This window comes from Streptomyces sp. NPDC101118, assembly GCF_044759445.1.
In the GTDB taxonomy this organism is placed as follows: domain Bacteria; phylum Actinomycetota; class Actinomycetes; order Streptomycetales; family Streptomycetaceae; genus Streptomyces.
Genome location: NZ_JBIVZG010000009.1, coordinates 1 through 112,958 on the forward strand (window position 1 = coordinate 1; position 112,958 = coordinate 112,958).

95 protein-coding genes, 4 tRNA genes, 1 rRNA gene and 2 pseudogenes (1 of these 102 running past the window's edge) are annotated in these 112,958 nt (G+C 73.4%); 55 read left to right on the forward strand and 47 right to left on the reverse strand.

Annotated elements, in window-relative coordinates:
• Window positions 1-136: 136 nt before the first annotated feature.
• Window positions 137-253 (forward strand): 5S ribosomal RNA (gene rrf / locus ACIQUQ_RS16730).
• Window positions 254-339: 86 nt separating this feature from the next.
• On the opposite strand, the gene ACIQUQ_RS16735 is transcribed toward rrf, so the two are convergent.
• On the reverse strand, window positions 340-2,004 hold the full coding sequence (locus tag ACIQUQ_RS16735; protein WP_403976308.1) for a PucR family transcriptional regulator: 1,665 nt from the start codon (window positions 2,002-2,004) through the stop codon (window positions 340-342).
• Between the two features lie 219 nt (window positions 2,005-2,223).
• Here ACIQUQ_RS16735 and ACIQUQ_RS16740 point away from each other — a divergent pair, with 219 nt between their 5' ends.
• Entirely contained in the window at window positions 2,224-4,614 is a 2,391-nt protein-coding gene (locus ACIQUQ_RS16740; RefSeq protein WP_403976311.1) for a xanthine dehydrogenase family protein molybdopterin-binding subunit, read from the forward strand.
• A gap of 67 nt (window positions 4,615-4,681) precedes the next feature.
• Here the strand turns inward: ACIQUQ_RS16740 and ACIQUQ_RS16745 are convergent, their stop codons facing one another.
• On the reverse strand, window positions 4,682-5,695 hold the full coding sequence (locus tag ACIQUQ_RS16745; RefSeq protein ID WP_403976313.1) for an SMP-30/gluconolactonase/LRE family protein: 1,014 nt from the start codon (window positions 5,693-5,695) through the stop codon (window positions 4,682-4,684).
• A gap of 137 nt (window positions 5,696-5,832) precedes the next feature.
• Between ACIQUQ_RS16745 and ACIQUQ_RS16750 the strand changes: the two genes are divergently transcribed.
• Both ACIQUQ_RS16750 and ACIQUQ_RS16755 read left to right on the forward strand, forming a co-directional pair.
• A complete protein-coding gene (locus ACIQUQ_RS16750) occupies window positions 5,833-6,276 on the forward strand; it encodes a MarR family winged helix-turn-helix transcriptional regulator (RefSeq protein WP_403976315.1) in 444 nt (147 codons plus the stop codon).
• A gap of 168 nt (window positions 6,277-6,444) precedes the next feature.
• Window positions 6,445-7,584, forward strand: coding sequence for an alpha/beta hydrolase (locus ACIQUQ_RS16755; RefSeq protein ID WP_403976317.1), 1,140 nt, complete (start codon window positions 6,445-6,447; stop codon window positions 7,582-7,584).
• A gap of 24 nt (window positions 7,585-7,608) precedes the next feature.
• Here the strand turns inward: ACIQUQ_RS16755 and ACIQUQ_RS16760 are convergent, their stop codons facing one another.
• The 3 genes from ACIQUQ_RS16760 to ACIQUQ_RS16770 form a co-directional block, all read right to left on the reverse strand.
• Window positions 7,609-8,562, reverse strand: coding sequence for an EamA family transporter (locus ACIQUQ_RS16760; protein ID WP_403976319.1), 954 nt, complete (start codon window positions 8,560-8,562; stop codon window positions 7,609-7,611).
• Between the two features lie 121 nt (window positions 8,563-8,683).
• Entirely contained in the window at window positions 8,684-9,490 is an 807-nt protein-coding gene (locus tag ACIQUQ_RS16765; RefSeq protein WP_403976321.1) for an isocitrate lyase/phosphoenolpyruvate mutase family protein, read from the reverse strand.
• A gap of 108 nt (window positions 9,491-9,598) precedes the next feature.
• Complete coding sequence (locus ACIQUQ_RS16770) at window positions 9,599-11,029, reverse strand: GDSL-type esterase/lipase family protein (RefSeq protein WP_403976323.1); 1,431 nt, start codon at window positions 11,027-11,029, stop codon at window positions 9,599-9,601.
• A gap of 124 nt (window positions 11,030-11,153) precedes the next feature.
• Here ACIQUQ_RS16770 and ACIQUQ_RS16775 point away from each other — a divergent pair, with 124 nt between their 5' ends.
• Window positions 11,154-12,785: a DUF445 domain-containing protein gene (locus ACIQUQ_RS16775; RefSeq protein WP_403976325.1), complete on the forward strand. Its 1,632-nt coding sequence runs from the start codon at window positions 11,154-11,156 to the stop codon at window positions 12,783-12,785.
• 189 nt (window positions 12,786-12,974) lie between these two features.
• On the opposite strand, the gene ACIQUQ_RS16780 is transcribed toward ACIQUQ_RS16775, so the two are convergent.
• Both ACIQUQ_RS16780 and ACIQUQ_RS16785 read right to left on the reverse strand, forming a co-directional pair.
• Window positions 12,975-13,319, reverse strand: a complete 345-nt coding sequence (locus ACIQUQ_RS16780) for a hypothetical protein (protein WP_399956663.1) — start codon at window positions 13,317-13,319, stop codon at window positions 12,975-12,977.
• A 63-nt stretch (window positions 13,320-13,382) separates the two neighbouring features.
• The gene (locus ACIQUQ_RS16785; RefSeq protein WP_403976327.1) at window positions 13,383-13,559 is read right to left on the reverse strand and encodes a hypothetical protein; all 177 of its coding nucleotides are present in this window, start codon (window positions 13,557-13,559) and stop codon (window positions 13,383-13,385) included.
• A 374-nt stretch (window positions 13,560-13,933) separates the two neighbouring features.
• Here ACIQUQ_RS16785 and ACIQUQ_RS16790 point away from each other — a divergent pair, with 374 nt between their 5' ends.
• Together ACIQUQ_RS16790 and ACIQUQ_RS16795 are read left to right on the forward strand one after the other, a co-directional pair.
• Entirely contained in the window at window positions 13,934-14,482 is a 549-nt protein-coding gene (locus ACIQUQ_RS16790) for a GNAT family N-acetyltransferase (protein ID WP_403976329.1), read from the forward strand.
• 635 nt (window positions 14,483-15,117) lie between these two features.
• Window positions 15,118-16,128, forward strand: a complete 1,011-nt coding sequence (locus tag ACIQUQ_RS16795) for a hypothetical protein (RefSeq protein WP_403976331.1) — start codon at window positions 15,118-15,120, stop codon at window positions 16,126-16,128.
• 45 nt (window positions 16,129-16,173) lie between these two features.
• Here ACIQUQ_RS16795 and ACIQUQ_RS16800 read toward each other — a convergent pair whose 3' ends face one another.
• Together ACIQUQ_RS16800 and ACIQUQ_RS16805 are read right to left on the reverse strand one after the other, a co-directional pair.
• Window positions 16,174-16,644 carry a very short patch repair endonuclease gene (locus ACIQUQ_RS16800; protein ID WP_403976333.1) on the reverse strand — a complete coding sequence of 157 codons (471 nt, stop codon included), beginning with the start codon at window positions 16,642-16,644 and terminating at the stop codon, window positions 16,174-16,176.
• A 106-nt stretch (window positions 16,645-16,750) separates the two neighbouring features.
• Entirely contained in the window at window positions 16,751-17,749 is a 999-nt protein-coding gene (locus ACIQUQ_RS16805) for a tetratricopeptide repeat protein (RefSeq protein ID WP_403976335.1), read from the reverse strand.
• A gap of 246 nt (window positions 17,750-17,995) precedes the next feature.
• Here ACIQUQ_RS16805 and ACIQUQ_RS16810 point away from each other — a divergent pair, with 246 nt between their 5' ends.
• The 4 genes from ACIQUQ_RS16810 to ACIQUQ_RS16825 all read left to right on the forward strand — a co-directional run bounded on the left by ACIQUQ_RS16810 (window position 17,996) and on the right by ACIQUQ_RS16825 (window position 21,263).
• Window positions 17,996-18,745: a class E sortase gene (locus ACIQUQ_RS16810; protein WP_403976633.1), complete on the forward strand. Its 750-nt coding sequence runs from the start codon at window positions 17,996-17,998 to the stop codon at window positions 18,743-18,745.
• 116 nt (window positions 18,746-18,861) lie between these two features.
• Window positions 18,862-19,185 carry a DUF6412 domain-containing protein gene (locus tag ACIQUQ_RS16815; RefSeq protein WP_403976337.1) on the forward strand — a complete coding sequence of 108 codons (324 nt, stop codon included), beginning with the start codon at window positions 18,862-18,864 and terminating at the stop codon, window positions 19,183-19,185.
• A gap of 171 nt (window positions 19,186-19,356) precedes the next feature.
• Window positions 19,357-20,283, forward strand: coding sequence for a YidC/Oxa1 family membrane protein insertase (locus tag ACIQUQ_RS16820; RefSeq protein WP_403976339.1), 927 nt, complete (start codon window positions 19,357-19,359; stop codon window positions 20,281-20,283).
• 122 nt (window positions 20,284-20,405) lie between these two features.
• Window positions 20,406-21,263 carry a fumarylacetoacetate hydrolase family protein gene (locus tag ACIQUQ_RS16825; RefSeq protein WP_403976341.1) on the forward strand — a complete coding sequence of 286 codons (858 nt, stop codon included), beginning with the start codon at window positions 20,406-20,408 and terminating at the stop codon, window positions 21,261-21,263.
• Window positions 21,264-21,335: 72 nt separating this feature from the next.
• Here the strand turns inward: ACIQUQ_RS16825 and ACIQUQ_RS16830 are convergent, their stop codons facing one another.
• Complete coding sequence (locus ACIQUQ_RS16830) at window positions 21,336-22,421, reverse strand: Gfo/Idh/MocA family oxidoreductase (RefSeq protein WP_403976343.1); 1,086 nt, start codon at window positions 22,419-22,421, stop codon at window positions 21,336-21,338.
• A gap of 235 nt (window positions 22,422-22,656) precedes the next feature.
• On the opposite strand from ACIQUQ_RS16830, the gene ACIQUQ_RS16835 reads away from it, so the two are divergent.
• From ACIQUQ_RS16835 to ACIQUQ_RS16895, 13 genes and pseudogenes are all read left to right on the forward strand, one after another.
• Complete coding sequence (locus tag ACIQUQ_RS16835; RefSeq protein ID WP_403976345.1) at window positions 22,657-23,712, forward strand: ROK family protein; 1,056 nt, start codon at window positions 22,657-22,659, stop codon at window positions 23,710-23,712.
• 886 nt (window positions 23,713-24,598) lie between these two features.
• On the forward strand, window positions 24,599-25,501 hold the full coding sequence (locus ACIQUQ_RS16840) for a hypothetical protein (protein ID WP_403976347.1): 903 nt from the start codon (window positions 24,599-24,601) through the stop codon (window positions 25,499-25,501).
• 74 nt (window positions 25,502-25,575) lie between these two features.
• Entirely contained in the window at window positions 25,576-26,334 is a 759-nt protein-coding gene (locus tag ACIQUQ_RS16845; RefSeq protein WP_403976349.1) for a GntR family transcriptional regulator, read from the forward strand.
• A gap of 138 nt (window positions 26,335-26,472) precedes the next feature.
• Window positions 26,473-27,594: a TIGR03364 family FAD-dependent oxidoreductase gene (locus ACIQUQ_RS16850; RefSeq protein WP_403976351.1), complete on the forward strand. Its 1,122-nt coding sequence runs from the start codon at window positions 26,473-26,475 to the stop codon at window positions 27,592-27,594.
• Window positions 27,595-27,599: 5 nt separating this feature from the next.
• Window positions 27,600-28,316 (forward strand): phosphonatase-like hydrolase, encoded by a 717-nt coding sequence (locus ACIQUQ_RS16855; protein WP_403976353.1) that lies wholly within the window; start codon window positions 27,600-27,602, stop codon window positions 28,314-28,316.
• Complete coding sequence (locus ACIQUQ_RS16860; protein ID WP_403976355.1) at window positions 28,313-29,389, forward strand: ABC transporter ATP-binding protein; 1,077 nt, start codon at window positions 28,313-28,315, stop codon at window positions 29,387-29,389. Before ACIQUQ_RS16855 ends, ACIQUQ_RS16860 begins: the two co-directional genes overlap by 4 nt.
• A complete protein-coding gene (locus ACIQUQ_RS16865) occupies window positions 29,382-30,338 on the forward strand; it encodes a 2-aminoethylphosphonate ABC transporter permease subunit (protein WP_403976357.1) in 957 nt (318 codons plus the stop codon). The genes ACIQUQ_RS16860 and ACIQUQ_RS16865 overlap by 8 nt, the downstream gene beginning before the upstream one ends.
• The gene (locus tag ACIQUQ_RS16870) at window positions 30,325-31,122 is read left to right on the forward strand and encodes an ABC transporter permease (protein WP_403976359.1); all 798 of its coding nucleotides are present in this window, start codon (window positions 30,325-30,327) and stop codon (window positions 31,120-31,122) included. Before ACIQUQ_RS16865 ends, ACIQUQ_RS16870 begins: the two co-directional genes overlap by 14 nt.
• A gap of 99 nt (window positions 31,123-31,221) precedes the next feature.
• The gene (locus ACIQUQ_RS16875; protein WP_403976361.1) at window positions 31,222-32,289 is read left to right on the forward strand and encodes a 2-aminoethylphosphonate ABC transporter substrate-binding protein; all 1,068 of its coding nucleotides are present in this window, start codon (window positions 31,222-31,224) and stop codon (window positions 32,287-32,289) included.
• Window positions 32,290-32,360: 71 nt separating this feature from the next.
• Window positions 32,361-33,881, forward strand: a complete 1,521-nt coding sequence (locus ACIQUQ_RS16880; RefSeq protein ID WP_403976363.1) for an alkaline phosphatase family protein — start codon at window positions 32,361-32,363, stop codon at window positions 33,879-33,881.
• Window positions 33,882-34,003: 122 nt separating this feature from the next.
• Window positions 34,004-34,783, forward strand: a complete 780-nt coding sequence (locus ACIQUQ_RS16885) for an HAD-IIA family hydrolase (protein WP_403976365.1) — start codon at window positions 34,004-34,006, stop codon at window positions 34,781-34,783.
• A 174-nt stretch (window positions 34,784-34,957) separates the two neighbouring features.
• On the forward strand, window positions 34,958-35,548 hold the full coding sequence (locus tag ACIQUQ_RS16890; RefSeq protein ID WP_403976367.1) for a hypothetical protein: 591 nt from the start codon (window positions 34,958-34,960) through the stop codon (window positions 35,546-35,548).
• A pseudogene (locus ACIQUQ_RS16895) lies at window positions 35,548-36,186 on the forward strand (class F sortase); the annotation flags it as partial. The gene ACIQUQ_RS16890 and the pseudogene ACIQUQ_RS16895, both read left to right, overlap by 1 nt.
• A 278-nt stretch (window positions 36,187-36,464) precedes the next feature.
• Here ACIQUQ_RS16895 and ACIQUQ_RS16900 read toward each other — a convergent pair.
• Window positions 36,465-36,538, reverse strand: a tRNA-Lys gene (locus ACIQUQ_RS16900).
• 184 nt (window positions 36,539-36,722) lie between these two features.
• Here ACIQUQ_RS16900 and ACIQUQ_RS16905 point away from each other — a divergent pair.
• The 5 genes and pseudogenes from ACIQUQ_RS16905 (at window position 36,723) to ACIQUQ_RS16925 (ending at window position 45,618) form a co-directional block, all read left to right on the forward strand.
• A complete protein-coding gene (locus ACIQUQ_RS16905) occupies window positions 36,723-38,075 on the forward strand; it encodes a peptidoglycan-binding protein (protein WP_403976635.1) in 1,353 nt (450 codons plus the stop codon).
• 3,626 nt (window positions 38,076-41,701) lie between these two features.
• Window positions 41,702-42,856: pseudogene (locus tag ACIQUQ_RS16910) on the forward strand (SPFH domain-containing protein); the annotation flags it as partial.
• 242 nt (window positions 42,857-43,098) lie between these two features.
• On the forward strand, window positions 43,099-43,719 hold the full coding sequence (locus ACIQUQ_RS16915; protein WP_403976369.1) for a lytic polysaccharide monooxygenase: 621 nt from the start codon (window positions 43,099-43,101) through the stop codon (window positions 43,717-43,719).
• A 41-nt stretch (window positions 43,720-43,760) separates the two neighbouring features.
• The gene (locus tag ACIQUQ_RS16920) at window positions 43,761-45,464 is read left to right on the forward strand and encodes an AMP-binding protein (RefSeq protein WP_403976371.1); all 1,704 of its coding nucleotides are present in this window, start codon (window positions 43,761-43,763) and stop codon (window positions 45,462-45,464) included.
• Window positions 45,465-45,544: 80 nt separating this feature from the next.
• A tRNA-Lys gene (locus ACIQUQ_RS16925) sits at window positions 45,545-45,618 on the forward strand.
• A 120-nt stretch (window positions 45,619-45,738) separates the two neighbouring features.
• On the opposite strand, the gene ACIQUQ_RS16930 is transcribed toward ACIQUQ_RS16925, so the two are convergent.
• Complete coding sequence (locus tag ACIQUQ_RS16930) at window positions 45,739-46,497, reverse strand: IclR family transcriptional regulator (protein WP_403976373.1); 759 nt, start codon at window positions 46,495-46,497, stop codon at window positions 45,739-45,741.
• A gap of 262 nt (window positions 46,498-46,759) precedes the next feature.
• On the opposite strand from ACIQUQ_RS16930, the gene ACIQUQ_RS16935 reads away from it, so the two are divergent.
• The gene (locus ACIQUQ_RS16935) at window positions 46,760-47,830 is read left to right on the forward strand and encodes an LLM class flavin-dependent oxidoreductase (protein ID WP_403976375.1); all 1,071 of its coding nucleotides are present in this window, start codon (window positions 46,760-46,762) and stop codon (window positions 47,828-47,830) included.
• A 263-nt stretch (window positions 47,831-48,093) separates the two neighbouring features.
• The gene (locus tag ACIQUQ_RS16940) at window positions 48,094-49,785 is read left to right on the forward strand and encodes a glycosyl hydrolase family 18 protein (RefSeq protein ID WP_403976377.1); all 1,692 of its coding nucleotides are present in this window, start codon (window positions 48,094-48,096) and stop codon (window positions 49,783-49,785) included.
• Between the two features lie 40 nt (window positions 49,786-49,825).
• Here the strand turns inward: ACIQUQ_RS16940 and ACIQUQ_RS16945 are convergent, their stop codons facing one another.
• Complete coding sequence (locus ACIQUQ_RS16945; RefSeq protein WP_403976379.1) at window positions 49,826-51,676, reverse strand: putative bifunctional diguanylate cyclase/phosphodiesterase; 1,851 nt, start codon at window positions 51,674-51,676, stop codon at window positions 49,826-49,828.
• A gap of 417 nt (window positions 51,677-52,093) precedes the next feature.
• Between ACIQUQ_RS16945 and ACIQUQ_RS16950 the strand changes: the two genes are divergently transcribed.
• Window positions 52,094-53,305, forward strand: coding sequence for a M6 family metalloprotease domain-containing protein (locus tag ACIQUQ_RS16950; RefSeq protein WP_403976381.1), 1,212 nt, complete (start codon window positions 52,094-52,096; stop codon window positions 53,303-53,305).
• Between the two features lie 76 nt (window positions 53,306-53,381).
• On the opposite strand, the gene ACIQUQ_RS16955 is transcribed toward ACIQUQ_RS16950, so the two are convergent.
• The 6 genes from ACIQUQ_RS16955 to ACIQUQ_RS16980 all read right to left on the reverse strand — a co-directional run bounded on the left by ACIQUQ_RS16955 (window position 53,382) and on the right by ACIQUQ_RS16980 (window position 59,057).
• Window positions 53,382-53,455, reverse strand: a tRNA-Lys gene (locus ACIQUQ_RS16955).
• Window positions 53,446-54,123: a bifunctional DNA primase/polymerase gene (locus ACIQUQ_RS16960; RefSeq protein ID WP_399956561.1), complete on the reverse strand. Its 678-nt coding sequence runs from the start codon at window positions 54,121-54,123 to the stop codon at window positions 53,446-53,448. The genes ACIQUQ_RS16955 and ACIQUQ_RS16960 overlap by 10 nt, the downstream gene beginning before the upstream one ends.
• Window positions 54,124-54,290: 167 nt before the next feature.
• Window positions 54,291-54,635, reverse strand: coding sequence for a hypothetical protein (locus ACIQUQ_RS16965; RefSeq protein WP_403976384.1), 345 nt, complete (start codon window positions 54,633-54,635; stop codon window positions 54,291-54,293).
• Between the two features lie 234 nt (window positions 54,636-54,869).
• A complete protein-coding gene (locus ACIQUQ_RS16970) occupies window positions 54,870-56,219 on the reverse strand; it encodes an AAA domain-containing protein (RefSeq protein ID WP_403976386.1) in 1,350 nt (449 codons plus the stop codon).
• A gap of 67 nt (window positions 56,220-56,286) precedes the next feature.
• Complete coding sequence (locus ACIQUQ_RS16975; protein ID WP_403976388.1) at window positions 56,287-57,855, reverse strand: hypothetical protein; 1,569 nt, start codon at window positions 57,853-57,855, stop codon at window positions 56,287-56,289.
• A complete protein-coding gene (locus tag ACIQUQ_RS16980) occupies window positions 57,855-59,057 on the reverse strand; it encodes a hypothetical protein (RefSeq protein WP_403976390.1) in 1,203 nt (400 codons plus the stop codon). Before ACIQUQ_RS16980 ends, ACIQUQ_RS16975 begins: the two co-directional genes overlap by 1 nt.
• 196 nt (window positions 59,058-59,253) lie before the next feature.
• On the opposite strand from ACIQUQ_RS16980, the gene ACIQUQ_RS16985 reads away from it, so the two are divergent.
• Window positions 59,254-59,850: a histidine phosphatase family protein gene (locus ACIQUQ_RS16985; RefSeq protein WP_403976392.1), complete on the forward strand. Its 597-nt coding sequence runs from the start codon at window positions 59,254-59,256 to the stop codon at window positions 59,848-59,850.
• A 118-nt stretch (window positions 59,851-59,968) separates the two neighbouring features.
• Here ACIQUQ_RS16985 and ACIQUQ_RS16990 read toward each other — a convergent pair whose 3' ends face one another.
• The gene (locus ACIQUQ_RS16990) at window positions 59,969-61,300 is read right to left on the reverse strand and encodes a tetratricopeptide repeat protein (protein ID WP_403976394.1); all 1,332 of its coding nucleotides are present in this window, start codon (window positions 61,298-61,300) and stop codon (window positions 59,969-59,971) included.
• Window positions 61,301-61,568: 268 nt separating this feature from the next.
• Here ACIQUQ_RS16990 and ACIQUQ_RS16995 point away from each other — a divergent pair, with 268 nt between their 5' ends.
• The 3 genes from ACIQUQ_RS16995 (at window position 61,569) to ACIQUQ_RS17005 (ending at window position 63,542) form a co-directional block, all read left to right on the forward strand.
• Window positions 61,569-61,952, forward strand: coding sequence for a hypothetical protein (locus tag ACIQUQ_RS16995; protein ID WP_403976637.1), 384 nt, complete (start codon window positions 61,569-61,571; stop codon window positions 61,950-61,952).
• A gap of 71 nt (window positions 61,953-62,023) precedes the next feature.
• On the forward strand, window positions 62,024-62,890 hold the full coding sequence (locus tag ACIQUQ_RS17000; protein ID WP_403976396.1) for a spermidine synthase: 867 nt from the start codon (window positions 62,024-62,026) through the stop codon (window positions 62,888-62,890).
• A gap of 55 nt (window positions 62,891-62,945) precedes the next feature.
• Window positions 62,946-63,542, forward strand: a complete 597-nt coding sequence (locus ACIQUQ_RS17005; protein ID WP_403976398.1) for a Uma2 family endonuclease — start codon at window positions 62,946-62,948, stop codon at window positions 63,540-63,542.
• Here ACIQUQ_RS17005 and ACIQUQ_RS17010 read toward each other — a convergent pair.
• Window positions 63,524-64,081, reverse strand: coding sequence for a hypothetical protein (locus ACIQUQ_RS17010; protein WP_403976400.1), 558 nt, complete (start codon window positions 64,079-64,081; stop codon window positions 63,524-63,526). The genes ACIQUQ_RS17005 and ACIQUQ_RS17010 overlap by 19 nt on opposite strands.
• Before the next feature lie 89 nt (window positions 64,082-64,170).
• On the opposite strand from ACIQUQ_RS17010, the gene ACIQUQ_RS17015 reads away from it, so the two are divergent.
• The 5 genes from ACIQUQ_RS17015 (at window position 64,171) to ACIQUQ_RS17035 (ending at window position 67,849) form a co-directional block, all read left to right on the forward strand.
• Complete coding sequence (locus ACIQUQ_RS17015; protein ID WP_399956525.1) at window positions 64,171-64,860, forward strand: response regulator transcription factor; 690 nt, start codon at window positions 64,171-64,173, stop codon at window positions 64,858-64,860.
• Window positions 64,857-66,284, forward strand: a complete 1,428-nt coding sequence (locus ACIQUQ_RS17020; RefSeq protein WP_403976402.1) for an ATP-binding protein — start codon at window positions 64,857-64,859, stop codon at window positions 66,282-66,284. The genes ACIQUQ_RS17015 and ACIQUQ_RS17020 overlap by 4 nt, the downstream gene beginning before the upstream one ends.
• Before the next feature lie 212 nt (window positions 66,285-66,496).
• Window positions 66,497-66,661, forward strand: a complete 165-nt coding sequence (locus ACIQUQ_RS17025) for a DUF5993 family protein (protein ID WP_399956518.1) — start codon at window positions 66,497-66,499, stop codon at window positions 66,659-66,661.
• Between the two features lie 12 nt (window positions 66,662-66,673).
• Entirely contained in the window at window positions 66,674-67,306 is a 633-nt protein-coding gene (locus ACIQUQ_RS17030) for a disulfide bond formation protein B (RefSeq protein ID WP_403976404.1), read from the forward strand.
• 237 nt (window positions 67,307-67,543) lie between these two features.
• Window positions 67,544-67,849: a hypothetical protein gene (locus ACIQUQ_RS17035; protein ID WP_403976406.1), complete on the forward strand. Its 306-nt coding sequence runs from the start codon at window positions 67,544-67,546 to the stop codon at window positions 67,847-67,849.
• Here the strand turns inward: ACIQUQ_RS17035 and ACIQUQ_RS17040 are convergent.
• Complete coding sequence (locus ACIQUQ_RS17040; RefSeq protein ID WP_403976408.1) at window positions 67,752-69,065, reverse strand: MFS transporter; 1,314 nt, start codon at window positions 69,063-69,065, stop codon at window positions 67,752-67,754. The genes ACIQUQ_RS17035 and ACIQUQ_RS17040 overlap by 98 nt on opposite strands.
• Before the next feature lie 233 nt (window positions 69,066-69,298).
• Between ACIQUQ_RS17040 and ACIQUQ_RS17045 the strand changes: the two genes are divergently transcribed.
• The gene (locus ACIQUQ_RS17045; protein WP_403976410.1) at window positions 69,299-70,279 is read left to right on the forward strand and encodes a trypsin-like serine peptidase; all 981 of its coding nucleotides are present in this window, start codon (window positions 69,299-69,301) and stop codon (window positions 70,277-70,279) included.
• Window positions 70,280-70,410: 131 nt separating this feature from the next.
• Here the strand turns inward: ACIQUQ_RS17045 and ACIQUQ_RS17050 are convergent, their stop codons facing one another.
• From ACIQUQ_RS17050 to ACIQUQ_RS17065, 4 genes are read right to left on the reverse strand one after another with little or no spacing between them, the layout of a single operon-like run.
• Window positions 70,411-71,805 (reverse strand): GH1 family beta-glucosidase, encoded by a 1,395-nt coding sequence (locus ACIQUQ_RS17050; protein ID WP_403976411.1) that lies wholly within the window; start codon window positions 71,803-71,805, stop codon window positions 70,411-70,413.
• A complete protein-coding gene (locus ACIQUQ_RS17055; protein ID WP_399956692.1) occupies window positions 71,802-72,668 on the reverse strand; it encodes a carbohydrate ABC transporter permease in 867 nt (288 codons plus the stop codon). The genes ACIQUQ_RS17050 and ACIQUQ_RS17055 overlap by 4 nt, the downstream gene beginning before the upstream one ends.
• Window positions 72,620-73,594, reverse strand: coding sequence for a carbohydrate ABC transporter permease (locus tag ACIQUQ_RS17060; protein WP_403976412.1), 975 nt, complete (start codon window positions 73,592-73,594; stop codon window positions 72,620-72,622). The genes ACIQUQ_RS17055 and ACIQUQ_RS17060 overlap by 49 nt, the downstream gene beginning before the upstream one ends.
• Window positions 73,591-74,901: an extracellular solute-binding protein gene (locus tag ACIQUQ_RS17065; protein WP_403976414.1), complete on the reverse strand. Its 1,311-nt coding sequence runs from the start codon at window positions 74,899-74,901 to the stop codon at window positions 73,591-73,593. Before ACIQUQ_RS17065 ends, ACIQUQ_RS17060 begins: the two co-directional genes overlap by 4 nt.
• A gap of 118 nt (window positions 74,902-75,019) precedes the next feature.
• Here ACIQUQ_RS17065 and ACIQUQ_RS17070 point away from each other — a divergent pair, with 118 nt between their 5' ends.
• The gene (locus ACIQUQ_RS17070) at window positions 75,020-76,099 is read left to right on the forward strand and encodes a LacI family DNA-binding transcriptional regulator (protein ID WP_403976416.1); all 1,080 of its coding nucleotides are present in this window, start codon (window positions 75,020-75,022) and stop codon (window positions 76,097-76,099) included.
• Window positions 76,100-76,198: 99 nt separating this feature from the next.
• On the opposite strand, the gene ACIQUQ_RS17075 is transcribed toward ACIQUQ_RS17070, so the two are convergent.
• The 4 genes from ACIQUQ_RS17075 to ACIQUQ_RS17090 all read right to left on the reverse strand — a co-directional run bounded on the left by ACIQUQ_RS17075 (window position 76,199) and on the right by ACIQUQ_RS17090 (window position 79,086).
• Window positions 76,199-76,271 (reverse strand) — tRNA-His (locus tag ACIQUQ_RS17075).
• A gap of 105 nt (window positions 76,272-76,376) precedes the next feature.
• Window positions 76,377-76,979 carry an oligoribonuclease gene (gene orn / locus ACIQUQ_RS17080; protein ID WP_399956497.1) on the reverse strand — a complete coding sequence of 201 codons (603 nt, stop codon included), beginning with the start codon at window positions 76,977-76,979 and terminating at the stop codon, window positions 76,377-76,379.
• Window positions 76,980-77,132: 153 nt separating this feature from the next.
• Complete coding sequence (locus ACIQUQ_RS17085; protein WP_399956494.1) at window positions 77,133-78,311, reverse strand: helix-turn-helix domain-containing protein; 1,179 nt, start codon at window positions 78,309-78,311, stop codon at window positions 77,133-77,135.
• A gap of 376 nt (window positions 78,312-78,687) precedes the next feature.
• Entirely contained in the window at window positions 78,688-79,086 is a 399-nt protein-coding gene (locus tag ACIQUQ_RS17090) for a hypothetical protein (RefSeq protein ID WP_403976418.1), read from the reverse strand.
• Window positions 79,087-79,381: 295 nt separating this feature from the next.
• Between ACIQUQ_RS17090 and ACIQUQ_RS17095 the strand changes: the two genes are divergently transcribed.
• Together ACIQUQ_RS17095 and ACIQUQ_RS17100 are read left to right on the forward strand one after the other, a co-directional pair.
• Window positions 79,382-79,909: a universal stress protein gene (locus ACIQUQ_RS17095; RefSeq protein WP_399956488.1), complete on the forward strand. Its 528-nt coding sequence runs from the start codon at window positions 79,382-79,384 to the stop codon at window positions 79,907-79,909.
• A 167-nt stretch (window positions 79,910-80,076) separates the two neighbouring features.
• Entirely contained in the window at window positions 80,077-80,646 is a 570-nt protein-coding gene (locus ACIQUQ_RS17100) for a GPR1/FUN34/YaaH family transporter (protein WP_403976639.1), read from the forward strand.
• A 97-nt stretch (window positions 80,647-80,743) separates the two neighbouring features.
• Here the strand turns inward: ACIQUQ_RS17100 and glmS are convergent, their stop codons facing one another.
• Both glmS and ACIQUQ_RS17110 read right to left on the reverse strand, forming a co-directional pair.
• A complete protein-coding gene (gene glmS / locus ACIQUQ_RS17105; RefSeq protein ID WP_403976420.1) occupies window positions 80,744-82,561 on the reverse strand; it encodes a glutamine--fructose-6-phosphate transaminase (isomerizing) in 1,818 nt (605 codons plus the stop codon).
• Between the two features lie 53 nt (window positions 82,562-82,614).
• Window positions 82,615-82,890, reverse strand: coding sequence for a hypothetical protein (locus ACIQUQ_RS17110; protein ID WP_399950237.1), 276 nt, complete (start codon window positions 82,888-82,890; stop codon window positions 82,615-82,617).
• A gap of 151 nt (window positions 82,891-83,041) precedes the next feature.
• Here ACIQUQ_RS17110 and ACIQUQ_RS17115 point away from each other — a divergent pair, with 151 nt between their 5' ends.
• Window positions 83,042-84,628: a beta-N-acetylhexosaminidase gene (locus ACIQUQ_RS17115; RefSeq protein WP_403976422.1), complete on the forward strand. Its 1,587-nt coding sequence runs from the start codon at window positions 83,042-83,044 to the stop codon at window positions 84,626-84,628.
• Between the two features lie 187 nt (window positions 84,629-84,815).
• Here ACIQUQ_RS17115 and ACIQUQ_RS17120 read toward each other — a convergent pair whose 3' ends face one another.
• The 11 genes from ACIQUQ_RS17120 to ACIQUQ_RS17170 form a co-directional block, all read right to left on the reverse strand.
• A complete protein-coding gene (locus ACIQUQ_RS17120; RefSeq protein ID WP_403976424.1) occupies window positions 84,816-86,597 on the reverse strand; it encodes an IucA/IucC family protein in 1,782 nt (593 codons plus the stop codon).
• Window positions 86,594-87,184 carry a GNAT family N-acetyltransferase gene (locus ACIQUQ_RS17125; protein ID WP_403976426.1) on the reverse strand — a complete coding sequence of 197 codons (591 nt, stop codon included), beginning with the start codon at window positions 87,182-87,184 and terminating at the stop codon, window positions 86,594-86,596. The genes ACIQUQ_RS17120 and ACIQUQ_RS17125 overlap by 4 nt, the downstream gene beginning before the upstream one ends.
• Entirely contained in the window at window positions 87,184-88,491 is a 1,308-nt protein-coding gene (locus ACIQUQ_RS17130) for a lysine N(6)-hydroxylase/L-ornithine N(5)-oxygenase family protein (RefSeq protein ID WP_403976428.1), read from the reverse strand. The genes ACIQUQ_RS17125 and ACIQUQ_RS17130 overlap by 1 nt, the downstream gene beginning before the upstream one ends.
• Window positions 88,475-89,962, reverse strand: coding sequence for a pyridoxal phosphate-dependent decarboxylase family protein (locus ACIQUQ_RS17135; protein WP_403976641.1), 1,488 nt, complete (start codon window positions 89,960-89,962; stop codon window positions 88,475-88,477). Before ACIQUQ_RS17135 ends, ACIQUQ_RS17130 begins: the two co-directional genes overlap by 17 nt.
• Window positions 89,963-90,124: 162 nt before the next feature.
• Window positions 90,125-90,991, reverse strand: coding sequence for a siderophore-interacting protein (locus ACIQUQ_RS17140; RefSeq protein WP_403976430.1), 867 nt, complete (start codon window positions 90,989-90,991; stop codon window positions 90,125-90,127).
• Between the two features lie 27 nt (window positions 90,992-91,018).
• Window positions 91,019-92,047 carry an ABC transporter substrate-binding protein gene (locus ACIQUQ_RS17145; RefSeq protein WP_403976432.1) on the reverse strand — a complete coding sequence of 343 codons (1,029 nt, stop codon included), beginning with the start codon at window positions 92,045-92,047 and terminating at the stop codon, window positions 91,019-91,021.
• A gap of 185 nt (window positions 92,048-92,232) precedes the next feature.
• On the reverse strand, window positions 92,233-94,143 hold the full coding sequence (locus tag ACIQUQ_RS17150; protein WP_403976434.1) for a hypothetical protein: 1,911 nt from the start codon (window positions 94,141-94,143) through the stop codon (window positions 92,233-92,235).
• A gap of 166 nt (window positions 94,144-94,309) precedes the next feature.
• The gene (locus tag ACIQUQ_RS17155) at window positions 94,310-95,470 is read right to left on the reverse strand and encodes an acyl-CoA dehydrogenase family protein (RefSeq protein WP_403976436.1); all 1,161 of its coding nucleotides are present in this window, start codon (window positions 95,468-95,470) and stop codon (window positions 94,310-94,312) included.
• 8 nt (window positions 95,471-95,478) lie between these two features.
• The gene (locus ACIQUQ_RS17160; RefSeq protein ID WP_403976643.1) at window positions 95,479-96,399 is read right to left on the reverse strand and encodes a hydroxymethylglutaryl-CoA lyase; all 921 of its coding nucleotides are present in this window, start codon (window positions 96,397-96,399) and stop codon (window positions 95,479-95,481) included.
• A 17-nt stretch (window positions 96,400-96,416) separates the two neighbouring features.
• Window positions 96,417-98,510: a biotin carboxylase N-terminal domain-containing protein gene (locus ACIQUQ_RS17165; RefSeq protein ID WP_403976438.1), complete on the reverse strand. Its 2,094-nt coding sequence runs from the start codon at window positions 98,508-98,510 to the stop codon at window positions 96,417-96,419.
• A 20-nt stretch (window positions 98,511-98,530) separates the two neighbouring features.
• Window positions 98,531-100,147, reverse strand: a complete 1,617-nt coding sequence (locus ACIQUQ_RS17170; RefSeq protein ID WP_403976440.1) for a carboxyl transferase domain-containing protein — start codon at window positions 100,145-100,147, stop codon at window positions 98,531-98,533.
• An 89-nt stretch (window positions 100,148-100,236) separates the two neighbouring features.
• Between ACIQUQ_RS17170 and ACIQUQ_RS17175 the strand changes: the two genes are divergently transcribed.
• The 4 genes from ACIQUQ_RS17175 to ACIQUQ_RS17190 all read left to right on the forward strand — a co-directional run bounded on the left by ACIQUQ_RS17175 (window position 100,237) and on the right by ACIQUQ_RS17190 (window position 102,462).
• Entirely contained in the window at window positions 100,237-100,815 is a 579-nt protein-coding gene (locus ACIQUQ_RS17175) for a TetR/AcrR family transcriptional regulator (protein WP_399950270.1), read from the forward strand.
• A 132-nt stretch (window positions 100,816-100,947) separates the two neighbouring features.
• The gene (locus tag ACIQUQ_RS17180) at window positions 100,948-101,733 is read left to right on the forward strand and encodes a phosphatase (protein ID WP_403976442.1); all 786 of its coding nucleotides are present in this window, start codon (window positions 100,948-100,950) and stop codon (window positions 101,731-101,733) included.
• Window positions 101,734-101,833: 100 nt separating this feature from the next.
• Complete coding sequence (locus ACIQUQ_RS17185; RefSeq protein WP_403976444.1) at window positions 101,834-102,043, forward strand: type II toxin-antitoxin system VapB family antitoxin; 210 nt, start codon at window positions 101,834-101,836, stop codon at window positions 102,041-102,043.
• Window positions 102,040-102,462 carry a PIN domain nuclease gene (locus tag ACIQUQ_RS17190; protein ID WP_403976446.1) on the forward strand — a complete coding sequence of 141 codons (423 nt, stop codon included), beginning with the start codon at window positions 102,040-102,042 and terminating at the stop codon, window positions 102,460-102,462. Before ACIQUQ_RS17185 ends, ACIQUQ_RS17190 begins: the two co-directional genes overlap by 4 nt.
• On the opposite strand, the gene ACIQUQ_RS17195 is transcribed toward ACIQUQ_RS17190, so the two are convergent.
• Both ACIQUQ_RS17195 and ACIQUQ_RS17200 read right to left on the reverse strand, forming a co-directional pair.
• On the reverse strand, window positions 102,463-103,335 hold the full coding sequence (locus ACIQUQ_RS17195; RefSeq protein WP_403976448.1) for an acyl-CoA thioesterase: 873 nt from the start codon (window positions 103,333-103,335) through the stop codon (window positions 102,463-102,465). It abuts the gene before it with no gap.
• A 6-nt stretch (window positions 103,336-103,341) separates the two neighbouring features.
• Complete coding sequence (locus tag ACIQUQ_RS17200) at window positions 103,342-104,499, reverse strand: acyl-CoA dehydrogenase family protein (RefSeq protein ID WP_399950280.1); 1,158 nt, start codon at window positions 104,497-104,499, stop codon at window positions 103,342-103,344.
• A gap of 296 nt (window positions 104,500-104,795) precedes the next feature.
• Between ACIQUQ_RS17200 and ACIQUQ_RS17205 the strand changes: the two genes are divergently transcribed.
• Window positions 104,796-105,494 carry an IclR family transcriptional regulator gene (locus ACIQUQ_RS17205; RefSeq protein WP_403976450.1) on the forward strand — a complete coding sequence of 233 codons (699 nt, stop codon included), beginning with the start codon at window positions 104,796-104,798 and terminating at the stop codon, window positions 105,492-105,494.
• A gap of 417 nt (window positions 105,495-105,911) precedes the next feature.
• Here ACIQUQ_RS17205 and ACIQUQ_RS17210 read toward each other — a convergent pair whose 3' ends face one another.
• Complete coding sequence (locus ACIQUQ_RS17210) at window positions 105,912-106,307, reverse strand: GNAT family N-acetyltransferase (protein WP_403976452.1); 396 nt, start codon at window positions 106,305-106,307, stop codon at window positions 105,912-105,914.
• 139 nt (window positions 106,308-106,446) lie between these two features.
• Between ACIQUQ_RS17210 and ACIQUQ_RS17215 the strand changes: the two genes are divergently transcribed.
• Entirely contained in the window at window positions 106,447-106,950 is a 504-nt protein-coding gene (locus ACIQUQ_RS17215) for a hypothetical protein (protein ID WP_399950289.1), read from the forward strand.
• A gap of 336 nt (window positions 106,951-107,286) precedes the next feature.
• Here the strand turns inward: ACIQUQ_RS17215 and ACIQUQ_RS17220 are convergent, their stop codons facing one another.
• Window positions 107,287-109,044, reverse strand: a complete 1,758-nt coding sequence (locus ACIQUQ_RS17220) for a helix-turn-helix domain-containing protein (RefSeq protein WP_403976454.1) — start codon at window positions 109,042-109,044, stop codon at window positions 107,287-107,289.
• 131 nt (window positions 109,045-109,175) lie between these two features.
• Between ACIQUQ_RS17220 and speB the strand changes: the two genes are divergently transcribed.
• From speB to ACIQUQ_RS17235, 3 genes are all read left to right on the forward strand, one after another.
• Window positions 109,176-110,144: an agmatinase gene (speB, locus tag ACIQUQ_RS17225; RefSeq protein WP_403667712.1), complete on the forward strand. Its 969-nt coding sequence runs from the start codon at window positions 109,176-109,178 to the stop codon at window positions 110,142-110,144.
• Between the two features lie 28 nt (window positions 110,145-110,172).
• The gene (locus ACIQUQ_RS17230) at window positions 110,173-111,858 is read left to right on the forward strand and encodes a thiamine pyrophosphate-binding protein (protein ID WP_403976456.1); all 1,686 of its coding nucleotides are present in this window, start codon (window positions 110,173-110,175) and stop codon (window positions 111,856-111,858) included.
• A gap of 290 nt (window positions 111,859-112,148) precedes the next feature.
• Window positions 112,149-112,958, forward strand: the start of a protein-coding gene (locus ACIQUQ_RS17235; protein ID WP_403976645.1) for an ABC transporter ATP-binding protein. The gene runs 3,087 nt beyond the window's last position; the window shows 810 of its 3,897 coding nt (coding positions 1-810); its start codon is at window positions 112,149-112,151; its stop codon lies beyond the right edge, outside the window.

Genomic DNA, 112,958 nt, shown 5'->3' on the forward strand with positions numbered 1-112,958 from the left:
CAGATGTGGAAGCCCGGTAACGGGTGGAGCTGACTGGTACTAATAGGCCGAGGGCTTGTCCTCAGTTGCTCGCGTCCACTGTGTTAGTTCTGAAGTAACGACCGTGATTCTGCCCGGTTGGTTAACTTCATAGTGTTTCGGTGGTCATAGCGTTAGGGAAACGCCCGGTTACATTTCGAACCCGGAAGCTAAGCCTTTCAGCGCCGATGGTACTGCAGGGGGGACCCTGTGGGAGAGTAGGACGCCGCCGAACAATCATTGTGGGAAAGCCCCGCACCTTGATTCGAAAGAATCAAGGTGCGGGGCTTTTCTGCGTTTGGGGGTCGGCCGGCCCGGCGGTCAGCCGCACCCGAGGGCTGCCAGGAAGTCCAGGCGGGTTTCCAGGCGGGACAGGTCGCGGCCCGTGAGCTGTTCGATGCGGGCGATGCGGTGCCGCAACGAGTTGGTGTGCAAGTGGAGTTCGGCGGCGCACGCGGTCCAGGAGGCGTCGCAGGCGAGGAACGTCTCCAGCGTGGGCAGCAGGTCCGTGCGGTGACGGGCGTCGTGGTCGCGCAGGGGGCCCAGGAGGCGGGCGGCGAAGGCTCCTCGGGTCGCGGCCGGGATCAGCGGGAGCAGCGACAGGATGCCGGAGGTGAGGTGGTCGGGACCGCGTACGGTCACCCGGTCCGGGGTCTCGGATGCCAGGCGCAGGGCGGTGCGGGCTTCTTCGAGAGCCCCGCGGGCGTTGCCTGGTTCCGCCACGGGCGTGCCCACGCCGACGGAGAGGCGGCCGTCCGGGCCGAGCCAGCGTCCGAGCACGGCGGTGAGGCGGCGCTGGAGAGCGGCGCAGTCCAGCGCCGGCGCGGGGAGCCCGTCCGCCCGCTCGGGGACCAGGACGAAGAGGACGGCCTGGTCCCCGTCGACGGTGGCCGCGATGTCCTCGGCCGACACCGGTGCCGGTCCGTCCGGGTGGATCAGGGCCTCTTCCAGGAGCGCGCGCAACGCCGGCGCGGGAACGGGACGTTGGGCCTGCCATTCGGCACGGGCGACGACGAACTGGCAGCGCGGCCAGGTGAAGGTCCGGCTGACGATGGCCTGTGCGGTGCTGCTCAGCCGTACGGGGATCTCCTCCGGCGGCACGCTGCCGTGCAGGAGGTCGAGGAGCCGGTGGGCCAGGTCGCTGAGTGCGGCCTTCGCCTGGTCGTGGGCGCGCCGCGCGTCGGCCATCAGTTCCGTGACGCGGGCGAGGAGTTCGCCGTCCGAGGGCGGCCGCTCCGTGACGTCGGCTTCCACGGCCATGAGCCAGTCGCCCAGTTCGGCGCCGGGTGCGGATCCGGCGGATCCGGTGCCGGGCGCCCGGACCGGCAGGAGGGTGCAGGAGCGGTCTCCGACCGTGACGCGGTGGGGGGCCGGCTCGCCCGCGCGGCGTGCGGCGAGGTACCTCCCGGAGAGTGCGGCCGCCGTGGCGGTGTGCAGGGGTGGGCGCGCGCCGGCGATCTGCCGTCCGGTCACGGACAGGACGCGTACGCCGATGCCCAAGTCCTGCCGCAGGAGCTCCAGTACGGAGTCCGGGGCGCTGCGGTCGGTGAGGAGGCGGCGGTGGCGTTCGAGTACGGCGGCCAGGTCGCCGGCGGGCCTGGGGCGCAGGCGGTGCAGGACGTGCTCGGTGACCGCGGTGAACGGTGTGTCCGGGTGCACGGCGACGAGGGGGAGGCCGTGCCGCCGGCAGGCGTGTACGAGGTCGTCCGGGACGCGTCCGTGGGCCGCCTCGCCCGCTGCGAGGGCCGTGACACCGGCCCGGCCGAGCGCGCGTACGAACGCTTCGGCGTCCCCGTCCCGGTGCCACCAGGCCAGTTCGGAGAGGACCAGCTCGCCGCCGGTCAGGAAGCGGCCGGGGTCGGCCAGGTCGACGGTCGGGACGGCCCGGACGATGCGGTCCAGGGCGGTGTCAGAGGTGGCTTCCCCTCCGTCCACGAGCAGGGTCAGCCCGAGTCCCTCGGTCTCCAGCAGTTCCCGTAGCCGCATGACCGACACCTTCTCACCTCGGGTGCGGGAAACCCGGGGCGCGGATCGTCCCAGTTCAGGGGCGTGCCGCGGTACGAAGGCACGGTCCTCCACAGGCGTTGGCGAGCGCGGTTCTGAGCGTTCGGTGACTGCCTCGCCCCGGTGGTCGCGCTGTCTACTTCTGCGCATGCCGCGTACGGGGGTCGCGGCACCGAACACCCAGGAAGAGGCGGTTTGATCATGGCTGGTACCACCACCGGCATCCCGACCGACGTCACCCAGGGTTCCCGCACGCGGGGCGGCATCGGCGAGTCGACGCTGCGTCCCGACGGCACCCTGAAGGTCACCGGCGAGTTCGCGTACTCCTCGGACATGTGGCACGAGGACATGCTGTGGGGGCAGACCCTGCGGTCCACGGTCGCGCACGCCGAGATCGTGTCGATCGACACGTCCGAAGCGCTCACCGTGCCCGGCGTCCACGCGGTCATGACGTACGACGACCTGCCGGCGCCGGTGAAGCACTACGGCATGGAGTTCCGGGACACTCCGGTGCTGGCCCACGGGAAGGTGCGGCACCACGGTGAGCCGGTCGCGCTCGTGGCGGCCGACCACCCGGAGTCCGCCCGCCGTGCCGCCGCGAAGATCAGGATCGAGTACCGGGAGCTGCCGCTCGTCACCGACGAGGCGTCCGCCCTGGCCGAGGACGCGGTTCTGGTCCACGAGCACCGCGACGACCACCACGCCGGTCACGTCCCGCACCCGAACATCGTGCACCGTCAGCCGATCGTCCGCGGCAATGCGGCGGAGGCCGCCCGGCGGGCGGACGTCATCGTCACCGGCGAGTACACCTTCGGCATGCAGGACCAGGCCTTCCTCGGCCCGGAGTCCGGCCTCGCGGTGCCCTGCGAGGACGGGGGCGTCGACCTGTACGTGGCCACGCAGTGGCTGCACTCGGACCTCAGGCAGATCGCGCCGGTCCTCGGGCTGCCCGAGGAGAAGGTCCGGATGACGATGGCGGGGGTGGGCGGCGCCTTCGGGGGCCGCGAGGACATCTCGATGCAGATCCTGGCCTCCGTACTCGCCCTGCGCACGGGCAAGCCGGTGAAGATGGTCTACAACCGCTACGAGTCGTTCTTCGGCCACGTGCACCGGCACCCCGCCAAGCTCTGGTACGAGCACGGCGCCACGCGCGACGGCAAGCTCACGCACATGAAGTGCCGGATCGTGCTGGACGGCGGCGCGTACGCGTCGTCCACGGCGTCGGTCGTCGGCAACGCGGCGTCCCTGTCGGCGGGCCCGTACGTCGTCGACGACGTCGAGATCGAGGCGATCGGGCTCTACACGAACAACCCGCCGTGCGGCGCGATGCGCGGCTTCGGTGCGGTGCAGGCGTGCTTCGCGTACGAGGCGCAGATGGACAAGCTCGCGGCGGAGCTGGGGATGAACCCGGTGGCGTTCCGGCAGCTGAACGCGATGGAGCAGGGGACGGTCATGCCGACCGGGCAGGTCGTGGACTCGCCGGCGCCGGTCGCCGAGCTGCTGCGCCGGCTCAGCGAGCGCCCGTTCCCGCCGGAGCGCCAGTGGGAGGTGGCCGAGGGCGAGGCGGACGTACGGGCGCTGCCGGGCGGTCTGTCGAACACCACGCACGGCGAGGGCGTGGTCCGCGGGGTCGGGTACGCGGTCGGGCTGAAGAACGTCGGCTTCTCCGAGGGCTTCGACGACTACTCCACGGCGCGCGTGCGCCTGGAGGTCATCAACGGGGAGGCCGTCGCGATGGTGCACACCGCCGCGGCCGAGGTCGGGCAGGGCGGCATCACCATCCACGCGCAGATCGCGCGTACGGAGCTGGGCGTGCAGCAGGTGACCATCCATCCGGCCGACACGCAGGTCGGGTCGGCCGGTTCGACGTCCGCGGCCCGCCAGACGTACATGACCGGCGGCTCGATCAAGAACTCCTGCGGGCTGGTCCGCGAGAGGGTCCTGGAGGCCGGGCGGCGCAAGTTCGGTGCGCAGCACCCGGCGTGGGCCGGTGCGGGGCTGCTGCTGGAGGACGGCAAGGTGGTCACGGAGGGCGGCGAGGTGCTCTGCGCCCTGGTGGACGTCCTGGAGGACGAGGTGGTGGAGGTCGAGGCGGAGTGGCGGCACCGGCCGACCGAGCCCTTCGACCTGAGGACCGGTCAGGGTGACGGCCACGTCCAGTACTCGATCGCCGCGCACCGCGCGGTGGTGGAGGTGGACACCGAGCTCGGGCTGGTGAAGGTGGTCGAACTGGCCGTGGCCCAGGACGTGGGCAAGGCGCTGAACCCGCTGTCGGTCGTGGGACAGATCCAGGGCGGCACCGTGCAGGGCCTGGGCGTCGCGGTGATGGAGGAGATCATCGTGGACCCGAAGACGGCGAAGGTGCGGAACCCTTCGTTCACGGACTACCTGCTGCCGACGATCCTGGACACCCCGGCCATCCCGGTCGACTACCTGGAGCTGGCCGACCCCAACGCGCCGTACGGCGTACGCGGCATCGGCGAGGCCCCGACGCTGTCGTCCACCCCGGCCGTGCTCGCGGCGATCCGCGCGGCGACCGGTCTGGAGCTGAACAGGACGCCGGTCCGCCCGGAGCACCTGACGGGTCTCTGACCGCACCTGAGGGGGCCGGACGTTGCCGCGTCCGGCCCCCTCCTGCGTTGGGGGGGCGGGCGGTGGTTCAGAGGCCCGTCACCGCGGCGACGGTGAAGGGGCCCGGGGTGCCGGGGGAGCCGAGGGGGCCGCCCTTGTCGAACTGGGAGCGGACCACCAGGGTGCGGCCCCGGGTGTGGACCAGGGTGGTGGGGATTTCCAGCGAGGGGTCGGTGAGGGTGCGGACCAGGCGGGCGGCCGTGCCGTCGTGGTCCAGCTGCCAGCGGGTGAGGGTGTTGACCGTGTTGTGGGCCACCCGCAGCGTGCCGTGGCGCAGGTCGAGGCCGTCCGCGTGGGTCATGTCGGCGCCCGTCAGGGCCACCTTGCGGACCGCGCCGTCGCGCAGGCCGATGCGGTAGAGGTCGCCGCCGGTCATGTCGACGACCAGGAGGTACCGGCCGGCGGGGTCGGCCACGATGCCGTTGAGGGTGAAGGTGCCGGCGGGGTGGGGCTCCAGGGTGCCGGACAGGTCGTACTGCGGGGTGAGCTCTCCGGTGCCGCCGTGGGTGCGGGCGTACGCGAAGTCGGCCGGGGTGACCCGGTAGACCACCTCGCGGACGCTGTCGGTGAGGTACGCCGTGCCGTCGGGGGCGAGGGCGACGTCGTTGACGAAGCGGGGTGCGGTGCCGGGGACGTCGAAGCGGGCGAGCAGCCGGCGGGTGCGTACGTCGTAGACCGCGACGCCCTTGGTCGAGTCGGTGACCCAGAGCCTGCCGAGCAGGTCCGCCTTGAGGCCGTTGGCGGTGCGGCGGCCGTCCGTGCCGGAGGGGAGGAAGACCTCGGCGGTGTGCCGGCCGGGTATCGCGCGGTAGACGGTGCCGTCCGCGTACGAGCCGACGTACACCGCTCCCGTGTACGGGTCGGCGGCGATGCCCTCCGGGTACACGGCCGCGCCGGGCAGGCCGTACGCCGTGGTGACGGTGGGCGTGGCCGGGGCCGTGCGGAGGTGGTCCGCGGGCCGGGCGGAGGCGGTCGTCGGGATGAGCGCGGGCAGTGCGGTGGCGAGCAGCACGGTGGTGGCGGCCAGGGTGCGGAAGCGCATGGGAGCCTCTCGGTTCTACTTGCTCTTCTTGTTCTTCTTTTCGGATCGGTGCGAATGTAGATTAGAACTCTAATGATCGTCAATGGTCTTATCGTCATGAGGGGGTGTCGGGTGCGCACGGCCGTTACGATGCGGAGATGACCTCCATGCCCGCCGCCGAGCGCCTCGGCTTCCACGTCAAGCGGGCCGAGCAGGCCCTCCAGGCGGCCAAGCACGCCGCGCTCAAGCCGGCAGGAGTAACGGTTCCGCAGTACGCCGCCCTGCTCTCGCTCGCCGAGAACCCGGGCATCTCGGCGGCTGCCCTGGCCCGCGTCTGCGGGGTCACGCCACCCACCATGAACACCGTGCTGAAGAACCTCCAGGAGCGCGGGCTCATCGAGCGCACCCCGCACGAGTGGCACCGCAACGTGCTGGAGACCCGGCTCACCGAGGCGGGCCAGGCGGTGCTGGCGGAGGCCGACGCGGCGGCGATCCGGGTGGAGCGGGCCCTGGCGGAGGAGTTCACCGATGCGGAGCGGGCGGCGCTGACCGGGATGCTGGGGCGGTGCGCCGCGGTGCTGGACGGGGTGCGGCCGGAGTAGGCGGAGGCCTGCCGCGGTCTCCGTGGGGGCCTGCGCGTTGCCACGGGTCCGTGTGGGCCAGGGCTGGGTGATTCATCACCTTCTGAAACCCGTGCGGCGTTTTGCTCATCAGGCTGGGTGGGACATCTCGTCCCTTCTCGTCCGTTCTGTCCTGAGGAGCCAAGGTCCGTGCAGCAGTACCCCGGTGGTGGAGGCCCGTCCGATCCGTACCCCCCGCGGGCGGCCGAAGGGCGCCGCGACCGCAGGCGCCGCAGGAACAGACGCACCGCCTGGGCGGCCGGCGTCGTCGCCGCCGCGCTCGTCGCGGGCGGCGGCCTGCTCGCGCACCGGCTCGACGCCTTCTCCGACAACGGCGAGCCGATGTCCTTCAACCAGCAGAACGCCGCCGACGAGACAGCCGCCGGCAACGGTCCCGACCGTCGCCCCGCCGGCCCCGAGGTGTCGCTGCCCACCGGCCCGGAGGCGCGCTTCGTACGGGCCAACCGCCTGCCCGACGGCACCGAGATCGGCAGGACCACCCTGCGCGGCGGGAAGTCAGGCTTCACCGGCGACGTGTGGGTGTGGACGCCGAAGGAGTACAAGGACCCGCGGTACGCCAGGAGCGGCTTCCCCGTGCTGATCGCCCTGCCGGGCGGCCACGGGTACCCCACCAACTACTGGATGGGCACCGACCTCGGCCTTCAGCAGGCCGTGGCCGACGGGGTGGAGGCCGGGACCAGCCTGCCGTTCATCGTGGTCATGCCGGTGATCAACCCGGACCGGAAGTTCTACTACGACGGCTCCGACATACCGGGCCACCCCAGGATGGGCACCTGGATGGCCGAGGACGTCCCGGACTTCGTCAGGGCCAACTTCCGCACCTTCACCTCGCGTGACGGCTGGGCCTTCATGGGCTCGTCCTCGGGCGGCTACGTCGGTCTCAAGCAGGTGATGGCGCACCCCGAGCGGTTCAAGGCGGTGATCGCCAGCGGGCCCGAGACCGCGCCCGACTCGCCGCTCTGGAAGGGGCACGAGAAGGAGAGGCGGGAGAACGACCCGGAGGTGCTGGCCCAGCGGATCATCGACCGCAAGGGCCCGGACGTCTACGTCAACTTCCAGATCGGCACCCAGGAGAACGGCAAGGAGAAGCTCGACCGGTTCGTGCGGAACTGGGGCAAGGGTCCCGTGCACACCACGGTGCGGGTGATCCAGGGCGGCGCCCACAACGGGAGGGACTACGTGCGCGGCATGCGGGAGGGCTCGCTGGAGTGGATCAGCAAGGTCCTCCAGGCCCCGGTCCCCGGCCCGGCCGCTTCCGCCGAGGGGTGACCGGGGCGGGCTGGACCGGCTCGCCTATGAACTGCCCGCCCGGCCGCGGCGCTCCGTGCTGACGATCACCACCACGCCGGCCACCACGATCGCGCCGCCCACCACGATGGGCCAGGTCAGTGCCTCGCCCAGGATGAGGGCGCCGAGCAGCACGGCCACCACCGGGTTGACGTACGCGTACGTCGAGACCAGCGACAGCGGCGCGGACTGCAGCAGCCAGGCGTACGCGGAGAAGGCGACCAGCGAACCGAACACGATCAGGTACCCGAAGGCGACCCAGGACCGCGTGGACACCTCGGCGAACGAGAACCCGTGCTGCTCGCCCCGCACGAACGCCACGGTCAGCGAGGCGACTCCGCCGCCCAGCATCTCGTACGCGCTGGCCGTGAACGGGTTCTTCGGCATCGGCAGCCGCGCCGAGGAGAAGGTGCCGAGGGACCACAGCACGGTGCCGATCAGGACCAGCACCACGCCCCAGAGCTTGATCTCGCCGCTCAGCCCCGGGAGCGTCAGCACCGCCAGCCCGCCCATGCCCACGCCGACCCCCGTCAGGGTGCGCACGGGCGGCCGGTCGCCGGTCGCGGCCCGGAAGACCGCCACCCACATCGGCACCGCGGCCACCAGCAGCGCCGCGAGCCCGGACGGCACCGCGGTCTCGGCCAGGACCACCATGCCGTTGCCGCCGAGGAGCAGCAGCAGGCCGACCACCAGGGCGGAGCGCAGCTGCGGCCAGGTGACGCGGAGGGCGCCGGGGCCGAAGCGCCAGGCGATCAGGCCGGTCATCAGCAGGCCCGCGATGATGAACCGGCCGCCCGAGGAGAGGAAGGGCGGCACGGTCTCGACGACCACCCGGATGCCGAGGTACGTCGAGCCCCAGACCACGTAGACGATCAGCAGGGCGGCCCAGACGGCCCCGCCGAGGTGCCGTGCGGGGGAGGCCGTGGCGAGGGCGGCGGGGCTGTCCTTTGTTGTGCGCATGACGCGGAATCCTAGGGACCGGGCGGGCTGACGTCGAGAATTCTGCCCGCTATCGGGCAGGGATGGCCGGGTTCGCGCCCCGGGTGGGGGTGGATCACCCGTCCCGGCCACCTCAGGGGCCTCAGGCGTCGCCGCGCAGGAGGGCGTTCAGGTCGCGGTACTCGAGGCCGTCCGCGACCGCGCCGTACGTGCCCGAGGACAGCAGCTCGGCGGCCGCGCGCCGGGCCACGGCGTACGCGGCCTCGGCGACCGACGAGCCCAGGCTGACCCGCGCCACGCCGAGCGCGCCCAGCTCGGACACGCTCGGCGCGCCCGGGCCGACGAGGACGTTCAGCGGGGCCGGAATGCCCTTGGCCAGCTCCGCGACGACGGCCGGATCGGTGGTGCCGGGCACGAAGATCCCGCTGGCTCCGGCGGCGAGGTAGGCCTCGGCGCGGCGGAGGGTCTCGTCGAGGCGGGCGGGCCCGGGCTCGCCGAGGCCGAAGAGGTACGTGTCGATGCGGGCGTTGACGTACAGCTCGGGGCCGGCCGCGGCACGGGCGGCGGCGAGGCGTTCGGCCTGGTCGGCGGGGTCGCGCGGGCCGTCCTCGATGTTGATGCCGGCCGCGCCCGCCCGTACGACGGCGGCGACCGTCCCGGCGACGCCGTCGGGGTCGGCCCCGAAGCCGCCCTCGATGTCCGCGCTGACCGGTACGCCGACGGCCGCGACGACCCGCCGGACCAGATCCACCGCACGCTCCCGGCCCAGCACGTCGCCGTCGGGCGACCCGAGGCTCCAGGCGACGCCCGCGCTGGTGGTCGCCACGGCGGGCGCGCCCGCGGCCTCGACGATGCGGGCGCTGGCCACGTCCCAGGCGTTGGCGAGGCGGAGCGGGGCGGCGGGGTCGTGCAGGGCGGCGAAGGCCTGTGCGGCCGAGGTGGTGGTCATGCGTCAGAGTCCATCAGGTGCGGGACCCGGGCGCTGGCGATTTTCCGACGGGTACCCGGGGGCGGGGGGCCTGGTGCCGGCCCCTCCCCGGGACCCTCGTCGAGCCCCTCAGGACCTCAGCAGCTTCAGGTCGAAGCCCCGGCCCATCGCGCGGTAGCCCGCGTCGCCGGGGTGCAGGTGATCCCCGGAGTCGTACTCGGCGCGCAGCCGGTCCGGGGCCTCCGGGTCGCGCAGGATCCGGTCGAAGTCCACCACGGCGTCGAAGACCTCGCCAGCCCTGATCCGTGCGTTCACCGCGCGGCGAACCGATTCGCCCTCCGCCGAGTAGCTCTTGTGCCCGCCGTACGGCGTGAGCGTCGAACCCACCACCAGGATCCCGCGGGCGCGCGCCCGCTCGGTCAGCTCGCGCAGGCCGGCCACGATCTTCTCGGGTTCGGTGGGGCGGGCGGTGCGGCCGATGTCGTTGATGCCGAGCTCGATCACCACGACCCGGACCCCCGCGCGGGACAGCACGTCCCGGTCGAAGCGGTCGAGGCCGCTGGGGCCGACCCCTTCGCGCAGCAGGCGGTTGCCGCTGATGCCGGCGTTGACCACGCTCAGGCGGGGCGTGGCGCCGCCCTTGCCGGGACCGGCGGTGCCGGTGCCGGTGCCCGTCCCGGTCGTGATGTCGGTGCCGGTGTCCGCGGCGGACTGCTCGTCCGCCCCGCCCTTGCGTAGCCGGTCGGCCAGTACGTCGGTCCAGCGCCGGTTCTCGTCCACCGAGGACATCGCGCCGTCCGTGATCGAGTCGCCGAAGGCCACGATCGTCCCGGCCGTCCGGTCCGTCCGCACGTCCACCGCGACCAGGTGCCGCCAGGCGGTGGTCCGGGCGTCGTACGGGTCGCCCGACTCGTCCTGCGTACGGTCGCCGTCGGCGGCGTACGAGGTCTGGCGCGCGCCGGGGTGGTACGTGACCGGGCCGCCCGGCTCCCCGGACGCCGGTGCAAACGTGCTGACCAGCAGGTCCGTGTCCGCCGGGACGCGCAGGCCGACGGCGTCGCTGGTGACCTCGTCGCCGGGGGGGACGGTGACGGTGGCCGCGCCGCCGAAGGTGAGCGGTGCCAGGGAGCCCCGCTCGGCGGCGGGGGTGGTGGCGCCGGCCGCGAGCGCGACGGTCGCGCTGCCGATGCGCAGGGGCTGCTCGCCGTACAGGTTCGAGAGGGTGATGCGGACCTGGTCGCCGCCGATGCCGGCGTGCACCACGTTGCGGAAGGTGCGGCCGGAGTGGCCGCGCCGGTACGTGTCCGGCTCGGGGCCGACGGGTGCTGCCGACCAGGTGCCGACCCAGTGGGGGGTGAGCGCGCCGCCGCGGTCCACCGGGCCCGCGGTCCGGCCGGTGTTTCGGCCGGAACCCCGCGGGTCGTCGCCGTCGGCACCCGACACGCCGACGAGGACCGCCGTGAAGATCCCCGCCACTCCGAGGACGACCAGCGCCACCAAGGCGCCGAGCAGGCTCCGGCGCTGCCGGGAATTGAAGCGGCCTGGGCTCGGGGCGGTCATGCGGGGGGCTCTCCTCCGGTGGCGGGTGCGGGGGTGCGGTACGCCGGAATGGGCGACTCCGGGAACTCGTGGCGCGTCCCGGGAGTCGGTCAAGTAGGCGACAGTGGCACTGCGACCAGATGCTATGCGTACGAACGGTACGGGAGCGGGCCGCAGCGCCATCAGGGGGGCGGGGGAAGGCAGGAGAGCGGTGGAAGGCACAGGTACGCCGGCACTTGGGGCGCGGCGCGAGGCGGAGCGCGGGGCCGGCGGGCCGGGTGCGGCTGGTGGTCCAGGTGCGGCTGGTGGGCTGGGCGGGATCGGTGGGCCGGGTGCGGCCGACGGTCCAGGTGCGGCTGGTGGGCCGGGCGGGATCGGTGGTGCGGGTGGTGCCGGTGGCGGGAGTGGCCTCGGTGGTGGCGGTGGCGGTGGCGGTGCCGGTGGCGGGAGTGGCGGCGGTGGCCGGCGTGGCCCTGGCGGTGCCGGTGGCGGGCCGCCGCGGGGCGGGCGCGCGGTCTTCGCGTACAGCGCCGCCGACGAGGAGAAGCGGCGCGGCGTACGCCGTATGAAGGCGACCGCCACCGGACTGCTGCTGCTGGTCGCCGTCGTCTACGCGCTCGCGAAGTGGGCCCAGAACACCGGCGCGGGAGCCTGGGCCGGTTACGTGGCCGCCGCGGCCGAGGCGGGCATGGTCGGCGCGCTGGCCGACTGGTTCGCCGTCACCGCGCTCTTCCGGCGGCCGCTGGGCCTGCCCATCCCGCACACCGCGATCATTCCGACGAAGAAGGACCAGCTGGGCGTCTCGCTCGGCGAGTTCGTCGGAGAGAACTTCCTCTCCTCGGACGTCGTACGGGCCCGGCTGCACGCCCTCGGGATCGGCGGCCGGCTCGGCGCCTGGCTCGCCGAGCCGAAGCACGCGGACCGGGTGACGGCCGAACTCGCCACCGCGCTGCGCGGCGCGCTGACGGTGCTGCGCGACTCGGACGTCCAGGCCGTGGTCGGCGAGGCGATCACGCGGCGCGCCGAGAGCGCGGAGATCGCGCCGGCGGTCGGCAAGACCCTGGAGCGCGTCGTCACCGACGGCGGCCACCGGCGGGTCGTGGACCTGGTGTGCGTGAAGGCGCACGACTGGCTGGTCACGCACGCGGATTCGGTGATGGACGCGGTGCAGGGCGGTGCGCCCGGGTGGACCCCGCGGTTCGTCGACAAGAAGGTGGGCGAGCGGGTCTACAAGGAGCTGCTGCGCTTCGTCACCGAGATGCGGGACATGCCCGAGCACCCGGCGCGCGGGGCGGTGGACCGCTTCCTGGCCGACTTCGCGGCGGACCTCCAGTCGGACACCGAGACGCGGGAGCGCGTCGAGCGGCTGAAGACGGAGCTGATCGGGCGCGGCGAGGTGCAGGACGTGATCGCCTCCGCGTGGTCCGCGGTCCGCTCGATGATCATCTCGGCGGCGGAGGACGAGCGCAGCGAGCTGCGGCTGCGGGTGCGGTCCTCGCTGATGTCGCTGGGCGCGCGGCTGGCCACGGACGGACGCCTGCAGGCGAAGGTGGAGGGCTGGACGGAGGGGGCGGTGGTGTACGTGGTGACCAACTACCGCACCGAGATCACGTCCCTCATCACGGACACGGTGGCTGGCTGGGACGCCGAGCACACCTCCCGCAAGATCGAGGCCCACATCGGCCGCGACCTGCAGTTCATCCGCATCAACGGCACGGTGGTGGGCGCGCTGGCGGGCCTGCTGATCTACACGGTGTCGCGGGCGGTGGGGGCGTAGGGGCGCTGGGCCAGGGCGCGGACTTCGGGGTGCGGCCGGGCGGCGGGGCGAGCCGGTCTTCGGGGTGCGCCCGCTCTTCGGGGTGAGCCCGGGCGGCGGGCGAGCCCGTGGTGGGGCCGCCCGCGTCCGGGCGACCGCGGGGGCGGGCCTCCTGTGGTGGCCGGCCGCTCCGCCGTCCCCGTCAGCTCCCTAGAGCTCTTCCGGCTTCTCGCAGGACCAGTCCTCGTCCCCCGAGGGCAGCCGGTCCGAGACCAGCCAGGCCGCCGTGGAGACGACGCCGGCGGCGGCCAGTACGGCGGGCCACGCGCCGATCTTCTTCGCGAGCGGGTGCGAGCCGGCGAAGCCGGCCACGTACAGACCGCCCAGCGCGGCGGCGGCCGGGACGCCCGCGTACCGCTGCCACTCGCGCGCCGCCACCGCTCCGGCGGCGGCCAGTACCGCACCGCCCAGCGGCCGCTTCCGTGTCCACCGTGCGACGGCGTAGCCGCCGACCAGCCCGCCGGCGGTCACCGCTGCCGTGGGAATCCGCGCCATGGTCCATCCCCTCCCTGGGATCCGGTTCCTCGGACGCATTCGGAACATCCGAGGCTTTCGAGGCTAACGCGGACGCCGGGCGGCCCGGAGGGCGCCGGCCAGACCGAGGACGAGGACCGCGCCGCCGAGCACGGAGTCCGGCACGGCGTCCTGGACCGTCGGCGGCAGCAGGGAGATCAGGCCGAGCACGAGCAGGAACGCCACGGCGCAGCCGCCCACGCCGAGCAGGAGTCTGGTCAACAGGCCTTGGGACATGGGTGCTCCGGCTCGCCGTACGTACGAATTTCGGTCTGACACCCACTCAACGCGCAGGCGGCGGCTGCGATACGGGGGGAGAGGGCGCGGGGGCGGTGCCACGGCGGTCCGGCGGCGGTCCGGCGGCGGGGTGGCGGCGGGGTGGGGTCAGGGCGGGGCCGGGGCGGCGCCCGCTGGGTCGGGGGCGAGGTCCGCAAAGGGCCAGCTCGGGACCGGCGCACAGAAGTCGGATTTGCCCCGCACCCTCCGGATCCGCGGACCTGGCCCCCCGGGAACCGCCCCGGCGTAGATTCGCTCTCCGAGAGGGGAGAAACGCCCCAAGCCGCCCAACCGGCGCTTACCGTGCAGGGAGTACACACGTGATCTGTTACGGACCGGCCGTCCTCGACCTCTCGGACGAGCTGGTCGACGCGTACGCCGAGGTCTTCTCCGCCCCGCCGTGGAACGAGGATGAAGAAACCATTCGCCAGTTCAGCGGGCGCCTCCAGTCCGACGCGCGCCGCGCCGGCTTCCGCACCGCGCTGGCCCAGTCGGAGGCGGGTATCGACGGTTTCGCGACCGCCTGGCTCACCCCGGCGCCGTTCCCGGCCGGCCGTGCGTACGCCGGCGTCGCGGCGCAGCTCGGCAAGGACCGGGTGGCGGAGCTGCTGGTCGGGGCCCTGGAGGTGGACGAACTCGCGGTACGCCCGTACGCCCGCGGGCACGGCACCGGCCGGGCGCTGCTGGCCGAGATCACGGCGGACGCGCCGGATGGCCGGGCCTGGCTGCTGACCGCGCGCAAGGCCGCGGACACGGTGGCGACGTACCGGCGCCTGGGCTGGCACGAGGTCCCCCCGCTCCCCGGCACGGCCAACGGCGTCCTGGTCTTCCTCGCCCCGAACCACCCCGGAGCCCGGTCCCGGGCATGACCTGCCCCGAGCCACCCGGAGCCCCGCCCCAGGCATGACTCCCACCCGGCACGGGGCATACCGCGGGCATGATCACCGACAACGCACACCCCCAGCCCGCGGGCCCCGAGCCAACGCCGGACCACCCGGACACGCGCGCCACCACGCGCATCCCCCAACCCACCAGGGCACGCGGCCCGGCACCGGGCAGGGGACGCCCGACGGCACCGGCACCGGCACCGGGACCAGGCCGGGGACCGGCACCGGGAAGGGCAACGGCGCCGGGACGGGGCCGCGGTCCGGCACCCGGACGGGCAACGCGACAGACCCCGGAACCGGGCCGGGCGCGGGGGCCGGCACAGACAGCGGCACCAGCCGAGGAACCGGCACGGGGCCCGGCCCCCGCCCAGGGCCAGGCACGGGGCCCGGCACCTGCCCGGGGAGCGGCACGGGAGTCGGTACGGGGACCAGCACCCGCCCGGGGCCCGGCACCTGAGCCGACTTGCGGCCCGGCACATGCCCGGGGCCAGGGGCCCGCCCAGGGGCCGGCCCCAGGACCGCCGCCCGCAGCAGATCGAGCAGCAGCCGCAGGGCCCCGCTCAGGGCCCCGCTCCGGGCCTGCACCAGGCCGGGCGGCCGCCTCAGGAAGGGCGCCCGTGCCGGCCCCAGCACCCACACGGGACCCGAACCCCATCGCCCGTCGGCAGCTCAACCTGGCCACGACCCATCAGCTCCGGCGGGCCGGTGTGGCGGCCGGCACGATCAGCCGCCGCACCCGCCCGGGAGGGCCCTGGCAGCGGCCGCTGCCCCGGGTCTGCCTGCTCCAGACCGGACCGCCCGACCCGCGCCAGCGCGCCCTTGCCGCGGTGCTGTACGCGGCCCCGGCCGACGCCGAGCCCCTCTCGGGCGCCGGCGCAGTCCTCACCGGCGGCGCGGCACTCGCCCTGCTCGGCATCCGCGACGCCCCGGCCACCCCGGTGGACGTCCTGGTCCGCGCCCCGCGCACGCTCCGGGCAACCGGGTACGTACGCCCCATGCCCACCAGCCGCTGGCCGGTCACGATGAGCGTCGACGGCATCCCCGTCACCCGGCCGGTCCGCGCGGCGGCGGACTACGCCCTGCGCGCCACCGACCCCGACCAGGTCCGCTCCGTACTGGCCAACACCGTCCAGTCGGGCTGGGTCCACCCGCACGACCTGCACGCCGAGCTGCGCGCCGCCCGCGCCCTGAACCGCCCCGCCACCCGCGCCGCGGCCACGGAACTGCTGGTCGGCGTCCGCTCGATCGCCGAGGGGAGGGCCCGCGACGCCCTCGCCGCCTCCGACCTCCCGCCCCCGCTCTGGAACGCCCGCCTCTACACCCCGGACGGCACCTTCCTGGCCACCCCGGACGCGTACTGGCCCGACGAGGGCGTGGCTTTGGAGGTCGACTCGGCGGAGTACCACTACACCCGCGACTCCTGGCACGCCACGCTCCTGCGCTGCCTCCGCCTGGAGTCCCACGGCGTCCTAGTGGCGAGCGCGACCCCTTCGATGCTCCGCGACGCCCCTGCCCTGATCGTCGAAGCCCTCCGCACCCTCCTCACCCTCACCACCACCCGCCCCACCCCCCTCACCATCCACGCCAGGGGCCACACCCAACTCCAGCTGCCGTTGTTGTCTCCCTGACGGGACGACGCTGCCGAACCGGGCCTCGATCTCAGCCTCCGGAGATCACGACGGCTCGGTGTCGTCTTCTGGCTTACGGCGGATCCGGTTCACGGTGAGCACGATCTCGTTGGCGCTTGTCTCCGGTGCTTCGTGCTCCCAGAAGCGGAGCACGGTCCACCCGGCCTCCTCGAGCTGCCGGTCGGTGTCGCGGTCCCGAGCCACGTTCCGGGCCACCTTCTCGGACCAGTAGCCCGGGTTGGTCTTGGGCGCCACGTAGTGCTCAGGGCAGCCGTGCCAGTAGCAGCCGTCGATGAAGACTGCGACTTTCGTCGGCCTGAAGACCATGTCAGCCGTGCGGCGGAAATCCGGCAGGGGTTTGGCTGAGACTCGGTAGCGGAGCCCTTGCGCGTGCACGAGCCGGCGCACCAGCTGCTCGGGCTTGGTGTCACGGCTCCGGATGGCCTGCATGTTCCTACGCCGGGCCGCAGATGAGGCCCAGGAACCGGCAGGGGGCACCCACTCTTGCGGTGGCATCAGAAGAATCCTTTCCACGGATCGGCCCTGCTGATTGCCATCGTGACAGGAACGCTGGTCCGGCTCTGGCCCTGGTGAGGTTCCGTTCGGTGCTCGGCTCCGACGGTCAGAGGGCGCCGTGGCAGGTTGCGTACGGGCGGGTCGAGGCGCACCAGCACGGGGAGGACGGGGCGGGGGGCCAAGCGGTGGCCTTGCCTCGGGCTGCCAGGGTGGTGGCGTATTCGGCCAGGAGGGACGGGGAGGACGGGGAGGTCTTCTCGGAGGCCGCGAAGGCTTCGTACGAGGGGACGCTGCCCGTGACGATGCCCAGGTTCGGGGTGCCCGAGGAGGCGAGGTCGCGGAGGGAGGCCTCGATCTGGTTCAGGTGCGCCTCGTGGGACGGGTATTCCGCCTGGAGGGCCGGGTACGAGGTGAGGAGTTCGGTCAGCTCCGCCGCCGGCCAGTGCAGGACGGCCACCGGGAACGGGCGCGAGAGGGCGGCGCGGCGGTCGCCGAGCTCCGCCCGCAGCCGGGCGATCTCGGCGCGCAGCTCGGCCGGGTCGTTCGAGCCCAGGGCCCAGATGCGCTTGGGGTCGTGGAGCTCGTCCAGCGGGATCGGCCCGGTGTGGCGGGTGTCGGCGACCATGTCCCAGTCGTCGTGCGGGAGGCCGAGGAGGCGCCGTACCCGGTGGCGTCCGGTGAGCAGGGCGGCGGAAGCCGTCGAGAGGGGTTCGTCCTCGCTGATCAGGAGGGTGGCCGCCTCCGTGAACGCCGCCTGTGACTCCGCGAGCTCGTCGTGGGCCTCCAGGGCCTCGGCGACGACCTCCCAGGGGGCGGGGTCCTGGGGCGCGGCCGCGCGGATGCCGGCGATCAGCGCGCGGGCCTCCGCCTCGTGGCCGTACTCCCACAGGTTGGCGGCCTGGAGTGCCTTGATCAGGTGCGGGTTCGCGGGGGTGCCGGCGAGGAGGCGGTCGTACAGGGCGCTCGCCCGCTCGCGTTCGTCGGCGAGTTCGAGATGGGCCGCGGCCTGGAGGATGAGCGGCTCCTGGTCCTCGGGGTAGCGGGAGGCCGTGCGCAGCAGGCGATCGGCTTCGGCGACGTGCTCGTCAGGCGTATCGGGGCGCATGGTCAACACCGTACTGCCGCAGGTCGGTCTGACGCTGGTCAGTTGGCGCGGGAGGTTCTAGGGTGCGCCCGGCGGAAGGGGGAGCCGGTGCGGGAGCGGGTTCCGGTCGTCGTACAGGGCCGGCGTACGCGGTACGTGACGCTGCGCGCCTCCCGCGGGTCGGTCGGGTGGAGCGGGCCGGGTGGTTCGGGCGGGCCGGGCGGCGGGCCCCGGTGGTCCGGGTTCCGGTGGTCCTCGCTCCGGCGCGTGGGGGCCGGCCGGCTGCTGTGGGGCGGCGCTGAACTGGCCGTCACCTGCGGGCTGGTGCTGCTGTTGCTGGTGGTGCACCAGCTGTGGTGGACCAACCGGGAGGCGCTGGCCGAGGCCCGCGGCCAGGTACGGGCCCTGGAGAGCAGGTGGGCAGCCGGGCCCGCCGAGGCGCCCGGGGGAGCCGTGCCGGTGGAGCCGGGCGGCGCCGAGCCGGTCGTGGAGCCGGGGGCCTCGCCGCCGGTCCGGGCCACGGTGCCGGGCGGCGGGGGGCGCGCGCGGGTCGAACCGCCGCGCGGGGAGGAGCCGTACGCCGTGCTGCGCATCCCGCGCCTCGGGGTGGTGGCGCCGGTCGCGCAGGGCGTGGGCAAGCGGGCGGTGCTGGACCGGGGGTACGTCGGGCACTACGCCGGTACGGCGCAGCCGGGGCAGCAGGGCAACTTCGCGCTGGCCGGCCACCGCAACACCCATGGGGAGCCGTTCCGTTACGTCAACCGGCTGCGGGCGGGCGACCTGCTGGTCGTCGACGTGCGCGGCCGGCGGTACACGTACGTGGTCGACAAGCGGCTCGATCAGACCTCCGCGCGGGACGGCGGGGTGATCGCTCCCGTGCCGCGCAGCGTCGTCCGGCCGTCGTACGGCTACTCCGCGCCCGGCTCGTACATCACGCTGACCACCTGCACGCCGGAGTTCACCTCGAAGTACCGGTTGGTGGTGTGGGGGGTGTTGAGGTCCTCGGTGCCTCGGTAGCCGGTGATCTTCAAAGCTTCGATTCTCGTGGGCGGGGGCGGGCAACCGGATTGGCGGTTGGGTGGTCTTAGGGGGTGAAGGGGCGAGACGGCTGGCAGGGCGGGGGAGGGGACGTGATGGCACGCGACGGTGAGCGCGGAGCGCTGTTCGGGCTCCTCGGTCTGTTCGGGCTCGGCGGTCTGCTGGGGCTGCTGGGGGCGTTCGCCGGAGACGGCTCGCTCGGTACCGCCGTCGCCCTGGCCGCCACGGCCGCCGTCGCCACCGCCATGACCTGCGCGGTCCTGGCCGCGCGTGTCGTCCTCACCGTGCCGCCGACCCGAATACGCACCGCGATGCGGGACAGGGAACAGCGCACGGCCTTCCTGCCGCAGCGCGATCCCGACGCGGCCGGCCGCTCCCGGCCCAGGGCCCCAGGGCGTCCTGCCCTGACGGCTGCGTAGGGGCGCGTTCACGGACCTGAACCGGGAAGGTTGGTTCCACTTTTTCTTCCCCGGGTCCCGGGATCGTCATCCGGATCCCTCATCCCCTTCTTCTCCAGCACCGCGCCCCCGTGGCTCGTCGCGCCGACATCCCATGCCGGAACGCAGGACGAGACCCTTCGGAGGGCCCGTATGTCCGTCTTCTCGACCCTTGTCACCTCTCTCGCCGGGTTGCTCGACCCGGTCTTCGCCGCCGCTGCCACCGCCGCGGCGATCGTGGTGTTCACCTTGCTCGTACGGGTGGCGCTGTACCCGCTCAACCGCTCGGCCTTCCGGTCGCAGCAGGCCCGGGCGGCCCTGGCGCCGCAGGTGGCCGAGCTCCGGCGGCGCCACCCGGCACCGAAGGACGCCGAGCGGCTGCGCAAGGCGGTGCTCGAACTGCACGCGGAGGCGAAAGTGTCCCCGTTCGCGGGGCTGCTGCCGATCTTCGCGCAGCTGCCGGTGTTCTTCGTGATGTACCGGGTCTTCTCCTCCGACCGGATCGGGGGAGAGGTGAACGCGCTGCTGGACCACCGGCTGTTCGCGGCGCCGCTCGGCTCGCGGTGGGCGGACGCGCTGGGGGAGGGCGGCCTCGTCGGGGCGCAGAGCCTGGTCTTCCTCGGGCTCTTCGCCGCCATCGCCGCCGTGGCCACGTGGACGGTGCTGCGGGCCCGGCGGGCCGGCGGACTCGCCGCAGCCGTGCCCGAGCTGGGTGCCGGCGGCGGGTCCCGGACGCGGAGCGGCGGGCGGGCCGGGGACGGTGGTGCGACCGGTGGTCGGTCCGGTGCCGGTGCCGGTGCCGGCGCCGGTGCTGGGGTCGGGGCGGCCGGTGCGGCCGGTGCCGCGGTCGGCTCCGCCGGTGCGGGCGAGCTGCCCGGGGGTGAGGCCCTGCAGAAGGTCACACGGTGGCTGCCGCTGCTGGCCTTCGGGACCGTGGTCACCGCGGCCGTGGTGCCGCTGGCCGCCGGGCTCTACCTGCTCACCACCACCGCCTGGACGGCGGCGGAGCGCGCCTGGCTCCAGTGGCGCTGGGAGGTGGCGGCCCGTACCACCGGGACGGGGTCGCGTTCCAGTCTGTGAACGGGGTCTTGCGGATTGGGTGGACTTCTTGGAGGATCGGCCAATCCTCCGATGGCCGCAACCCATCGTCCGGCCCGGGGCATGTCCACGGGTCGACCACCCTCGACCACGGGAGAATGCCCATGAAGCTGCTGCGAGTCGGCCCGGTGGGGGCTGAGCGCCCCGCGCTGCTGGACCAGGACGGGACCCTCCGGGACCTGTCCGGCCTCGTCACGGACATCGACGGAGCCCTGCTCTCCGACGAGTCGGTGCTGTCCCGGGTACGGGAAGCGGCCGCCGCGGGCGAGCTCCCGGCCCTTGACGCGGAGGGGCTGCGCACCGGCGCCCCCGTGGGCCGGATCGGCAAGATCGTGGGCATCGGGCTGAACTACCACGACCACGCGGAGGAGATCGGCGCCGCGATACCCGAGGAGCCGATCATGTTCCTCAAGGCGCCGGACACCGTGGTCGGCCCCGACGACACCGTGCTCGTACCGCGCGGCAGCGTCAAAACCGACTGGGAAGCCGAGCTGGGCGTCGTCATCGGCAGCACCGCCCGCTACCTCAACTCCGCCGAGGAGGCGCTGGCCCACGTCGGCGGCTACGTCCTGGCCCACGACATCTCGGAGCGCGAGTTCCAGATCGAGCGCGGGGGCACCTGGGACAAGGGCAAGAACTGCGAGACCTTCACACCGCTCGGCCCCTGGCTGGTCACGGCCGACGAGGTCGGCGACCCGCAGACCCTGGGCGTCCGCCTCTGGGTCAACGGCGAGCAGAAGCAGGACGGCACCACGGCCAACCAGATCTTCCCGGTGGGCGAGGTCGTCCGGTACCTCAGCCAGTTCATGACCCTCTACCCCGGCGACGTCATCGTCACCGGTACCCCGGCGGGCGTGGCGATGGGCCAGCCCGAGCCGAAGCCGTACCTGCGGGCCGGCGACGTCGTGGAGCTGGAGATCGACGGCCTGGGCCGTCAGCGGCAGGAGCTCAAGAACGCCTGATCGGTGGTTGGGGGCCGGGAGCCGGGGCTGGGGGCGGCCCCGGCTCCCGGCCAGAGGGCCAGAGGTCGGAGGTCAGAGGTCGACCGTGACGCCCTCGGCCGCCGAGCGGCGCGCGGCCTCCAGTACGTCGAGTGCCGCGGCGGCCTCGTAGGCGCTGACCGGGTTCGGCCCTTCGCCGCGCAGGGCGGCCGCGACGGCCGCGTAGTACGCCGGGTAGTCGCCCGGCTCCGTCGGTACGGGCGTGCCGCCGCCGGTCAGCGGCGACTCGCCGGACCCCAGCCGGCCCCACCGGCCCTCGGCCTCCACGCCCCAGGGTGCGCCGGCGGCCGGACGCTTGCCCTCCCGCAGCGCCGCCTCCTGCGGGTCGAGGCCGTACTTCACGTACCCCGCGCCCGACCCGAGCACCCGGAAGCGCGGGCCGAGCTGCGCGGTGGTCGCGCTGACGTAGAGGTGCGAGCGGACGCCGGACGCGTGGGTGAGCGCGATGAAGGTGTCGTCGTCGGTCTCGGCGCCGGGGCGGCGTACGTCGGCCTCGGCGTAGACCCGCACCGCCGGGCCGAAGAGCACCAGGGCCTGGTCCACCACGTGGCTGCCCAGGTCGTAGAGCAGCCCGCCGATCTCCTCGGGCGCGCCCGACTCGCGCCAGCCGCCCTTGAGCTGGGGCCGCCAGCGCTCGAAGCGGGACTCGAACCGCTGCACCTCGCCCAGCTCGCCGCGCTCCAGCAGGCCGCGGAGGGTGAGGAAGTCGTCGTCCCAGCGGCGGTTCTGGAAGACGGACAGCAGCAGCCCGCGCTCGTCGGCGAGGGCGGCCAGCTCCCGGGCCTCGGCCGCCGTCCCGGCGACCGGCTTGTCGACGACGACGGGGAGTCCGGCCCGGAGTGCGGCCGTGGCCAGCGGGACGTGGGTCTTGTTGGGGGAGGCGATGACGACCAGGTCGAGGGCGCCGGGGTCGTCGAAGAGTTCTTCGGGGGTCTCGGCGATCCGCACACCGGGGAACTCGGCGCGGGCCTGCGCCTGGCGCTCCGGATTGCCGGTGACGATGGTGTCGAGGACCAGCCCGTCCGTGGCGGCGACGAGCGGGGCGTGGAAGACGGAACCGGCCAGGCCGTAGCCGATGACGGCGACGCGGAGGGGGGCGGGCGTAGTCGTGGACGTCATGGACCTACTTAAGCAACGCTGTTGCCAAAGTGCAAGGAGTGGCGACAATGGGCTGGTGAGCCAGGTGATGCAGGGGAATCAGGGTGGGGCGGGCGAGGCGCGAGACGGAGGCGGGCTCGGCGCCGGTCCGGGAGGCGGGCCGGGTCGCGTGGGGCGGGACAGTGGCGGTCCGGGCGTCGGTCCGGGCGTCGGCCCGGGCGTCGGCCCGGGGCGGGGTGCCGTCGGGCGGGCCGGCGTGAACCTGCCGGGCCTGCGCGGACACAACGACGCGCTCGTCCTCGGGCTGCTCCGCGAGGCGGGCGAGGCGGGGGTGGACCGGCTGGAGCTGGCCGGTCGTACGGGCCTCACGCCGCAGGCCGTCAGCAAGATCACCGCCAGGCTGCGGGAAGAGGGGCTCGTGGCCGGGGCCGGACGCCGGGAACCGACCGGCGGCAAGCCCCGCACCCTGCTGCGGCTGGTGCCGGAAGCGGGCTGTGCGCTGGGGGTCCAGGTCGACCGCGACGAGTTCAGGGTGCTCCGCGTGGACCTCGCGGGGCGGGTGGCCGAGGAACGCGGCGGGCCGCTGGACTTCGGCGCGGGCGCCGCCGCGGTGGTGCCGGCCGTCGCGCGCGAGGTGGCCGCGCTGGCCACGGGCCCGGGGGTGCTCGGGGTCGGGGTCGCCGCGCCGGGGCCGCTGGACCACGGCACGGGAGTGCTGGGCCGGGTGACCGGGTTCCCCGAGTGGGAGGGCGTCGACCTGCGGGCCGCCCTCGCAGGGGCGCTCGGTCCGGAGCTCCCGGTGGTGCTGGACAAGGACACGAACGCGGGCGCGCTGGGTGCGGGCGGTGCGGGGCGCGGGGGTGCGGGTTCCTTCGCGTACCTGCACGTGGGTACGGGCCTGGGCGCCGGCCTCGTACTGGACGGCACCCTGCACCGCGGGCCGCGCACGGGCGCGGGGGAGTTCGGCCACCAGGTCCTGCTGCTGGACGGGCCCGAGTGCGGGTGCGGGGCGCGGGGGTGCGCCGAGGCGCTGTGCCTGGACGCGGTGGCGCGGGGTGATCTGCCGGGGGCCGCCAGGGTGCTGGGTGCGGCGGCGGCCAATCTGGTGGCCCTGCTCGACGTGGACCGGGTGTTGCTGGGCGGCCGGGTGGTGGCGCGGGCGCCGGACGTCTTCGCGCGCGGGTGCGCGGAAGTGCTGCGGGAACGGGCGCTGGGTGCGTACGAGGTGCCGGTCGCGGTGGCGCCCGGGGACGCGGTGGCGCTGGGTGCGGCGGAACTGGTGCTGGGGAGGGTGTTCGGGGTGGGCGTGTAGGGGTGGGGTGGGGTGGGCGTGTAGGGGTGGGGGTGGGATTGCGTGGTGCGGGTGGTGCCCGGCCCTGCGGCCGGGGGCCGTGGCCAACGGTGGGCCCGTGGACATGTCTTCTGGGGTGCGCCTCCCGGTATGCCCACTGCTTTAACCGGAATGGCGTCTACAGGCCTTCATGCGCCTGCCCGTATTCCGTCCAGTAGCCGGCTCATGCGTTCAGAGAAGCGTGGTTGCTGTTCGTGGGTGGCTGATGGAGGCTCCCGTGCGCCGGAGACCGCCCGCGGCTATGAGTGGGGCGCACCTTCTGTGGTTGAGGTCCGAGACGGGAGCAACCATCGAGATCCGGTAGTGGTGAACATCAGCCATAGAAGGTGCGCCCACGCGAGACGGGTTCGCGGTCTCCGGTGTACGGGAGCCTCCATCAGCCCACCAGCCAGCTCAGCCACGCTTCTCTGACCGCCTGGGCCGGCTACGGAAGGTAGGACCGGGAGGCGCATGAAGGCCTGTAGGCGCACTGCCGGGCAGGCTTGGCTCGCTTCGGGGAGGCGCAATCCAGAAGACATGTCCACGGGCTCACCGTTGACCACCGCCCCCGGCCGCCGGGCCGGGCACGGCCCGCACCCATCCCGGCACCGCCCCCGGCCGCCAGGCCAGGAACGGCCCGCACCATCCGGCCACCGCCCCCGGCCGCCGGGCCGGACCGGGCCCGCACCAACCGGCCGCGGTCCGCACCCCAAAGCCCCCCTGAGCCATCCGGGGGTAATTGATCCGCGCCGGCAGCGGGGTGGCGTGTGGGGGTGCGGGGATGGGCGCGGGGCGTGGCAGGGTGCCGGGTAGGACCGGGTGATTGTCACCTGGTCAGACCATCGTCCGGCGATCAGCGAAGGTGCCCATGCGAACGCGGAACGCCCTGGTCCTGTCCGCCGCCCTCGCCGTGACCGCCATGGCTCCCGCCGCGTGCGCCGCCGTGGTGCCGGCCTTCACGTCCCCGGCCGTGGTGGCGGCGCACCTCGCCGCCGCGCCCGGGCTGGCCCCGGACATGCCCTCCGCTCCGGCGGTGCCCCTGCCGGCCCCCGCGGGTGATGCTCCCGTCGGTGCCCCGCGCGACGTAGGGACCGGTGGTGGGGCCAAGCCCGCCCCTGCGCTGCCCTCGCGGATCCAGCCCAAGTGCGGGGACGGGAAGAGCGCCGAGTTCCCCATCGGGGCCCGGATCCGCGGTGGCCCCTCGGTGTACCGCAGCGGCGGTGGCGCGCAGACCTGGTACCTCGACCTCACCAACACCACCCGTACGACCTGCGAGGCCGTGCACCCGGTGGTCGTGTTCACCGACCGCGACAGGGCGCTCAAGGCCCGCCACCTGCTGATGGACTTCACGGACCGGGGCACCGGGCGCACCCACGCGGTGACGCTCGAGCAGAGCGACGAGGACGAGGTCATCGCCGTCTTCGACGGCGGCGGCGACGGGTTCCCGGGCTTCACCATCCCGCCCGGCGGCTCCGTCACCGTCACCGTGCACCTCGGCTTCACCGAGGACGCTCCGCCCGGAGAGGTCGTCGCCGACGCCGCCCTCGTGCAGCGCAAGGCCGACGACGGCGACTGGGTGGGGGAGAGCGGTGGCTACCGCTTCACCGTGGAGGGGCCGGAGGAGCCGGCAGCGCCCGGGGCTGCCGGCTCCCTCGCCAGCACCGGACCCGGTACGGGCGGGCGTGACGCCGTGCTCGCCGGTGCCGCCGCCGTGCTCGCCGTGTCCGGCGCCGGTTTCCTGGTCGCCGCCCGCAGGCTGCGCCGCCGCTGAGCGGGCCGGGCCGTCCGGTCCCCGCCTACCGGCCCCCCGACCGTGCGGTCGCCGGGCCGCCGTAGGGTCGGCCTGTGGAACCGACCCAGCACACCCCCGGCGAACCCGTGCGCTCCGGCATCCCCGAGCACGGCCGCGTCCCCAAGTACTACGCCGTCAAGGCCCGGATCGCGGAGCTGATCGACGAGCTCGGCGAGGGCGGGCTGCTGCCCACCGAGCGGGATCTGGCCCTGCGCTACGAGGTGGCCCGCGAGACCGTGCGCCAGGCCCTGCGGGAGTTGCTGCTGGAGGGCCGGCTGCGCCGCCACGGGCGCGGCACCGTCGTCGCCGGCCCCAAGCTCGAACAGCCCCTCTCCCTCGCCAGCTACACCGAGGGCGTACGCCGCCAGGGCCGGCGGCCCGGCCGTACGCTCATCGGCCTCGACACCCTGCCTTGCCCGCCCGCGCTGGCCCCCGGCATCGGCGCCGAGGCCGGCGAGCCGGTGTGGCACCTGGAACGGGTGCTGCTGGCCGACGACGAGCGGGTGGGCCTGGAGTCCACGTACATCAGGGTGGCCCGAGTGCCGCACCTGTACGGCGAGTTCGACCCCGACTCGTCCTTCTACGGCTACCTGCGCGAGCGGCTCGGGATCTCCTTCGGCGACGCCGACGAGAAGCTGGAGACCGTCCTCGCCACCCCGCGCGAGGCGCTGCTCATCGGGACCCCGCCGGCCCTCCCGATGCTGCTGATCCACCGCTTCTCCCGGGACCAGGACGGGCGGCCCCTGGAGCGGGTGCGCTCGCTCTACCGCGGGGACCGGTTCAGCTTCACCACGCACCTCAGCCCTGGCTGAGCCGCCCGGAACGCCCCGCCTTGATCCGACTTCATGTCACGAGAAGATAACGGGTCTAGTCCAAGCTTGGGGGTCTGTTCACCGTCGCGTTGCCGATCGTCCGCCCCCGGGCCACGCCCCGCCACGACCGTTTCCGGCGTGAGAGTCATAGTCGTCGGAGGCGGCGTGGTCGGCACCATGCACGCCTGGCAAGCCATCAGTCGCGGCCACGAGGTCGTCCAGATCGAGCGCGAGGCCGAGGCGCGCGGCGCCTCGCTGCGCAACTTCGGCCAGATCTGGGTCAGCGGCCGCGCGGGCGGTGCCGAGCTGGAGACCGCCCTGCGCGCCAGGGAACTGTGGGAGGGCATCGGAGCGGAGGTCCCCGACCTCGGCTTCCGGCCCAACGGTTCGCTGACGCTCGTGCGCAACGAACGCGAACTCGCCGTCGCCGAGGCCGCCCTGGCCCGCCCGGACGCCGCCGCCCGCGGCTACAAGCTGCTGACCGCGGCCGAGGCCAGGGAGACCAACCCCGCCCTGCGCGGCGCCTACACCGCCGCCCTCTGGTGCGAGCGGGACGCCGCCGTCGAGCCGCGCACCGCCCAACTCGCCCTGCGCGGGGCGCTCCTGGCCACCGGGCGCTACACGTTCCTGCCCGGCCGCGAGGTACGCGAGGTCGTCGGCGGGCACGCCGTACGAGACGACCACGGGGACACCCACACCGCCGACGCGGTCGTCCTGTGCACCGGCGCGTGGCTGTCCGGCCTGGTCCGCGAGCTGGTCCCGGACCTGCCGGTACGCCGCGTCCGCCTCCAGATGATGCAGACCGACCCGCTCGGCGAGCCCCTGACCACCTCCGTCGCGGACGCCGACAGCTTCCGCTACTACCCCGCCTACCGGGGCCCGGCCCTCGACGCCCTCAACGAGGGGCAGGCGCAGACCGAGACCGCCGCCGCGCACAAGATGCAGCTGCTCATGGTCCAGCGCCGCGACGGCGGTCTGACCATCGGCGACACCCACGAGTACGAACACCCCTTCGCCTTCGACACCGTCGAGGAGCCGTACGAGCACCTCACCGAGGTCGTCGAGGCCTTCCTCGGCCGCCCGCTGCCGCGCATCCGCCGGCGCTGGGCGGGCGTGTACGCGCAGTGCACCGACACCACCCGTGTCGTCCACCGCCAGCAGGTCCGCGACGGCGTCTGGCTGGTCACCGGCCCCGGCGGCCGGGGCATGACCTGCTCGCCCGCCATCGCAGAAGCCACCGCGAACGAACTGGGCTGGTAAGCACCATGAGCAACAACACCCCCACGAACACCACGACCCCCCGCCGCCTCGTCGTCCTCGACATGGCCGGCACCACCGTCGCCGACGGCGGCCTCGTCGAGCGCGCCTTCGAGCGGGCCGCCGCCCGGCTCGGCGTCGAGCCCGGCACCCCCGACCACGCGGCCAAGCTCCAGTACGTCCGCGACACCATGGGCGAGTCGAAGATCTCGGTCTTCCGCCACCTCTTCGGTACGGAGGAACTGGCCCGGCGCGCCAACTCCGCCTTCGAGGAGGCGTACGCCGAACTCGTCGACGGCGGCCTGGTCGAGCCCCTTCCCGGCGCCCGCGACGCCATCGTGGAGCTCCGCGCCCAGGGCCACACCGTCGTCCTGACCACCGGCTTCGCCCGGGTCACCCAGGACGCCATCCTCGACGCCCTCGGCTGGCGGGACCTGGCCGACCTCACCCTCTGCCCGGCCGACGCCGGCGGCCGCGGACGCCCGTACCCCGACATGGTGCTGACCGCCTTCCTGCGCACCGGCGCCGTGGCCGGCGTACACGAGGTCGTGGTGGCCGGTGACACGGCGTACGACATGCTCAGCGGCGTCCGCGCCGGGGCCGGCACCGTCGCCGGCGTGCTCACCGGCGCCCACGGCCGCGAGGAGCTGGAGCGCAACGGCGCCACCCACGTGCTGGCGTCGGTGGCCCAGCTGCCCGGCCTGCTGACGCGGGAGTCGTCGTGACCGGCATCCGCTTCGAGTCGGTCTCGGTCGCCTACCACGGCACCACCGTCCTGGACTCCCTCGACCTCACCGTCGAGCCAGGCGAGGTGATGGCCCTCCTCGGGCCCTCGGGCTCCGGCAAGACCACCGCGCTGCGGGCCGTCGCCGGCTTCGTGAGCCCGGTCTCCGGCCGGGTCCTGATCGGCGGCCGGGACGTCACCGGCCTCCCGCCGCACCGCCGCGGCATCGGCATGGTCGTCCAGCAGTACGCCCTCTTCCCGCACATGCGGGTCGACGAGAACGTCGCCTTCGGACTGCGCGCCCAGAAGGCCCCCAAGGCCGGCATTCCGGCCCGGGTCGCCGAGGTGCTGGAGATGACCGGCATGGCGGCGTACGCCCGCCGCTACCCGCGCGAACTGTCGGGCGGCCAGCAGCAGCGCGTCGCCATCGCCCGGGCCCTCGCGATCCGCCCCGGCGTCCTGCTCCTCGACGAGCCGCTCTCCGCGCTCGACGCCCAGCTGCGCTCCGGGATGCTCGCCGAACTGGCCCGCCTGCACCGCGAACTGCCCGACGTGTCGATCCTCTACGTCACCCACGACCAGGTCGAGGCCCTCACCCTGGCCGACCGCATCGCGGTGATGGACCGCGCCCGCCTCCAGGACTGCGGCACCCCGCAGGAGCTGTACCGGCGCCCCCGCACCGAGTTCACGGCCTCCTTCGTGGGCAACGCCAACCTGCTGCCGGTACGGGTCGCCGAGGACGGAGTCCGGTTCGGGGACCAGGAGTTCACCCTGGACACAGAACGCGCCGCGCCCGGTTCTGCGGCCATCCTCTGCGTACGCCCCCACCTGCTCGCCCTGGGGGAGGGCCCCAACGCGCTGCGCGGCCGGATCGCCGAGGTGCAGTGGCGCGGCTCTACGCACCGGCTGTACGTCGACGTGGCCGGCCACCGGGTGAAGGCCGACGTCCCGGAGCTGCGGGAGACCCCGGCCCTGGGAGACGAGATCACCCTGCACTTCGCCCCAGAGGACGGGGTGCTGCTCGCGGCTGGGGGTCCCCCCAGCGGTAGCGGGGGGAGGGTGTCGGATGGCTGACACCTCGACCGGGCGGGCGGCGCGAGCGGTACGCGCGGCACGGCCAGTACGGACCGGCCCGCCGGCCTCGGTACCGGCGCAGCCCGGCCCCGGCCCCGGCCCCGCCGCCGGCGCACCCGCCCCGGCGAGCCGGAGCCTGCCGCGCTGGGTGTGGGCCGTACCGCCCGTGGCCGTGCTCGGGCTGGTCTTCCTCTACCCGCTGGGCCTGGTGGTCCAGCAGTCCGTCGCCCCCGAGACGGGGGGCCCGTTCAGCACGTACGGGCGGGTGCTCGGCTCGCCGGCCTTCCGCGAGGCGCTGGGCAACACCGTCACCCTGGCGCTCGGCGCCACCGCCGGATGCCTGGTGCTCGGCTTCGCGCTCGCCCTGGTCATCGCCTTCGTGCCGTTCCCCGGCGGCCGGGCGGTCGCCAAGTTCATCGACGTCTTCCTGTCCTTCCCGTCCTTCCTCATCACGCTCGCCCTGCTGTTCGTCTACGGCACGGTCGGGATGGCCAACGGGATGTGGACCGGCCTCACCGGGGCCGCCGAGGGCCCGTTCCGGTTCCTGGCCACTCCCTGGGGCGTGCTGCTCGCGGAGGTCACGTACTTCACGCCCTTCGTGATGCGCCCCCTGCTCGCCGCCTTCTCGCAGATCGACACCGCCCAGCTGGAGGTCGCCTCCAGCCTCGGCGCCCGGCCCGCCCGCGTGGTGCGCCGGGTGATCCTGCCCGAGTCCCTGCCCGCGCTCGCCGCCGGCGGCAGCCTCGTCCTGGTCATGTGCCTCAACGAGTTCGGCATCGTGCTCTTCACCGGCGCCAAGGGCGTCACCACCCTCCCGATGCTCGTCTACGGCAAGGCCATCCTCGAATCCGACTACACGGCCGCCTGCGTGGTCGCGGTCGTCAACATCGCGATCTCCGTCGGCCTCTACGGCCTCTACCGGGTGGTGAGCAAGCGTGCTGGTGCATAGCAAGGCCGGCCGCCGGGCCTCCTGGGCCGTCTTCGGCGTCCTCTTCCTGCCGCTCTTCGCGCTGCCGCTGCTCGTGGTGGTGGCCGCCTCGTTCGCCACCCACTGGTCCGGCGCCCTCCCGTCCGGACCCACCGCCGAGCACTACGCCTCGGCGGTGCGCGGCGAATCCCTCCAGGCGCTCGTCACCAGCCTGGTCACCGCCGTGGTCGCGAGCCTGCTGGCGCTGACCGTCGGGACCTGGGCCGCCCTGGCCGCCGACGTGCTGGGACGGCGCGGGCGGCGGCTGCTCGACGCGCTGTTCATGCTGCCCGTCGCGGTGCCCTCGGTGGTCGTCGGCCTCGCCGTGCTGGTCGCCTTCAGCCGGCCCCCGCTGCTCCTCAACGGCACCGGAACCATCGTGGTGCTGGCCCACACCATCCTGGTCACGGCCTTCGCGCACCAGTCCGTCTCCGCCGCGATACGCCGCCTCGACCCGGCGTACGAGCAGGCGGCGGCCAGTCTGGGCGCCCGGCCCTCCTACGTGCTGTGGCGGGTCAGGCTCCCGCTGCTGCTGCCCTCCCTGAACGCCGCCGCCGGCCTCTGCTTCGCCCTCTCCATGGGCGAGCTGAGCGCGACGATGATGCTCTACCCGCCGGACTGGGTGCCCCTGCCCGTCCGCATCTTCACCGCCACCGACCGCGGTTCGCTCTTCGGCGGCTCCGCAGTCGCCGTGGTCCTGATGGCCACCACCCTGCTCGTCCTGCTGGCCGTCTCCCGCGTCCGCACCAGGGCCTCGTACCGCTGAACCGCGCCGTTCCCCACCGCCGAGCCACGCCCCACCCCCCCCCGCACCCCTTCCCCGCACCGCCCGGCACCCCCTGCCTCCCGAGGAGATACGAACCCCATGTCCCGCCACCTGATGCGCGCCTGCGCCGCCGTCACCGGAAGCCTCGCCCTCGCCGCCGCCCTCACCGCCTGCGGCTCCTCCTCCGCCGACTCCGCCGACGGCGAGAAGGTCGTCACCGTCTACAGCGCCGACGGCCTCAAGGGCGAGAAGGGCGACGGCTGGTACGACAAGGTCTTCGCCGACTTCACGAAGAAGACCGGCATCGAGGTCAAGTACGTCGAGGGCGGCTCCGGCGAGATGGTCCAGCGCGCCGTCCGCGAGAAGACCAACACCCAGGCCGACGTGCTCGTCACCCTCCCGCCCTTCATCCAGCAGGCCGACGGGAAGGGCCTCCTCCAGGCCTACCAGCCCAAGGGGTCCGACCAGGTCAACGGCGCCGACAAGGCGGCCGACGGCAAGTGGACCTCCGTCGTGAACAACTACTTCGGCTTCGTCTACAACAAGAAGGAGCTCGCGCAGGCCCCCACGACCTGGGAGCAGCTGCTGGACGGCCGGTTCAAGGGCCGCCTCCAGTACTCCACCCCCGGCGTCGCGGGCGACGGCACCGCAGTCCTGATCAAGGCCATGCACGACTTCGGCGGACAGCAGCCGGCGCTGGACTACCTGAAGAAGCTCCAGGCCAACAACGTCGGCCCGTCGTCCTCCACCAGCAAGCTCGCGCCGAAGACCGACAAGGGCGAACTCCTGGTCGCCAACGGCGACGTGCAGATGAACTTCGCCCAGTCCAAGTCCATGCCGAACCTCGGCATCTGGTTCCCGGCCCGTGAGGGCGGCAAGCCCACCACGTTCGCCCTGCCCTACGCGGCCGGCCTGGTGGCGGGCGCCCCGCACACCGAGAACGGCAGGAAGCTGCTGGACTTCCTGCTCAGCGAGGAGGCCCAGAAGCTGGTCAGCGAGGTCGGCGGAGGCTTCCCGGCCCGTACGGACGTCAAGCCGACCGACGCCAACGCCGTCGAACTCACCAGGCTCATGGGCGGGGTCGAGGTGTTCGAGCCGGACTGGGCCGACATCGACGAGAACCTCACCGCGTACGTCGACGCGTGGAAGTCCGCGACCGGCTCCTGACGATTCACCGACCACACCCTCGGACCCCGTCCCACCCACCCCCGCACCGCGACCTGCTCCAGGAGGAGTACGTGCAGACCGTCCTGCCCGGACGCACCCTCGCCGTGGCCGCCACCGCCACCGCCCTGCTCGCCGCCGGCGTCTCCGCCCAGGCCGCCCCCGCCGCCGCGGAGGCCGCCAACACCGACAAGGTCCTCGTCATCGGCCTCGACGGCGTGGTCCTCGACCGCGTCAAGGCAGCCAACGCCCCCCGTCTCAAGGGCCTGATGAGCCAGGGCCTCACCGCCAAGAGCACCCTGTACGCAAGCCCGATGGCCGCCACCTCCTCGGGTCCCGGCTGGTCCACCATCGCCACCGGCGTCTGGCCCGACAAGCACGGCGTGAAGGACAACTCCTTCACCGGCAAGAACTACACCGCCTACCCGGACTTCCTGACCCGGGCCGAGAACACCAACCCGGCGCTCAACACCTACGCCGCGGCCGACTGGGAGCCCATCGCCTCCACCGACCAGAACGGCCCGATCTTCTCCGCCAAGGTCGACAAGCGCCTCAGCCTCAAGGGCGACCGCGACGGCTACCGCAACGAGGACCCGAAGATCGCCGCCGCGGCCGCCGCCGAACTGCGCGACGGCAACCCGGACGCCGCCTTCGTCTACCTCGGCGAGGTCGACGTGGCCGGCCACTCCCACGGCGCCGCCAGCCAGCAGTACCTCGACACGATCGCCCGGGTCGACGCCCTGGTCGGGCAGCTGCTCGACGCCGTCGCCGCGCGCCCGGCGTACGCCCAGGAGAACTGGAAGATCCTGGTCACCACCGACCACGGCCACACCGACGCGGGCGGCCACGGCGGTTCCACCATCCAGGAGCGCGGCACGTTCGTCATCGCCAAGGGCGCCGGGATCCCTGCCGGTTCGGTACGCGACGACGTACGCCTCGTCGACGTGGCCGCCATCGCGCTGGACCACGTCCACGCCGACACCTCCGCGGTCGACGGCCTCGCGCTGGGCGCCGCCGACGACGACGCCTTCGACACCGTCCGCCCGTCCCTGCGCACCCGGGTGGACGAGACCGGCATCGGCGCGACGGTGAAGGGCTTCACCCACACCCCGCCGGCCGGCTGGTCCGTCGACAACTCCCGGATGGGCGGCGGCGGCGTCACCGAGTGGGCCGGCTGGGCCTTCGCCACCGACGAGTTCTGGACCCAGGCGCAGCGCGACCAGTGGCGCGAGCTGAACGTCCGCTCCCGTGACGTCTTCGCCGTCGCCGACTCCGACGAGTGGGACGACAAGACCCACACCGGCTCCTTCGACTCCACGCTGGTCAGCCCCAAGTACGCGGTGACCGGCGGCACCACGCGCACCCTCCGCTACCGGACCCACTACCGGCACGAGTCCCCGCAGACCGCCCAGGTCCTCGTCTCGTACAACGGTGGCACGCCGACGGTCGTCAAGAGCCACACGGCCGACGCGGTCGCCAGGAACGAGGCCGTCACCCTCCAGGTCCCGGCCGGCGCGACCGACGTACAGGTCCGCTTCCGCTACACGGGCACCAACAACTGGTTCTGGACGGTCGACGACGTCACCCTGAACTGACCCCGGCGCACGCGCCGTCCCGGGCCGTGGACGTCACCGACGCCCACGGCCCGGCCCCGATAGGGTGGTACAGACCAGCGACCACCGAGGTCGGAGGCCACCGCAGAGCGGAGAACAGTCCCGTGCCAGAGCGCAAGCCGATCGAATCCTGGCTCACCGACATGGACGGGGTCCTCATCCACGAGGGCACCCCGATCCCCGGCGCCGACGCCTTCATCAAGCGGCTGCGCGAGTCCGGAAAGCCCTTCCTGGTCCTGACCAACAACTCCATCTACACCCCGCGTGACCTCCAGGCCCGCCTCCAGCGCATGGGCCTCGACGTGCCGGTCGAGAACATCTGGACCTCCGCCCTCGCCACCGCGAAGTTCCTCGACGACCAGCGCCCGCACGGCACCGCCTACGTCATCGGCGAGGCCGGCCTGACCACCGCGCTGCACGACATCGGCTACGTCCTCACCGACCACGACCCGGACTACGTGGTGCTGGGCGAGACCCGCACGTACTCGTTCGAGGCCATGACCAAGGCGGTCCGCCTGATCAACGCGGGCGCCCGGTTCATCTGCACCAACCCCGACGAGACCGGCCCCAGCACCGAGGGCCCGCTGCCCGCCACCGGCGCGGTCGCCGCACTGATCACCAAGGCCACCGGCAAGAAGCCGTACTTCGCCGGCAAGCCGAACCCGCTGATGATGCGCACCGGCCTGAACGCCATCGGCGCCCACTCCGAGACCAGCGCGATGATCGGCGACCGCATGGACACCGACGTCCTCGCCGGGCTGGAGGCCGGGATGAAGACCTTCCTGGTGCTGACCGGCCTGACCACGCCCGCGGACATCGACAAGTTCCCCTTCCGGCCGTCCAAGACGGTCGACTCGATCGCGGACCTGGTCGACCTGGTCTGAGGCGCCCGCCCTCCGGAGGCCGGCCGGGGCCGCCCGCTGCCCCCGGCTCCCGCCGCGTCCGCCACGGCTTCCTCCCTGGGGAGGTGCGGCCGCACCCGTACGGGTCAGCGACACGCCTCCCGGGATGCGTCGGCCGCCACGGCGCGTGAACCTGCCGGTACCAGGAGGTTCACGATGCGCACTGCTCTGCTCGCTCTCCGTGCCACCGGGGCGACCGCCGCCCTGCTGACCGTCTCCGTGGCGTCCGCCGCCTACGCACCGCTCGCCCAGGCCGGCGAGGAACGCGGCACGGTGTGGGCGACCCCGTCCACCGCCCACCCCGGCGCGCAGATCGAGCTGCGCGTCAACGGCTGCAACGGCACCACGGGTGCCGCCAAGTCGTCCGTCTTCGTCGCCGACGCGGAGCTGTCCGGCCGGGACGGCAAGGGCAAACCGCTGTACGGCGAGGCGATGATCAGCTCCCACGCCCAGCCGGGCTGGCACACCATCCGGGTGACCTGCGACGGCAAGGACGGCAAGGCCACCGGTTCCATCCAGATCGAGCACCGCGGCAACGACCACCAGCCGACCCACCACCCCTCGCCCGTCTGGCCCGTGCACGCGGGCGGCGGCGGCATGGCCACCGAGCTGGCCGCCAAGCGGGAGGACGCGGGCGACGGGCCGGGGATGCTGCACACCGCCATCGGTGCGGTGCTGGCCGGGGCCGCGACCATCGCCGTCGCGGGCCGGGCGCTGAAGCTGCGGCGCCGCCGCAGCGGGGACTGATGGCGGACGGCGACCGCCCCGCACCGGGCTCGCGGCTGCTGACCGGAGCCGCCTGGGCGGTGCTCGTGCTCGGCCTGTGGCTGTGGGGCCGGGAGATCACCGGCGTACCGCCGGGGCCGGGGCCGGGCACCGCCGGCTCCATGATCGTGCTGGGCCTGCCCGCCCCCCACGCGCCGCTGGCGGGTGCGCTTCCGCAGCGCGTCGACATGCCCTCCATAGGCATCCAGGCCCCGGTGGTCCCCCGGGGCCTGGACTCCGACGGCGGCATCGACCCGCCGCCGTACGACCAGCCCGGCACCGTGGGCTGGTACCGCAGCGGTACGCAGCCGGGCGCGCCGGGCGCGGCGCTGTTGGTGGGGCACGTGGACACGCGGTCGAAGCCGGCCGTGTTCTACGGGCTCAGCTCCGCGCGGCAGGGTGACAAGGTGCGGATCGTGCGGGCCGACGGGGTGGTCGCCGAGTTCACCGTCGAGGACGTGCAGGTCTACGAGCGCGACCGGTTCGACGCGCACAAGGTGTACGGGCCGCGGGTGCGCGGGCGCGCCGAGCTGCGGCTGGTGACGTGCGGGGGTACGTACGACCGGGTGGCGAAGCAGTACACGGCGAACGTGGTGGTGTCGGCGTACCTGACGGACACGGTCAAGAGCGCGAAGGGCACGGCGGGCGCTGCGGGCACGACGGGGACGGCGGGTGCGAAGGAGGCGGCTGACAGCCGGCTGAAGGCGGCTCCGGTGCTCACCGGGCCCGGCCGAGAGCCCGCTCCCCGGGACCTCGGGCCGGGCCGGTCCTCGACCGCGGGCGCGCCCGGACTGCGGGAGAAGCCCGGGGGCCGTACACGGGAGGCCTGACGTCACTGTAGAGCCAATATGACAATACGAAGAAGCCCCCCGCTGCTGCGAGGGGCTTCTTCCGTCGGTGCGCCGCCAGGGACTCGAACCCCGGACCCGCTGATTAAGAGTCAGCTGCTCTAACCAACTGAGCTAGCGGCGCCTGCTGACAGAGAAAACTCTACCCCACCTCCAAGGGTGCTCGTGACCAGCCACGCCCGGCTTGTCCGATTAACCCATATTCGTCGGTTTCTCTGTGCACTATATGTCTGGCCGAAGTAGGACCTGACGCCTCGACAGGTACGAGCTGACCCCAGGGGAGTGGACGGAACCGCATGACGATGCAGATGCCGACGCCGGAGTTCGAGGAGTACGAGCCCGCGACCGACTGTCCCTGTGCCGGCTGCGCCGCGCAGCGCGCCGAAGCCCGCACCCTGGCCCTCAGGGACGGGGGCCACCCGGGTGCGCAGGGCGCACGGCGCGCGCTGGTGATGGTCACGGCGGCGGGCGTGGTGCTGGGCGGGGGAGGCGCTGCCGTCGCCGTGGCCCCCGGGGCGGCGGGCCGGGCCGCGCCCACCGTCGGCGAGGGCGAGGGCACCCCGCAGGGTTCTCCGGCGCCGCTCTACGGTCCGGACGCGGTGGTCCTGGCCGCGACGCCGGCCGAGAGGAAGACCGACCGGGCGACGATCATCAACCGCGCGAAGCTGTGGCTGGACTCGAAGGTCCCGTACAGCATGTCCAAGTACTGGGGCGACGGGTACCGGCAGGACTGCTCGGGCTTCGTCTCGATGGCGTGGAACCTCGGGTCGAACGAGTGGACCGGCAGCCTGGACAAGTTCGCCACCCGGATCACCAAGGACGAGCTGCTGCCCGGCGACATACTGCTCTTCCACAATCCGGCCGACCCGACCTCCGGCTCGCACGTCACGATCTTCGGCGGCTGGACGGACCACACGAAGACCCAGTACCGGGCGTACGAGCAGACCCGCCCGCACACGCGCACGCAGTCGACGCCGTACGGGTACTGGAACAACGCCACGAAGTACCTGCCGTACCGGTACAACGGCGTGACCGGCGGGGTGGACCCGGACAAGCCGGACCCCGGGAACCCGGGGCCGGGCGGCTCCGCCGCGTACCCGGGGCGGAGCGCCTTCGGGCCGGGCGCGAACAACGCGCACGTGACGCGGCTCGGCAGGCTGCTGGTCCAGCGGGGCGGGGCGCGCTTCTACCGCGAGGGGCCGGGACCGCGCTGGGGCGAGGCCGACCGGCTGGCGACCCGGGCCTTCCAGCGGGCGCAGGGGTGGAAGGGCAGTGAGGCGGACGGCTTCCCGGGCCCGCACACCTGGCAACTGCTGGTGCAGGGCAAGGGCAAGGACATCGGGGGCGGCGGCGGTACGGGCGGCGGGGGCGGTACGGGTGCCGGTGGCGGCACCGGTGCCGGGGGCGGGAGCACGACCAAGGCGCCGCCGTACCCGGGCCGCGGCGTCTTCCGGCCGGGCCGGTCCTCACCGGCCGTCACGGCCCTCGGCCGGCAGCTCGTGAAGAAGGGCTTCGGCAAGCACTACACGTCCGGCCCCGGCCCGAGCTGGGACGAGGCGGACCGCCGCAACGTCGAGGCCTTCCAGCGCGCCCAGGGCTGGCGGGGCGCGGCGGCGGACGGCTACCCCGGCCCGGAAACCTGGCGACGGCTCTTCGCATGACGGAGGCAGGCATGTACCCCTCGCACACGACATCGACGACGGGAGACGCGACCCTCGCCGGGGCGCCCCGAACCCCGTCCACCCCCGCCGCGGCCCCGCCGGCAGCGGGGGACCCCCCGGCCGCCGCGCTGCCGGGCACGCCATCTGCCGTGGCCGGCGTGGTGCCGGGCGCGTCTTCTGCTCCGGGCACGGCCGTGCCGGCTCCCGTCCCGGCCGCTGTGGTTCCGGGCCCGTCCTCCGCCCAGGCCGCCGCCGCGCCGGGCGTCCGTTCCATCCCGTCCGCTGCCGTGCCGGGCGCGGTTCCGGCCCCCGTGGCGGCCACACCGGGTGTGGCTTCTGCGGCCGCCGCGCCGGTCGCGGGCTCCGTGACGGGCCGATCGGACCGGGCTGCGGCTGCCGCCACGCGGGGCGTGCCGTCCTCCGCGAGCACGGCCGTGCCGGCGGCGGCTTCGGCACCGGTGCCGGCCACTCCGGGCGGGGCTGCGGCACCGGTGCCGGCCACTCCGGGCGCGGCTGCGGCCCCGGTGCCGGCCACCGCCGTACCGGGCAAGGCCTCGGCCGTCGCCCCGGGCGCGGCCTCCGCCGCCGCAACGGTTCCGGCCTCGGCCGCCGGGCCGGGCGGCGCGCCGGCCGGCCCGAGTGCCACCGGCCGCCCGGCCAGGCGCTCTGCCTGGGGGCTGCTGCCGGAGTCGTCCGCGAGCGCGTCGTCCCCACCGGATGCCGCGGTGAGGTCTGCCCGTACGGAGCCAGGCGCGGCGGCCGCAGCGGCCCCGGCATCCGGCGCACCGGCCCATGCGGGACGGGCTGCGGCCGGGGTGGTCATGGCGGGGTCGGAGCGGTCCGCGCTCCAGGGGGCCGGGGAACCGGCTGCCGGGGGCCGGGGGGCTTCCGCGGCAGCGAACGCTGCTTCGGAGGGACCGGTCCCGGCGGGCTCGGCCTCGGGCCGGTCGCCCGCAGGGACGGCGGCTTCGGACGGGTCCGCCGCCGGAGCGGCATCGGGGAAGCCGGCTGTTGAAGGCCCGGCAACCGCTCGGCCTGCACCGGCGGCCCCGGCTGCGGCCGGTTCGGCCGGTGGCGCGCCCGCCACCGCCGACCGGACGCGGCGCGGGGCTGAGCGGTCGGCGTGGGGCCTCATGCCGGTGAACCCGGCCGACGCGCCGTCGGCGGAGGACGCGTCTGGGAAGACCGACGGGACCGCCGCGACCGCCGAGGAATGGGAGGCGTACACCGACGAGGTCCTCCGCCTCGTGGCGCCCGAAGAGCCGGCACGCCCCGCGGGGAGGCCGACCGGCACGCCCCGGGCGGCCGGATCGCTCACTCCGGCTGCCGAACGGCCCGCCGAGTACCCGCAGGTGGCCCCGCCCCGGTCGGCTGACGCCGTCGCGGGCGCCCCGCGCCAGAACACCGAGCCCGTTCCGGACCGGGCGCCGCACCCCCGGGCCACGACCGAGACCCGGAAGGTGCGGGGCGCGTCCGGCGCAGCAGATGCCCCTGCGGCAGCTGGGCACGAAGCCGACTCCCCGGCACCCGGGGCTGCCGCGGACCAGGGCCCGGCGGCAGCCGGCCCGGCCGCTGCCAACTCCCAGTCGGGGGCAGGGGTGGCCGGTCGGTCCGGTGGCCACGTGCCGGCACCGGGCGACGGTCGTGACCAGGACGCGGGCGGGGCCTCCGGAACCGGGGCCCACGCGGCGAGCCCGGCCGTCGGCCGGGGCGCGGTCGGGGGCGGCGATCCTCTGGCCGCAGGCCGGGATGAGGAGCGGTTCGGGGATGCGTCCCACGAAGCGCGCCCCGCTGCCGGCCAGGGCGCTCTGCACGAGGGCTTCGCCGAGGGCCGGGAAGAACTCTCCGCTCACAGGCGGACGGAGCGCACCGAGGTGAACACCCCCTCGGCGCCGGGCGGCGCAACCGCGCTCGGCGCGCCTGCCGGCGTGTCCGCGCCTGGCGAGACAGCGCTCGGCGCGTCCGCAGCCGGGTCCGCACCCGGGGAGACAGCGCTCGGCGCGTCCGCAGCCGGGTCCGCACCCGGGGAGACCGCGCTCGGCGCGCCTGCCGGCGTGTCCGCACCCGGGGAGACCGCGCTCGGCGCGTCCGCAGCCGGGTCCGCACCCGGGGAGACCGCCCTAGGCGCGTCCGCCACCGCGTCCGCACCCGGCGAGACCGCCACCGCGTCCGCACCCGGCGAGACTGCCGACGGCGGGCGGACCCCGGCCCCGCGTGCCGGCGCCGCCCTGCTCGGCGACCCCCATGCGCCGGCCGTCCGTCACCCCTCCGCCGAACAGCGCGCCGCGGAAGCGGACATGACGGGGTGCACGCCCTCCCGCGATGTCCGTACCGGGCACGGTGAGGGTCTCGTGGGCTCTGCCGCCGACGAGTCCGACGCCGTCCGGACCGCCGGGTTCCCGGCTGACGGCGAGCCCGGCGTCCAGGCCCCTCGCACATGGGCCGCGCCCAAGCCGTCCTCCGCCCTGCCCGCGCCGACCGACGTCATCCGGACCGCCGAGTCCGGGGCTCCCGGCGACCCCGGTACCCCGGCCCCGCACGCCGACACCGTGCGTCCGCAGGCTCCTTCCCCGTCCGCACCGGCGGAGGTCGTCCGTACCGCGGCGCCGTCCTCAGCCCACCGTGACGCCCCCACCGCCCGGCCCGCAGGTCGTGCGGAGGCGGCTGCCGACCCGGCCGTGTCCGGCGCGCACGCTCAGGCCCAGGACGAGGTCCGTGCCGGGCACGCAGCGGCGGCAGTTGGCGGCTCCCGTGCCGAGACGGCAGCCACGGCCGCCCACCCCGAGGCACGCACAGGAGCGGTCGCCGGGGCTCGCCCCGAGGACCCCAGGCCGGTGGCCACCGGCACTCGCTCCGAAGAGCCTGCGGCCGCGACCCGCGTCGGCGAGGCCGCTGCTGCGGCCACCCCCGCCGCACCCGAACGCGCTGCCGCTGAGCCGTGTGCGGAACGTCTCGGAGCGCGGCCCGCCGGGGCGGCAGCGGAAGCCGCCGCCGAAGGGCACGCGCAGGCTCGGCGCCGCCCGACGGCGGTCGGCGGCACGCCGGCCGAGGGGGCGGCTACGGCGCCCCGCTCCGCTCGCCCCGAGGCTCTCGCCAAGCCGACCAACGGCCCCGGCACCGGAGGGCTGTCGGCGGGGGCCCGCGTCGGCGGACTCGCTGCCGCGGCCTCCGCATTCGCGGCAGCCGAGAGGGCCGCGACGCCGGCCGCCGGTTCCCGGGCCGTAGCGGGGGCTCCCGCTGAGACGCACGGCCGGGCCTCGGACGAGGTCCGTGCCGGGCGTCGGACGGCGGCGGTCGAGCCCCACCTCGCGGGGCCCGCATGGGGCGCCCGTGCGGAACGGGCCGAGGGCCTCGCGACGGTGGCCGCCGAGGGGCCTCCGGCGGAGGCCCGCTCCGTCGGGGGCGGTACGGAGAGCACTCCCGAGGCAGCCCTCGGTGCGGCGGTGGCCGTCGGCCTCCCCGGCGGCCAGGTCCGCGCCGGCGGAGGTGCGGGCGGCCAAGGGCATGGGGCGGCCGCGCCGGTGGCCGATGACGACACCCAGGACCTCCCGCGGGTCGGGGCCGGCGTGCCCGGGCCCGGGATCGCTTCCGGGCGCCACCTCATCGGGAGCCCCGGGGCCACCGCCATCCCGGTGCACCTGTTGTTCCGGGACCAGGGTGCGGGGGCGGGCTCGGTTCCGGGCCCGGTCGTCGGTGCCGGGCCGGTGGCCGGCGGGGCCGCCCGCCGTAGCGGTGGGGCGCTCGACGCCCGTACCGCCGCCGACACCGGTACGGCTCCCGGCACCCGTACCGCCCCTGGGGCCCGTACCGCCCCCGCCACCCGGGCTCCCGCCCCCGCCCCCAGGCACGGTTCGCCCACCCGGCCGCCCGTGCCGCCCCGGACCGCGCCCCCCGCGGATCCCGCGCTCAGCGAGCGGCGGGGGCCCGCCGTGCCCGGGTGGGCCGGGGTGCTGGCCGGGGTCGGCGCCGCGGCCGGCGCCGCGCTGGTCGGGGTGCGGGCCGGTCTCGTGCCGGGGCGGGTCGCCGACGCCCTCGGGGTCGCCGCGGGCGCCGCGCCCACCCGGTACCACTGGGCCGCCCTCGCGGCCCTCGGCGTCGTGGCCCTCGTCGCCCTCGGCGGGCTCGGCCGCGGCCGGGCCGGCCACGCCTGGGTGCTCACCCTCTTCGGCAGCTACCGCGGTACGGTCCGCCGGACCGGCCTCGTCTGGGTCAGCCCCATGCTGCTGCGCCGCCGGGTCGACGTACGCCTCCGGCACTGGCGCAGCGAGCCGATGCCCGCGGTCGACGCGGGCGGCCTAGCCCTCCGGGTCGTCGTCCACGTCGTCTGGCGCGTCAAGGACACCGCCCGCGCCGCGCTCGCCGTCGAGGACCACACCGACTACCTCGCCGAGCAGGTCGAGTCCGCCATGGCCCGCGTGCTCTCCCGGCTCCCGGCCGACGCCTTCCACGAGGACGCCCCGACCCTCCGCGACGCCGAGGCCGTCGGGGACGCGCTCACCCGGATGCTGGCGGCCGACACCGAGGTGGCGGGCATCGAGGTGTACTCCGCCCAGCCCACCCGCATCGAGTACGCCCCCGAGGTCGCCGCGGCCATGCGGCGCCGCCGGGTGGCCGCCATCGACGCCAAGCACCGGGACGCCGTGCTCAACTCCGTCGTCGACGCGGTCGACGACACCGTCAACCGCCTGACGTCCCGCGGTCTGGTCGAACTCGACGACTACGAGCGCAAGGCCCTGGTGAAGGACCTGACCGTCGCCTTCTACACCGGGCGCCAGGACTAGGCCCACGGCCCGCCGGAAACGGAAGCGGGAACGGAACGGCCGACGCGCACCCCGCGCGTCGGCCGTTCCGTCGTCCGGGGACGGCCGCACCACCGGAGGGCACCCACCCCGCCGCCCGGTCCGTCCTCCTTCACCCATTGGTCTGGACATGGCCAATTGCCGTCAATAGTCTGGGACTTGGTCTAGACCTGAATTCCCGCGTGCGCACGCCCCAGGAACTCCCCCCACGTCCAAGGAGCATCATGCGTCGCTTCGCCCTGCCCACCCCCACCCGCAGACGCCTCACCGCAGCCGCCCTCGGCGTCGCCCTCATCGGCGGGTTCTCCGCGCTCAGCGCCCCCGCCGCCACCAGCCACGGCTACACCGACCAGCCCATCAGCCGCCAGAAGCTCTGCGCCAACAAGGTCGTCCCCGACTGCGGCCCCATCCAGTGGGAGCCCCAGTCCGTCGAGGGCCCCAAGGGCTTCCCGGCGGCCGGTCCCGCGGACGGCCGCATATGTTCGGCGAACCACGCCGAGTTCGCCCAGCTCGACGACCCGCGCGGCGGCAACTGGCCCGCCACCCAGGTGTTCGGCGGCCAGGCCTTCAACTTCCGCTGGCAGTTCACGGCCCCGCACGCCACCACCGACTTCAAGTACTACATCACCCGCAACGGCTGGGACTGGAGCAAGCCCCTCACCCGGGCCGCGCTCGACCCCCAGCCCTTCATGACCGTCAGCTACAACGGCACCCGCCCGCCGTACACCGTCGTCCACCCCGGCACCATGCCCAGCGGCAAGACCGGCAGGCACATGATCCTCGCGGTGTGGACCATCCACGACACCGTGAACGCCTTCTACTCCTGCTCGGACGTCCAGTTCTGAGGCATTCAGTTCTGACGTGACGTCAGTTACCGTGCGGCGGCATGGGGACTGGGACACCGGAAAACCGCTCGGGGCGGCCCGCGGCACCCGCGACGGTCGCGGAGCTCGTCCAGCGCCAGTGGGGCGACCACCGCACCGGGCTGGGTGAGGCGGACACCCGCCTCACCCACCACGAGGTGGCCCGGGCCGCCGCCGCCCGCGCCGCGCTGCTGGTCGACCTCCTGCCGCGCGGCGCGGAACCGCACGTCGGGGTGCTCCTGGAGAACACCCCGGAGTTCCCGCTGTGGCTGAGCGCGGCGGCCCTCGCCGGGGCCGCCGTCGCCGGCATCAACCCCACCCGGCGGGGCGCCGAGCTGGGCCGCGACATCGTCCACACCGACTGCCGGCTGCTGGTCACCGAGCGGGCCCTGCTGCCCCTGCTCGACGGCCTCGACCTGCCCGGCGTACGGATCCTGGTGACCGACACCGACGCGTACGCCGCGCTCCTCGCCCCGTACGCCGGCGCCGGGCCCGGCGAGGCCGTGCTCCGGCGCGGTGGCCCCGGGCCCGCCGACCGCTTCCTCCTCTACTTCACCTCCGGCTCCACCGGCGCGCCCAAGGCCGCCCTCTGCACCCAGGGCAGGCTCGCCGCGGCGGGCGCGTCCCTGGCGCAGCAGTTCGGCGTCACGCCCGACGACGTCCACTACGTCTGCATGCCGATGTTCCACGGCAACGCGGTGATCGCCGACTGGGCGCCCGCCCTGGTGGCCGGGGCCTCCGTCGCGCTGCGCCGCCGCTTCTCCGCGTCCGCCTTCCTGGACGACGTACGCCGTCACGGCGCGACCTACTTCACGTACGTCGGCCGTGCCGTCCAGTACCTGCTGGCCACCCCGCCCCGTCCCGACGACCGCGACCACGCCCTCCGCCTCGGTTTCGGCACGGAGGCGGGCGCGGTGGACGCGGCGCGCTTCGCCGAGCGGTTCGGGGTCCGGCTCGTCGAGGGGTACGGGTCCTCCGAGGGCGGCGCCGCGATCCAGCGCACCCCCGACACGCCTCCGGGGGCCATCGGGCGCGCCGCGCCCCCCGACGACCTGGCGGTGGTGGACCCGGAGACCCTGGAGGAGCGGCCGCGCGCGCGGCGCGGCCCGGACGGGACGCTGCGGGGGGTGGACGGGGCGATCGGGGAGCTGGTGAACCGGGGCCCGAACCCCTTCGAGGGCTACTGGCGCAACCCGGCGGCCGAGGCGGACCGCAGGCGCGGCGGCTGGTACTGGACGGGCGACCTCTTCTACCGCGACGAGGCCGGCTTCCTCTACTTCGCCGGGCGCACCGACGACCGGCTGCGCGTGGACAGCGAGAACCTGGCCGCCGCGATGATCGAGAACATCCTGGCCCGCTGGGAGGACGCGGCGGGCGTGGCCGTGTACGCGGTGCCGGACCCGGTGGCCGGCGACCAGGTGATGGCCGCCCTCGCCCTGAGGGAGGGCGCCGCCTTCTCGCCCGAGGCCTTCGCCGCCTTCCTGGCCGCGCAGCCGGACCTCGGCACCAAGATGGCCCCCCGCTTCGTCCGGGTGGTCCCTGTGATGCCGGTCACCGCCACGAACAAGGTGCACCGGGTGGCGCTGCGCCGCGAGGGCTTCCGGTGCGGTGATCCCGTGTGGTGGCGCCCGGGCGCGGGCCCCGGATTCCGGCCCCTGGCGGGCCCCGGCCTGGCCGGGCTGCTGGCGCGGTACGAGGCCCAGTCCCGGGCCCACCTGCTGGGCTGAGCCGCCCCCACCTGCGGGGCAGGGCCGGGGGGTGGTCACGAGCACCCCCCGGGACCGGGTAGTATTTTCTCTGTCAGCAGGCGCCGCTAGCTCAGTTGGTTAGAGCAGCTGACTCTTAATCAGCGGGTCCGGGGTTCGAGTCCCTGGCGGCGCACCTGATCTTCGGGCGGTTTCCGGTTCACCGGGAACCGCCCGAAGTGCTTTCCCCGGTGCTTTCCCCCCAGGGGGACGGGCCTGGGGTCGCGTGCCCCCGCCCGTCGCGGGGGCACGGCCCTCAGATCGTCAGCGACAGCAGTAGCGGGGCCGCCCTCCGGTTGAGCGTGTCCGCGGCCGCCCGCAGCCGGTGCGCGTGCTCGACCGGCATCGACAGCGCCAGGCAGCCCACCGCCGCACCCGCGGTGATCGGCACCGCCGCGCACACGGTCCCCACGGCGTACTCCTGGAGGTCCAGGGTCGGGACCGTGGCCGGCTGGGCGTCCAGCTTCGAGAACAGGACCCGCTCGTTCGTGATCGTCCGGGAGGTCAGCCTGGCGATCTTGTGGCGGGACAGGTGGTCACGGCGGCCGTTGAGGTCGAGCTGGGTCAGCAGGCACTTGCCGACCGCGCTGGCGTGGGCGGCGGAGCGGAAGTCGACCCACTCGTGCACCTTGGGCGTGCGCGGGCTGTCCGCGAACTGCGTGATCTTCACCTCGCCGTCGACGTACCGGCTGATGTAGACGGCCGCACCGACCGTGTCGCGGAGTTCGTCGAGGCTCTCCTGGAGCTTGGCCTGGAGCGCCTGCTGCCGGTCCACCCCCGAGCCGAGGAGCACCAGTGAATCCCCTATGGCGTACGCGCCGTCCGACACCTGCACCACGTACCCCTCGCGGCGCAGCATGAGCAGCATGGGGACGAGGTGCACCGAGGGCAGGCCGGTCTCGCGGGTGATCTGGGTGTCGGTCACACCCCCGGTGTGCCGCGAGATCGTTTCGAGTACGCGCAGGGCGTACTGCACCGAGTGGAACGGCGCGGTCGGCTCGGGCTTCAGCGCCACGGTTTCCCCCTAGCAGGTTGTTACCGCTTGCGCTTACCACGATAGCCACCAAGAGGCCCACGTGGAGCGTCTGTTGAACAGATTGATGGCTCAATCGGGGCGCCCCACAGGGACCTATATCGCTGGCATATGCCAAGGTCATGGGCCCGGGCCGTCAACATCGGGAATGTCCGCCGACCGGTCCCTGTTCGACCTCTTCGTACAGTTTCGATCACCGGACGAGAACCGCACGGAAGTGGCGGGAGAGGCGGGCGAGGGCGGTATGCAAGACGCCATCCGAGGGACAGCGCAGGGCACGGCTCCGGTCCCGTTGTCGGTACTGGACCTCGTCACCGTCGGTGCCGGATCCACGGCGGCGGAGTCGCTGCGGACTAGCGTCGCGATCTCCCGGCTGGCCGAGGCCCGCGGCTACCACCGGCACTGGGTGGCGGAGCACCACTCGATGCCCGGGGTCGCCAGCTCCTCGCCGGCGGTGATCCTCGCGCACCTGGCCGCCCACACCTCCCGCATCCGCCTCGGCTCGGGCGGCGTGATGCTCCCCAACCACGCGCCGCTGACGGTCGCCGAGCAGTTCGGCACCCTGGAGGCCCTCGCGCCCGGCCGCGTGGACCTGGGGCTCGGCCGCGCGCCGGGCACGGACGGGCACACCGCCCGGGCGCTGCGCGGGCCCGGCCGGACGGACGACGCCGCGGAGGAGTTCCCACGGGCCCTGGCCGAGCTGGTCGGGTTCCTCGACGACGACTTCCCCGACGGACACCCGTACGCCCGCGTGCACGCCGTGCCCGGCCCGGTGCAGGGCCCGGCCGGGCGGCCGCCGGTGTGGCTGCTCGGCTCCTCCGGGTTCAGTGCCCGGCTGGCCGGCGAGCTGGGCCTGCCGTTCGCCTTCGCCCACCACTTCTCGGCGGCCAACACGCTCCCGGCCCTCGACCTCTACCGCGAGTCGTTCCGCCCGTCCGCCGTGCTGGACCGGCCGTACGCGCTGATCGGGGTGGCCGCGCTGGCCGCCGACGACGAGCGCGAGGCCCGCCGCCAGGTGCGCGCGGCCGCGCTGTCGATGCTGAGGCTGCGCACGGGGCGGCCCGGGCTGGTGCCGACGCCGGAGGAGGCCGAGTCGTACCCGTACTCGGCGGCCGAGCGCGAGTTCCTCGACGGCTGGCTGCGCAACGTCGTCCACGGCACCGCCGACGAGGTGCGCGCGGGGCTGGACGCGCTGGCCGCGCGGACGGGCGCGGACGAGCTGATGCTGACCTCCAACGCCCATGCGGGGGAGGCCAGAAAGCGCTCCTACGAGCTCGTCGCAGATGCGTACGGGCTCCCCGGAGGCGCGTCCTGAGCTGACGTACGGCGTGCGAACGGGGATTGGCTGGTTTGTTGCCGAAACCTTGCGCGCGCAACATTCAAGGGAGCCTTAAACCGCTCGTCACCCGGGGTGGCGAGCGGTTTTTTGTACGCGATCAAGGGCCTGACCAGAGGTTTTGCCTCGCGAGTGGTCTAGTCCTTGTTTGGTCCAAACCATTGACTCGGCCACGGAGCGACGGCTATCACTTCACCCAGCGCGCACCTCCCGTCTCCCTCCCACCTCCCCGGGGGCTGTTCATGCACATCCGTAAACCGCTTCTCGCGGCCATCTCCACCGCGGCCCTGGCCGCCGGCGCCCTGGCCGGTTTCGCCGGGCTCGGCACCGCCCAGGCCGCGGACGCCACCCCCAGCACCGGCGGCGTGAAGATCGCGTACTACGACCAGTGGAGCGTGTACGGCAACGCCTTCTACCCCAAGCACCTCGACACCCGGGGCATCGCGGGCAAGCTGGACGTCATCAACTACTCGTTCGGCAACATCCACCCCACCAACCTCACCTGCTTCGAGGCCAACAAGGCGGCGGGCGACGACAACAACCCCAACGCCGGTGACGGCGCGGGCGACTCGTACGCCGACTACCAGAAGTCCTTCAGCGCCGCGGACAGCGTCGACGGCGTCGCGGACAAGTGGGACCAGCCGATCGTGGGCGTCTTCAACCAGTTCAAGGAACTGAAGGCGAAGTACCCGCACCTGAAGATCAACATCTCGCTCGGCGGCTGGACCTACTCCAAGTACTTCCACGACGCCGCGCTCACCGACGCGAGCCGCAAGAAGTTCGTCAGCTCCTGCATCGACCAGTACATCAAGGGCAACCTGCCGGTCGAGGGCGGCTACGGCGGCCCCGGCACCGCGGCCGGCGTCTTCGACGGCATCGACATCGACTGGGAGTACCCCGGCTCCTCCGGTGGCCACCTGGGCAACCACTACGGCCCCGAGGACAAGCAGAACTTCACGCTGCTGCTCAAGGAGTTCCGCACCCAGCTCGACGCCCACGGCGCGGCCAACGGCGGCAAGAAGTACATGCTGACCGCCGCCCTCCCGGCCGGCCAGGACAAGATCAAGTACATCGAGACGGACAAGATCGGCGCGTACCTCGACTACGCGAACATCATGACGTACGACATGCACGGCGCCTGGGACGGCGACGGGCCGACCTACCACCAGTCCCCGCTCTACTCGGGTGCCAACGACCCGACCGACCCGATCGCGCCGGGCACCGAGAAGTACAGCATCGACAACGCGATCGACTCCTGGATCGACGGCAACGCCGCCTACGGCATCGCCGGCGGCTTCCCGGCGAACAAGCTGACCCTGGGCTACGAGTTCTACTACCGCGGCTGGAAGGGCGTCCCCGCGGGCGCCAACAACGGCCTCGCGCAGCCCGCGACCGGCGCCTCCGGCGTCCGCCCGGTCAGCCAGCAGGCCGGCATCGCCCACTACAAGGAGCTGGGCGGCATCGTGGACAACGCCGCCACCACCTTCTGGGACGACCAGGCCAAGGCCTCGTACTTCTACAAGGACGGCGAGTGGTTCACCGGCCTGAACCAGAAGTCGATCCAGGCCCGGGCCGACTACGCCCACCAGCGCGGCCTGGCCGGAGCGATGATGTACTCGCTGCTCGGCCTGGACGAGAACACCACCCTGCTCAACCAGATCGTCGCGGCCGTCGGCAGCTCCCCGAGCACCCCGCCCACCACGCCGCCGACCACGCCCCCGACCACCCCGCCCACGACGCCCCCGACGACCCCGCCGACCACGCCGCCCACCACGGGCTGCACGGCTCCCGCGTACGTCGCCGGCACCGTCTACACCGGCGGCCAGCAGGTCTCCCACAAGGGCCGCAACTGGAAGGCCAAGTGGTGGACGCAGAACGAGGAGCCCGGCACCACCGGTGAGTGGGGCGTCTGGCAGGACCTCGGCGCCTGCTGATCCCCCCACCTCGCGCCGAGCGACGGAGCGCCCCGACCCCTCACACCCGGGGGGACGGGGCGCTCCCGTACGTGCCGGCCGGGGCACCGCCGTACGCGGCCCGGCCGATCATCTCCGCGATCCGCTCGGGCCCCACGGCCCGCGAGTACAGCCAGCCCTGCCCGGTGTCGCAGCCGACCCGGCGCAGCCGCGCCGCCTGGCCCGCCGTCTCCACGCACTCGGCCGTCACCGTCAGCCCGAGCCGGTGCGCGAGCTGGACCAGGGCCTCCACGATCGTCTCGTCGGCCGGGTTGGGGTGGGCGCCCTCCTCGTAGCGGAAGCCGCGCACGAAGGAGCCGTCGAGCTTGAGCACCGAGACGGGCAGCCGGCTCAGGTAGGCGAGGTTCGAGTAGCCGGTGCCGAAGTCGTCGATGGCGATCCGCACGCCCATGTCGCTGAGCGCCTGGAGCGCCTGGAGCGGACGGCCCGCCGAGCCCATCACCGCGGACTCGGTCAGCTCCAGCTGGAGCAGCTCGGGCGCGAGCCCGGTCTCGGCGAGGATCTCCGCCACGTCGCCCACCAGGTCGGAGTCCCAGACCTGGCGCACCGCGACGTTCACCGACACGAACACCGGCTCGTCGGACGGGTGGTCGAGCTGCCAGCGGCGGGCCTGCCGGCAGGCGGTGCGCAGCACCCACTGCCCCAACTGCACGATGGAGCCGTCCTCTTCCGCAATTCCGATGAACCGATTCGGCGTCAGCGTGCCGAACTGCGGGTGGTTCCATCGGGCGAGCGCCTCGACGCCGCGCACCGCCCCGCTCTCCAGGTCCACCAGCGGCTGGTACTCCAGCGTGAACTCGCCGCGCTCCACCGCGGGACGGAGGGTGCTGGACAGTGCCTGCCGGGTCATCCGGTGGGCGTTGCGCTCGGGGTCGAAGAGGGTCCAGCGGGCCTTGCCGTCCGCCTTCGCCCAGTACAGCGTGGTGTCGGCGGCCTGCATCAGCCCGGTCGCCGAGGTCCCGGCGCAGGTCCGCTCGACGACGCCGATCGACGCGGAGACCGAGAGCCGCTGGCCGGCCAGGTCGAAGGGCTCCTGGAGGGCCGCCAGCACCGACTTGGCCAGGTCGGCCAGTTGCTCGGTGCCGGTGGAGTCCTCCACGAGCAGGGCGAACTCGTCGCCGCCGAGCCGCGCCACCAGGTGCCCGCCCGGCCTCCCGTACCCGACCTGGTCCGCGCAGTGCGTCAGGCGGGCCGCCACGGCGGTCAGCAGGCGGTCGCCGACGCGGTGGCCCAGGGTGTCGTTGACCGCCTTGAAGCCGTCCAGGTCGAGGTAGCAGAGCCCGATCCGGCCCGTGCCGCCCCGGTCGTACGAGGAGGCCTCCAGGGCCGCGGAGAGCCGCTCGAAGAACAGCGCCCGGTTGGGCAGCCGGGTGACCGGGTCGTGCATCTGGAGGTGGCGCAGCCGGGCCTGGAGGTCCCGCCGGTCGCTGATGTCGGCCACCGACAGCAGGACGTCGGGCGTGCCGGGCACCGGGCCGAGGGTGACCTCGGTCCACAGCGAGTGCCCGTCGGGGTGCTTCAGCCGGCGGGTGCAGCGCAGCTTGGCCTGCCGCCCGCGGAGCACCTCCAGGTACGCCTGCCAGGTACGGGCCTCGGCCGCGAGGTCGACCAGCTCCGCGGCGGACTGCTCGACCAGGGAGTGCGTCTCGGTGCCGAGCAGTTGGGCCAGGGCGTGGTTGGCGGCCACCACCTGGCCGTCCCGGTCGACCACCGCCATCGGCAGGTGGGCCGCGTTGAACGCTGCCCGGTAGTCGCGCAGTTCGGCAGCGGACCGGCCGACGGGATGACGTTGCGTAGTCGTTGGCCGGAGGCTGTCGGCCGCTGAGCCGGGTCCTTCTGGGGTTCCGCTCACCGTTCGCTCCCGCAGTGCAGTTGTCTCGGCAGTTGTCTCGGCAGGTCGGTCAGGAACCGCCGGCCGGATGAGGGGAGACCGCCCGGAGGCCGTGTCCGCGCAGGAAAGTGTGCCGATCATAGAGGCTGCCGGGAGGGGCTATCCAGCGCCGCCGCCGCGCGTTCCGGTACCCGGATGGGCGGTAGCGCTTCCAGGATCGATCGTTTCTGCGCGGCTCTGTGCGGCTCTGCGCGGCTGTGAACGCCCTGCGCTGCGACCTGATCGGCTGTGACGTTCCGTAAGGCAGCGCGCCGCCCGTCCGCTCACTCGTGTGGGGCACTGGAACAGGACATAGGACAATGAACCGGCACAAGGTGGATGGACTGGATCAAACCATCACCGGAGGTCGACGTGCCGCGACAGCAGACACCCGGGGGAGTGGAGCGTGGCCGCGCGCGCAGTACGGCGGCAGCCCTCACCTCCCTGACGGCCCTCGCCGCCATGTCGCTCGTCGCGGGCCCCGCGGAGGCCGCCGCCCCCGGCGCCGCCCCCTGCGCCCTCACCCGCACGTCCGCCCACCACTCGCTGGGCCTGGACACCTGGAACGGCGACTACCCGAAGCCGGCGCGCTCGCTCGACGCGGTGATGGTCTTCCTCTCCTTCCCCGACGCCGTCCCGGCGACCACCCCGCAGGAACTGACGGGCGACTACTTCCCCGCGACCAGCGAGTTCTTCGAGCGGGCCTCCTACGGGAAGTTCCGGCTGGTGCCGCACCCGCAGGAGCAGTGGATCCGGATGCCCAAGCCGTCCGGCGCGTACCGGATAAAGCGCGACTGGGCGCCCGGCGACCGCGCCTCCTACCTCAGGGACGCGGTGGCGGCCGCGGACCGGGAGGTCGACTTCAGCCGGTACGACATCGTCTACTTCGTGGCCGACCCGGACGCCCCCGGCGTCGACTCCGACGCGACGAAGGTGGTCAACTTCGACCGGCCGCTGCGCGCCGACGGCTCCGACCTGCGCCGGATCGTCACCGTCTTCGAGAAGCACCCGCCGGACCGCAACGTGCTCGCCCACGAGACCGGCCACGTCTTCGACCTGCCCGACCTCTACCACCGCCCCACCGACGGCAAGGGCGACTGGGACACGTACGTCGGCGACTGGGACGTCATGGGCAGCCAGTTCGGCCTGGCCCCCGACCTCTTCGCCTGGCACAAGTGGAAGCTGGGCTGGCTCGGGCAGGGCCAGGTGGACTGCGTCCAGGGCGGTACGTCCCTGCACACGCTCCAGCCGCTCGGCCAGCCCGCGCCGCCGGGCGCCGTCGGCGGCACCCGGCTCGCGGTGGTCCGTACGGGCCCCAACAGCGCGGTGGCCATCGAGGCGCGCGGCTCCGCCGGGAACGACGAGGACACGTGCGCCGAGGGCGTGCTGGTCTACAAGGTGCGCAACGAGGCGGCCTCGGGCGGCGGCCCGATCGAGGTCATGGACGGGCACCCGGACAGCGAGGCCTGCTGGGACCGCTCGGTGTACCCGCCGCTGGCGGACGCGCCGCTGGAGGTGGGGGAGGCGTACACCGTGCCGGGCGAACGGGTCCGCATCGAGGTCGCCGACCGCACCCCCTCGGGCGCCTACACCGTCAAGATCACGACCTGACGGGCGGCCGGCCGGCCCGCGCGCGTGCCGGCAAACGAAGAAGCCCCCCGCTGCTGCGAGGGGCTTCTTCCGTCGGTGCGCCGCCAGGGACTCGAACCCCGGACCCGCTGATTAAGAGTCAGCTGCTCTAACCAACTGAGCTAGCGGCGCCTGCTGACGTCGTAGACATTAGCACCCTCATCCGCCGGAGGAAAAATCGATACGCGCACGGCCTCGGCGGACGCCGCCCTGGCCGCCCGCACGCAGGCCCACAGCAGCACCTCGGGGCCCGGCAGCCAGGGCTGCCGCGTGTCGGGGGCCACCAGCCAGCGCGAGGGCCCGCCCGGCGCCCCCGCGGCCAGCGCCGGCACCGTCACCGCGTCCCCGCGGCCATGGCACAGCGGTGCCGGAATGGCCTCGCCCCACTCCTCCCAGTCCAGCAGCGAGGGCAGCCGCTGGGCCGTCCCGGGCGCGGCGAACAGCAGCATCCGCCCGCGGTGCACCGCCACCGGCCCCGAACCGGGCCCCGCCTCCCACAGCTGGTCCAGCATCCGCCGGCCGAAGACCACCGGGACGTTCACCACGTCGAAGGCCGTGCCGCAGGGCAGCACCGCGGGAGCGGTCGGCCGGGACTCCCACAGCGAGAGGGTGCTGCGCGGGTACGCCGAGGCGGAGGCCAGCCACGCGGCGCCCGGCGGGGTGACGGCCGCGGCCGGGTGCGCCGCGGGACGCGCGTCCTCGGCGGCCAGCAGGCCGAACAGGTCGAACTCTTCGGTGCCGGTGGCGGTGCCGCAGCCGGACGTCTCTTCGCGGGTCTCTTCGCGCAGCCAGGAGTTCATGGCTCCATGTGTACCGGGTGTGGCGAACTCCTCTCGGAGAGTTGCCGAAAACCGGGACGCCAGGGGCACGGGACCGGTACCTTGCCCCCTCGGCATATGCCAGCACCCCGTGCCCGGCCGTGGCCACGGGGTGCCGGAAGCGCGTCGGCGCGGTCGCGGGGTACGGGTCAGTGGCGGCTCTCGCCCTCGCCGCGGAGCAGCCCCTCACCGAACTCGATCATCCGCTTCGCGTAGTCCTCGGTCCAGTCCGCGCTCTCCGCGATCGCCGCCGCGGACAGCCGGTCGAACCGGCGCGGATCCGCGAGCTGCGCCGCCGCCACCGCCTGGAACTCGATCGCCCTGTCGTGCGCGGCGCGGAACGCCAGGGTCAGCTCGGTGGCGCGGGCGAGCAGCGCCCGGGGGTCGTCTATCGACTCCAGGTCGAAGAAGTGCTCCGGGTCCGCCGCCGCTTCCGCGGGCTCGAAGAGCAACTGTGCGGGCCGCAGCCTCCGCTCCCGCTCGGCCTCTGCCATCCGTGTCCTCCTGACGTGCTGCGTGCGATCCGTGCTTCCGGGCCACCCTCCATTGTCCAACGCCGCGCAAGAGGACCCCGGGCCGGTGCTTACGGGCGCCAGGGGATGCGGTGTTCGGCCAGGTGGGAGAGGACCGCGTGGTTCGCCTCCCACCCGTCCGGGGCTGTGTTCTTGGCCCGCCTGCGGCGGGGTGCCGGACTCCGTCCGGCGGTGGGGTCGCGGCCGGGCCGGTGCTTACGGGCGCCAGGGGATGCGGTGTTCTGCCAGGTGGGAGAGGACCGCGTGGTTCGCCTCCCACCCGTCCGGGAACTTGACCGTCACGCCCAGCTGGACCGGGTCGGTCGACGGGTGCTCGTCCAGGAGTTCCGCCACGCCCGCGCGGCAGACCACCACGCACGCGTGGCGGTGCCGGGAGGCCAGGACGCAGAGCCGGCCCGTCTCCAGGTGGAAGGCGGTGGCGTCCGGCCTGCCCGACAGGGGGTGCAGGACCACCGTCAGGTCGTACTCGCGGCCCTGGAGGCGGTTGGCGGTGTCCACCGTCACGCCCGTCACCCCCAGCTCCGCCAGGGCCGCGCGGACCGCCGCCGCCTGGTCGCGGTGCGCGGTGCCGACCGCGATCCGCTCCGCCGTGACCGGCACCGGGCCCTCGGACCGCTCCGAGACGGCCACCGTGCCCCGGTCCAGCACCCGGCGCACCACCAGCGCCACCGCCCGCACCGCCTCCGGGTCGGTGCGCGGGGTGTGCCGGGCCGGCAGCTCCAGCAGCCCCCACCCCGCCTCGGCCGCCTCGTCCAGCACCCGGTCGGGCCCCGAGCCGTCGGAGGCCACCCCGAAGGACAGCCGCCGGTCACCCGGGCCGGTGCCGCTGCGGAACGGCGTGTACGGGTAGAAGGCGTCCGACACCAGCGGCGCGGCCGACGCCGGGAGCCGCCACGAGACCGGCAGGCGGTGCTGCGGCAGCTGCGGGTTGTGCGCCAGCAGCGTGGCGACGGCGCTCGCCGAAGGGTCGTACGACAGCCCGGCCCACTGCTCGGCGCCCACCACGCTGAACGGGTCCAGCTGGCCGGGGTCGCCCACGAACAGCGCGCGCTCGAACAGCCCGGCCACGGCCAGCAGCGCGTCCGAGCGCATCTGGTACGCCTCGTCGACGATCGCGTGCTCCCACGGCTCGACGCCCTGCACGTGGGCCCACTTCGCGGCGGTGGAGATCACCACCGGCAGGCCGTCCAGCTCCCCGGCCTTGCTGGACAGGGAGACCGAGGGCAGCTCGGTCAGCGCCGGGTCGTAGGACTCGGCGTCGCTGCTGTGCAGCCGCCCCACCCGCAGCTCCGGGTCCTTCTCGTGCAGCCGCAGCACCAGGTCGTCCACCTGGGCGTTGGTCTGCGCGACCACCATCAGGCGCCGCCCGGCCGCCGCCAGCTCCCGGGCGGCCCGCACCACGAGGGTGGACTTGCCGGCCCCGGGCGGGGAGTCGACGACCACGCCGCGGTGGCGGCCGTCCATCGTGTCGCGCAGGATCGCGCGGGTGGCCTCGGCCGCGGCGGCTCCGGGGTCGAAGTCCGTGGCGGATGCGGTCGGGGTCACGGCAGGTCCTCGGCGGTCGTGGTCGGCATGCCCGCGGCCGGGCGCAGCAGGTCCTCGGCGGTCGGCGTCACAGCAGGTCCTCGGCGGTCACGGCGTCCGGGGCCTCGGCGGTCGTCCGGGCGGACGGCGGGCCGCCGTGGGTCCAGGGCGTGTCCTCGGGCTCGGGCAGCCTGGGGCCGGTACGGCTGTCGTGCTCGAAGAGCGTCCAGCAGACCCGGTCGCCCTTCTCCGGCACCGACCCCGGCTCGGGGTCCCGGCTCCGGCCCATCTTGTCCAGCAGCCGCAGGACCAGCCCGCCGCCCTCCTCCTCGTACCGCACGAACGCGGCGCTCTGCGGGCGGCCGTCCAGCGAGCGGTAGACCTTCGTGCCGGGCGCGAGCCGCGGCTGGTCCTCGGTGGCGACGGTCACCAGCGGTCGCGGGCTGGGCCGCTTGGACTCCGTCCACTCCATGACGACCTCGGTCACCTCGCCCGCGAACGCCTCGCCGGCCAGCCGGCGCCCCGCCATCACCAGCGGGTCGTCCAGCGCCTCGTGCGCGTCCAGCTTCGCCTGCTCGCTCTCGCGGCGCGCCAGCTTCTGTGCGGCCGTGACCGCGTCGTCCACCCGCGGCTGCGGCGGCTCGCCGGCCCTGATGCGGTCGCGGTGGCCCGTGTACGACCAGCGGTCGCCGGTCCAGCGGTCCTCGGCCCGCTCGCCGGGCGGCAGCGCGCGCAGCAGGTCGAGGGCCCGCCACACCGCCCACCAGGTGGGCCGCAGCTGCTCCGCGACCAGCCGCCGCACCTCCCGGCCGGCGCGCAGCACGGCCTCCTCGTCCCGGGGCCGGGCCGCGCGGGCCGCGTCGTACCGGGCCATGGCCGGGGCCAGCAGGCGGTTGTCGAAGGCCGGGTCGGTGGCGGGGCCGGCCGGCGGCCAGAGCAACTGGCCCCGCTCGTCCCGGCCCAGCTCGGCGCGAAGGGCCCGCTCCGCGCCGGACTCGCCCTCCGCGGGGTCGATCCAGCCGAGCAGCGCGCCGAGGTGCTGGTCCTCCAGGTTGCTCTGGCCGGTGGCCCAGTGCCGGCCGAGCAGATCGGTGGCGGCGAGCAGCATCGAGGAGCCGGGCACACGGGCGCGCTCGCCGAGGTGGGTGAGCCAGCGGCCGAGCAGCGGGATGTGCGGCGGCGCGGGGTACGGCGTGTCGGGGTCCTGCTCGGCGGTGCGGCGGAAGCGCATGGAGCGGCCGAGCAGGCGTACGTACTCCACGCCGGCCCGGTTGGGGACGACGAGCTGCGGCGCGTCCGTGCACAGCTCGGTGGTGACCTTGACCCGCTTGCCGGTCTCGGGGTCGGTCTCGGTCCGCTCGGCCGGCTCCACCTCGTCGGCGAAGCCGTCGACGTACGGCAGGACGGCGTCGGCCAGCTCCGCCAGGAACTGCCAGCGCAGGTCGCGGTCCCGGGGCTGCGGGACCACGAGCAGCCGGGGCTCCTCGGGGTCGGTGCCGACCAGGGCCCCGAGCGGCGCGCCGGCCTCGCCGGCGGTGGTCAGCGGTACGAGGACCAGCGGGCGCGGCGCCAGGTGGCGGTGGCGCACCGTCGCGAGGGGGACGGCACGTCCGTCCCGCACCGCCTCCAGCCGGGCCAGGGTGCTCAGCAGGGACATCAGGGGTCCTCCGGGGAGTCGGGCGCGGCCGCGGGGGTGCCGGCGGCGGGCGGCCCGGGACGTGCGGCGGCTTCGGCCAGGGCCTCGGCGCGCAGCCGGGCGGCCCGCCGCAAGGCCTCGGCGGTGGGGTCCTCGGGCCCGGCTGCCGCGTGGGACCCGGCCGCTTCGAGGGCCTCGGCCACGGTGGTGAGCGCGCCGAGCTCCCCGCGGACCGAGCGGCCGAGGGCGGTGACGGAGCCCTCCGCGCGGGCCCGCTCGCGGCAGTGGAAGGCCAGCTCGCATGCGGCCAGGCACTCGGGCGCGTAGGCGGCGTCGACGGACTCGACGGCGGCGGTGAGCTCCTCGCGGGGGCGCTCGGGGTCGAAGCAGGTGCCCTCGGCGAGGCCCTCGGCCAGCTCCTCGACCCGGGTGAGGCGCTCGAGCTGGCGGCGGGTGACGGAGCGCTGCCTGCGGATGTCGACGGACGCGGCCGTCGGCAGGTTGGAGAAGTCCTTGGGGCAGACCAGCAGCACCGAGTGGTCGACGGACGCGCCCTCCACGAGGCCCGCGATCCGCTCCAGGGCCAGGACGTACACGGCGGACTGGCGGGCGGCGGCGCCGACCTTGGCGGGGTCCGCGCTGCCGTCGACCATCGGGAAGGACTTGATCTCCACGACCGTCCAGCGGCCGTCGGGCCGGACCACGACGGCGTCGGGCTCCAGGAAGGCGGGGGTCCCGGCGACCTCCAGGGCCAGCATCGGGTGGTCGAGCAGTGCCCAGGCGCCGGCCTCGGTGGCCTCGCGGAGGGCGAGCGCGGTGCGGGCGGCGCGGCCCTCGGGGCCGACGGCGGTGAGGTCGGGGAGGAGCACCTCGCCGGGGACGGGGGTGGGGAGCGCCGGACCGGAGCGGTGCTCGGCGAGCAGCCGGATCAGCTCCCGGCCGCCGTCGGCCTTGACCCGGGCCTCGAAGGAGTTGCCGCGGACGATCGCGAACTGGGACTGGCCGAAGGCCGCGGGGGAGCCGAGCGCCTCCGCGAGGCGGTTCTTGTCCACCCCGGCGCCGTCGAGGAGTGCGCGTCTGCGGCACCCCGGGTTGGCCGCGAGGGCGGCCAGGGCGCGGGCGTCGAGGGGCCGGGGTGGCACCTGGGGTCCGCGCAGTTCGGCCAGCCGCCGGCGCAGCGGCGGCCGCGGGTCGGGTGTCCCGTCGGGTGGGTAGACGCTCACGCGCGGAAGTCTCCCATCCGCCACTGACAGAGGGTGGTCGTCCGCGGTTTTCACGTGCGGGATGATGGAGGGGGTATCCGTTTTGCCCGTTTATCCGTTTGTTCCGTTTGTGTCGGGTGCCGAACGTGCGCGAACCGCGCCCGGCAGGACGTCACGCAGGCCGGAACTCGCGGTTCCTCGCGTCTGGAGAGACCTCATGGCACCCCGCATCCTCCTGGCCCGTCACGGACAGACCGCCTGGTCCCTGTCCGGGAAGCACACGGGCCGGACGGACGTCCCGCTGCTGGACGAGGGGCGGCAGGGGGCGAAGCTGCTGGGTGCGCGCCTGGCGCGGGAACCCTTCGCCGGACTGCCGGACGTGGAGGTCCGCACCAGCCCGCTGGTGCGCGCCAGCGAGAGCTGCGAGCTGGCCGGCTTCGGGGACCGCGCGGAGCCCTGGGACCTGCTCATGGAGTGGCACTACGGCGCGTACGAGGGGATGACCCCGGCCGAGATCCAGGCCGTCCGGCCGGGCTGGCTCATCTGGCGCGACGGCGTGCCGGAGGGCGAGGCGGTCGCCGACATCTCCGCCCGCGCCGACCAGGTGATCGAGTGGGCCCGCTCCGCCGACCGCGACGTGCTGATCTTCGCGCACGGCCACTTCCTGCGCACCCTCGGCGCCCGCTGGCTCGGCGAGCCCGCCTCGTTCGGCGCACGCCTGCGCCTGGAGCCGACCTCGCTGTCGGTGCTCGGCTGGGCGTACGGGATGCCGGCCCTGGAGCGCTGGAACGACACCGGTCACCTGACGGCCTGACGGCGTACGGCCTGACGGGGAAGGGCCTGACGGCGTACGAGCCTGCGCACGCCACGACGGGGTCATCCCGGCCGCGTACGCCCTGACCGGCCACGGCCCGCCCGGGCCCGCCTCCCGATCAGGCCATCGAGTGTCTCGTCAGGAACGACGCCACCCGGGGCGAGCGCTGGTGCGGCACCAGTGTCCGGGCTGTGGCGCCCAGCATCGACTGCACGCGTGAGGACTGCACCTCGCCGAGCAGGTCCAGCACCCGGTGGCCGGCCGCCGCCGCCTCGTCCGGGGCGCCCGCGTGGGCCAGGTCCCCGGCCAGCTGCGAGGTGTACAGGGCCACGTTCCGCGCGAAGTGCGGGTCCTGGAGCCCGGCCGCACGGCGGGCGTGCCGGGCCGCGCGGGACCACTCCGACAGCGCCGACCAGCACTGCGCCTCCAGCAGCTCCAGCTCCGCCTCCCCGAAGAAGGACATCCACTCCGGGTCCGCCGGCGACGCCCCCTTCGCGAACAGCGTGTGGGCCCGGCCCAGCGCGTCCTCGCAGGACCTGCGGTCCCGGAGCAGCGCCCGGCCGCCCGCCTCCCGCAGCGTGAGCAGCGACAGCAGCCGGGGCGAGGAGAGGCCGCGGGCCGCCCGCTGGCCCGCCTCCGCCGCCCGGATCGCCTCGCGGGGGCGGCCGGTGTCCCGGGCCAGGAAGGCCATGTTCGAGAAGGCGTGCGCCTCCAGGCCCGCGTCGCCGGAGACCCGGGCGGTGGCCAGCGCCTCCGCGTAGTGCGAGCGGGCGTCGTCCAGCCGCCCCGAGTCGTGGGCCAGCCAGCCCACCGAGAGGGCCAGTTCACCCGCGCCCGCGTGCAGCCGGTCCTCCGTGGACTGCCGGGTGGCGCCCGCGTCGAGCAGGGCGTACGCCGCCCGCAGCGGCTCGGCCGCCCGGCGGTAGAGGCCGTCGGCGCCGTGCCGGTCGTCCAGCAGCCGGATGCGGCGTACGGCCTCCTCGACCGCGGCGGCCTCGGCCTCGCCGGCCCGCCGGGGCAGGGCGCGCCGCTCCGCCGCCTGCGCGGGTACGGGGCCCAGGGCCGGGGCGAACCCCAGCGTGGCGGCCGCCACCGTGGCGGAACCGCCGGTCATGAACGCGCGACGCAACACGTCGCTCTCCTCAGGTGGGACAGGGGCGGCGGCCGGCCGTGCCCCCCGGCCACGCACGGATTCGCGTGCCGAGAAGCCCAGGTCGGCCAGCGTCCGCCCGGGGAACATGTGCAGGAAGACCCGCTCGTACGCGTAGTTGGGGCAGCGGATCTCACCCGCCTCCACCCGCCCGATGTACCGGGCGTCGCACGAGACCGACTCGCCGATCTCGCGGGCCGCCCGCCGCACCGCCGCCGCGAACTCGCCCGCGGACCGCCGGCCGCGCAGCCTGCGGAAGGCAACGTTGGGGGCCGCGGGGGAGGTTGGTGACGACGCCATGGCCGTGCCCTCTCTGGCGAAGTGCTGCCGCCGGTACGTGTGGGGGTCCGGCGCGCAAAAACGTACCGGCCGAGAGGGGTACGGCAACCGGTGTTTAGCTACAAACGGGATATCTCACCCGCGATCCGCCATGAACTGCCATCCTTTGCGGCGGCCTGTCGCCGCACCCGTTGACGACCCCGGGCGTTGAACCATGAGGAGCGGGAGGTGTCTCCCGGCCGGTACGAGGAGGGGTCCGATGTCGGAGACAGCCCTGGAGGCCGAACGCATGGAAACCCGCGGCAGCGGGAGCGGCGAGGACACCGCCCCCGACCTCGTCACCGTCCCCGCCCGGCAGGGCCTGGAGGCGGTGGACATCATCCGCCGCGCCGCGGCGGCGGCCGGCGTCGGGCCCGTACTCCACGACGGGGCGGACGACACCCTCGGCTTCCTGGTGCCGCACGGCACCGCCGACGGCTGGGACCTGCCGGGCAGCGCGTGTACGCACACCTCGGGCCGCGGGCTGCGCATCGAGCAGCCGCCCGCCCCCGAGGGACCGCAGTGGCTGCTGCCGCCGGAGGCCGTGAAGCCCGTCACCGACCCGGAGGTGCTGCGCGCGGCCCTCGGCGAGGCGGCCCGCCTGATCGAGGCCGCCGACCAGCTGACCAGGTGACCACCGGGCGCGCCAGGCCCCAGTCCCCCGGGCCGCCAGGCTCCCCGCCGCCGACCGGCGATAATGGCCGGATGGCCAGAGAACGGCGCGGCGGCCGCCCGCGCACCCCGGAAGCCGTCGTCGAGCAGGTGGACGGCGGGCTCGCCGAGCTGGCCCCCGACCGCGAGCGCACGAACGCCTGGACCCTCCTGATCGACGGCGCCCCGCAGTCCCACGTCGACCTCGACGACCCCACGCACCTGGACTTCGCCTACCAGCGCCGGATCGGCCACGTCATCGACCTGGCCGCCCCCGCCCGCCAGCCCCTCAACGTGGTCCACCTCGGCGGCGGCGCCTTCACCCTCGCCCGGTACGTCGCGGCCACCCGCCCCCGCTCCACCCAGCAGGTCGTGGAGATCGACGGGCGCCTGGTGCAGCTGGTGCGGACCCACCTCCCCCTCGACCCCGGCGCCCGCATCCGGGTGCGGTCCGTCGACGCCCGCGCCGGCCTCGCCAAGGTCCCCGACGGCTGGGCGGACCTGGTCGTCGCCGACGTCTTCAGCGCCGCCCGCACCCCGGCCCACCTGACGAGCACCGAGTTCCTCGACGAGGTGCGCCGCGCCCTGTCGCCCACCGGCTGGTACGTCGCCAACCTCGCGGACGGCCCCCCGCTGGCCCACCTGCGCGGCCAGATCGCCACCGCCGCCGCCCGCTTCCCCGAACTCGCCCTGGCCGCCGACCCCGTGGTCTTCCGCGGCAAGCGCTTCGGCAACGCCGTGCTGGTCGCGGCCGACCAGCCGCTTCCGGTCGCGGAACTCACCCGCCGGGTCGCGAGCGACCCGCATCCCGGCCGCGTCGAACACGGCCCCTCCCTGGCGGACTTCACCGGCGGCGCGGCCCCGGTCGCCGACACCGCAGCCACCCCGTCCCCGACCCCGCCGCCCTCGGTGTTCCACTGACCGGCACACCGGCTCCCGGGGATACGCTGACCCGAGTCCCATCGGGAGGACCCCCATGGCCGGCCTGACGCCTGACGACAAGCGACTGCTGCACGACTTCGCCGAGCAGATCGCGGAACTGGCGGAGCGCCACCAGAGCCGGTGGAAGGTGCAGACGAGCGACGGGCGGATCCTCGTCGCGATCAGGACCCCGACCGCCCCCCACGGACTGAACGTCGTCCGGCTGCGCCGCCAGATCGAGGCGCAGTCGCCGGACGTCATCGCGCTCAACGACACGAACATGCACGACCCCGCGACGGGCCTGACCAAGATCCCCGACCTCATTGTCATCGCGGAGGAGGACGTGGACGGCACCGCCAAGGGCGTCGACCCCCGCGACGTCCTCATGACCATGGAGGTGGTGTCGCCCAGCAACTCCCTCGACGACATCCGGGAGAAGCTGGCGGACTACCCGAGGATGGGGATCCCCCTCTACGTCGTCGTCGACCCCAGACACGACAAGCAGACCGTCACCGTCCACAGCGACCCGTCACCGGGTCCCGACGGGCTCCGCTACCGGAAGACGGTGCCCCACGCCTTCGGCGACACGGTCACCGCCGGCCGCTGGACCCTGGAGACCGCCACGCTGAAGAGCTACCCGTCCGACTGGTAGGTCTCCACCAGCGGCGGGTGGTCGTGCCAGGTGCAGAACACCGACATCTCGCGGCCGTCGCGGGTGAAGGTGACGCGGATCCAGGTGGGCTGCTTCCAGACCTGCATCCGCCAGCCCGTGTCCGGTGTGGCGTTGACCAGTTCGGCCGAGGTCGTGCCCAGGTCGAAGACCACCCGCCCGCCTTCTACGGCGTAGCTCTTCACGGTGCCGGAAGAGCCCGACGAGCCCGACGAGCCGTACGTGTCCGGGGCCGGCCGCGCGGTGGTGTGCTTCGGCTTCGGGGTGGCCGGGCGGGTGGCGGCCGGGGTCGGCGGGGCCGACGGGCTCGGGCCGGCCGAGGACGGCGCCGGCGGCGCGGGGGAGGACGGCGGCGCGGCCCCGTGCGTGGAGGAGGACAGGGCGCCCGCGGAGAGCGGGAGGGCGCGCGGAGGGTCGTACGCGGTGCCCGACATGACCGTGTGCACGCCCCACCACGACAGGGTCACCGCGGCGCCGGTCGCCAGGGTCCACGCCATCACGTGTACAAGTCCTCTGTGCATCAGGGCACATACTGCACCACAGGCCCCAGGGGTGCACCGACACCCCCGAGGGTCCCGCGAGTTCCCCCGTATGGCGTACGGTGCCGCCCATGGCAAGTGTGCTCGTGGTCGAGGACGACCAGTTCGTACGTTCCGCCCTCATCCGGCACCTGACCGAGGCCGCCCACACCGTGCGGAGCGTCGGCACGGCGCTGGAGGCGCTGCGCGAGGTGGCCCACCACCGGTTCGACGTGGTCATCCTGGACCTCGGCCTGCCCGACCTCGACGGGGCCGAGGCCCTGAAGATGCTGCGCGGCATCACCGACGTACCCGTGATCATCGCGACGGCCCGGGACGACGAGGCCGAGATCGTGCGGCTGCTCAACGACGGCGCGGACGACTACCTGACGAAACCGTTCTCCGTGGAGCACCTGTCCGCCCGGATGGCCGCCGTGCTGCGCCGGTCGCGCGCCGCGGCCGGGGCCGAGCCGCCCTCGCGGGTGCTGCGGGTGGGCGGGCTGGCGATCGACCCGCTGCGCCGCTCGGCCGAGCTGGACGGCGCGGTGCTCGACCTGACCCGCCGGGAGTTCGACCTGCTGGCCTTCCTCGCCGGACGGCCCGGCGTGGTCGTCGCGCGCAAGGAGCTGCTGGCCGAGGTCTGGCAGCAGTCGTACGGCGACGACCAGACGATCGACGTGCACCTGTCCTGGCTGCGCCGCAAGCTGGGCGAGACGGCCGCCAAGCCCCGGTACCTCCACACCCTCAGGGGAGTGGGGGTCAAGCTGGAGCCGCCGCTGTGAGGTGGGCGCTGGTGAAGGTGTGCCTCGCGGTCACCGTGATGGTGGTCGTGGCCTTCGCCGTACCCCTCGGGCTCGTGGTGCAGGAGATGGCGCGGGACCGGGCCTTCTCCAACGCCGAGCGGCAGGCCGCCGCCATCGGCCCCACCCTCTCGATCACCACCGACCGCCGCCAGCTGGCCAAGGCCGTCGCCTCCACGCAGATGGGCGCGGCGGACCGGATGGCCGTGCACGTGCCCGCCGTACCGGCAGAGCCGGACGCCGGCGTGGCCGGGGCCGGCCCGGTGGACGTGGGCCGCGGCTGGGCGGGCCCCGGGCAGGTGGCGGACACCCGGCGGCTGGGGCGGGCCACCACCACGGCCGTCGCCGGCGGCGGTTTCGTCCTGCTCCAGCCCACCGCCATCGGCTCGGGCGGGATCGCGATCGTGGAGGTCTACGTCCCGGAGGGCGAGGTCAGCAACGGCGTCGGCACCGCCTGGCTGGTGCTGGCGGGCGTGGGCCTCGCGCTGGTCGTCGGCTCGGTGGCGGTGGCGGACCGGCTGGGCGTACGCATGGTCCAGCCCGCCGGCCGCCTCGCGCACGCCGCACAGGAGCTGGGGGAGGGCCGCCTGGGTGCCCGGGTGCCCGAGGAGGGGCCGGCGGAGCTGCGGTCCGCGGCCGTGGCGTTCAACTCGATGGCCGACCAGGTGGTGCGGCTGCTGGCCAACGAGCGGGAGCTGGCGGCCGACCTCTCGCACCGGCTGCGCACCCCGCTGACCGTGCTGCGGCTCAACGCGGCCTCCCTCGGCGAGGGCCCGGCGGCCGACCAGACGCGGGCCGCGGTGGCGCAGCTGGAGCGGGAGGTGGACACGATCATCCGTACCGCCCGCGAGCAGCGCCCGGGGACCCAGGGGCGGCCCGGTGCCGGGGCAGGCTGCGACGCCTCCGAGGTGATCCGGGAACGGATGGCCTTCTGGTCGGCGCTGGCGGAGGACGAGGGCCGTGAGGTGCGGATGGCGGGGGTGGACCGTACGGTACGGATCCCCGTGGCGCGGGCCGAACTGGCCGCGGCTCTGGACGCCATGCTGGGCAACGTCTTCCGGCACACCCCCGAGGGGACGCCGTTCGCGGTGGACGTGCACGACGCGGGGGACGCGGTGATCGTGCTGGTCTCGGACGCGGGGCCGGGCATCGCCGACCCGGAGGGCGCGCTGCGGCGGGGCAACGACGGGGCGCGGGACGGGTCGACCGGCCTGGGCCTGGACATCGTGCGGCGGGTCGCGGAGTCGACCGGCGGCGACGTGCGGATCGGGCGCTCGGTGCTGGGCGGCACGGAGGTCCGGGTGTGGATCGGTGCCGACGGGCGCGGCCGGCTCCCGGAGCAGGGGCGCCGGGGCCACCGGAGCCGGGTCGGGCGGCGCCGGAAGGGCGCGGGGGCGGCTTCGTAGGGGCCCGGGGCGGTCCGTGACGGGCGGCCCCGTGTACGGCGCATAGAGAGAAGGGGACTCCCGTGACGGCGGGGGCGCCGGAACGGCCGGGTGGCAGGGGGCGTCCCCGGGTGGCTCGGGACTCCCGTGCGCTGGGGCGCGGGCCCCCGTCGTGGGCACCCTAGGGCGCGCCTCATGGGGCATTTGTCCGAGTCTCGGTACCGTCCGGCCTCATGGACACCCTGATCTTCGGCGGCCTGCTCGCCACCCTGCTGGCCATGTACCGGCAGTCGTCCCGGATGGTGGTGCTCGGGGCGTGGTTCGTCATGCTGGTCGCCGTCATCCTGCTGATGGCCCACCACATCACCAGCAGCCTCGCCCTGAACCTGAGCTACTGACCCATGGCAGCGATGAGCAGCATCCTCCCCGAGGCCTCCGTCGAGGGCGGCCTCCTGGGCAGGATCCAGTACTGGTTCGCGTGCTTCTTCGTCGTCGGCTGGACGGGTGTCGTCTGCGGCGGGCTCTACTACCAGTTCGTGGTGTGGGAGTACCCCTGCCCGCTGTGCATCGTCCAGCGGATGTTCATGCTCCTCGCGGCCATCGGGGCGGGCGTGATCGTCCGCAGGGGCATCGACGGCCAGATCGCCGGCCGCGACTACATGATGGGCTGGGGACTGGCGCTGATCGCGGTGATCGCCGGGTCCTTCGCCTCCTGGCGGCAGACCATGCTGCACATCCTCCCGGGCGACAAGGGCTACGGCAGCGAGGTCTTCGGCCTGCACCTGTACGTCTGGGCGTGGATCCTCTTCCAGACCTCGGTGGTGGCCATCGGGCTGGTGATGGCCTTCGCGCACAGCACGGCGGACCGTACGGTGCCGACGACGGACGCGTACCGCATCACCGGCCGCCTGGCCCTCGGTTTCCTCGGCGTGGTGATCGCGATCAACGTGGTGGCGGTCTTCTTCGAGGAGGGCTTCCACTGGTTCCTGCCGGACGACCCGACGCGGTACGAGCTGCTGTACGACCTGGGCATCCTGAACTGACCCCGGGCACCCGGAGCCGGCTCCGGGCCGGCCGCCGGGCACCCCGAGTCGGCCCCTGGCACCGCGAGCCGCCCCCCGGCACGGCGGCACCCCGAGCCGCCCCCCCCGGCACCGCGGCGCCCCGGGCCGACCTGCGCCGCCGCGCGGACGGCCGTACCGGCGGCCCCCGGACGGCGGCGGCCGCGTTGCCGCCGCCGCGGGGCCGCCCGAGGGTGGGCGTGACGGAAGGAGTCACGCATGAGAGTCATGCTCCGGATGCACGTGGACACCGCCGCGGCCAACGAGGCGGTCAAGAGCGGCAGGCTGCCCGGGATCATCAAGGGAGTGCTGGCGGAGCTCAAGCCCGAATCCGTCTACTTCGGGCCCAGCGAGGGCGTGCGGTCCGCCTGGATCGTCTTCGACATGCAGGACAGTTCGAAGCTGCCCGTCCTCCTGGAACCCCTGTTCACGGAGCTCCACGCCGAGATCGAGATCCAGCCGGTGATGAACCTGGACGACATGATGAAGGGCCTGGCCGAGGCGGACGCCCGGTTCCGGGGCTGAGTCCGTCGTCCGTCCGCCCTCCCGCCCGCATCCCCGCCCGCAGCACCCCGCCGCCGCCCAGCGCCACGAGCGCCGAGGCGGCGGCCGCCGTCGCGGCCAGCACGAAGGCGGCAAGGTGCCCGTGGGAACCCGCGAGCCACCCGGCCGGCACGGCCGCCACCGCCTGACCGACGATCAGCCCGCTGCCCAGTACGGTCATGGCCTCGGCCAGCCGCTCGGCCGGGGCCACCCGCTCCGCCAGCCCGAAGAGCGCGATCAGGTGCGGGGCCACGGCCAGGCCGGTCCCCGCCACCGCGAGGGCGGCCCCCGCCAGCCCGCCGACCGCCAGCAGCGGCAGCGTGAGCAGGGCCTGGGCCGCGATGGTCAGCCGGAGCCGGGCCACGGGACCAGAGCGCCCGGGCCGGGCGACGGTCACGAAGCCGGCCAGCGAGCTGGTGACCGCCATGGCCGCCCACACGAGCCCGGCCGCTCCCGGGCTGCCCAGTTCCTCGGCCAGGGCGTTGACGCCGGTGTTCGCACCGCCCCAGGCCGCGCCCTGGAGCACGGCCATGGCGAAGAGCACGGCGAGCGCGGGGGACAGCAGGCGGGGCGCGGGTACGCCCGTACGCGCGCCCGCCGCGGTGGGGCCGGGGGCGGTGGGGTGTACGGCGAACAGCGTCCCGAAGACGGCGATCAGCAGCGCCGCGAGGACCAGTGCCGCCGCGGGGTGGACGGTCACGGCCAGCACCCCGGCGAGCGCCGGTCCGACCACGAACCCGACCTCGTCCAGCGTCGTGTCGAACGACAGGGCGGAGCCGGCCAGCCGCTCGTCCCGGCCGGCCAGCCGCACCCAGCGCGTCCTGGACAGCGGGCCGATCTGCGGCACCGTCAGACCGGCGGCCAGCGCGAGCGCGGCCCGAGCCACCGGCGGCAGGCCGCCCAGCACCGCGGCGAGCAGTCCGGCGAGCGCCAGCGCGTTCGCCAGGCAGGCGGCCAGCAGCACGGGCCGGTGCCCGCGCCGGTCGGCGAACCGCCCGATGACCGGGCCGCCGAGGGCCTGGCCGAGCCAGAGCGCGCCGGCGACGGCGCCCGCCTGGCCGATGCCGTCGCGCTCGTTGACGAGCAGCAGGGTTCCCGTCGGGCAGAGCGCGGCGGGCAGCCGTGCCAGGAACGCCAGTACGGGCAGCGCGGGTCCCGCGAGGGCGAAAACCCCGCGGAAACCAACAGATTCGGACATTTGATCAACCCCCCTTCGTACGCCGACCCGCCCTTGTCTCCGACGTACTTCGGTCCCCTTTACTTCGCGCATAGACGCCGAAAAGTGCCCCAAAAAGCGACTGTTTTCAGCCAACTTCTCGGGCGGAGCGTCTGATTCCGCGCTTGTCAGGTACAGAGCGGCCCCCCGTAGTGTCGTTGCTGTGCGGCGGCCGATGTCGTCGCAAATGAATCACCTACGGGAAGGTTTTCTCTGTGCGCAGGTTCCGCAAGGTCCTCCTGCCCCTGGCCGCGGCCACGACCCTGGCCGTGTCCGGCATCGCCTCCGCAGAGGCAGTAGCCGCTCCGTCGTCGCCCACCACGACGGACTCTGCGTTCGCGACGAAGAGCGTCCAGGACGACGCCGCCAAGACGGCGGTCGCGTACTGGACCCCCGAGCGGATGAAGAACGCCATCTCGCTCGACCGCGTTGCCACGAAGGCCGACGAGGCCGTGGCCGCCAAGACCGTCTACAAGGTCGGCAACCCGGGCTCGACCGCGCCCGCGCAGGCCACCGACGGCAAGCCCAGCTCCACCTTCGCGCCCACCGCGTCGCGTACCGCCGGCAAGGTGTTCTTCAAGAACCCCCAGGACGGCAAGAACTACGTCTGCTCCGCCAGCGCCATCAACAGCGCCTCGAAGCAGATGGTCGCCACCGCCGGCCACTGCGTGCACGGCGGCAAGGGCGGCAAGTGGATGACCAACTGGACGTTCGTGCCGCGCTACAACAACGGCTCGCGTCCCTACGGCACCTTCGCCGCCAAGGAGTTCCGGACCTTCACGTCCTGGATATCCAGCAGCAACCTGTCGCGTGACGTCGCCTTCGTCACGACCTACAAGCGCAGCGACGGCAAGAAGCTCGTCAACGTCGTCGGCGGCAACGGTCTGAGCTACAACTACGACCGCAGCAACTACGTCACGATCTTCGGTTACCCGGTCGCCCGCCAGAACGGCCAGGTCATGATCTACTGCCAGGGCACCACCTCGGCGGACCCCGGCACCTCCAAGGTCCGCATCAAGTGCAACCTCACCGGTGGCGCCTCCGGCGGCCCCTGGCTGCGCAAGTACAGCAGCTCCACCCAGCTCGGCTACCTCAACGGTGTGACCAGCACGGTCAACTCGCTGGGCTGGAACAAGAGCCCGTACTTCGACGAGTACGTCAAGAAGATGTTCGACGCCCAGGGCAGCCGGGTCTGATGACCTGACCGCACCGCGGCTTCACGGTGTGCCCCCGTCCCCGGTTCCCGGGGGCGGGGGCACACCCGTTTCCGGCCATGAATGTGGGGGAGGTCACGCATGGCCGAAAATAGACGCAACCATGGCCGGGCCTACTCGCTCGCCAGTACCCCCGAGCGGGTCAGCCGGGCGTACCAGTGGGCGCTGGCCTTCGGCGTGCGCCGCTGCGTCGCGTAGTCCACGTGGTACAGCCCGAACCGCCTGCTGTAGCCGTACGACCACTCGAAGTTGTCCAGCAGCGACCACAGGTAGTACCCCTCGACCGGCGCCCCGTCCGCCCGGGCCCGGGCCACCTCGGCCAGGTGGGCCCGCAGGTACGCGATCCGGTCCAGGTCCTCGACCTGCCCCGACGGCCCCGGCACGTCCTCGTACGCCGCGCCGTTCTCCGTCACCAGCAGCGGCAGCCCCGGCGCCTCCCGGGTGAACCGCATCAGCAGGTCGTAGAGGCCCGTGGCGTCCACCGACCAGCCCATGGCGGTCCGTTCGCCCGGCGGCTGGTGGAAGGAGACCCCGTCCGCCGCCGGCCAGGGCGAGTGCGCCGAGGCGCCGTGCCCGTCCGCCCGTACCGCCGCCCCGTCCGCCGCCGACACCACCGCCGGGGTGTAGTAGTTCACCCCGAGGAAGTCCAGCGGCGCCCCGATCGTCCGCTCGTCGCCCTCGTGCACGAAGGACCAGTCGGTCAGCGCCGCCGTGTCCGCCCGCAGGTCCTCGGGGTAGCCGCCGTGCAGCAGTGGGCCGGTGAACACCCGGTTCGCCAGCGCGTCGATCCGCCGCGCGGCGTCCAGGTCGGCCGCCGACCCCGTCAGCGGGCGCACCGCGCTCGGGTTCAGGCTGATGCCGATCCGGGCGTCCGCGGGCAGCGCGGCCCGCAGCGCCGCCGTCGCCAGGCCGTGCCCGAGGTTCAGGTGGTGCGCCGCCCGCAGCGCCGCCACCGGGTCCGTACGGCCCGGCGCGTGCACCCCCGAGGCGTACCCCAGGAAGGCCGCGCACCAGGGCTCGTTGAGCGTCGTCCACATGCCGACCCGGTCGCCCAGGGCCTTGGCCACCTGGCCGGCGTACTCCGCGAAGGCGTACGCGGTGTCCCGCGCCGGCCAGCCGCCCTCCCCGGCACCCCCGGACGGCGTCTCCAGCTCCTGCGGCAGGTCCCAGTGGTACAGCGTCAGGTTCGGCCGCACACCACGCTCCAGCAGCCCGTCCACGAGCCGGTCGTAGAACCCCAGCCCGCCGGCCCGCACCCGCGGCCACGAGACCGAGAACCGGTACGAAGACAGCCCGAGGTCGGCCATCAGCCCGATGTCCTCCCGCCACCGGTGGTAGTGGTCCACGGCCACCTCGCCGGTGTCCCCGCCGAGCACCTTCCCGGGCGTCGCGCTGAACGTGTCCCAGATCGACGCCTGCCGCCCGCCCTCCCGCACGGCGCCCTCGATCTGGTAGGCGGCCGTGGCGGCCCCCCACACGAAGTCCTCCGGAAATTCCACGCCCGTCATCCCTTGACCGCTCCCTGCATGATTCCGCCGACGATGTGTTTGCCGAACAGGACGAAGACGAGCAGCAGCGGCAGCGTTCCCAGCAGCGCGCCCGCCATGATCACCGACTGGTCCGGGATGAAGCCGCGGCCCAGGCCCGTCAGGGCCACCTGGACGGTCGGACTCCCGTGCTGCGTCAGCGCGATGATGGGCCAGAAGAAGTCGTTCCAGGCCATCACGAAGGTCAGCATCCCCAGCACGGCCATCGCCGGCCGCGCCACCGGGAACACCACGTGCCACACCAGCCGCAGGGCCCCGGCGCCGTCCACCCGCGCCGCCTCGACCAGCTCCCCGGGCAGCGCCTCCACCAGGTACTGCCGCATGAAGAAGACGCCGAACGCCGACACCAGCGTCGGCAGGATCACGGCCTGCAGCTGGTCGGTCCAGCTCAGCTTCGCGACCAGCATGTACAGCGGTACGACGCTCAGCTGCGGCGGCACCATCATCGTGCCGATCACCACCATCAGCAGCACCCCGCGCCCCCGGAACCGCAGCTTGGCGAAGGCGAACCCGGCCAGCGTCGAGAACAGCACCGAACCGGCCGCCACCGTCCCCGCCACCACCGTGGTGTTGAGCAGCGCCGACCCCAGGTTGGCGTCCGTCCACGCGGTCTGCAGGTTCGCCCAGAGGTTGCTGCCGAACCACAGCGGCGGCGGCGTCTGCGCGAGCCGCGTGTTGTCCCGGGAGGCCGCCACCGCCGTCCACACCAGCGGGAACAGCGAGCCCGCCGTGAACAGGCCCAGCGCCACGTACGTCCACACTCCGGCCCGCCGCCTCACGCGACCTCCCCCTCGCCGCGCCGCAGCCACCTGGCCAGCGCCCAGTTCACGGCCCCGATCAGCAGCAGGATCAGGAACATCGCCCAGGCGATCGCCGAGGCCCGCCCGAGGTGCAGGTTCACCCAGCCCTGCTCGTACAGGTACAGCCCGAGCGTCTGGAACTGGTGCTCCGCCCCGCCCGTGGCCCCCGCGCTGCCGTTGAACAGCAGCGGTTCGCCGAACAGCTGCGTCGCGCCGATCGTCGACACCACGCAGGTGAAGAGGATCGTGTGGCGCAGCGAGGGCACCGTCACGTGCACGAACTGCTGCCACCGCGAGGCGCCGTCCAGCGCCGCCGACTCGTACAGCTCCTCCGGCACCGCCTGCATCGCCGCCAGGTAGATCAGCGCGTTGTAGCCCGTCCAGCGCCAGACGACGATCGTGGACACCGCCAGCTGCGAGGCCAGCGTGCCGTTCTGCCAGTCCACCGGCCCGAACCCGACCGCTCCCAGCGCCCAGTTGACCATCCCGTAGTCCCGCCCGAAGAGCAGCACGAACACGAGCGTCGCCGCCGCAACCGAGGTCGCGTACGGGGTGAGCACGGCCACCCGGAAGAAGGTCCGGCCGCGCAGCCGGTGGTTGAGCAGGTGCGCGATGCCGAGGGCGACCGCCAGCTGCGGCACCGTCGACAGCAGCCCGATGGTCACCGTGTTGCGCAGCGCGTTCCAGAAGAACTCGTCGTCCCACAGCCGCGTGAAGTTCCGCAGCCCCACCCAGGTCATCGTGTCCGGGTCGGTGAGCTCGACCTGGTGCAGCGCCGCCCAGCCCGTGTACAGCAGCGGGAACAGCCCGAAGACCGCGAAGAACACGAAGAAGGGCGCGAGGTAGCCGTACGGGGCCCAGCGCCCGGCGCCCCGGCGCCGGGCGGCGGGCCGCTCGGCGGCCCACCTCCCCGGTGCCGACAGGCGCCGGCCCACGAGCTCCCGGCTCACTGGTCGAGGGCGTTGTCGATCGCCTTCACGGCCGCCTCCCAGCCCTGTTGCGGCGTACGGCCCTTCTGGTCCACCTGGAGCATGCCGACGTCCGCCAGGTTCTGCGCGATCACCAGGTCCTTCGGGCCCACGATCGTCACCGGGATGCCCTCGGCCGCCTTCGCGAAGATCTCCCCGATGGGCGCGTTGCCGAAGTACGGGTGCTTGGCGCCGGACACCGCGGGCAGCGCGTACGCGGCCTTGGCGCTCGGGAAGCTGCCGCGCTTCTCGAACAGCTTCGCCTGCTGCGCCGGGGCCGTCAGCCAGGCCGCCAGCTTCGCCGCCTCGGCGCTGTGCCGGCCGGCCTTGGGCACGACGAGGAACGAACCGCCCCAGTTGCTCGGCTGCGGCGCCTGCGCCACGTCCCACTTGTCCTTGCCGGCGTCCCCGGCCTTGTCCTGGATGTAGCCCAGCATCCACGCCGGGCAGGACACGGTGGCGAAGGAGCCGTTGGAGAAGCCCTGGTCCCAGCCGGGGGTGAACTGCTGGAGCCTGGCGCTCAGCCCGCCGGTGGCGAAGGAGGCCGCGAGGTCGAAGGCGCCCTTGACCGCCGGGTTGGTCTTGTAGACGACCTTGCCGTCCGCGTCGTAGAAGCGCTGGGCGCTGCTTCCGGTGACCGCCGCCATCACGCCGGAGGCCGAGTCCACGAACGCCTTGCCCTTCGGCGCCTTGGCCTTGTACCTGAGGCCCACGTCGCGGTACTTGGCCCAGTCGCCCGCCCACAGCGCGCCGACCGCGGCGCGCTCCGTGGGCAGCCCGGCCGCCGCGAAGAGGTCCTTGCGGTAGCAGATGCCCTGGGGGCCGATGTCGGTGCCGAGGCCGACCGTGCGGCCGTCCTTGGTGCCGGCCTGCGCCCACTTCCAGGGCAGGAACGCGCCCTGGTCCACGCCCGCGGCCTTGCCGAGGTCCACCAGCTTGTCGGCCTGGGTCGCGGTGATCTCCGCGATGTTGTTGACCTCGACGGCCTGGATGTCCGCCAGGCCGCTGCCGGTGCCCAGGTGGGTGAGCAGCTGCGGGTAGTAGTTCTCGTTGCGTTCGATCGAGGTCTGCTTGATCACGACGTCCGGGTGCTCGGCCATGTACTGGTCGTACAGACCGGCCTCCTGGAGCCCGAAGGCCCCGAAGACGCCGACGGTGATCGTGGTCTTGCCCTTGGCGCCGCCGGTTCCGGGCTCGCGCCCCGAGGTGCCGTCCTGGGCGCAGCCGGCCGCCAGCAGGGCGGTGCCCACGAGGGCGGCGGTGATGGCGGTTCTGGTTCTGGAGCGCATGCGTTTCCTCCCTGACCGATGTGTGCCACAGTGTGGGAGCGCTCCCACGGGGCGTCAAGGGGTCCTGCACGGACCGAATCGGAGGGATGTTCGTTAGATTTCAACGAGGGAGGCAGCCATGAACGGTCGTGGGCGGGTGGGGACCCCCGGGGCGAGGTCCGGCGCGGGCGGCCCCGGCGCGGGCTCGGGGCGCGGGGGACGGCCCACCCTGGAGGAGGTCGCCGCGCGCGCGGGCGTGGGCCGCGGCACGGTGTCCCGTGTGATCAACGGTTCGGCGAAGGTCAGCGAGGCCACCCGGGCGGCGGTCGAGGCCGCCGTCGCCGAGCTGGGGTACGTGCCCAACCGCGCGGCCCGCGCGCTGGCCGCGCACCGGACCGACGCGATCGCCCTCGTGGTGCCCGAGCCCGAGTCCCGGTTCTTCGCCGAGCCCTACTTCTCCGACGTGCTGCGCGGGGTCGGGGCCGCCCTCGCGGAGACCGAGATGCAGCTGCTGCTGACCTTCGCGGGCAACGAGCGCGAGCGCACCCGGCTGGCCCAGTACCTGGCGGCCGACCGGGTCGACGGGGTGCTGCTGGTCTCCGTACACGCGGACGACCCGCTGCCCGACCTCCTGGACGAGCTGAACATCCCGGCCGTGGTCAGCGGCCGCAGGTCCGCCGACGAGCCGCTGGCCTCGGTGGACTCCGACAACTTCGCGGGCGCCACCGCCGCCGTGCGCCACCTCGTGGACCGGGGACGGCGGACCATAGCCACCATCACCGGCCGCCTGGACGTCTACGGTGCCCGCCGCCGGCTCGACGGCTACCGGGCCTCCCTGGAGGCGGCCGGCCTGCCCGCGGACGCCCTGCTGGTGGCCGAGGGCGACTTCACCGAGGAGGGTGGCCGGCGGGCGATGGCCGAGCTGCTGGAACGGCGCCCGGGCCTCGACGCGGTCTTCGCCGCCTCCGACGTGATGGCGGCCGGCGCCCGCCAGGCCCTGCGCGCGGCGGGCCGCCGGATACCCGACGACGTGGCGCTGGTCGGCTTCGACGACTCGGTGGTGGCCCGGCACATGGACCCGGCCCTGACGAGCGTCCGCCAGCCGATCGAGGAGATGGGCCGGACCATGGCCCGGGTGCTGCTGGAGCAGATCGCCGGTTCGGGGGAGCGGCCGCGGATCGTGCTGCCGACGGAGCTGGTGGTGCGGGACTCGGCGTGAGCCCGGGCCCGGTGCCCGGAGCGCGGCCATCCGGCCGGGTGCGGCGCCGGAAACGGCGAGGGCCCCGTTCCGCTTCCGCGGAACGGGGCCCTCGTACAGGGTGAGTGACGGGACTCGAACCCGCGGCCACCTGGACCACAACCAGGTGCTCTACCAACTGAGCTACACCCACCATGTCCGGTCGGAATTCCGACCGGCCGAAGAAAAGAGTACAGGGTCGGAAGGGGTGCTCGCTCCGCCTTGATGCCCGGCCGGCGGTGCGGTGGCCGTCAGCCCGCTATTCGGCGGGCAGGACGTGCTTGGCCGCGATGGTCCTCGCGGTCTCGGAGTCCGGACCCGGCTGCGGCACGAAGACCGCCTCGCGGTAGTAGCGCAGCTCCGCGATCGACTCCTTGATGTCCGCCAGCGCCCGGTGGTTGCCGTTCTTCGGCGGGCTGTTGAAGTACGCCCGGGGGTACCAGCGGCGGGCCAGCTCCTTGACCGAGGACACGTCCACGATCCGGTAGTGCAGGTGGCCCTCCAGCGCGGGCATGTCGCGCAGCAGGAAGCCGCGGTCGGTGCCGACGGAGTTCCCGCAGAGCGGGGCCTTGCCGGGCTCCTTGACGTGCTCGCGTACGTACGCCAGCACCTGGGCCTCGGCGTCCTCCAGGGTGGTCCCGCCGGCCAGCTCGTCCAGCAGACCCGAGGCGGTGTGCATCTGGCGCACCACGTCGGGCATGTTCTCCAGCGCCGCCTCCGGCGGGCGGATCACGATGTCCACGCCGTCGCCGAGCACGTTCAGCTCCGAGTCGGTGACCAGCGCGGCCACCTCGATAAGTGCGTCGTCCGTCAGCGAGAGCCCGGTCATCTCGCAGTCGATCCACACCATGCGATCGTTCATGCGGTCCACCTTATGGGAGGTATCCGCGAACGGGGGGTCCCGCGGAGGCGCGGGAACGCGCCCGGGCGCGCCGTGCCCGGGCCCCGGACACGTGGGAGGTCCCGCGGACCGTACGACTACAGATCCGCGGGACCTCGGTTCACGGGGGCGGCGCTAGGCGTGCTCGCGCTGCCCCGGCATCATCGACGCCCGGCCCGGGGCGTACAGCTCCGTGACGGACGGGCCGCTGGCCGCCAGTGCCGCCGCCGCCCGCTGGGGCTGCGGAGTGCGCTGGTGCGGCACCGGCACCTCGGTGACGTTGGACGTGTCGGCCTGCGGCCGACGGGCCCGGTACGCGGACCGGTACGCGGCCGGGGAGGACCCCAGCTGCCGCCGGAAGTGCCCGCGCAGCGCGACCGGCGAGCGGAACCCGCAGCGTCCGGCGACCTCGTCGACCGAGTAGTCGGAGGTCTCCAGCAGCCGCTGTGCCTGGAGCACCCGCTGGGTGATCAGCCACTGGAGCGGCGCGCTGCCGGTCAGCGAGCGGAACCGCCGGTCGAAGGTGCGCCTGCTCATGTAGGCGCGGGCCGCCAGGGTCTCCACGTCGAACTGCTCGTGGAGGTGTTCCAGCGCCCAGGCGACGACCTCGGCCAGCGGGTCGGCGCCGATCTCCTCCGGCAGGGACCGGTCGAGGTAGCGCTCCTGCCCGCCGGTGCGGCGGGGCGGGACGACGAGCCTGCGGGCCAGGGCCCCGGCCGCCTCGCTGCCGTGGTCCGTCCGCACGATGTGCAGACAGAGGTCGATTCCGGCCGCGGTGCCCGCGGACGTCAGGACGTCGCCGTCGTCGACGAACAGCTCGCGCGGATCGACGTGGACGGACGGGTACCGCTTGGCCAGCGTCGGCGCGTACATCCAGTGCGTCGTCGCCGGGCGGCCGTCCAGCAGACCGGCGGCCGCGAGCACGAAGGCGCCCGTGCACAGGCCGACGATCCGGGCCCCCTCCTCGTGCGCCAGACGCAGTGCGTCGAGCGCCTCGGGAGGCGGTGGTGAAGTGATCGACCGCCAGGCCGGAACGACGACCGTGCCTGCCCGGGCGATCGCCTCCAGCCCGTACGGCGCAGTGAGTTCGAGTCCGCCCGTGGTCCGCAGCGGTCCGTCCTCGCCCGCGCAGACGAGCAGTCGGTATCGAGGCACCCCCGCGTCCTGCCGGTCAATGCCGAACACGGAGAGTGGAATGGAACTTTCGAAGATTGGTCCGCCGCTGAACAGCAGCACCGCGACGATCTCCCTGCGGCGGCGCCCCGCGAGCTTCCGGCCCGCGTCAGCGACGACGGCGGTGGAGTCCTGGCTCATGGCGCTAAGCCCCCCTTGGGTGTCGCGACTCCTTGGTCTGGTCGCACCTGCACGTTTCCCCTCGGCCTTGCACGTGTTCCCCCGCCGTAAATACATGATCGAATCTACTGCGTCGCGTGGTGTCGGCGTGACAAGTTCAGCACGCAGCGCTATGTCGACTTGGCAACTTGGCGTAAAGCATTCGATCAGGAAGCGTTCCACTCCGCGACCTTGGGGGGAAGCGCGCCGGGCCGCGGTGGCCTGTACCCATACGGTCCGACCGTACCTGTACCGGTGTCGTCCCTGGTGATGGGGGGGTTGGGTGGACATTCCGCCAAGGGTTGTGCTCGGGCGCGAAGTTGGCTGAAAACATACGGGGGGCGCCTGTGCGAACCGGTCAGCCATGCGGGTTCGGGCCACCGCCCGGCCCCCGGCCGGGAGTTCCCCCGCCCCCGTGGCACCCGCGGTGGGCGCCGCTGCCCGTCCGCGAGTGCCGCCCGCGGTGGCCGGCGGCGCTCTGCTCGGCGGCCGTGACGCGGGCCGCGGTCAGCTCCGAGTGCCGCAGGAGCACCCGGCACACCGCGGTGACGGCGACCAGGCCCAGGGTCGCGACCGCGGCCCCGCCGAAGGAGGTCCCGTACACCACCAGCACCACGGGGACCAGGACGCAGCTGAAGGCGGCCCACCGTACGACGTCCCCCGCGGGGTCCCCGGACGGGTGAACCGGGTGGACGGCGGGGCGGGCGGGCGATGGCGGGGCGGACTGCTGGGCCGAGTGGGCCGGGTGACCGGGCACGGAGCGCTCCCTGCGGGCTCTTCGGGGACGGTCGGACGTCTGTCCAACGCACCGCGCGAGGTGTCGGTCACTGCCCGGGAGGGTGGCTCGTCACTGACTGTAGGGGCCAGCGGACATTGCCAAGAGCCCCCGCCTCCGGCATGCTCCCTGGGACGCTTTCCCAAGGGCCGGACGGCCCTGTGCAGGGGAGGAGTGTCGCCGTACCCTTGGGGGTATGGGCTTGGGAAGATGATTCCCGGACACAGCTTCGTCACCCTCTGTTGCCTCCACAAGGACTCTCCTCGCCGAGACACTCATGGCCGGTCACGACTTCCCCGAACCCGCGGGCCGCAAGCGCAAGCAGCTCGCAGACTCCGCGCCGGACCTCCGCGCGGTCGAAGAGGCACGCCATCCGTGCGACCCGGCCTTCCGGCACGGCGTCGTCGTGGGGTTCGACGGCTCGACCTCCAGTGAGCGCGCCCTCGCGTACGCGATCGGCATGGCCAAGCGCTCCGGCTCCGGCCTGATCATCGTGCACGTGGCCAACCGGCTGCCCACCACCGTCTGGGCCGGCTGCGAGCCGCCCGTCTTCGTGGACGTGCCGGACCACCGCACCGAGGTGCTGGGGCTCGAACTGGCCTGTGCCGACTACCTGGCCGAGGTCCCGTGGATCCTGGTCGAGCGCGGCGGCGACATCTGCCACGAGCTGGAGGAGGTCGGCCGCGAGTACTCGGCCGACGCCATCGTGGTCGGCTCCACCCACGGCATCGTCGGCCGGATCTTCGGCTCCGTCGCCGGCCGGCTGGCCAAGCGGGCGCAGCGGCCCGTCGTCGTCATCCCCTGACGGATCCCGGTACGACCTGATGTGGCGTGTTCTGTTCGCCCGCGCCTGCACTCCGTGAGGATTCGATACCTTTCCGTGACCACGTTCGGGTGCATTGTGCCCTTGTGAAGGGAACATAAGAGTCGCTGGGTAGCAGCAGAAAATTGCAGATCGAAGGGAGCCTGGCCGTGGACAACGACGTCTCCGCCGGGAGCAAGGCCACCACTTCCACCCTCGGGCACATCGCCCTGGGTCTGACCCTTCTCGCGTTCGGAATCGGCCACACCGGCGTCATCGACGGCGTGACCGCGGCCGACTCCGTCTCGCTCGCCACCTACGTCGGCGGGCTCACCCTCTTCGTGCTCGGCGTCCTCGAGTACCGCGGGGGCAACGGCTTCAACGGAACCGCCTTCGCCGGCCTCGGCGCCCTCTGGTTCACCTGGGCGAACGCGGCGGACGGCAAGGCCTCCGCGGACGCTGCCGGAACGTTTCTGGTCCTGTTCGCACTGCTCGCGCTGACCCTTGCGGCAGCGGCGCCCAGCGGACTCTTCAGCCAGGGCGTCTACGCCCTGCAGTTCCTCGCCCTCCTCCTGCTGGCGATATCCGCCCTCGCGGACGTCGGCTCCCTGGCCAAGGCGGGCGGCTGGGTCGCCGCCGTCGGCGGCCTGATGGCCTGGTACGGGGCCACGGCGGCGCTCACCGGCTGGCCGGCCTCGGTCCGCCGCACCTCCGGCAGCGGGGCGGTGGCCGCGAGCTGAGGCTCGTACACGCCCGGCACGAGCCCGTGCCGCCCGTGCAAAGGAAAGGGCCCCTCGTGCAGGAGCACGAGGGGCCCTTCCGCGTCCACCGTCGCGACTACTCGACGGTGACGGACTTCGCCAGGTTGCGCGGCTTGTCGATGTCCCGGCCCAGGTGCAGGGCGGTGTGGTACGCCAGCAGCTGGAGCGGGATGCCCATCAGGATCGGGTCGAGCTCGTCCTCGTTCTTCGGGACGACGATCGTGTGGTCGGCCTTCTCCTGCTCGGTGTGCGCGACCGCGAGGATCCGGCCGCTGCGGGCCTTGATCTCCTCCAGGGCGGCGCGGTTCTTCTCCAGCAGCGAGTCGCCCGGGACGATCGCGACGGTCGGCATGGCGGGCTCGATGAGGGCCAGCGGGCCGTGCTTGAGCTCGGAGGCCGGGTAGGCCTCGGCGTGGATGTAGGAGATCTCCTTGAGCTTCAGGGAGGCCTCCAGGGCGACCGGGTAGCCCCGGACGCGGCCGATGAACATCATCGACTTGGCCTCGGCGTACTCGGCGGCCAGCTTCTTGATGTCCTCCTCGCCCTCCAGGATCTCCTGGATCTGGGCGGGCAGCTTGCGCAGCCCCTCGATGATCCGCTTGCCGTCGGCGACGGACAGGTCGCGGATGCGGCCCAGGTGCAGCGCGAGCAGCGCGAAGGCGACGACCGTGTTGGTGAAGCACTTGGTGGAGACGACGCAGACCTCCGGGCCGGCGTGCACGTACACGCCGCCGTCGGCCTCGCGGGCGATGGCCGAGCCGACCACGTTGACCACACCGAGGACGCGGGCGCCCTTGCGCTTCAGCTCCTGGACGGCCGCCAGCACGTCGTACGTCTCACCGGACTGGGAGACGGCGATGTAGAGGGTGTCGGGGTCCACGACCGGGTTGCGGTAGCGGAACTCGGAGGCCGGCTCGGAGTCGGCGGGGATGCGGGCCAGGCCCTCGATGAGCGAGGCGCCGATCATGCCGGCGTGGTACGAGGTGCCGCAGCCGAGGATCTTCACGCGGCGGATGCCGCGGGCCTCGCGGGCGTCGAGGTTCAGGCCGCCCAGGTGGACGGTGGAGAACTTCTCGTCGATGCGGCCGCGCAGCACGCGGTCGACCGCGTCGGGCTGCTCGCAGATCTCCTTGTGCATGTACGTGTCGTGGCCGCCCATGTCGTAGGAGGCGGCCTCCCACTCCACGGTCTCGGGGGTGGCGGTGGTGCGCGTGCCCGAGGTCGTGTAGGTGCGGAAGTCGTCGGCCTTCAGGGTGGCCATCTCGCCGTCTTCGAGGGTCACGACCTGACGGGTGTGGGCGATCAGCGCGGCCACGTCGGAGGCGACCAGCATCTCCTTCTCGCCGATGCCGAGGATGACCGGGGAGCCGTTGCGGGCCACGACGATGCGGTCGGCGAAGTCGGAGTGCATGACGGCGATGCCGTAGGTGCCCTCGATCTGCTTGACGGCCTCGCGGACCTTCTCCTCCAGGGAGTCGGCCTGGGAGCGGGCGATCAGGTGGGTGATGACCTCGGTGTCGGTCTCGGAGGCGAAGACCACGCCCTCGGACTCGAGCTTGGCGCGCAGCTCGGCGGCGTTGTCGACGATGCCGTTGTGGACGACGGCGACCTTGTTCTCGGGGTCCAGGTGCGGGTGCGAGTTCACGTCGCTCGGCGCGCCGTGGGTGGCCCAGCGGGTGTGCGCGATGCCGGTGGTGCCCGCGAACCGCTTGGGGACGCGGGACTCCAGCTCACGGACGCGGCCCTTGGCCTTGACGACCTTCAGGGCCGTCGCCTTGGGGCTGTTGACGACGATGCCTGCCGAGTCGTAGCCCCGGTACTCCAGCCGCTGCAGTCCTTCGAGCAGCAGCGGAGCCACGTCGCGCTTGCCGATGTAACCGACGATTCCGCACATGAAGTGTTAACCCCTCCGAAGTTCTGGGTGTGCCCGCTGGTGGCAGGGACGTTTCAGCCGTAGACGATGCGGCGCAGCTGCCGGAGCGACAGCTCCGGTGGCGCCACGGCGCGGTGCGGGAGCTCGCCCGCGATCCGTTCGAAGATCTCCGCGTTCACCGAGCCGCCGGCCTGCAGCTCGCGGTGGCGGCGGCGGACGAACTCCTCGGTCGTCTCGTCGAAGTACGCCAGCACGTCGAGCACCACCCGGGCGGCCTCCCCGCGCTGGAGCGCGGTGCTGCGCACCAGGTGGTCGACGAGGTCGTCATGCGACGGGCGGCGATCGAGCACCCGTAGATATTGGAGGGTGGAGGGGGTGGAACGCAATATTCCTGCCCGATTTCGGGCAGGGAGCGGCAGGTATGGACCAACTGGATGGACTCGAAGGGTCCATCCGGGGGCCTTCCCGTGCACCGTCGGCCCGTGCCCTATACCTGGTCGGATGAGATTCCTGCGTGCCCTCGGCGCCCTGCTGGCCTGCGCGGCCCTGTCGGTCTCCTGCACGGACGCCCGGGCGGGCTCGGGCGCCGGGGCGCCGGGCGCGCCGGCCGAGCTGTCGGCGTACGAGCGCATCGTCCCGGCACCGGCCCGTACCGCCCCCGGCGGCCCCGGGTACCGGCTGTCCGCGGCCACCGTGATCCGCACCACCGCGGGCTCCCGCGAGGCGCGGGGCGTCGGGGAGCTGCTGGCCGCGGCGCTGCGGCCGGCGACCGGGCTGCCGCTGCGGGTCAGCGGCACCGACGCGGCCGGGGCGGCCGGCGGGGTGCGGCTGCGGCTGGACCCGGCGGCGGGCGCGTACGGGGAGGAGGGCTACCGGCTCCAGGCGGACGGGGAGGGCGTGACCGTCAGCGCCTACCGGCCCGCCGGGCTGTTCCGCGGCGCGCAGACGCTGCGGCAGCTGGTGCCGGCCGAGGGGGCGCCGGTGGTGGCGGGCGGCTCGGTCTCGGACGCGCCGAGGTTCGGGTACCGGGGGGCGATGGTCGACGTCGCGCGGCACTTCTTCACCGTCGCGCAGGTGAAGCGGTACGTGGACCAGCTGGCCCTGTACAAGATCAACGTCCTGCACCTGCACCTCACCGACGACCAGGGCTGGCGGCTGGCCGTCGACTCCTGGCCGCGGCTGGCCACGTACGGCGGGGCCAGTGAGGTCGGCGGCGGCCCGGGCGGCCACTGGACCAAGGACGAGTACCGGGACCTGGTCCGCTACGCGGGCGAGCGGTACATGGAGGTGGTCCCGGAGATCGACATGCCGGGCCACACCAACGCGGCCCTGGCCTCGTACGCCGAGCTGAACTGCTCCGGCGTCGCGCCCGCCCGCTACACCGGCATCAAGGTGGGCTTCAGCTCGCTCTGCGTCGGCAAGGAGCGGACGTACGAGTTCGTCGCCGACGTGCTGCGCGAGGTGGCCGCCCTGACGCCCGGCCGCTGGCTGCACATCGGCGGCGACGAGGCCCACTCGACCCCGCACGACCAGTACGCGTCCTTCATGGCGCGGGCCCAGGCGGCCGTGGGGGACACCGGCAAGAAGGTGATGGCCTGGCACCAGCTGGCGGGCGCGGAGCCGGTGCAGGGCGCGGTGCTGCAGTGGTGGGGCACGGACAAGACGAAGGCCGCCGAGAAGGAGCAGGTCGCGGCCGCGGTGCGGAAGGGCGCGAAGCTCGTGGTCTCGCCCGCGGACCGCGCGTACCTCGACATCAAGTACGACGCCGCCACGAAGCCGGGGCTGAGCTGGCCGGGCTACGTGCCGGTGAAGCGGGCGTACGAGTGGGATCCGGGCACGCACCTGCCGGGCGTGCCGGAGTCGGCGGTGCTGGGGGTGGAGGCCCCGCTGTGGACGGAGGTCATCGCGACCCCGGCCGAGCTGGACCACATGGCCTTCCCGCGGGTGATCGGGGTGGCGGAGCTGGGCTGGTCGCCGGCCGCCGCCCTCTCCTGGGACGCGTACCGCCTCCGCCTGGCCGCCCAGGGACCCGTCCTGACGAAGCTGGGCATCGCCTTCTACCGCTCGCCGGACGTGCCGTGGCTGTAGGCCGGGCCGTCCGCCCGGCCGGGTCCGGAACGCAGGAGGAGCGGCCCGCCGGCCGTCAGCGGGGGCTGACGGGAGGCGGGCCGCTCCGGTCGTTCCCCGGGCCGGGGGACCGTACCCCGGACCCGGGAGACGCACGGGGGCGGGCCCGCGGAGAGGGCCGGTGGACTCCGCGGGCCGCCCCCCGCTCTCAGCGGCGCGCGAAGGGCGCCACGGGGTTGGGCAGCGTGCCGACCAGCTGGAGCGCGGCCGACGGGTCGGACAGGTCGACCATCTGCTTGTTGTTGCGCAGCTGGAGGCGGTTGAGGCAGGAGAGCTGGAACTCCTCCGCGAAGAAGTCGTACCGCTCGAACTTCTCGGCCAGGGCCGGCACGGACTCCTGGTAGTCGTGGGCGCAGTCGGCCACGGCCCGCCAGAACGTCTCCTCGGTGCAGATCCCCTCGGTGACGAGGATCGAGGAGAGGAAGCGGAAGAAGCAGTCGAAGACGTCCGTGAAGACGGAGAGGAGCTTCATGTCCTCCGGGACGTCCGCGCGGATCCGCTCCACCTGCGGCGGCAGCACGGCCTCCGCGTCCATGATGACGATCTCCTCGGCGATGTCCTTGAAGATCGCCCGCTGCACCACGCCGTCCTTGATCACCAGGATGGTGTTCTCGCCGTGCGGCATGTACGCGAGGTCGTACCGGTAGAAGCAGTGGACCAGCGGGAGGAGGTAGGCCCGCAGGTACGGCTTCAGCCACTCCGCCGGCGTGAGGCCGGACTCCTCGATGAGGGCGCCGACGAAGGACCTGCCCTCCGAGTCGACGTGCAGCAGCGAGGCCATCGTGGCCAGGCGCTCGCCGTCCGCCAGCGAGTTCACGGGCGACTCGCGCCAGAGCGCGGCCAGCATCTTGCGGTACGGCGAGTAGCGGTCGGTGGCGCGCTCGTACTGGAGGTGCCGGTAGCCGATGGCGGCCCGCTCGCGGATGATCGAGAAGTCGACCGACCGCAGCACCTCGTCCGACTCGATCAGCGCGTGCAGCCAGTCGTTGATCGCCGGAGTGGCCTCCATGTAGGCCGCCGACAGGCCCCGCATGAAGCCCATGTTCAGGACGGAGATGGCCGTCTTGACGTAGTGCTTGGTGGGGGTGGTGGTGTTGAAGAAGGTGCGGATCGACTGCTGCGGCAGGTACGCGTCCTCGCCCTCGCCCAGCAGGACCAGGCGGCGGTTGGCGATCTCCGCGGCGAAGGTGACCGTGGTCTTGTTCCACCACTGCCAGGGGTGCACCGGGAAGAGGTGGTAGTCCGCCGGGTCGAGGCCCAGGGACGTCAGTTTCGCCGCGAACAGGTCCACCGCGGCGTCGCCCAGCTCCGCGCGCATGAAGCTGTCGTGCTCCAGGCCGGCGCCCGCGGTGAAGGTGGAGACGTCCTTGTGCGCCGCCGCCCAGATCAGGTGGACCGGGCTCGCGGCCTCCGGGGCGTACGAGTGGTACTCGTGCACGCCGAAGCCGAGCCGGCCGTTGTTGGCGACGAAGCAGGGGTGGCCCTCGGTCATGCCGGTCTCGATGTCCTGGAACGAGGACTTGGCGAGGACGGCCGAGGAGACCTGCGGCTTGGCGTACTTGTAGGCGGAGCCGGCCAGCGTGGAGGAGATCTCCTCCAGGTAGACCGGGAGGACCTCCGCGCTCAGGCCCAGGGTCTGCTGGAACTCGATGTGGAAGTCGATGGCGTCCAGCGGCTGCGGCTCGCCGTCGCGCAGGCGGGTGACCGTGGCCTCGTCCACCGCCCAGTGGTCCAGGGCCTGCCGGTCTGCCCGGAAGTGGTACTCGACCGTGCCGTCGTCGGAGACGACCGAGTAGCGGTCGTCTCCGAGGGACTCCGGCGTCAGCAGGCGCTCGTGGGAGAACTCCGCGAGGGCCTTGCGGACCAGCGCGCGGTTGGCGCGCAGCCACAGCTCGGGGGAGAGGTGGGTGATCGCGTCGGCGGGGCTCATATGGACACCTCGGCGAAGATGCCGGTGGCGGACTCGAACTGCGCGCGGGTGCAGAAGGACAGCAGGGCCGTCTTCTCCGGCTTCTCGACCTCGCGCTCGGGGACGAACCCGACCGCCTCGTTGAGGGCGTGGACGGCCTTGTTGCGGACGTCCGGCTCCACGACGACCCGCCGGGTGGCGGCGTCGTCGAAGAGGGCGGCCATGACCGTGGTGATGACGGCCCGGGTGAAGCCGGACCGCGGGGTGTCGGTCGGGGCGACCAGGAAGTGCATGCCGACGTCGCCGGGCTCGGCGTCGTACAGGCCGACCAGCTCCAGCTCGCTCGGGTCGTACCGCTCCATGAGGAAGGCCGGCTCGCCGTCGTGGAGGCCGATGAAGGCGTCGTGGTGCTCGGCCGCGGCGATCCGCATGTACTCGCGCTCGACGTCCGGCAGGGAGGAGTCCTGCATCATCCAGAACGCGGCCTTGGGGTGGGTGACCCAGCCGTGCAGCAGCTCCGCGTCCGCGAACGGGTCGAGCGGGCGGACCGAGAACGTGCCGAGGGCGTCGTCCGTCCGCGAGAAGAGGATCTCGGGGGTGGTGCTCATCAGAGGGTGCCTTCCGGGGCGGTGAACTGCTGGAACGCGATGGACTTCTCGACCTTGTAGTGCTCGCGGCCGAGCAGCTCTCCGACGATGTACGCGTTGCGGTACGCCGCCATGCCCAGGTCGGGCGAGGTGAGTGAGTGGTTGTGGGTGGTGCCGTTCTGCAGGTAGACGCCACGGCCGGTGGTGTCCACGCTGTAGTTGCGGGCGGCGTCCAGGCGGCCGCGGCCGTCGAAGTTCAGGCGGTCCCGGACGGGGTTCAGGAAGTCCGGGGTGGCGTACTTGTAGCCGGTGGCCAGGACCAGGCCCTCCGTCGCCAGGGAGAAGTCGCGCTCCTGCTCCTCCTGGCGCAGCCCCAGCGTGTACGTGCCGGTGGTGGTGTCGTACGCGGCGCTGTTGAGGGAGGTGTTGGTGAGCAGGGTGGTCGGGACCGGGCCCGGCATGGAGACCTTCTTCTGGTAGAGCAGGTCGAAGATCTCGTTGATGAGGTCGCCGTCGATGCCCTTGAAGAGGTTCTTCTGCTGGGTCTCCAGGCGGTACCGGGTGTCCTCGGGGAGGGCGTGGAAGTAGTCCACGTACTCCGGGGAGGTCATCTCCAGGGTGAGCTTGGTGTACTCCAGGGGGAAGAAGCGCGGGGACCGGGTCACCCAGTTGAGCTGGTAGCCGTGGGAGTCGATCTCCGACAGGAGGTCGTGGTAGATCTCGGCCGCACTCTGGCCCGAGCCGATCAGGGTGATCGACTTCTTCTTCTGGAGCTCCGCCTTGTTCTGGACGTAGACGGAGTTGTGGATGAAGTCGCCGCCCAGGCCGTCGCAGGCGTCGGGGACGTGCGGCGGGGTGCCGGTGCCGAGGACCAGGCGGCGGGCCGTGTAGGTGTCGCCCTTGTCCGTGTGGACCTCGTACAGCTCCGCGGCCTCGTCGTAGGTGACCTCGGTGACCGAGGTGGAGTACAGGACGTTGTCCAGGCGGTCGGCGGCCCAGCGGCAGTAGTCGTTGTACTCCGTGCGCAGCGGGTAGAAGTTCTCCCGGATGTAGAAGGAGTACAGCCGGTCCTTGTCCTTCAGGTAGTTGAGGAAGGAGAAGGGGGAGGTCGGGTCGGCCAGCGTGACCAGGTCCGACATGAACGGCGTCTGCAGGTGCGCGCCGTCCAGGAACATCCCGGCGTGCCACTCGAAGTGCGGCTTCGACTCGATGAACAGGCCGTTCAGCTCGTCGAGGGGAGCCGTCAGGCAGGCGAGGCCCAGGTTGAACGGGCCGAGGCCGATGCCGACGAAGTCGAGGGGCCGGCGGGGCTCACGAGGCGTGGACAAGGGATTCTCCCAGGTACTGCTCGGCGTGGGACGCGAGGAGGTCGAGGACGGCCGCGATGTCGGCCGTCGTGGTCTGCGGGTTGAGGAGGGTGAACTTCAGGTACTGGGCGCCGTCGACCTTGGTGCCGGCGACGACGGCCTCGCCGGAGGCGAACAGGGCCTTGCGGGCGTGCAGGTTGGCCTCGTCGATCTGCTCGGTCGTGAAGGCGCTGCGGTCGGCCGGCAGGTAGCGGTAGACCAGGGTGGACAGCTGGGGCCGTACGACGACCTCGAAGCGGGGGTCGGTGGCGAGCAGCCCGTAGCCCTCGGAGGCGAGGGTGACGACCTGGTCGAAGAGCTCGCCGATTCCGTCGGCGCCCATGGTGCGCAGGGTCATCCACAGCTTGAGGGCGTCGAACCGGCGGGTGGTCTGGATGGACTTGTCGACCTGGTTCGGGATCCGCTCCTCGGCCATGCGGCGCGGGTTGAGGTAGTCCGCGTAGAACGTCGCGTGCTGGAGGGTGTCGCGGTCGCGGACCAGCATCGCGCTGGAGGACACCGGCTGGAAGAAGGACTTGTGGTAGTCCACGGTGACCGAGTCGGCGAGCTCGATGCCGTCGAGGAGGTGCCGGCGGGTGGGGGAGACCAGCAGTCCGCAGCCGTACGCGGCGTCCACGTGCATCCAGGTGGCGTGCTCGGCGGCCAGGCGGGCGATCTCGGGGAGCGGGTCGATGGACCCGAAGTCGGTGGTGCCGGCGGTGGCGACGACGGCCATCGGGTACAGCCCGTCGCGGCGGCAGTTCTCCAGCTCCAGGGCGAGGGCCGCGGTGTTCATCCGCTTGTCGGCGTCGACCGGGACGGGGATGACGGCCTCGTAGCCCAGGCCGAGCATGGCGGCCGACTTCTTCACGCTGAAGTGGCTGACCTCGGAGGTGAAGATGCGCAGTTTCGGCAGCAGTTCGGCCTTGGGGAGCGGGACGTCGCTGTTCTGCATCGCGATCCGGCAGGCCTCGTCGCGGGCCAGCAGCAGCGCGTGGAAGTTGGACTGGCTGCCGCCGGAGGTGAACACGCCGTCGGCGGAAGGGCCGAAGCCGATGCGGCCGGCGGTCCAGTCGATCAGGCGGCGCTCGATGAGCGTGCCGCCGATGGACTGGTCCCAGGTGTCCAGCGAGGAGTTGACGGCGGAGAGGATCGCCTCGCCGAGCACGGCGGGGATGACCACCGGGCAGTTGAGGTGGCCCAGGTAGCGCGGGTGGTGGAAGTACACCGCGTCCCGCAGGTAGACGTCCTCCAGCTCGTCCAGCACGGCGGCCGGGTCGGCGAGGGGGCGGTCCAGGTCGATGCCCGCGATGACCGGGGTGAGTTCGTCGACGGAGATGCCGGTGTGGGGCTTCTCGGTGGACGCGAGTTTCGCGGCCACGCGTTCGACGCCCTCGGTCACGGAACGCCGGTAGTCAGCGGCGGTCGTCTCGTTGAGCAGATGCTGGCGCATCGACATCGAACTGGTCCTCCGGGGCAGGGGGGCGGGGGGCGGTGATGCGTGACTAAGGTTAGCCTAACCTTAGTTGTATGCAAAACACGTAGGGCCCCGGTGAAAACCGGGGCCCTACGTGTGAACTGCCTTACAGGGAGCGGGAGTTGCAGGGGAGTGCCACTACAGCGCGGACTCGGGATCCTCGCTGGGCGCCTGGCCCGCGTAGGCCTCCGCCAGCAGCTGCTCCTCGCTGGCGCCGAGGCGCCAGTAACCCGTGAAGCGCACCGACTTGCGGTCGACGGAACGTTCCTGCACGAAGTGGCGCCGGACCGACCTCACGGTGCCCGCCTCGCCGGCGAGCCAGACGTACGGGGTGCCCTCGGGGAGGTCGGCCTTCCGTGCCGCGGCCAGGACGTGCTCCGCGCGCCCGGCGCCCTGCTCCTCCCGCACGACCCAGGCGATCTCGGTGTCCGCGGGGGCGGACAGCGCGATCCGGTCGTCCTCGTGCGGGACCTCGAACCAGGCGCGCACGCGGACGTCCGCGGGGAGCCGGTCCAGGATGGCCGCGGCCGCCGGGAGGGCGGTCTCGTCGGCGTACATGAGCACCAGGTCCGCGTCCGCCGGGCGCTGGAAGCGCACCGACTTGTTCTCCGCGACCCGCGGCCCGATCGCCATGATCCGGCTGCCCGGCACGGCGCGGCCCGCCCAGTTGGAGGCGGGGGAGGAGTCCCCGTGGAGGACGAAGTCGATGTCGACCTCGTCCGCGCCCCCGGGGGTGCGGCGTTGCTCCCGCACCGTGTACGAGCGCATCACCGGCCGCTCCTCCTCCGGCATCCCGCGCCAGTCGCCGAACCACGTGTCCCCGGCGGTGGAGGGGAGTTCGGTGTGCTCCCGGTGCGGCTGCGGGAGGAAGAGCGAGAGGCTCTGGTCGAAGCCTCCGGAGCGGAAGTCCCGGAGGGACTCACCGCCGAACGTGACGCGCAGGAACGAGTGGCCGAGCCTGCGCGTGCGCAGCACCTCGAACTCGAAGAAGCCGAAGTCGGTCATGGCGGTGGGTCCCCCTCAGAGCTCGGGTCAGCCGACCTTCTTGGACTTCTCGATCGCGGCGGCCAGGTCCTCGAGGATCGGGGCGCACTTGTCGTACGAGAAGATCGGCTCGGTCACGCGCGGGAAGACCTGACCGGCCTTGACGGCGGGCAGCTGGGCCCAGGTGGGCTTGGCCTTCAGGTCGTTCGGCTGGAGGGTGCCCGTGCGGTTGTCCAGGATGATGATGTCGGCCTTGTACTTGCCGGCGTTCTCCCAGGACAGCTCCTCGAAGAAGCCCTCCTTGTTGACCTTCGGCTCGATGAAGGTCAGGCCCAGCTCCTGGAAGTAGCGGGTGTCGGCGTTCGGGCCGGCGGCCGAGACGTAGAACAGGTCGGCACTGCCGGAACCGATGAGGATCTTCAGGCCGGGGTTGGCCTTGGCGGCGGAGCGCAGGCGCTCGGCGGCCTTCTCGAAGCGGGCCTTGGCGTCGGTGACGTTCTTGGCCTTCAGGTCGGCGCCCAGGCTGGCGGCGAGCTGCGCGTGGCGGTCGATGACCTTCGGGATGGTGGTGTCCGCGGCCCACAGGGCGACGCTCGGGGCCAGCTTGAGGATCTTGTCCTTGGACTCGTCCGGCACGTACCAGAGCTGGTCCTTGATCCACATGTTGGTGACGAGCAGCTCGGGCTTCAGGGCCGCGTACTTCTCGACATTGAACTCGCCCCAGACGTTGCCCAGGATCTCGACCTTGGAGATGTCCATGGTGCCGGCCTGCACGTCGGGCTTGCCGTCGGCGGTCTTGGTCGGGCCGAAGACGCCCTTGACCTGGATGCCGAAGTCGTGGAGCGCGGCGGCGGTGCCGGTGAAGGCGACGATGTTCTTCGGGGTGGCCTTCGAGGTCACGTTGGTGCCGCGGTCGTCCTTGAAGGACCAGGGGCCCTTGTCGGACGTGGTGCCGCCGTTGCCCTTGTCCTTTTTGTCGCCGTCCCCGCACGCGGCCAGCACGGCACCGAGGCCGAGGACGCCGCCCGCGGCGAGGATGCCGCGACGGGAGAGGTGAGCAGCTCGGGACTGGGGCATGTCGGTGTCCGCTTTCGTACGTGTCCTTGCGACCTGATGGCCGGTTCGGGACGTAGGTTAGCCTAACCTCAGCCGTTCTGGGTAAGGGGGGCCTTACTTTTTCCGCGAAACGCGGAGAGGGCCCTCCACTTGGGGTGGAGGGCCCTCTCGCGGTTCAGCTCTTGAGGGTCAGGATCCGACCGGCGTCACGGGTGGTCGATCACGTTGAGCGTCGAGTGCTCCGTAGCGCACGGGCTGGCGGCCGGCTCGTGGTTGGCGTCACCGGAGTAGATGACGCGCCAGGCGTAGTCGCCGTCGTTGGCGGTGTCGATGCTGAACGTGGTGTTGTTCGTCGCCGCCTGACCGTTCACCAGCGGCACGTTCTCCTCCTCGTACGCCGGGACCGGCGCGGAGCAGGTGAGGTCGCCGGGGCCGAAGAGGCGGAAGGTGACCGTGCCGGTCGGCGTGCCGCCCGCGGAGGCGCTGACGGTGACCGAGTCCTGCGGGAAGAACTCCTGCGCGGTGGCGACGGTCGCACCGGCGCGGCCCACGACGAGCTGCTCGGAGGCGCACAGGCTCATCGCGGCCTCGTTGTTGGCGTCACCGCTGTAGACGGCCTGCCAGTAGAAGGTGCCCACGGTGTTGAACTGCAGCGAGTTCGAGTCCGGGACGACGCCGTTGGTGACGGTCTTGGTGCCGGCGTCACGGGCGCCCTGCGTGCACGCCATGTCCGTGTAGACGGTGTAGGTGACGGTGCCGCCCGCGTTGGCGCTGGCGCCGTTCAGGGTGGCGGAGTCGGTCACCGAGCCACCGATGGTGATCGTCTCGTCGGACAGCACGGTCGTGATCGTCGGCCGGGCCTTGTCGACCACGCTGGTCTCGTTGGCGTCACCGCAGGAGGTGGCTGCCGGGGAGTTGTTGGCGTCGCCGCTGTACGAGGCGGTCCAGTAGTACGAGCCCACGGCGGTGGGGGTGAACTCCGGCGAGTGGTACGTGCCGGGGCCGTTCACCGTCTCCACGGAGCCGCCGGTGAAGACCTGGTTCGTGCACTGGGCGTCGCTGTAGGCGCGGAAGGTGAGGGTGCCGCCCGCATTGGCGCTGACGCCGCCCAGGACGGCGGTGTCGCTGATGGCGCTGCCGACCGTCACGGGGCCCGACGCGGTGGTGATCAGGGAGGCGCAGTTCGTGATCTGGACCGGGGTCGGGTCGATGAAGTCCTTCAGCTCGGAGTTGAAGGAGTCCGAGGAGCGGCTCTTCACGTACGCCGAACCGAAGGTCCGGCACGAGGTGCCGGGCGGGAAGATCGCGTCGAACGAGATGGCCGCCTCACCGAAGGTGAAGGGGTCCAGCTGGCCGAGGGAGCCGGCCTGGTTCGCGGGGATCGTGCTGCTGTTGACGGAGCCCACCGCGAGGGGGTTCGCACCGCCGGTGATGACCGTCGGGCCGCCCCAGGCGGTACCGCTCCAGGTGCGGATGGAGATGGTCGGGACCGTGCCGCCCTGGGAGAGGTCGTACGTGATCAGCTTGTCACCCGCGGTGCGGACCGGCGTCGCGGTCTCGCTGGGACCGTTGTTGGCGCAGTTCGTGGGGTTGGGCGGGACCGCAGCCGGGTTGCAGAACTTCTGGTTGAGCTCGAAGTCCATGTTCGTGGTGCCCGACGGGCTGTTGATCCGGCGCCAGAACAGCTCCAGGAACTTCGGGGTCGTGTCCGCCTCGGTGAACACGCCGAAGTTCAGCAGGTCGCTCTTGTTGGGCGGGATCGAGCCGAAGACGATCGTCGGGTTCGGGTCGTCCTCCTTCGAACCCTGGCCGAACGAGTTGTCGGTGCGCCCGCTGGGGCGGTCGTTCTTCACGATGGCGCCGGACCGGAACGCGGTGCCGGTGCCGCCGGTCAGCCAGTCGATGCAGTTCACGCCACCGTTGACGATGAGGTTGGCGTTCGTGTCGATCTCGAAGTGGCTGCCCGACAGCACGGTCGCCGTCGTGCAGGTCTGGAGCGCGGCCGCGTTGGCGGCCACCGTCGCGGGGACGGCGAAGGAGGTGAAGAGCGAGGCGGCGACTACCGCGGTCCTGAGCCGGTTCCTGCGGGACCGGGGCGGCAGCACGGATCTGATCACTACGGTTTCTCCTCGGATGTGAGGCCGGTGCGCGCCGAGGAACGTAGCAAGTCAAAAACCCTCAAATCGCGCGACACACTGTGGTCGCGAAATGGCGATATTTGCCCATTGATATGCAGAAACGGCCCGTGTGGGGGACACGGGCCGTTCCGGAGTGCGGGTGGGATCAGGCGGTGAAGCCCAGCTCCCGGGCGATCAGCATGCGCTGCACCTCGCTGGTGCCCTCGCCGATCTCCAGGATCTTCGAGTCGCGCCACATGCGGGCCACCGGGTACTCGTTCATGAAGCCGTAGCCGCCGTGGATCTGCGTGGCGTCCCGGGCGTTGTCGACGGCGACCGTGGAGGAGTACAGCTTCGCGATGGCCGCCTCCTTCTTGAACGGCTCGCCGGCCACCAGCCGGGAGGCCGCGTCACGCCAGCCGATGCGGGCCATGTGGGCGCGCATCTCCATGTCGGCCAGCTTGAACTGGATGGCCTGGTTGTCGCCGATCGGCTTGCCGAAGGCGTGCCGCTCCTTGGCGTACTTCACCGACTCGTCCACACAGCCCTGCGCCAGACCGGTGGCCAGCGCCGCGATGGCGATCCGGCCCTCGTCGAGGATGCGCAGGAACTGGGCGTAGCCGCGGCCCTCCTCGCCCACCAGGTTGGCCACCGGCACCCGGACGTCGTCGAAGGACAGCTCACGGGTGTCCGAGGCGTTCCAGCCGACCTTCGAGTAGGGGGCCGCGACGGTGAAGCCCGGGGTGCCGGACGGGACGATGATCGAGGAGATCAGCGGGCGGCCGTCGGGCTTCCGGCCGGTCACCGCGGTGACCGTGACCAGGCCCGTGATGTCCGTGCCGGAGTTGGTGATGAAGCACTTCGAGCCGTTGATGACCCACTCGTCGCCGTCCCGGACGGCCGTGGTGCGGGTGCCGCCCGCGTCGCTGCCCGCGCCCGGCTCGGTCAGGCCGAACGCGCCCAGCACCTCGCCGGAGCACAGCTTCGGCAGCCACTCGCGCTTCTGCTCGTCAGTGCCGAAGAGGTACAGCGGCATGGCGCCGAGCGAGACGCCGGCCTCCAGCGTGATGGCGACCGACGAGTCGACCCGGGCGAGCTCCTCCAGGGCGATGCCGAGCGCGAGGTAGTCGCCGCCCATGCCGCCGTACTCCTCCGGGAAGGGCAGGCCGAACAGGCCCATGCGCCCCATCTCGCGGACGATCTCGTACGGGAACTCGTGGCGCTCGTAGAAGTCGCCGATCTTGGGGGCGACGACGTCGTGGGCGAACTCCTCCACCGTGCGGCGGAGTTCCTCGTGCTCGGGGGTGAGCCGGTGGTCGAGGGACATGGCTTGGGTCACTCCTTGTGGGAGAGGGCGCGGACGGTACGGGAGGGGCTGGGCCGGCCCAGCCGGTCTGCCATCCACACGCTCGTGGCGGTGAGCTTGGCGAGGTCGACACCGGTCTCGACGCCGAGGCCGTCGAGCATCCACACCAGGTCCTCGGTGGCGAGGTTCCCGGTCGCGCTCTTCGCGTACGGGCAGCCGCCCAGGCCGCCCGCGGAGGAGTCGACCGTGGTGACGCCGTGCTGGAGGGCGGCGAGGGTGTTCGACAGGGCCTGGCCGTAGGTGTCGTGGAAGTGCACACCGATGCGCTCGGTGCCGACGCCGGCCGCGTTGAGCTCCCCGAGGAGGGCGCGTACGTGGCCGGGGGTGGCGACGCCGATGGTGTCGCCCAGGCTCAGCTCGTCGCAGCCCAGGTCCAGCAGGGCCTTGGCGACGCGGACGACCTGAGGGACGGGCACGGCGCCCTCCCAGGGGTCGCCGAAGCACATCGAGAGGTAGCCGCGGACGTGCATCCCGTCGGCCTTCGCCCGGCTGACCACGGGCTCGAACATGGCCAGGGAGTCCGCGACGGTGCGGTTGAGGTTGCGCTGCGCGAAGGTCTCCGTGGCCGAGCCGAAGACCGCGATGCGGGTGGCGCCCAGCTCGCGGGCGCGGTCCAGGCCGCGCTCGTTGGGCACCAGCACCGGCAGGGCCACCCCGTCGAGGTCCGCGAGCTGCGGGAACAGCTGCTCGGCGTCGGCCAGCTGGGGCACCCACTTGGGGTGCACGAAGCTGGTGGCCTCGACGGTGGTCAGCCCCGCGTCGGCGAGCCGGCGGATGAACTCCGCCTTCACCTCGGTGGGGACGGTGCCCTTCTCGTTCTGCAGCCCGTCCCGGGCACCGACCTCGTGGATCCGCACCCGCGCGGGCAGGCCGGGGTCCGGCACGGCCATGGGCAGTCCGGTGGCGGTCACCGCTCCTCCTCCGTCTCGTCGGGGGTGACCACGGCCAGGACCTGGTCCATGGCGACCGTGGTGCCGGGCGTGACGTCCAGTTCGGTGACGGTGCCGGCGTGCGGGGCGGAGATGGCGTGCTCCATCTTCATGGCCTCGACGACCAGCAGGGTCTGGCCGGCGGCCACCTGGTCGCCGACGGCGACCTTGACCACCGTGACCGTGCCGGGCATGGGGGCCGCGAGGGTGTCCGCGCCCGCGTGGGCACGGCCGCTGAGGCTCGCCTCGACCGGGTCGTGGGCGATGAGGTGCCAGGAGTCGCCGTCGCGGCCGAGCCAGGTCCCCTCCGGGGAGGCGGCGTACGCGAACCTGTGCGTGACGCCGTCCAGTTCCAGGGTGACGTGGTCCTGGGCGCGCTGCACGATGCGGGCGGAGGCCGCTGCGCGGGGCTGCCCCTCCCCGCCCTTCTCCCGTTCACCGGGGGCTCCGCCCCCGGACCCCCGGTCCTCAAGCGCCGGACGGGCTGGATCCACACCCAGGAGGACCTCGGTGCCGCCGGTCGCCGACCGGCGGGTGCGCACTTCCGTCGGGTCCTGGCCCGGGATGCGGAAGTGGCGGACGGTCCAGGCGGGGGTGCCGCCCATGCGCCAGCCGTTGGCGGTGCCGAACGGGTCGACCCAGCCCGTGCCGTCCTGCCGGGAGGCCTCGCCGTCCAGCAGGGCCGCGGCCGCGTACACCTCCGGCGGGACGCCCTCCGGCAGGAGCTCCGACAGGTCGCGTTCCACCAGGCCGGTGTCCATGTCGCCCGAGACCACCGACGGGTGGGCCAGCAGGCGGCGCAGGAAGCCGGTGTTCGTCGGGACGCCCAGGATGACCGTTTCCGCGAGTGCGGCCCGCAGCGAGCGGATGGCCGCGGCGCGGTCCGGGCCCCAGGCGATCACCTTGGAGAGCATCGGGTCGTACGTGCTGCCCACGTCCACCCCGGCCGTCAGGCCGGAGTCGGTGCGGACCGTGCCGCCCGAGGGCTCGGCCAGCGAGAGCACCCGGCCGCCCGACGGGAGGAAGCCGCGGGAGGGGTCCTCCGCGCAGACGCGGGCCTCGATGGCGTGGCCGGTGAGGACGACCTCGTCCTGGGTGAGGTCCAGCCGCCCGCCCGCCGCCACGCGGAGCTGCTGCTCCACGAGGTCGAGGCCGGTGACCAGTTCGGTGACGGGGTGCTCGACCTGGAGGCGGGTGTTCATCTCCATGAAGTAGTACGAGGAGGGGTCGCCGCCCGGGACGATGAACTCCACGGTGCCCGCGCCGACGTACCCGCAGGAGCGGGCCGCGGAGACCGCCGCCTCGCCCATCGCGGCCCGGATCTCCGGGGTCAGCAGCACCGAGGGGGCCTCCTCGACCACCTTCTGGTGCCGGCGCTGCAGCGAGCACTCGCGCTCGCCGAGGTGCACCACGTTCCCGTGGCCGTCGGCCAGCACCTGGATCTCGATGTGCCGGGGGCGGTCGATCCACCGCTCTACCAGCAGCGTGTCGTCCCCGAAGGAGGAGCGGGCCTCGCGGCGCGCCGCGGCGATCTCCTCGCCCAGCACCGCCTCGTCCCGCACCAGCCGCATGCCCTTGCCGCCGCCGCCCGCGGAGGGCTTGAGCAGCACCGGCATGCCGATCTCCAGCGCGGCGGCGGTCAGTTCGGCGTCGGTGAGGCCGCTGCCCGAGGAACCGGGCACCACGGGGACGCCCGCGGCCTTCACCGTCTCCTTGGCCCGGATCTTGTCGCCCATCAGGGAGATCGCCTCGGCCGGCGGCCCGATGAAGGCGAGGCCGGCCTCGGCGCAGGCCGCCGCGAAGACGGCGTTCTCCGCGAGGAAGCCGTACCCCGGGTGGACCGCCTGGGCGCCGGTGCGCCGGGCCGCGTCGATCAGCTTCGGGACCGAGAGGTAGCTCTCGGCGGCCGCGGCCGGGCCGATGCGGACGGCCGTGTCGGCCTCGCGCACGTGCTTCGCGTCGGCGTCGGCGTCGCTGAACACGGTCACCGACCGCACGCCCAGCTCCCGCAGGGTGCGGATGACGCGGTCGGCGATCTCGCCGCGGTTGGCGACGAGAACGGTGGAAAACATGCTGCTCGTGGTCACGGTCCTCACATCCGGAAGATGCCGAAGCCGGGCTCACCCAGCGGGGCGTTGGCGCAGGCGGTCAGGGCGAGTCCCAGCACCTGCCGGGTCTCCATGGGGTCGATCACGCCGTCGTCCCACAGGCGGGCGGTGGCGTAGTAGGCGTTGCCCTGCTCGTCGTACTGGGCGCGGACGGGGTCCTTGAAGGTCTCCTCGTCGTCCTGCGACCAGTACTCGCCGCGGGCCTCCAGCTGGTCGCGCTTGACCGTGGCCAGCACGGACGCGGCCTGCTCGCCGCCCATCACGGAGATCTTGGCGTTGGGCCACATCCACAGGAAGCGGGGCGAGTACGCGCGGCCGCACATCGAGTAGTTGCCCGCGCCGTAGGAGCCGCCGACGACGACCGTCAGCTTCGGCACGCGGGTGCAGGCCACGGCCGTCACCATCTTGGCGCCGTGCTTGGCGATGCCGCCCGCCTCGTAGTCGCGGCCGACCATGAAGCCGGAGATGTTCTGGAGGAACAGCAGTGGGATGCCGCGCTGGTCGCACAGCTCGATGAAGTGCGCGCCCTTCTGGGCGGACTCGGAGAACAGGATGCCGTTGTTCGCGACGATGCCGACCGGGTGGCCGTGGATCCGGGCGAAGCCGGTGACCAGGGTCTGGCCGTACTCGGACTTGAACTCCTGGAAGCGGGAGCCGTCCACGATCCGCGCGATGATCTCGCGGGCGTCGTACGGGGTGCGGGAGTCCACCGGCACCGCGCCGTACAGCCCGGCCGGGTCGACCTTCGGCTCCTCGGGTGCCTCGACGGGCCAGGGCAGCGGGCCGCGCTCGGGGAGGGTGGCCACGATGTTGCGAACGATCCGCAGCGCGTGGGCGTCGTCCTCGGCCAGGTGGTCGGTGACGCCCGAGGTGCGCGAGTGGACCTCGCCGCCGCCCAGCTCCTCGGCCGTGACCACCTCGCCGGTGGCGGCCTTCACCAGCGGCGGGCCGCCCAGGAAGATCGTGCCCTGGTTGCGGACGATCACGGCCTCGTCGCTCATGGCCGGGACGTACGCGCCGCCCGCCGTGCAGGAGCCGAGCACGGCCGCGATCTGCGGGATGCCGGCGCCGGACATGCGGGCCTGGTTGTAGAAGATCCGGCCGAAGTGCTCGCGGTCCGGGAAGACCTCGTCCTGCATGGGCAGGAAGGCGCCGCCGGAGTCGACGAGGTAGAGGCAGGGCAGCCGGTTCTCCAGCGCCACCTCCTGCGCGCGCAGGTGCTTCTTGACGGTCATCGGGTAGTACGTGCCGCCCTTGACCGTGGCGTCGTTCGCGACGATCACGCACTCGCGGCCGCTGACCCGCCCGATGCCGGCGATCACCCCGGCGGCCGGGGCGGCCCCGCCGTACATCTCCTCGGCGGCCAGCGGGGCCAGCTCCAGGAAGGGCGAACCGGGGTCGAGGAGGGTGTCCACCCGGTCGCGCGGCAGGAGCTTCCCGCGCGCGGTGTGCTTGGCGCGGGCCTTCTCGCCGCCGCCTTCCCTGGCGGCCGCGAGCCGGGCCCGCAGGCCCTCCGTCAGCTCCTGGTGGGCGGCCTCGTTGGTCCGCCAGGCTTCGGACGCCGGATCGGCGGCGCTCGCCAGCACTGGTGCCTGCTGCATCCCTCGAGCTCCCTTGCTCGGTTAATGAGCGTTAACGCGTTTCCCCAAAGGTTAACGAGCGCTAACAGCCCTGTCTAGAATGAATTCCCATGAGCACCCGAGCCGCCGCCCCGACCCGTCGCGAGCAGATCCTCAAAGAGGCCGCTCGCCTCTTCGCCGAGCGCGGGTTCCACGGCGTCGGCGTGGACGAGATAGGGGCCGCCGTGGGCATCTCCGGCCCCGGCCTCTACCGCCACTTCGCGGGCAAGGACGCGATGCTCGCCGAGCTGCTGGTCGGCATCAGCGAGCGGCTGCTGACCGGCGGCCGCTACCGGGTGGCCGAGGCGGACGGGGACCCGGGCCTCGTACTCGCCTCGCTCATCGACGGGCACATCGACTTCGCGCTCGACGACCGGCCGCTGATCACCCTGCACGACCGCGAGCTGGACCGGCTGCGCGACACCGACCGCAAGCTGGTCCGCCAGCTCCAGCGCCAGTACGTCGAGCTGTGGGTCGAGGTCGTCAGCAAGCTCCACCCCCAGGTCGCCGAGGCCGAGGTCCGGGTGGCCGTCCACGCGGTCTTCGGCCTGCTGAACTCCACGCCCCACCTGGGGCCGCTCGGCCGCGAGGCCACCGAATCGCTGCTGCGCCGGCTCGCGCACGGGGCCTTCGCCGCACTGTCCGGCTGACCCGGCCGGCCGCCGCGGGTCGCGCACGGGGGCCTTCGCCGCGCTGCTCGGCCGCCCCGGCCGGCAGCGGCGCCCGTCCGCCTGGCGGAACTCCGCCCGCGCGGGCGCCCCGGCGGCGGCAGAATGATCCCCATGCCGATACCCAGCCGAGCCGAACTCGTCGACCACCTCGTCCGCACGCGGATCGCCGGTGACGTCGCCACGCCCCGCGACAACAACCTCAGCCACTACCGCAAGCTCGCCAACGGCGACCGCCACTACTGGCTGGGCCTGGAGCTGGGGGACCGCTGGACGGACGAGCAGGACGTACTGGCCGTGATGGCGGAGCGGTGCGGCGTCGTCGACGACCCCGGGCACCGGTACGGGCAGGACACCATCGACCCCGAGCTGACCGTCGACGCCCTCGACCGGCTGGCCGCGCGCCTGCGCAAGGCCGCCGTCGACCGGCAGAGCGTCCTGCTCGCCACCGGCCACCCGGGCGGCCTGCTCGACGTCCACCGGGCCACGGCGGCCGCGCTGCGCGCCGCGGGCTGCGAGATCGTGGTGATCCCGTCGGGGCTGCACGCGGACGAGGCGCAGGTGTGGCAGTTCGCCGACGTCGCGGTCCTGGAGCGCGGGGCCACCCTGTGGCACACCCATTCCCCGGAGCCGATGGCCGCCATCCTCGACGGCCTGGCCGCCGAAGGGCGCCCGCAGCCGGACCTGGTCGTCGCGGACCACGGCTGGGCGGGCTGCGCCGGACAGCGCGGGCTCGACTCCGTCGGGTACGCGGACTGCAACGACCCGGCGCTCTTCCTCGGCGAGGCGGAGGGCACCCTCCAGGTCGTGGTCCCCCTGGACGACCACGTCCGCGACCCGCGCTACTACGACCCGATGGTGGCGTACCTCCTGGACGGGGCGGGGCTGCTGGAGGCGTGACGGCGCCGCGTGCGCGGCTCACCCGTCCGGGTGGCGTGCATTGCTGTGGATCTTCGGCGGACCTAGGCTGCATATGTGGCCTAGGCGCGGAGGATATGCAGTGTCGAACCTTTACGTGGATGTGGACGACGCGGCGCTGAGTGAGGCTGCCTCGATACTGGGGACGAAGACCAAGAAGGACACGGTCAACGCCGCTCTCCTTGAGGTGGCCAGGCGCCACCGCCGACTTCAAGCGCTGGAGAAACTGTCAGCGATGGGTGAGCGGGGCGACTTCGACATCCTCCTGGACAAGAGGAACTACCGCAGGTGAGCCCAGTCACGCATCTGGTCGACACCTCCGCAGCCGCTCGCCTCATGACCAACAAGCAGGCGAGGACCGGGTGGAGCGACCACCTCGCGGAGGGTGTCGTGGCCCTGTGCGACATCACCGAGCTCGAGATCCTCTTCTCGGCGCGGTCCCTCGGCGACAGGTTGGAGAAGGAAGAACTCCTCGGCGAGCTCTTCAACCGGGTCCCCGTGCACGACGAAGTGTTCCGGCGTGCCAAACGGGTGCAAAGGCTGCTCACCGATCGGGGAGAGCACCGCAGTAGCGGGCCGGTCGATCTCCTCGTAGCCGCAACCGCGGAGCTGAACGGTCTGACCGTCCTGCACTACGACACCGACTTCGAGACGGTGGCCCGGGCGACCGGGCAGCCCACTGTGTGGGTCGCCCCGCCCGGCACCCTCTAGTCAGCGCGGGACGCGGACGACGCCCTCCTGGATGACCGTGATGGCCAGCTGTCCGTCCTGGGTGTAGATGCGGGCCTGGCCCAGGCCGCGGCCGCCGTGGGCCGAGGGCGACTCCTGGTCGTACAGCAGCCACTCGTCCGCCCGGAACGGCCGGTGGAACCACATCGCGTGGTCCAGCGAGGCCCCGACCACGTCCCCGACGGCCCAGCCGCCGCGGCCGTGCGCGAGCAGCACCGAGTCGAGCAGGGTCATGTCCGACACGTACGTGGCCAGGCAGATGTGCAGCATCGGGTCGTCCGCCAGCTTGCCCGCCGTGCGGAACCACACCTGGGAGTGCGGGTCGAGGGGTTCTCCGACGGTGCCCCAGGGCGGGGTGGTCGCGTACCGCAGGTCCACCGCGCCGCGCGCCTCCAGTAAACGCTCCACCGTGCCCGGGTCGCGGAAGACGTCCCGGTACGCCGGCAGTGCCGCGGAGGCCGTGGGCAGCGACTCGGGGTCCGGGGCAGGCGGCATCGGGGCCTGGTGGTCCAGCCCCTCCTCGTACGTCTGGAAGGACGCGGAGAGGTGGAAGATCGGGTGCCCGTGCTGGACCGCGACGACCCGGCGGGTGGTGAAGGAGCGCCCGTCCCGGATCCGGTCCACGGAGTACACGATCGGGGCGCCCGGGTCGCCGGGGCGCAGGAAGTACGAGTGCAGCGAGTGGGCGGTGCGGTCGGCGGGCACGGTACGGCCGGCCGCGACCAGTGCCTGGGCCGCGACCTGACCGCCGAAGACCCGCGGCACCAGCGACTGGCGGCTGGTCCCGCGGAAGATGTTCTCCTCGATCTGCTCCAGGTCGAGCAGATCGAGGAGCTCGTTGAGTGCCGCGTTCAAGGCTGGCTACAGGCCCATCGACTTGGCGATGATCGACTTCATGATCTCGCTGGTGCCGCCGTAGATGCGGTTGACGCGGTTGTCGGCGTACAGGCGCGCGATCGGGTACTCGTTCATGTAGCCGTAGCCGCCGTGCAGCTGGAGGCAGCGGTCGATGACGCGGTGTGCGACCTCGGTGCAGAAGAGCTTGGCGGAGGCGGCCTCGGCCGGGGTCAGCTCGTGGGCGTCCAGCGCCTCCAGGGCGCGGTCGGCGACGGCCTGGGCGGCGTCCGCCTCGGCCTGGCAGGCGGCCAGCTCGAACTTGGTGTTCTGGAAGTGGGCGACCGGCTTGCCGAAGACGGTGCGGTCCGTCACGTACTGCTGGGCGAACCGGATGGCGGCCTGGGCCTGGGCGTAGGCGCCGAAGGCGATGCCCCAGCGCTCGGAGGCCAGGTTGTGGCCGAGGTAGTAGAAGCCCTTGCCCTCCTCGCCGAGCAGGTCCTCGACCGGGACCTTGACGTCGACGAAGGCCAGCTCGGCGGTGTCGGAGGTGCGCAGGCCGAGCTTGTCGAGCTTGCGGCCGATCGAGTAGCCCTCGGACTTGGTGTCCACGGCGAAGAGGGAGATGCCGAAGCGGCGGTCGTCCTCGCGCGGGGCGGAGGTGCGGGCGCAGACGATCACGCGGTCGGCGTGGACGCCACCGGTGATGAAGGTCTTGGCGCCGTTGAGGACGTAGTGCGTGCCGTCCTCGGAGAGCTTGGCGGTGGTCTTCATGCCCGCGACGTCGGAGCCGGTGCCCGGCTCGGTCATCGCGAGGGCCCACATCTCCTCGCCGGAGACGAAGTTCGGGAGGTAGCGCTTCTTCTGCTCGTCGGAGGCGAGCATCTTGATGTACGGGAGGGCGAGCAGCACGTGCACGCCGGAGCCGCCGAAGTTCACGCCCGCGCGGGCGGTCTCCTCGTACAGGACGGCCTCGAACTTGTGGGTGTCCAGGCCCGCGCCGCCGAACTCCTCGGGGACGTTGATGCCGAAGATGCCGAGCTCGCCGAGCTTGTAGTAGAAGTCGCGCGGCGCCTGGCCGGCCGCGAACCACTCGTCGTAGACCGGGACGACCTCGGCCTCGATGAAGGCCCGGATGGTCTCCCGGAATGCCTCGTGGTCCTCGTTGAACACCGTACGGCGCACGGCCGCCTCCCTCCGTCGGGGCGGTCCGCCGCCCTTGGCTAAGCGCTTGCTCAGATCCTCAGATTAAGTTACCGGCGAGTTGTCCGCCTTGTCCAGAGCCGCGCCGGGAGGGGCCGGCGGGGCGGGACGTGACGTGCGGTACACGCGGGCCGGCGGGGGAGGCCCCGGATCCGCATGCCTTCCGGGACACGGCCCGAAAGCCTTCGCCGCCGGGCGGGGTGCCCGGCATCCTGCTGCGGTGCCCGCGGGCCGGGGGGCCCGGGGGCGAGCCGTACGACGTGATCGGGGGGACTGACATGGGGACGGACACGGCGGGCAGAACCGGCACCTCCACGCCGGGCCGCGGGGTGCTGGAGGGGGCGTTCGCGCTGCTGGAGGCGCTGCGCCTGCACGGGGACGAGGCCGGGGTGACGGAGCTGGCGCTGACCTGCGGCGTGCCCAAGGGCACCGTGCACCGGCTGCTGGACCAGCTGGTGGCGGTCGGCGCGGTGGAGCGGCGGGGCGCGCGGTACCGGGTGGGGCCGCAGATGTTCCGGCTCGGCCAGGGGTGGCAGCCGCACCCGGGCCTGCGGGCCGCCGCGCGGCTGCCGCTGCACCGGCTGCGCGGCGCGACGGGGGCGAGCGCGGTACTGGCCGTGATGCGGGACGACCTGGCGCTGACCGTCAGCTCGGTGCCGGGGGAGCTGGAGCCGCTGGTGCCCGTACGGGACGGGGTGAGCTTCCTGCTGGACACCGCCGCCGGGAAGGCCCTGCGCGGCCCGCGGAGCACCGGCCCGGTGCTGGACCGGGAGGACGTCATGGACCAGGTGGTCTGCGCGGCGGTCCCGGTACGGGCGCCCGACGGCCGCCCCGTCGCGGCACTGGCCGGCCTGGTCCGGGCCGGCCGCTCCCTGGACGCCCTGGCCCACGCGGTGGCCGAAGCGGGTCTGGCCATCACCCGCGCCCTGTCCCGAGGCCCGGGCGCGGTCCGGCTCCCGCCGGTGGCACGGCTCTGAGGGGCCGGAGGCGCAACCGGCCCCGGCCTGGACCCACTGGCCTGGGCCCACTGGCCCGGGCCGGGACCACCAGCCTGGCCCGGCGCGCCGGCGCGGCGTGTCGGTGCGGCGTGCGCGCCGGCCACTCGCTGTGAAGCGGCTGGGCCGCCTCGCCTCCCGCGGCTGCCCGCGGGGCCGAGGCTGGATCCTGCCGCGTGCCGCGTGCCGCCTGCCCGCCTGCCGGTCTTTCCTCCCCCTCGCCTCGTGGCGGGAAGGGCGGTGTTCGCGGGCCCCGGCCTCGTCGGGGTGGGGCCGTCGCTGGTGCGGACCGGGCCGGGTGGCTACAGGGCCAGTGGGCCGGCCGGTGGTTCCTTCTCGCCGCCTCGCGGCTCGCGGGCCTCGCTCTCGGCGGGGTGGGGGCGGTGCCGGGACGGGTGGCTACAGGGCCAGTAGGCCGGCCGGCGTTTCCTCGAAGCCGCAGGCGTCGAGGTAGAACGGGCGCAGGTGGGGTTCGAAGTCGACGTGCAGCCAGGCGCAGCCGGCCGTGCGGGCTCCGTCGGCGGCGGCCCGGACCAGGGCTGCGCCGGTGCCGCGCGACCGGTGGCGGCTGGACACCACCGTGTCGAGGACGAACGCGTGGGCGCCGCCGTCCCAGGCGACGTTGACGAAGCCGACCAGCGCGCCGTCCTCCCGGGCGCAGACCCAGCCGAGGCTGTGCCGCAGCAGGCGTTCGCGCCACTCCGTCCGGTCGACGGGGTGGCCGAAGCCGTCGGCGTGCAGGGCGTTCAGCGCGGCGTCGTCGACCTCGCCCCGCCACTCGTAGGTGATCTTCATGCCGCGATCGTACGGCCGTCCCGGAAGCCCGTTCCGCTCAGCGGAACGCGCGTAGAGTCGGGGCCGCCCGGGCGGGCAACGTAAGGGTCGTGCCGGGGAGCGCCCCGGTGAGAAGGAACCGAAAACGGGGGAGTGCGACATGAACACGAGCACGCAGCGCACCGCGATGACCCGCCGCGCGATGAAGGGGGCCGCGCGAGTGGCCGCCGCCGCGTGGCTGGGCCTCGGGGCCCTGGCCGTCGGGGCCGGGACCGCGCAGGCCGAGCCGATCGACTACGTGCGGATCGAGCTGCTGCAGCTGACCTGCCACCAGCAGAGCGAGGGCGACCACGACGAGGCGTACCTGAAGATCACCGACGCCAACGGCAACCAGGTGAAGGTCTGGCCGGGCACCGCCAAGTACCAGACCATGGGCACGAACTACGTCCGCTCGCTGACCGACGGCAACGGGAACGCGGCGCTGGTCCTCGGCAAGGAGCAGGCCCGCACGATGACCCTGTGGGACTACGACTCGACCAGCGGCGACGACAAGCTCGGCGCCACGCTGGCCACGGGCAGCGAGGCGGGTGCGGAGATCCAGTACCGCTCGCTGGAGGGCTCCGGCGGCGTCTACACGATCGCGTACCGCGTGATCGACATCTGAGCCGGCCGTGGCGGGTCCGCGCACCGTGACCATGCCGGCGTGCAAGACCGCCCGCCAGGGCGGCACCCCGGTCAAGGTCCCCGCGAGCCCGCCACCGCAAGGCAGACGGGAAACTCTCCCCGTTCACGGGGGGAGAGCACTTCAACAGTCCCACGCCCCGCACCGGGCAGGCGGGCGACTCCGGCGGCCCGGCCGTCTGGCACGTCCCCGGCACGCCCCGCCCCTCCCATGGCCAACGGCTTCCAGGCGGCCGGACCGTGGGCCGGGATCCCCAAGGCGATCGCCCTCGGCTTCCCGCCGTACGTGCACACCAGCTCGGCGAACATCCTGGCCGGCCTACGGGCCCGCGACGCCGCTGACCCCGCCGACGTCTCCGGCGCCGGCTTCGAGGTGACCGCCGACCCCTGACGCCGTGCGCAGGGCGAACCACAGTTCCATCCGGGTGTCCGCGTCGTCCAGGTCCCGGCCCAGCAGCGCGGCGGCCCGGGCCACGCGCTGGCGGACCGTGTTGCGGTGCACGCCCAGGGCGGCGGCCGTGCGGTCCCAGCTGCCGTGGTGGGCCAGCCAGCCGCGCAGCGTGTCGCGGAGCGCGGGGCCCAGGGGGCCGAGGAGCGCCTCGGCGTGGGCGCGGGCCTCGGCGGCGCCGACCAGGCCGGCCAGGCCGGTGTCGGTGTGCCGGGCCAGCGGGGTGCGGGCGCTCTCGGCCCGCTCCAGGGCGCGGGCGGCCTGGGCGTCCGCGACGGCCAGCGCGTCCGGCGCGGCGGGGGCGCTGACGCCGAGCCGCCAGCCCGGCTGCGGGGCGGGCGGCTGATCGGTGAGCAGGCGTACGTACGGGCCGTCGGCCGCGTAGAGCGCGGTGCCGAGGGCGCGGGCGAGGGCGCCCGGGTCGCCGGCGCCCTGCGCGTGGACGACGGTCCGGGCGCCGGGGCCGAGGGCGTCCGCGGCACTCGCGCCGAGCAGCAGCCGGACGAGGGCCGCGGCCTCGGCCCCGCCGCTCGCGGGCCGCGCGGTCAGCAGCGTCAGAAGTACGGCCGCGACCCCGGCGACGGTGTGGTCCCCGGCCCGCCGCCGCGGGGAGGCGATCCCGAGCACCGCCCGCGGGGATCCGGCGCCGCGAGCCGTACGAGCCTCCGGCGCCGCGGACCCCGCACCACCCGGGGTGCCCAGCGCGTACGCGGCCAGGTGCACACCGGCGACGGTCTCGCCGGCGGTCGCCACGGCCCCGGACGCCACCCGTGCGACCAGCAGCTCAAGCGCCGCCGCCACCTCGTCCCCGGGCGCGCTCCCGGCAGTGTGCAGGGCCCCGCCGTACCGCCCGCCGCCGGAGCCGCCGGGACGGAACCCCGGAGCCGCGGGGGCGCCGCCCGTGCCGGAGCCGTCCGGGAGAGCGGCGGCGCCGGGCCCGGGCGTGACGCCCGCGCCGCTCCGGGCGCCGGGTGCGCCCGGGGGCTCCGGTGTGCCGGTACCGGCCGGCTGCGGTTCCGGGAGGTACACCGCGGACCAGCCGTCCAGCGTCGCGGAGAGGCGGCGGAGCACCGACGGGACGGGGTCAGGGCGGGCGGCGGCGGAGGCCAGGGCCTGCTGGGCCTCCGTGACCCGGCGCAGCTCCCGCGTCCGGGCCTCGGCCATCAGCCGCCACACCGCGCGGGCCACGGCGGTGAAGGGCGTGCCGGCCGGCACCTCCACCAGCGGCAGCCCCTGCTCGGCGCAGGCCCGTACGAGTCCCTCGGGCACCACCTCGTGCACCGGCGCCACGCCGAAGCCGAGCGCCGCCACGCCCGCCGCGGCCAGCCGGGCGACGTACCCGGCGTAGCCCCCGGGGCCCGGGCCCAGCTCCTGGCCCGCCGTGAGCAGCAGTTCCCCGCCCAGGAGGTACGGGGAGGGGTCGGCCATCTCGGAGGCGTGGACGCCGTACACCTCGGCCCCCGTGCCGCCGGCCGCGTGCCGCAGCCCGAGCCCCTGGTCCCCGAGCAGCGCCGCCAGGGCCACCGGCGTCCCCTCGCCGCCGGGCCCCGGCCCCGGGTCCACCTCGTCCCGGGCCTGGTGGCCGGTCGCGGGCTCCGGGAGGCGGGGTCGCGGGTCGGTGGAGGGCATGGAGGGTCCGTACATTTCTGGAGGAGGCTATGGAGGAAACGTACACTTCGCGCCCTTCGCGGGGCCACCTACCCTCGGAAGTGGACCCGGGAGGCATCCCCGACCGGGCGCACAGAGAAGGGCACCCCCACATGAGCACCGAGCAGACGCCGCGCGGACCCGTCGACTCCTCCCGGATCCCGCGCTACGCGGGCCCCGCGACCTTCGCCCGCCTGCCCCGGCTGGACGAGGTCGGCTCCGCCGACGTCGCCGTCGTCGGCGTGCCCTTCGACTCCGGCGTCTCCTACCGCCCCGGCGCCCGCTTCGGCGGCAACGCCATCCGTGAGGCCTCCCGCCTGCTGCGCCCGTACAACCCGGCCCAGGACGCCTCCCCGTTCGCGCTCGCGCAGGTCGCCGACGCCGGCGACATCGCCGTGAACCCCTTCAACATCAACGAGGCCGTCGAGACGGTCGAGGCCGCCGCCGACGAACTCCTCGGCAACGGCTCCCGCCTGATGACGCTCGGCGGCGACCACACCATCGCGCTGCCCCTCCTGCGCTCCGTCGCGAAGAAGCACGGCCCCGTCGCCCTGCTGCACTTCGACGCCCACCTCGACACCTGGGACACCTACTTCGGCGCCGAGTACACCCACGGCACGCCGTTCCGCCGCGCCGTCGAGGAGGGCATCCTCGACACCGAGGCCCTCTCCCACGTGGGCACCCGCGGCCCGCTCTACGGCAAGCAGGACCTCGACGACGACGCCAAGATGGGCTTCGGCATCGTGACGTCCGCCGACGTCTACCGCCGCGGCGCCGACGAGATCGCCGACCAGCTGCGCCAGCGCATCGGCGACCGCCCGCTGTACATCTCCATCGACATCGACGTGCTCGACCCGGCCCACGCGCCCGGCACCGGCACCCCCGAGGCGGGCGGCATGACCTCCCGCGAGCTGCTGGAGATCATCCGCGGCCTGTCGTCCTGCAACCTCGTCTCCGCCGACGTGGTCGAGGTCGCCCCGGCGTACGATCACGCCGAGATCACCTCCGTCGCGGCCTCCCACACCGCGTACGAGCTGACCACGATCATGAGCCGCCAGATCGCGGCCTCGAAGGGCAAGTAGCCGAGCGAGCAAGGAAGGCGCGCAGCGCGTGACGCACGACCACGACCTGGTACTCCGTCCCACCGAGGCCCAGAAGGCGGCGGCCCTGGCGCCGCCGCCCGGCCGGACGGGCGGGGACCTGGTCGTGGAGACGCTCCAGGGGCTCGGGGCGACCACCGTCTTCGGGCTCCCGGGGCAGCACGCGCTGGGCGTCTTCGACGCCGTACGCCGTTCGGACCTGCGCCTGGTCACCCTCCGGGTGGAGAACAACGCCGGCTTCGCCGCCGACGCGTACGGACGGATCACCGGCGAGGCGGCGCCCCTGCTGCTCTCCACCGGCCCCGGCGCGCTCACCTCGCTGCCCGCCCTCCAGGAGGCCTCCGCGGCCTCCGCGCCCGTGGTCGCCATCTGCTCCCAGGTGCCGTCCGCCGGACTCGGCGGCGGGCGCCGCGGTCACCTGCACGAGCTGCGGGACCAGCAGGCCTCGTTCCGCGAGATCGTGAAGTCCGTGCACGTCGCGCGGACCCAGTCCCAGATCCCCTCCGTCATCGCGGAGGCCTGGGAGTCGGCCCTGACCGCCCCGCACGGGCCCGTCTGGGTCGAGATCCCCGAGGACACCATCCGCGCCGAGACGGTGATTCCGCAGGTCACCGGGGTGGACGCGACCCCGCACGAGCTCGCGCCGCGCCCCGAACTGACCGCGCTGGCCGCCCACTGGCTGGAGACCGCCTCCCGCCCCGTGATCATCGCGGGCGGCGGCGTCGTACGCGCCGACGCGGCCGGCAAGCTGAAGCAGCTCGCCGAGCGCCTCAACGCCCCCGTCGTCACCACGTTCGGCGGCAAGGGCGCCTTCCCCTGGAACCACCCGCTCTCGCTGCAGTCCTGGCTGGAGGACCGCCACACGACCGGCTTCCTGGAGGACGCGGACGTCCTCCTCGTCGTCGGTTCGGGCCTGGGCGAGCTGTCCTCGAACTACCACACCTTCCTGCCCGGCGGCCGGGTCATCCAGATCGAGGCCGACCTCGGCAAGCTGGAGTCCAACCACCCCGCCCTCGGCATCCACGCCGACGCCCGGCTCGCCCTGATGGCCCTGCTGGAGACCGTCGGCGAGCGCGAGGACCCGTACGCGCCCGAGCGCGCGCGGATGCTGCTGGCCGAGGTCGCGGGCCGGATCGCCGCCCAGGAGCTCACCCTGGAGCAGGAGGCGCTGGCCGCGGTGCGCGCGGCCCTGCCGGCCAGGTCGCCGTCCTTCTGGGACATGACGATCCTGTCGTACTGGGCCTGGTCCGCCTTCGACCCCAAGCACCCCAACACCATGCACTCCGCCCAGGGTGCGGGCGGCCTCGGCTACGCCTTCCCCGCCGCCCTCGGCGCGGCCGTCGCCGAGCCGGGCACGCCCGTCCTGGCGGTCTCCGGCGACGGCGGCGCGATGTACTCGATCGCGGAACTGGCCACCGCCCGCCAGTACGACCTTGACGTGACCTGGCTGATCGTCGACGACGGCGGCTACGGCATCCTGCGCGAGTACATGACCGACGCCTTCGGGGCCACCGCCGGCACCGAGCTCACCCGGCCGGACTTCGTCGCGCTGGCCGCCTCCTTCGGCGTACCGGCCGTCGCGACCACCCCCGAGCGGCTGCGCGCCGACCTCGCGGAAGCCCTGGCCACCCCCGGCCCGTCGGTCGTGGTGCTGCCGGCCGTGCTCCGGATGTTCGCCCCGACCCACCTCGACTGACCGCCGCCGGTACGCACGCCACCCGCGCGCCCCCGTTCCGCGCCCCCGGCCACCCCGCGGATTGTTGCGGCGGGATGAAATCCGCAGCTCGGGGTGTTGGGCCTTCCGGCAGAACAGGACGAACGGGGAGGCTCCACGTGGCGGCGGCAGAGACGGCCGGGGCAGGGAAAGCCGGTCCGGATACGGACCCGGGAACGCACACGGACACGGGCGGCGGCACGGGAGGGGACCGGGCGCCGCAGGCGGCCGGCTGGGCGCGCAGGCTCGCGGGCTACACCTGGCGGTACCGCCTGAACGTCCTGCTCGCCCTCGGCTCCTCCCTCGGCGGCATGGCCGTCATGGCCCTGGTCCCGCTGGTCACCAAGGTGATCATCGACGACGTCATCGGCGACCACACCAGGCCGATGGGCCCCTGGGCAGCCCTGCTCGTCGGCGCGGCCGTGCTCGTCTACGTCCTCACGTACGTGCGCCGCTACTACGGCGGCCGCCTCGCCCTCGACGTGCAGCACGACCTGCGCACCGACATGTACGGCACCATCGCCCGGCTCGACGGCCGGCGCCAGGACGAGCTGTCCACCGGCCAGGTCGTCGGGCGCGCCACCAGCGACCTCCAGCTGATCCAGGGCCTGCTCTTCATGCTCCCGATGACCATCGGGAACTTCATGCTGTTCGGCATATCCCTGGCCGTCATGCTGTGGCTCTCGCCGCTGCTGACGGTCATCGCCCTCGCCATCGCCCCCGCCCTCTGGTTCATCGCCAAGCGCAGCCGGGCCAAGCTGTTCCCCGCCACCTGGTGGGCCCAGGGCCAGGCCGCCGCCGTGGCGACCGTGGTCGACGGCGCCGTCACCGGCGTCCGTGTGGTGAAGGGCTTCGGCCAGGAGGAGCAGGAGACCGGCAAGCTCCGGGAGGCGAGCCGCCGGCTGTTCGCCGGCCGCCTGCGCACCATCCGGCTGAACTCGCGCTACAACCCCGCGCTCCAGGCCGTGCCCGCACTCGGCCAGGTCGCGATGCTCGCCGTCGGCGGCTGGATGGCCACCCGCGGCCAGGTCACCCTGGGCACCTTCGTGGCCTTCTCGACCTACCTGGCGCAGCTGGTCGGC

Bases quoted from the DNA above. Each gene is read 5' to 3' on its own strand.
- ACIQUQ_RS16745 (WP_403976313.1), bottom strand. From the start codon at position 5,695: ATGCGCTTCCGCACCCTGGCCGCCACCACCGTGCTGCTCGCCACCGCA.
- ACIQUQ_RS16825 (WP_403976341.1), top strand. From the start codon at position 20,406: ATGAAGCTGCTGCGAGTCGGCCCGGTGGGGGCTGAGCGCCCCGCGCTG.
- ACIQUQ_RS16780 (WP_399956663.1), bottom strand. From the start codon at position 13,319: ATGGCGCGGATTCCCACGGCAGCGGTGACCGCCGGCGGGCTGGTCGGC.
- ACIQUQ_RS16960 (WP_399956561.1), bottom strand. From the start codon at position 54,123: ATGAACTCCTGGCTGCGCGAAGAGACCCGCGAAGAGACGTCCGGCTGC.
- ACIQUQ_RS17210 (WP_403976452.1), bottom strand. From the start codon at position 106,307: ATGAAGATCACCTACGAGTGGCGGGGCGAGGTCGACGACGCCGCGCTG.
- ACIQUQ_RS17035 (WP_403976406.1), top strand. From the start codon at position 67,544: ATGAGAGTCATGCTCCGGATGCACGTGGACACCGCCGCGGCCAACGAG.
- ACIQUQ_RS16935 (WP_403976375.1), top strand. From the start codon at position 46,760: ATGCAAGACGCCATCCGAGGGACAGCGCAGGGCACGGCTCCGGTCCCG.
- ACIQUQ_RS16765 (WP_403976321.1), bottom strand. From the start codon at position 9,490: ATGACCACCACCTCGGCCGCACAGGCCTTCGCCGCCCTGCACGACCCC.
- ACIQUQ_RS17220 (WP_403976454.1), bottom strand. From the start codon at position 109,044: ATGCCCTCCACCGACCCGCGACCCCGCCTCCCGGAGCCCGCGACCGGC.
- ACIQUQ_RS16770 (WP_403976323.1), bottom strand. From the start codon at position 11,029: ATGACCGCCCCGAGCCCAGGCCGCTTCAATTCCCGGCAGCGCCGGAGC.
- ACIQUQ_RS17165 (WP_403976438.1), bottom strand. From the start codon at position 98,510: ATGTTTTCCACCGTTCTCGTCGCCAACCGCGGCGAGATCGCCGACCGC.
- ACIQUQ_RS17205 (WP_403976450.1), top strand. From the start codon at position 104,796: ATGGGGACGGACACGGCGGGCAGAACCGGCACCTCCACGCCGGGCCGC.
- ACIQUQ_RS16840 (WP_403976347.1), top strand. From the start codon at position 24,599: ATGCGAACGCGGAACGCCCTGGTCCTGTCCGCCGCCCTCGCCGTGACC.
- ACIQUQ_RS17215 (WP_399950289.1), top strand. From the start codon at position 106,447: ATGAACACGAGCACGCAGCGCACCGCGATGACCCGCCGCGCGATGAAG.
- ACIQUQ_RS16800 (WP_403976333.1), bottom strand. From the start codon at position 16,644: ATGCCACCGCAAGAGTGGGTGCCCCCTGCCGGTTCCTGGGCCTCATCT.
- ACIQUQ_RS16775 (WP_403976325.1), top strand. From the start codon at position 11,154: ATGCGTACGAACGGTACGGGAGCGGGCCGCAGCGCCATCAGGGGGGCG.
- ACIQUQ_RS16750 (WP_403976315.1), top strand. From the start codon at position 5,833: ATGACCTCCATGCCCGCCGCCGAGCGCCTCGGCTTCCACGTCAAGCGG.
- speB (WP_403667712.1), top strand. From the start codon at position 109,176: ATGAGCACCGAGCAGACGCCGCGCGGACCCGTCGACTCCTCCCGGATC.
- ACIQUQ_RS17175 (WP_399950270.1), top strand. From the start codon at position 100,237: ATGAGCACCCGAGCCGCCGCCCCGACCCGTCGCGAGCAGATCCTCAAA.
- ACIQUQ_RS17115 (WP_403976422.1), top strand. From the start codon at position 83,042: ATGAGATTCCTGCGTGCCCTCGGCGCCCTGCTGGCCTGCGCGGCCCTG.
- ACIQUQ_RS17005 (WP_403976398.1), top strand. From the start codon at position 62,946: ATGGCCGGCCTGACGCCTGACGACAAGCGACTGCTGCACGACTTCGCC.
- ACIQUQ_RS16740 (WP_403976311.1), top strand. From the start codon at position 2,224: ATGGCTGGTACCACCACCGGCATCCCGACCGACGTCACCCAGGGTTCC.
- ACIQUQ_RS17155 (WP_403976436.1), bottom strand. From the start codon at position 95,470: ATGTCCCTCGACCACCGGCTCACCCCCGAGCACGAGGAACTCCGCCGC.
- ACIQUQ_RS17160 (WP_403976643.1), bottom strand. From the start codon at position 96,399: ATGGCCGTGCCGGACCCCGGCCTGCCCGCGCGGGTGCGGATCCACGAG.
- ACIQUQ_RS16820 (WP_403976339.1), top strand. From the start codon at position 19,357: ATGTCCGTCTTCTCGACCCTTGTCACCTCTCTCGCCGGGTTGCTCGAC.
- ACIQUQ_RS17140 (WP_403976430.1), bottom strand. From the start codon at position 90,991: ATGACCGACTTCGGCTTCTTCGAGTTCGAGGTGCTGCGCACGCGCAGG.
- ACIQUQ_RS17135 (WP_403976641.1), bottom strand. From the start codon at position 89,962: ATGCGCCAGCATCTGCTCAACGAGACGACCGCCGCTGACTACCGGCGT.
- ACIQUQ_RS16985 (WP_403976392.1), top strand. From the start codon at position 59,254: ATGGCACCCCGCATCCTCCTGGCCCGTCACGGACAGACCGCCTGGTCC.
- ACIQUQ_RS16875 (WP_403976361.1), top strand. From the start codon at position 31,222: ATGTCCCGCCACCTGATGCGCGCCTGCGCCGCCGTCACCGGAAGCCTC.
- ACIQUQ_RS16940 (WP_403976377.1), top strand. From the start codon at position 48,094: ATGCACATCCGTAAACCGCTTCTCGCGGCCATCTCCACCGCGGCCCTG.
- ACIQUQ_RS17170 (WP_403976440.1), bottom strand. From the start codon at position 100,147: ATGCAGCAGGCACCAGTGCTGGCGAGCGCCGCCGATCCGGCGTCCGAA.
- ACIQUQ_RS17050 (WP_403976411.1), bottom strand. From the start codon at position 71,805: ATGACGGGCGTGGAATTTCCGGAGGACTTCGTGTGGGGGGCCGCCACG.
- ACIQUQ_RS17070 (WP_403976416.1), top strand. From the start codon at position 75,020: ATGAACGGTCGTGGGCGGGTGGGGACCCCCGGGGCGAGGTCCGGCGCG.
- glmS (WP_403976420.1), bottom strand. From the start codon at position 82,561: ATGTGCGGAATCGTCGGTTACATCGGCAAGCGCGACGTGGCTCCGCTG.
- ACIQUQ_RS16905 (WP_403976635.1), top strand. From the start codon at position 36,723: ATGCCGACGCCGGAGTTCGAGGAGTACGAGCCCGCGACCGACTGTCCC.
- orn (WP_399956497.1), bottom strand. From the start codon at position 76,979: ATGAACGATCGCATGGTGTGGATCGACTGCGAGATGACCGGGCTCTCG.
- ACIQUQ_RS16830 (WP_403976343.1), bottom strand. From the start codon at position 22,421: ATGACGTCCACGACTACGCCCGCCCCCCTCCGCGTCGCCGTCATCGGC.
- ACIQUQ_RS17030 (WP_403976404.1), top strand. From the start codon at position 66,674: ATGAGCAGCATCCTCCCCGAGGCCTCCGTCGAGGGCGGCCTCCTGGGC.
- ACIQUQ_RS17095 (WP_399956488.1), top strand. From the start codon at position 79,382: ATGGCCGGTCACGACTTCCCCGAACCCGCGGGCCGCAAGCGCAAGCAG.
- ACIQUQ_RS17010 (WP_403976400.1), bottom strand. From the start codon at position 64,081: ATGCACAGAGGACTTGTACACGTGATGGCGTGGACCCTGGCGACCGGC.
- ACIQUQ_RS17180 (WP_403976442.1), top strand. From the start codon at position 100,948: ATGCCGATACCCAGCCGAGCCGAACTCGTCGACCACCTCGTCCGCACG.
- ACIQUQ_RS17040 (WP_403976408.1), bottom strand. From the start codon at position 69,065: ATGTCCGAATCTGTTGGTTTCCGCGGGGTTTTCGCCCTCGCGGGACCC.
- ACIQUQ_RS17000 (WP_403976396.1), top strand. From the start codon at position 62,024: ATGGCCAGAGAACGGCGCGGCGGCCGCCCGCGCACCCCGGAAGCCGTC.
- ACIQUQ_RS16735 (WP_403976308.1), bottom strand. From the start codon at position 2,004: ATGCGGCTACGGGAACTGCTGGAGACCGAGGGACTCGGGCTGACCCTG.
- ACIQUQ_RS16865 (WP_403976357.1), top strand. From the start codon at position 29,382: ATGGCTGACACCTCGACCGGGCGGGCGGCGCGAGCGGTACGCGCGGCA.
- ACIQUQ_RS16805 (WP_403976335.1), bottom strand. From the start codon at position 17,749: ATGCGCCCCGATACGCCTGACGAGCACGTCGCCGAAGCCGATCGCCTG.
- ACIQUQ_RS16995 (WP_403976637.1), top strand. From the start codon at position 61,569: ATGGAAACCCGCGGCAGCGGGAGCGGCGAGGACACCGCCCCCGACCTC.
- ACIQUQ_RS16965 (WP_403976384.1), bottom strand. From the start codon at position 54,635: ATGGCAGAGGCCGAGCGGGAGCGGAGGCTGCGGCCCGCACAGTTGCTC.
- ACIQUQ_RS16975 (WP_403976388.1), bottom strand. From the start codon at position 57,855: ATGTCCCTGCTGAGCACCCTGGCCCGGCTGGAGGCGGTGCGGGACGGA.
- ACIQUQ_RS17125 (WP_403976426.1), bottom strand. From the start codon at position 87,184: ATGAGCACCACCCCCGAGATCCTCTTCTCGCGGACGGACGACGCCCTC.
- ACIQUQ_RS16990 (WP_403976394.1), bottom strand. From the start codon at position 61,300: ATGGCGTCGTCACCAACCTCCCCCGCGGCCCCCAACGTTGCCTTCCGC.
- ACIQUQ_RS16815 (WP_403976337.1), top strand. From the start codon at position 18,862: ATGGCACGCGACGGTGAGCGCGGAGCGCTGTTCGGGCTCCTCGGTCTG.
- ACIQUQ_RS17015 (WP_399956525.1), top strand. From the start codon at position 64,171: ATGGCAAGTGTGCTCGTGGTCGAGGACGACCAGTTCGTACGTTCCGCC.
- ACIQUQ_RS17085 (WP_399956494.1), bottom strand. From the start codon at position 78,311: ATGAGCCAGGACTCCACCGCCGTCGTCGCTGACGCGGGCCGGAAGCTC.
- ACIQUQ_RS16920 (WP_403976371.1), top strand. From the start codon at position 43,761: ATGGGGACTGGGACACCGGAAAACCGCTCGGGGCGGCCCGCGGCACCC.
- ACIQUQ_RS16760 (WP_403976319.1), bottom strand. From the start codon at position 8,562: ATGCGCACAACAAAGGACAGCCCCGCCGCCCTCGCCACGGCCTCCCCC.
- ACIQUQ_RS16890 (WP_403976367.1), top strand. From the start codon at position 34,958: ATGCGCACTGCTCTGCTCGCTCTCCGTGCCACCGGGGCGACCGCCGCC.
- ACIQUQ_RS16915 (WP_403976369.1), top strand. From the start codon at position 43,099: ATGCGTCGCTTCGCCCTGCCCACCCCCACCCGCAGACGCCTCACCGCA.
- ACIQUQ_RS16855 (WP_403976353.1), top strand. From the start codon at position 27,600: ATGAGCAACAACACCCCCACGAACACCACGACCCCCCGCCGCCTCGTC.
- ACIQUQ_RS17025 (WP_399956518.1), top strand. From the start codon at position 66,497: ATGGACACCCTGATCTTCGGCGGCCTGCTCGCCACCCTGCTGGCCATG.
- ACIQUQ_RS17120 (WP_403976424.1), bottom strand. From the start codon at position 86,597: ATGAGCCCCGCCGACGCGATCACCCACCTCTCCCCCGAGCTGTGGCTG.
- ACIQUQ_RS17065 (WP_403976414.1), bottom strand. From the start codon at position 74,901: ATGCGCTCCAGAACCAGAACCGCCATCACCGCCGCCCTCGTGGGCACC.
- ACIQUQ_RS17145 (WP_403976432.1), bottom strand. From the start codon at position 92,047: ATGCCCCAGTCCCGAGCTGCTCACCTCTCCCGTCGCGGCATCCTCGCC.